This window comes from Streptomyces noursei, from assembly GCF_001646665.1.
GTDB classification, from domain to species: Bacteria; Actinomycetota; Actinomycetes; order Streptomycetales; family Streptomycetaceae; genus Streptomyces; species Streptomyces lavendulocolor.
This window is the reverse complement of record NZ_LWBU01000101.1, coordinates 112536-215364: the sequence shown is the minus strand read 5'-3', so window position 1 is coordinate 215364 and position 102829 is coordinate 112536. Positions and strand designations below refer to the sequence as shown.

Annotated in this window: 88 protein-coding genes, 3 pseudogenes and 1 riboswitch; of the genes and pseudogenes, 41 read left to right on the top strand and 50 right to left on the bottom strand. The window is 70.0% G+C overall.

The window, feature by feature from the left end; all coding sequences use genetic code 11:
* Window positions 1–151 precede the first annotated feature (151 nt).
* From A4V12_RS10545 to A4V12_RS10500, 10 genes are all read left to right on the top strand, one after another.
* Window positions 152–760 carry a CDP-alcohol phosphatidyltransferase family protein gene (locus A4V12_RS10545; protein ID WP_064069000.1) on the top strand — a complete coding sequence of 203 codons (609 nt, stop codon included), beginning with the start codon at window positions 152–154 and terminating at the stop codon, window positions 758–760.
* Window positions 761–879: 119 nt separating this feature from the next.
* Window positions 880–3375: a mannose-1-phosphate guanyltransferase gene (locus A4V12_RS10540; protein WP_064068999.1), complete on the top strand. Its 2496-nt coding sequence runs from the start codon at window positions 880–882 to the stop codon at window positions 3373–3375.
* 104 nt (window positions 3376–3479) lie between these two features.
* The gene (locus A4V12_RS10535) at window positions 3480–4409 is read left to right on the top strand and encodes a DUF881 domain-containing protein (protein ID WP_064068998.1); all 930 of its coding nucleotides are present in this window, start codon (window positions 3480–3482) and stop codon (window positions 4407–4409) included.
* Window positions 4406–4738 carry a small basic family protein gene (locus A4V12_RS10530; protein ID WP_064068997.1) on the top strand — a complete coding sequence of 111 codons (333 nt, stop codon included), beginning with the start codon at window positions 4406–4408 and terminating at the stop codon, window positions 4736–4738. Before A4V12_RS10535 ends, A4V12_RS10530 begins: the two co-directional genes overlap by 4 nt.
* Window positions 4739–4743: 5 nt before the next feature.
* Window positions 4744–5628: a DUF881 domain-containing protein gene (locus A4V12_RS10525; RefSeq protein ID WP_064068996.1), complete on the top strand. Its 885-nt coding sequence runs from the start codon at window positions 4744–4746 to the stop codon at window positions 5626–5628.
* 172 nt (window positions 5629–5800) lie between these two features.
* Complete coding sequence (locus tag A4V12_RS39915) at window positions 5801–6742, top strand: FHA domain-containing protein (RefSeq protein WP_079136959.1); 942 nt, start codon at window positions 5801–5803, stop codon at window positions 6740–6742.
* Window positions 6743–6759: 17 nt separating this feature from the next.
* Window positions 6760–7506 (top strand): transcriptional regulator FtsR, encoded by a 747-nt coding sequence (gene ftsR, locus A4V12_RS10515; protein ID WP_064068994.1) that lies wholly within the window; start codon window positions 6760–6762, stop codon window positions 7504–7506.
* Between the two features lie 53 nt (window positions 7507–7559).
* The gene (locus A4V12_RS10510; RefSeq protein WP_004002801.1) at window positions 7560–8033 is read left to right on the top strand and encodes a bifunctional nuclease family protein; all 474 of its coding nucleotides are present in this window, start codon (window positions 7560–7562) and stop codon (window positions 8031–8033) included.
* Between the two features lie 410 nt (window positions 8034–8443).
* Complete coding sequence (locus A4V12_RS10505) at window positions 8444–9049, top strand: MerR family transcriptional regulator (protein ID WP_423548666.1); 606 nt, start codon at window positions 8444–8446, stop codon at window positions 9047–9049.
* An 85-nt stretch (window positions 9050–9134) separates the two neighbouring features.
* Window positions 9135–10700: a DNA polymerase IV gene (locus tag A4V12_RS10500; RefSeq protein WP_064068992.1), complete on the top strand. Its 1566-nt coding sequence runs from the start codon at window positions 9135–9137 to the stop codon at window positions 10698–10700.
* Here A4V12_RS10500 and A4V12_RS10495 read toward each other — a convergent pair.
* Window positions 10628–10993: a PRC-barrel domain-containing protein gene (locus tag A4V12_RS10495; protein WP_064068991.1), complete on the bottom strand. Its 366-nt coding sequence runs from the start codon at window positions 10991–10993 to the stop codon at window positions 10628–10630. The genes A4V12_RS10500 and A4V12_RS10495 overlap by 73 nt on opposite strands.
* 113 nt (window positions 10994–11106) lie before the next feature.
* A riboswitch (glycine riboswitch) is annotated at window positions 11107–11206 on the top strand.
* A 182-nt stretch (window positions 11207–11388) separates the two neighbouring features.
* Here A4V12_RS10495 and gcvP point away from each other — a divergent pair.
* Window positions 11389–14274: an aminomethyl-transferring glycine dehydrogenase gene (gene gcvP / locus A4V12_RS10490; RefSeq protein ID WP_064068990.1), complete on the top strand. Its 2886-nt coding sequence runs from the start codon at window positions 11389–11391 to the stop codon at window positions 14272–14274.
* 169 nt (window positions 14275–14443) lie between these two features.
* On the opposite strand, the gene A4V12_RS10485 is transcribed toward gcvP, so the two are convergent.
* Window positions 14444–14650, bottom strand: a complete 207-nt coding sequence (locus tag A4V12_RS10485; protein WP_064068989.1) for a DUF5999 family protein — start codon at window positions 14648–14650, stop codon at window positions 14444–14446.
* 251 nt (window positions 14651–14901) lie between these two features.
* Window positions 14902–15495: a hypothetical protein gene (locus A4V12_RS10480; protein WP_064068988.1), complete on the bottom strand. Its 594-nt coding sequence runs from the start codon at window positions 15493–15495 to the stop codon at window positions 14902–14904.
* A gap of 526 nt (window positions 15496–16021) precedes the next feature.
* On the opposite strand from A4V12_RS10480, the gene A4V12_RS10475 reads away from it, so the two are divergent.
* Both A4V12_RS10475 and A4V12_RS10470 read left to right on the top strand, forming a co-directional pair.
* Window positions 16022–17548: a glutamate-cysteine ligase family protein gene (locus tag A4V12_RS10475; RefSeq protein ID WP_064068987.1), complete on the top strand. Its 1527-nt coding sequence runs from the start codon at window positions 16022–16024 to the stop codon at window positions 17546–17548.
* Window positions 17549–17670: 122 nt separating this feature from the next.
* Window positions 17671–18450: a CPBP family intramembrane glutamic endopeptidase gene (locus A4V12_RS10470; RefSeq protein ID WP_064068986.1), complete on the top strand. Its 780-nt coding sequence runs from the start codon at window positions 17671–17673 to the stop codon at window positions 18448–18450.
* Window positions 18451–18558: 108 nt separating this feature from the next.
* Here A4V12_RS10470 and A4V12_RS10465 read toward each other — a convergent pair whose 3' ends face one another.
* The gene (locus A4V12_RS10465) at window positions 18559–19368 is read right to left on the bottom strand and encodes a PhzF family phenazine biosynthesis protein (RefSeq protein WP_064068985.1); all 810 of its coding nucleotides are present in this window, start codon (window positions 19366–19368) and stop codon (window positions 18559–18561) included.
* Between the two features lie 171 nt (window positions 19369–19539).
* On the opposite strand from A4V12_RS10465, the gene A4V12_RS10460 reads away from it, so the two are divergent.
* The 3 genes from A4V12_RS10460 (at window position 19540) to A4V12_RS10450 (ending at window position 22744) form a co-directional block, all read left to right on the top strand.
* Window positions 19540–20151 (top strand): PadR family transcriptional regulator, encoded by a 612-nt coding sequence (locus A4V12_RS10460; RefSeq protein WP_064068984.1) that lies wholly within the window; start codon window positions 19540–19542, stop codon window positions 20149–20151.
* Between the two features lie 491 nt (window positions 20152–20642).
* Window positions 20643–21626 (top strand): EamA family transporter, encoded by a 984-nt coding sequence (locus tag A4V12_RS10455; RefSeq protein WP_064068983.1) that lies wholly within the window; start codon window positions 20643–20645, stop codon window positions 21624–21626.
* A 167-nt stretch (window positions 21627–21793) separates the two neighbouring features.
* Complete coding sequence (locus A4V12_RS10450) at window positions 21794–22744, top strand: DMT family transporter (RefSeq protein ID WP_064068982.1); 951 nt, start codon at window positions 21794–21796, stop codon at window positions 22742–22744.
* Window positions 22745–22917: 173 nt separating this feature from the next.
* Here the strand turns inward: A4V12_RS10450 and A4V12_RS10445 are convergent, their stop codons facing one another.
* A complete protein-coding gene (locus A4V12_RS10445; RefSeq protein WP_079136955.1) occupies window positions 22918–23595 on the bottom strand; it encodes a pyridoxamine 5'-phosphate oxidase family protein in 678 nt (225 codons plus the stop codon).
* A gap of 23 nt (window positions 23596–23618) precedes the next feature.
* On the opposite strand from A4V12_RS10445, the gene A4V12_RS10440 reads away from it, so the two are divergent.
* A complete protein-coding gene (locus tag A4V12_RS10440; RefSeq protein WP_064068980.1) occupies window positions 23619–24953 on the top strand; it encodes an aminotransferase class I/II-fold pyridoxal phosphate-dependent enzyme in 1335 nt (444 codons plus the stop codon).
* Here the strand turns inward: A4V12_RS10440 and A4V12_RS10435 are convergent.
* Window positions 24944–25993 (bottom strand): DMT family transporter, encoded by a 1050-nt coding sequence (locus A4V12_RS10435; protein WP_199831257.1) that lies wholly within the window; start codon window positions 25991–25993, stop codon window positions 24944–24946. The genes A4V12_RS10440 and A4V12_RS10435 overlap by 10 nt on opposite strands.
* 74 nt (window positions 25994–26067) lie before the next feature.
* On the opposite strand from A4V12_RS10435, the gene A4V12_RS10430 reads away from it, so the two are divergent.
* Window positions 26068–26973, top strand: coding sequence for a LysR family transcriptional regulator (locus A4V12_RS10430; protein ID WP_064068978.1), 906 nt, complete (start codon window positions 26068–26070; stop codon window positions 26971–26973).
* Between the two features lie 33 nt (window positions 26974–27006).
* Here the strand turns inward: A4V12_RS10430 and A4V12_RS10425 are convergent, their stop codons facing one another.
* Entirely contained in the window at window positions 27007–27468 is a 462-nt protein-coding gene (locus A4V12_RS10425) for a pyridoxamine 5'-phosphate oxidase family protein (RefSeq protein WP_064068977.1), read from the bottom strand.
* 71 nt (window positions 27469–27539) lie between these two features.
* Window positions 27540–28520: a LysR family transcriptional regulator gene (locus tag A4V12_RS10420; RefSeq protein WP_064068976.1), complete on the bottom strand. Its 981-nt coding sequence runs from the start codon at window positions 28518–28520 to the stop codon at window positions 27540–27542.
* A 71-nt stretch (window positions 28521–28591) separates the two neighbouring features.
* Here A4V12_RS10420 and A4V12_RS10415 point away from each other — a divergent pair, with 71 nt between their 5' ends.
* On the top strand, window positions 28592–28960 hold the full coding sequence (locus A4V12_RS10415; protein ID WP_064068975.1) for a nuclear transport factor 2 family protein: 369 nt from the start codon (window positions 28592–28594) through the stop codon (window positions 28958–28960).
* A gap of 231 nt (window positions 28961–29191) precedes the next feature.
* Window positions 29192–30286 (top strand): hypothetical protein, encoded by a 1095-nt coding sequence (locus A4V12_RS10410; RefSeq protein WP_064068974.1) that lies wholly within the window; start codon window positions 29192–29194, stop codon window positions 30284–30286.
* A gap of 443 nt (window positions 30287–30729) precedes the next feature.
* Here A4V12_RS10410 and A4V12_RS10405 read toward each other — a convergent pair whose 3' ends face one another.
* Together A4V12_RS10405 and A4V12_RS10400 are read right to left on the bottom strand one after the other, a co-directional pair.
* Entirely contained in the window at window positions 30730–31206 is a 477-nt protein-coding gene (locus A4V12_RS10405; RefSeq protein ID WP_064068973.1) for a Rieske (2Fe-2S) protein, read from the bottom strand.
* Between the two features lie 65 nt (window positions 31207–31271).
* Window positions 31272–33401 (bottom strand): S9 family peptidase, encoded by a 2130-nt coding sequence (locus tag A4V12_RS10400; RefSeq protein WP_064068972.1) that lies wholly within the window; start codon window positions 33399–33401, stop codon window positions 31272–31274.
* A 198-nt stretch (window positions 33402–33599) separates the two neighbouring features.
* Between A4V12_RS10400 and A4V12_RS10395 the strand changes: the two genes are divergently transcribed.
* The gene (locus tag A4V12_RS10395; protein ID WP_064068971.1) at window positions 33600–35597 is read left to right on the top strand and encodes an APC family permease; all 1998 of its coding nucleotides are present in this window, start codon (window positions 33600–33602) and stop codon (window positions 35595–35597) included.
* 114 nt (window positions 35598–35711) lie between these two features.
* On the opposite strand, the gene A4V12_RS10390 is transcribed toward A4V12_RS10395, so the two are convergent.
* On the bottom strand, window positions 35712–36308 hold the full coding sequence (locus A4V12_RS10390) for a hypothetical protein (RefSeq protein ID WP_199831256.1): 597 nt from the start codon (window positions 36306–36308) through the stop codon (window positions 35712–35714).
* 405 nt (window positions 36309–36713) lie between these two features.
* Here A4V12_RS10390 and A4V12_RS10385 point away from each other — a divergent pair, with 405 nt between their 5' ends.
* The 7 genes from A4V12_RS10385 to A4V12_RS10360 all read left to right on the top strand — a co-directional run bounded on the left by A4V12_RS10385 (window position 36714) and on the right by A4V12_RS10360 (window position 44410).
* Entirely contained in the window at window positions 36714–36803 is a 90-nt protein-coding gene (locus A4V12_RS10385) for a potassium-transporting ATPase subunit F (protein ID WP_064068969.1), read from the top strand.
* A 123-nt stretch (window positions 36804–36926) separates the two neighbouring features.
* Window positions 36927–37112, top strand: coding sequence for a hypothetical protein (locus tag A4V12_RS34615; protein WP_079136953.1), 186 nt, complete (start codon window positions 36927–36929; stop codon window positions 37110–37112).
* Window positions 37109–37198 (top strand): K(+)-transporting ATPase subunit F, encoded by a 90-nt coding sequence (kdpF, locus tag A4V12_RS10380; RefSeq protein ID WP_018845955.1) that lies wholly within the window; start codon window positions 37109–37111, stop codon window positions 37196–37198. Before A4V12_RS34615 ends, kdpF begins: the two co-directional genes overlap by 4 nt.
* 8 nt (window positions 37199–37206) lie before the next feature.
* On the top strand, window positions 37207–38871 hold the full coding sequence (gene kdpA / locus A4V12_RS10375; RefSeq protein WP_064068968.1) for a potassium-transporting ATPase subunit KdpA: 1665 nt from the start codon (window positions 37207–37209) through the stop codon (window positions 38869–38871).
* On the top strand, window positions 38868–41006 hold the full coding sequence (gene kdpB, locus A4V12_RS10370; protein ID WP_064068967.1) for a potassium-transporting ATPase subunit KdpB: 2139 nt from the start codon (window positions 38868–38870) through the stop codon (window positions 41004–41006). Before kdpA ends, kdpB begins: the two co-directional genes overlap by 4 nt.
* A 5-nt stretch (window positions 41007–41011) precedes the next feature.
* A complete protein-coding gene (locus A4V12_RS10365) occupies window positions 41012–41677 on the top strand; it encodes a potassium-transporting ATPase subunit C (RefSeq protein ID WP_064069025.1) in 666 nt (221 codons plus the stop codon).
* A gap of 195 nt (window positions 41678–41872) precedes the next feature.
* A complete protein-coding gene (locus tag A4V12_RS10360) occupies window positions 41873–44410 on the top strand; it encodes a sensor histidine kinase (protein ID WP_064068966.1) in 2538 nt (845 codons plus the stop codon).
* Window positions 44411–44706: 296 nt separating this feature from the next.
* On the opposite strand, the gene A4V12_RS10355 is transcribed toward A4V12_RS10360, so the two are convergent.
* Genes A4V12_RS10355 through A4V12_RS10345 form a run of 3 tightly spaced genes read right to left on the bottom strand, consistent with a single transcriptional unit; the run spans window position 44707 to window position 48375 of the window.
* Window positions 44707–45753: an ABC transporter ATP-binding protein gene (locus A4V12_RS10355; protein WP_064068965.1), complete on the bottom strand. Its 1047-nt coding sequence runs from the start codon at window positions 45751–45753 to the stop codon at window positions 44707–44709.
* 11 nt (window positions 45754–45764) lie between these two features.
* Window positions 45765–47306, bottom strand: coding sequence for an ABC transporter permease (locus tag A4V12_RS10350; protein ID WP_234372131.1), 1542 nt, complete (start codon window positions 47304–47306; stop codon window positions 45765–45767).
* A 49-nt stretch (window positions 47307–47355) separates the two neighbouring features.
* Window positions 47356–48375 carry an iron ABC transporter substrate-binding protein gene (locus tag A4V12_RS10345; protein ID WP_064068963.1) on the bottom strand — a complete coding sequence of 340 codons (1020 nt, stop codon included), beginning with the start codon at window positions 48373–48375 and terminating at the stop codon, window positions 47356–47358.
* Between the two features lie 171 nt (window positions 48376–48546).
* Here A4V12_RS10345 and A4V12_RS10340 point away from each other — a divergent pair, with 171 nt between their 5' ends.
* The 3 genes and pseudogenes from A4V12_RS10340 to A4V12_RS10335 all read left to right on the top strand — a co-directional run bounded on the left by A4V12_RS10340 (window position 48547) and on the right by A4V12_RS10335 (window position 54678).
* Window positions 48547–51159 carry an AMP-binding protein gene (locus A4V12_RS10340; protein ID WP_079136952.1) on the top strand — a complete coding sequence of 871 codons (2613 nt, stop codon included), beginning with the start codon at window positions 48547–48549 and terminating at the stop codon, window positions 51157–51159.
* Between the two features lie 683 nt (window positions 51160–51842).
* Window positions 51843–51953 (top strand): annotated as a pseudogene (locus A4V12_RS39910) (HipA family kinase); the annotation flags it as partial.
* 472 nt (window positions 51954–52425) lie between these two features.
* On the top strand, window positions 52426–54678 hold the full coding sequence (locus tag A4V12_RS10335; RefSeq protein WP_064068962.1) for a protein kinase domain-containing protein: 2253 nt from the start codon (window positions 52426–52428) through the stop codon (window positions 54676–54678).
* 204 nt (window positions 54679–54882) lie between these two features.
* On the opposite strand, the gene A4V12_RS10330 is transcribed toward A4V12_RS10335, so the two are convergent.
* Genes A4V12_RS10330 through A4V12_RS10315 form a run of 4 tightly spaced genes read right to left on the bottom strand, consistent with a single transcriptional unit; the run spans window position 54883 to window position 62822 of the window.
* Window positions 54883–55947 (bottom strand): Wadjet anti-phage system protein JetD domain-containing protein, encoded by a 1065-nt coding sequence (locus A4V12_RS10330; protein WP_234372130.1) that lies wholly within the window; start codon window positions 55945–55947, stop codon window positions 54883–54885.
* A complete protein-coding gene (locus tag A4V12_RS10325) occupies window positions 55944–60401 on the bottom strand; it encodes a hypothetical protein (protein ID WP_064068961.1) in 4458 nt (1485 codons plus the stop codon). Before A4V12_RS10325 ends, A4V12_RS10330 begins: the two co-directional genes overlap by 4 nt.
* A 28-nt stretch (window positions 60402–60429) precedes the next feature.
* The gene (locus A4V12_RS10320) at window positions 60430–61245 is read right to left on the bottom strand and encodes a hypothetical protein (RefSeq protein ID WP_064068960.1); all 816 of its coding nucleotides are present in this window, start codon (window positions 61243–61245) and stop codon (window positions 60430–60432) included.
* Complete coding sequence (locus A4V12_RS10315) at window positions 61242–62822, bottom strand: hypothetical protein (protein WP_159028847.1); 1581 nt, start codon at window positions 62820–62822, stop codon at window positions 61242–61244. The genes A4V12_RS10320 and A4V12_RS10315 overlap by 4 nt, the downstream gene beginning before the upstream one ends.
* 424 nt (window positions 62823–63246) lie before the next feature.
* On the opposite strand from A4V12_RS10315, the gene A4V12_RS10310 reads away from it, so the two are divergent.
* Window positions 63247–64131, top strand: coding sequence for a DUF5655 domain-containing protein (locus A4V12_RS10310; RefSeq protein ID WP_064068958.1), 885 nt, complete (start codon window positions 63247–63249; stop codon window positions 64129–64131).
* Between the two features lie 413 nt (window positions 64132–64544).
* Here the strand turns inward: A4V12_RS10310 and A4V12_RS10305 are convergent, their stop codons facing one another.
* Window positions 64545–65333 carry a hypothetical protein gene (locus A4V12_RS10305; protein ID WP_064068957.1) on the bottom strand — a complete coding sequence of 263 codons (789 nt, stop codon included), beginning with the start codon at window positions 65331–65333 and terminating at the stop codon, window positions 64545–64547.
* A 42-nt stretch (window positions 65334–65375) separates the two neighbouring features.
* A complete protein-coding gene (locus tag A4V12_RS10300) occupies window positions 65376–65672 on the bottom strand; it encodes a hypothetical protein (RefSeq protein WP_064068956.1) in 297 nt (98 codons plus the stop codon).
* A gap of 505 nt (window positions 65673–66177) precedes the next feature.
* On the opposite strand from A4V12_RS10300, the gene A4V12_RS10295 reads away from it, so the two are divergent.
* Both A4V12_RS10295 and A4V12_RS39905 read left to right on the top strand, forming a co-directional pair.
* Window positions 66178–68691, top strand: a complete 2514-nt coding sequence (locus A4V12_RS10295; protein WP_159028846.1) for a hypothetical protein — start codon at window positions 66178–66180, stop codon at window positions 68689–68691.
* A gap of 488 nt (window positions 68692–69179) precedes the next feature.
* A pseudogene (locus A4V12_RS39905) lies at window positions 69180–69290 on the top strand (HipA family kinase); the annotation flags it as partial.
* Between the two features lie 892 nt (window positions 69291–70182).
* On the opposite strand, the gene A4V12_RS37440 reads toward A4V12_RS39905, so the two are convergent.
* Together A4V12_RS37440 and A4V12_RS37435 are read right to left on the bottom strand one after the other, a co-directional pair.
* On the bottom strand, window positions 70183–70626 hold the full coding sequence (locus tag A4V12_RS37440) for a hypothetical protein (protein WP_159028845.1): 444 nt from the start codon (window positions 70624–70626) through the stop codon (window positions 70183–70185).
* Window positions 70627–71097: 471 nt separating this feature from the next.
* A complete protein-coding gene (locus A4V12_RS37435; protein ID WP_159028844.1) occupies window positions 71098–71739 on the bottom strand; it encodes a hypothetical protein in 642 nt (213 codons plus the stop codon).
* Between the two features lie 331 nt (window positions 71740–72070).
* Here A4V12_RS37435 and hemC point away from each other — a divergent pair, with 331 nt between their 5' ends.
* From hemC to A4V12_RS10285, 3 genes are all read left to right on the top strand, one after another.
* Entirely contained in the window at window positions 72071–72763 is a 693-nt protein-coding gene (hemC, locus tag A4V12_RS10290; RefSeq protein WP_350498008.1) for a hydroxymethylbilane synthase, read from the top strand.
* On the top strand, window positions 72753–73004 hold the full coding sequence (locus A4V12_RS39715) for a hypothetical protein (RefSeq protein ID WP_350498007.1): 252 nt from the start codon (window positions 72753–72755) through the stop codon (window positions 73002–73004). The genes hemC and A4V12_RS39715 overlap by 11 nt, the downstream gene beginning before the upstream one ends.
* Window positions 73005–73210: 206 nt before the next feature.
* Window positions 73211–74107, top strand: coding sequence for a DUF5655 domain-containing protein (locus A4V12_RS10285; RefSeq protein WP_064069023.1), 897 nt, complete (start codon window positions 73211–73213; stop codon window positions 74105–74107).
* A 236-nt stretch (window positions 74108–74343) separates the two neighbouring features.
* On the opposite strand, the gene A4V12_RS10280 is transcribed toward A4V12_RS10285, so the two are convergent.
* The 3 genes from A4V12_RS10280 to A4V12_RS34600 all read right to left on the bottom strand — a co-directional run bounded on the left by A4V12_RS10280 (window position 74344) and on the right by A4V12_RS34600 (window position 77505).
* Entirely contained in the window at window positions 74344–75393 is a 1050-nt protein-coding gene (locus A4V12_RS10280; RefSeq protein ID WP_159028843.1) for a hypothetical protein, read from the bottom strand.
* Window positions 75394–75690: 297 nt separating this feature from the next.
* The gene (locus A4V12_RS10275; protein ID WP_064068953.1) at window positions 75691–76716 is read right to left on the bottom strand and encodes a hypothetical protein; all 1026 of its coding nucleotides are present in this window, start codon (window positions 76714–76716) and stop codon (window positions 75691–75693) included.
* Window positions 76717–76980: 264 nt separating this feature from the next.
* Window positions 76981–77505, bottom strand: a complete 525-nt coding sequence (locus A4V12_RS34600) for an endonuclease domain-containing protein (RefSeq protein WP_159028842.1) — start codon at window positions 77503–77505, stop codon at window positions 76981–76983.
* A 201-nt stretch (window positions 77506–77706) separates the two neighbouring features.
* On the opposite strand from A4V12_RS34600, the gene A4V12_RS34595 reads away from it, so the two are divergent.
* The gene (locus A4V12_RS34595; RefSeq protein WP_079136950.1) at window positions 77707–78393 is read left to right on the top strand and encodes an endonuclease domain-containing protein; all 687 of its coding nucleotides are present in this window, start codon (window positions 77707–77709) and stop codon (window positions 78391–78393) included.
* 128 nt (window positions 78394–78521) lie between these two features.
* On the opposite strand, the gene A4V12_RS38505 is transcribed toward A4V12_RS34595, so the two are convergent.
* Complete coding sequence (locus A4V12_RS38505; protein ID WP_064068951.1) at window positions 78522–79058, bottom strand: DUF317 domain-containing protein; 537 nt, start codon at window positions 79056–79058, stop codon at window positions 78522–78524.
* A 172-nt stretch (window positions 79059–79230) separates the two neighbouring features.
* On the opposite strand from A4V12_RS38505, the gene A4V12_RS10260 reads away from it, so the two are divergent.
* Both A4V12_RS10260 and A4V12_RS10255 read left to right on the top strand, forming a co-directional pair.
* Window positions 79231–80373 carry a hypothetical protein gene (locus A4V12_RS10260; RefSeq protein WP_064068950.1) on the top strand — a complete coding sequence of 381 codons (1143 nt, stop codon included), beginning with the start codon at window positions 79231–79233 and terminating at the stop codon, window positions 80371–80373.
* A 167-nt stretch (window positions 80374–80540) separates the two neighbouring features.
* On the top strand, window positions 80541–81437 hold the full coding sequence (locus tag A4V12_RS10255; protein WP_159028841.1) for a Shedu anti-phage system protein SduA domain-containing protein: 897 nt from the start codon (window positions 80541–80543) through the stop codon (window positions 81435–81437).
* Window positions 81438–81543: 106 nt separating this feature from the next.
* Here A4V12_RS10255 and A4V12_RS10250 read toward each other — a convergent pair whose 3' ends face one another.
* From A4V12_RS10250 to A4V12_RS38500, 22 genes and pseudogenes are all read right to left on the bottom strand, one after another.
* Window positions 81544–82422: a hypothetical protein gene (locus A4V12_RS10250; RefSeq protein WP_234372129.1), complete on the bottom strand. Its 879-nt coding sequence runs from the start codon at window positions 82420–82422 to the stop codon at window positions 81544–81546.
* Window positions 82423–82488: 66 nt separating this feature from the next.
* Window positions 82489–82608: pseudogene (locus tag A4V12_RS39900) on the bottom strand (DUF317 domain-containing protein); the annotation flags it as partial.
* A 60-nt stretch (window positions 82609–82668) separates the two neighbouring features.
* The gene (locus tag A4V12_RS10245) at window positions 82669–83790 is read right to left on the bottom strand and encodes a DnaB-like helicase N-terminal domain-containing protein (RefSeq protein WP_064068948.1); all 1122 of its coding nucleotides are present in this window, start codon (window positions 83788–83790) and stop codon (window positions 82669–82671) included.
* Entirely contained in the window at window positions 83790–85061 is a 1272-nt protein-coding gene (locus tag A4V12_RS10240; protein ID WP_064068947.1) for a DNA cytosine methyltransferase, read from the bottom strand. Before A4V12_RS10240 ends, A4V12_RS10245 begins: the two co-directional genes overlap by 1 nt.
* Entirely contained in the window at window positions 85051–86034 is a 984-nt protein-coding gene (locus A4V12_RS10235; protein ID WP_079136947.1) for an alpha/beta fold hydrolase, read from the bottom strand. The genes A4V12_RS10240 and A4V12_RS10235 overlap by 11 nt, the downstream gene beginning before the upstream one ends.
* Complete coding sequence (locus tag A4V12_RS10230) at window positions 86031–87818, bottom strand: type IV secretory system conjugative DNA transfer family protein (protein WP_064068945.1); 1788 nt, start codon at window positions 87816–87818, stop codon at window positions 86031–86033. The genes A4V12_RS10235 and A4V12_RS10230 overlap by 4 nt, the downstream gene beginning before the upstream one ends.
* Window positions 87819–87851: 33 nt before the next feature.
* Window positions 87852–88625, bottom strand: coding sequence for a DUF317 domain-containing protein (locus A4V12_RS10225; protein ID WP_064068944.1), 774 nt, complete (start codon window positions 88623–88625; stop codon window positions 87852–87854).
* 2 nt (window positions 88626–88627) lie between these two features.
* Window positions 88628–89173 carry a hypothetical protein gene (locus A4V12_RS10220; RefSeq protein WP_064068943.1) on the bottom strand — a complete coding sequence of 182 codons (546 nt, stop codon included), beginning with the start codon at window positions 89171–89173 and terminating at the stop codon, window positions 88628–88630.
* Between the two features lie 50 nt (window positions 89174–89223).
* Window positions 89224–90063, bottom strand: coding sequence for a DUF317 domain-containing protein (locus A4V12_RS10215; protein ID WP_064069021.1), 840 nt, complete (start codon window positions 90061–90063; stop codon window positions 89224–89226).
* Window positions 90054–90410: a hypothetical protein gene (locus tag A4V12_RS10210; protein ID WP_064068942.1), complete on the bottom strand. Its 357-nt coding sequence runs from the start codon at window positions 90408–90410 to the stop codon at window positions 90054–90056. Before A4V12_RS10210 ends, A4V12_RS10215 begins: the two co-directional genes overlap by 10 nt.
* Before the next feature lie 30 nt (window positions 90411–90440).
* Window positions 90441–91244: a DUF317 domain-containing protein gene (locus tag A4V12_RS10205; RefSeq protein WP_064068941.1), complete on the bottom strand. Its 804-nt coding sequence runs from the start codon at window positions 91242–91244 to the stop codon at window positions 90441–90443.
* Window positions 91241–91624, bottom strand: a complete 384-nt coding sequence (locus A4V12_RS10200; RefSeq protein WP_064068940.1) for a hypothetical protein — start codon at window positions 91622–91624, stop codon at window positions 91241–91243. Before A4V12_RS10200 ends, A4V12_RS10205 begins: the two co-directional genes overlap by 4 nt.
* A 282-nt stretch (window positions 91625–91906) precedes the next feature.
* Window positions 91907–92314 carry a hypothetical protein gene (locus tag A4V12_RS10195; protein ID WP_064068939.1) on the bottom strand — a complete coding sequence of 136 codons (408 nt, stop codon included), beginning with the start codon at window positions 92312–92314 and terminating at the stop codon, window positions 91907–91909.
* Between the two features lie 661 nt (window positions 92315–92975).
* A complete protein-coding gene (locus A4V12_RS10185; protein WP_064069019.1) occupies window positions 92976–93719 on the bottom strand; it encodes a hypothetical protein in 744 nt (247 codons plus the stop codon).
* 23 nt (window positions 93720–93742) lie between these two features.
* The gene (locus A4V12_RS36330; RefSeq protein WP_199831255.1) at window positions 93743–94438 is read right to left on the bottom strand and encodes a hypothetical protein; all 696 of its coding nucleotides are present in this window, start codon (window positions 94436–94438) and stop codon (window positions 93743–93745) included.
* A 13-nt stretch (window positions 94439–94451) separates the two neighbouring features.
* Complete coding sequence (locus A4V12_RS10175) at window positions 94452–95201, bottom strand: relaxase/mobilization nuclease (protein ID WP_350498006.1); 750 nt, start codon at window positions 95199–95201, stop codon at window positions 94452–94454.
* 100 nt (window positions 95202–95301) lie between these two features.
* A complete protein-coding gene (locus A4V12_RS10170) occupies window positions 95302–96090 on the bottom strand; it encodes a hypothetical protein (protein ID WP_064068937.1) in 789 nt (262 codons plus the stop codon).
* On the bottom strand, window positions 96087–96512 hold the full coding sequence (locus A4V12_RS10165) for a hypothetical protein (RefSeq protein ID WP_064068936.1): 426 nt from the start codon (window positions 96510–96512) through the stop codon (window positions 96087–96089). The genes A4V12_RS10170 and A4V12_RS10165 overlap by 4 nt, the downstream gene beginning before the upstream one ends.
* A gap of 100 nt (window positions 96513–96612) precedes the next feature.
* The gene (locus A4V12_RS10160) at window positions 96613–97110 is read right to left on the bottom strand and encodes a hypothetical protein (RefSeq protein WP_064068935.1); all 498 of its coding nucleotides are present in this window, start codon (window positions 97108–97110) and stop codon (window positions 96613–96615) included.
* Between the two features lie 29 nt (window positions 97111–97139).
* Window positions 97140–98432, bottom strand: a complete 1293-nt coding sequence (locus A4V12_RS10155) for an MFS transporter (protein ID WP_064068934.1) — start codon at window positions 98430–98432, stop codon at window positions 97140–97142.
* Between the two features lie 27 nt (window positions 98433–98459).
* Window positions 98460–99644, bottom strand: a complete 1185-nt coding sequence (locus tag A4V12_RS10150) for a hypothetical protein (RefSeq protein ID WP_107415381.1) — start codon at window positions 99642–99644, stop codon at window positions 98460–98462.
* Window positions 99641–100099, bottom strand: coding sequence for a hypothetical protein (locus tag A4V12_RS38500; protein ID WP_079136946.1), 459 nt, complete (start codon window positions 100097–100099; stop codon window positions 99641–99643). Before A4V12_RS38500 ends, A4V12_RS10150 begins: the two co-directional genes overlap by 4 nt.
* Before the next feature lie 360 nt (window positions 100100–100459).
* Here A4V12_RS38500 and A4V12_RS38495 point away from each other — a divergent pair, with 360 nt between their 5' ends.
* A complete protein-coding gene (locus A4V12_RS38495; RefSeq protein ID WP_234372128.1) occupies window positions 100460–100651 on the top strand; it encodes a hypothetical protein in 192 nt (63 codons plus the stop codon).
* Between the two features lie 585 nt (window positions 100652–101236).
* Here A4V12_RS38495 and A4V12_RS10140 read toward each other — a convergent pair.
* Window positions 101237–101977, bottom strand: a complete 741-nt coding sequence (locus tag A4V12_RS10140) for a glycosyltransferase family 2 protein (RefSeq protein ID WP_079136945.1) — start codon at window positions 101975–101977, stop codon at window positions 101237–101239.
* A gap of 52 nt (window positions 101978–102029) precedes the next feature.
* A complete protein-coding gene (locus tag A4V12_RS10135) occupies window positions 102030–102524 on the bottom strand; it encodes a hypothetical protein (RefSeq protein ID WP_064069018.1) in 495 nt (164 codons plus the stop codon).
* Window positions 102525–102829 lie beyond the last annotated feature (305 nt).

Genomic DNA, 102829 nt, shown 5'->3' with positions numbered 1-102829 from the left:
ACAATTTTTAGCCTCAGTCCCTGGACCTTGTGTCCGGGGACTGAGGCATTTTTGCGTTCCGGGGCCGGGGCCACACCCCTGTGCGCCGGCGGGGGCGGGCTGACGGTAAAGTCAGGGGGCATCGTTGGCACGTTTCCCAGGAGGCACCCGGGTGGAGGTTCAGGAGACTCGCGTTCAGACGGACCGGGTCCTCACCATCCCCAACATCCTGAGCATGGCTCGCCTCGCGGGTGTTCCGCTGTTCCTGTGGCTGATCCTCCGCCCCGAGTTCGGCGGTCCGAAGAGCGACGGCTGGGCGTTGCTCGTCCTCATGCTCAGCGGTGTCAGCGACTACCTCGACGGCAAGCTCGCGCGCCGCTGGAACCAGATCAGCAGCCTCGGGCGGCTCCTCGACCCGGCCGCCGACCGGCTCTACATCCTTTCCACACTGCTCGGTCTGACCTGGCGTGAGATCCTCCCCCTCTGGCTCACCGCGGCCCTTTTGGCCCGCGAACTGATGCTGCTGGTGATGGTGGGAATCCTCCGCCGGCACGGGTATCCACCGCCGCAGGTGAACTTCCTGGGGAAGGCGGCTACGTTCAACTTGATGTACGCCTTCCCGCTCCTCCTGCTCAGTGACGGCAGTGGATGGCTTGCGTCACTCGCTGAAGTTTTCGGGTGGGCGTTCGCCGGATGGGGTACAACTCTCTATTGGTGGGCAGGGATCCTGTATGTGGTCCAGGTCCGCCGACTTGTCAAGGCGGATACCGTGGCCGATTGAGCCCGTCTGTTCGGTGCCGTGTGGTGAGAGACAGTGCCCCGTGTTCGTTCTGGAGCACCGCTGTCACGGACGGGTGAAGTCGGCTTGACCGTCACTTCTGCAAGGAGGACGCTTCCGACATGAAGGCCGTCGTAATGGCCGGTGGCGAGGGAACCCGCCTTCGCCCCATGACCTCGAGCATGCCCAAGCCGCTCCTGCCGGTGGCCAACCGGCCGATCATGGAGCACGTGCTGCGGCTGCTCAAGAGGCACGGTCTCAATGAGACCGTGGTGACCGTGCAGTTCCTCGCCTCACTCGTGAAGAACTATTTCGGTGACGGCGAAGAGCTCGGCATGGAACTCACCTATGCCAACGAGGAGAAGCCACTCGGTACCGCGGGAAGTGTCAAGAATGCCGAAGAGGCGCTCAAGGACGACGCCTTCCTCGTCATTTCCGGTGACGCGCTCACCGATTTCGACCTGACCGACCTCATCGCGTTCCACAAGGAAAAGGGCGCGATGGTCACGGTGTGCCTGACGCGGGTGCCGAACCCCCTGGAGTTCGGCATCACCATCGTGGACGAGGAAGGCAAGGTGGAGCGCTTCCTGGAGAAGCCCACCTGGGGGCAGGTCTTCTCCGACACGGTCAACACCGGTATCTACGTCATGGAGCCCGAGGTCTTCGACTACGTCGAGGCGGACGTGCCCGTCGACTGGTCCGGCGATGTCTTCCCCCAGCTCATGAAGGAGGGCAAGCCGATCTACGGCTATGTCGCCGAGGGCTACTGGGAGGACGTCGGCACCCACGAGAGCTATGTGAAGGCCCAGGCCGACGTGCTCGAGGGCAAGGTCGACGTCGAACTCGACGGCTTCGAGATCTCGCCCGGAGTCTGGGTGGCGGAGGGTGCGGAGGTGCACCCGGACGCGGTGCTGCGCGGACCCCTCTACATCGGTGACTACGCCAAGGTCGAGGCCGGTGTGGAAATCCGGGAACACACCGTCGTCGGGTCCAACGTGGTCGTGAAGAGCGGTGCGTTCCTGCACAAGGCGGTCGTCCACGACAACGTCTACATCGGTCAGCACAGCAATCTCCGAGGCTGTGTGATCGGCAAGAACACCGACATCATGCGGGCCGCCCGGATCGAGGACGGGGCCGTCATCGGTGACGAGTGCCTCGTCGGTGAAGAATCGATCGTCCAGGGCAATGTCCGGGTATATCCGTTCAAGACCATCGAGGCCGGCGCCTTCGTCAACACCTCGGTGATCTGGGAGTCGCGGGGACAGGCGCACCTGTTCGGCGCGCGCGGGGTCTCCGGCATCCTCAACGTCGAGATCACGCCCGAACTGGCCGTCCGGCTGGCGGGCGCGTACGCCACGACGCTCAAGAAGGGCGCCACGGTCACCACGGCACGTGACCACTCCCGAGGTGCACGAGCACTCAAACGAGCCGTGATCTCGGCGCTCCAGGCCAGTGCCATCGACGTGCGCGACCTGGAGAACGTGCCGCTGCCCGTCGCCCGTCAGCAGACGGCCCGGGGCAGCGCCGGCGGCATCATGATCCGCACGACGCCGGGTGTTCCCGACTCGGTGGACATCATGTTCTTCGACGAGCGGGGCGCCGACCTGTCCCAGGCGGGGCAGCGCAAGCTCGACCGGGTGTTCGCGCGCCAGGAGTACCGGCGGGCGTTCCCTGGCGAGATCGGTGACCTGAGCTTCCCGTCGAGCGTGTTCGACTCGTACACCGGATCGCTGCTGCGGAACGTCGACACGACGGGCGTCGCGGACGCGGGACTCAAGGTCGTCGTCGACGCGTCGAACGGCAGCGCCGGCCTCGTCCTGCCCAGCCTGCTGGGCCGGCTCGGAGTGGACTCACTGACGATCAACCCCGGTCTGGACGAGTCGCGGCCCACCGAGTCCGCCGAGTCCCGCCGGGCCGGCCTCGTGCGGCTCGGCGAGATAGTGGCGTCGGCGCGTGCGGCGTTCGGCGTGCGTTTCGACACGGTCGGTGAGCGGCTGTCGCTCGTCGACGAGCGCGGCCGGATCATCGAGGACGACCGGGCGCTCCTGGTGATGCTGGACCTGGTGGCCGCCGAGCGGCGCAGCGGGCGTGTGGCGCTGCCGGTGACGACCACCCGGATCGCCGAGCAGGTCGCGGCGTACCACGGCACACAGGTGGACTGGACGACGACGTCTCCGGACGATCTGACCCGGGTCGGCCGCGAGGAGTCGACGATCTTCGGCGGTGACGGCCGTGGTGGCTTCATCGTTCCGGAGTTCAGCAGCGTCTTCGACGGCACGGCGGCGTTCGTGCGGCTGATCGGCCTGGTGGCGCGTACGCAGCTCACGCTGAGCCAGATCGACGCGCGCATTCCGCGGGCGCACGTGCTCAAGCGGGACCTCGCGACGCCGTGGGCCGTCAAGGGCCTGGTGATGCGCCGGGTCGTGGAGGCGGCCGGCGACCGGCACGTGGACACTACCGACGGTGTCCGGGTGGTGGAGGCCGACGGCCGGTGGGTGATGGTGCTGCCCGACCCGGCCGAGGCCGTCACCCATCTGTGGGCCGAGGGACCCGACGACGCGTCCGCGCAGGCACTGCTGGACGAGTGGGCCGCGGTGGTGGACAGCGCGGGCCGCTGACGCCCGCTGTGGAGCGGCAGAGCCGGGAGGTGCCCTGGGGCGCCTCCCGGCTCTTCGGTGGGGCCATTCGGCGGTAGCCCCCGCGACGTGCGACGATGTGCGGCATGTCGCAGCAGCCCCCCGTTCGGAGCACCGGCTCCCCGCCACCGCGTCCCGACGCGTCCATGTCGCTGCTGAACAACGTGATGGACCACGCGCTCGACGACGGCTACGCGGAGGCCTCGGCCCGCCGGGCCTCCGAGGGCGGCGGGCTGCCCCGTACGCTCCGCGCCAAACTGGGACTGGCCGCGGGGCTCGTCCTGGCCGCGCTCGTGGTGACCCTGGGAGCCGCGCAGGCGCAGATATCGGCACCGGTGGTGGCGAAGGAGCGCGAGGAGCTCATCGACCGCATCGAGTCGGAGACCTCGGCGGCGGACGGTCTCGAGAAGCGGATCGAGTCGCTGCGTACCGAGGTGGGGGAGCGGCAGCGCAAGGCGCTGGAGCAGCACGGCGGGGACCAGGGGCAGCTCGTCGCGCTCCTGTCGGGGGCGACGCCGGTCCGCGGGCCGGGCGTGAAGCTCGTCGTCGACGACGCCAAGGACACCGAAGAGGGTGGTGGCGGGCCGCGGGAGAGCAGCGGTTTCGCCGACACGGGCCGGGTCCGGGACCGGGACATGCAGCGGATCGTCAACGGTCTGTGGCAGGCCGGCGCGGAAGCCGTCGCGATCAACGGGCAGCGCCTGACCGCCCTGTCGGCGATCCGGGCGGCGGGCGACGCCATACTGGTCGACAACAAGCCGCTGGTACCGCCGTACACGGTCCTGGCGGTCGGGGACGGAAAAAAGCTGAGCACGACGTTCCAGGACAGCGCCGACGGGCAGTACCTGCACGTGCTGCAGGAGAACTTCGGTATCCGCACCAGCATTTCGGACCAGGGCGAGGTGCGTCTGCCGGCCGCGCCGAGCCTGATCGTACGTACAGCACAGCCGAGCGACGCCGGAGCCGGGACGGGTGACGGTCCGCGCACGGCAGAGACAGGGAAGGGCACATCTTGATCGCGGTACTGGGCCTCGTCGTGGGAGTCGTGGTCGGACTGTTCATCCGGCCCGAGGTGCCGGCGGTGGTGGAGCCCTATCTCCCGATCGCGGTCGTGGCCGCTCTGGACGCCGTCTTCGGTGGGCTGCGGGCCATGCTCGACGGGATCTTCGTGGACAAGGTCTTCGTCGTCTCCTTCCTGTCGAACGTCGTCGTGGCCGCGCTGATCGTGTTCCTCGGCGACAAGCTGGGTGTCGGCGCGCAGCTGTCCACCGGTGTGGTCGTCGTGCTCGGCATCCGGATCTTCTCCAACGCCGCCGCCATCCGGCGGCACGTGTTCCGGGCGTGAGGCCGATGAGCAACAACGAAGAGACACCCAAGCCGACTCCCGAGGAGTCCCCGGCCCCGGCTCCTGGCCCGGCTCCGGCTCCGGGCCCGCCTCCGCCGGCCGCCGCGAGCCCGGACCCCCCGGCCGCGGAGCCGGATCCGGCCCCCGGGCCCGAGACGCGTACGGCCGAGCCGACGGGCCGCCAGCGGCTGGTCGCCGGCCTGTGGCCGCCGCGCGTCACGCGGGCGCAACTCATCGTGGCGCTGCTGCTGTTCGGTCTCGGGCTGGGGCTGGCCATCCAGGTCCGTTCGACCAGCGACACCGGCGCCCTGCGCGGGGCGCGGCAGGAGGACCTGGTGCGCATCCTGGACGAGCTGGACGACCGCACGCAGCGCCTGGAGGACGAGAAGGCCCGCCTGGAGGCCCAGCGCACCGAGCTGGAGAACAGCTCCGACCAGGCGGAGGAGGCGCGCCGGCAGACCCTGGAGAAGGAGCGGCAACTGGGGATCCTGGCCGGTACCGTGGCCGCCCAGGGGCCCGGCATCACGCTCACCATCGACGACGGTGCGGGTGCGGTCGAGTCCGACATGCTGCTCGACGCGATCCAGGAGCTGAGGGCGGCGGGCGCGGAGGCGATCCAGGTCAACGGCGTCCGGGTGGTCGCCGACTCGTACTTCTCCGGTGACGCCGGGGACATAGAGGTGGACGGCCGGAAGATCAAGGCGCCGTACCGCTTCAAGGTCATCGGCAAGCCGCAGGACCTGGAGCCGGCGCTGAACATCCCCGGCGGTGTCGTGCAGACGCTGGAGAAGGAGCAGGCCACCGCCACCGTCACCCGGTCGCAGAAGATCGTCGTGGACGCCTTGCGACCGGCGGAGCGGCCTGACTACGCTCGGTCGTCATCGCAGTGAGGCGGGGGTGCATGGGGGTGACGCGGCAGGGGTCCGTCGTCGTTGGCGGGCCGTACCGGGGTGCGGGAGCGGGATCCGGTGTGCGCGGACGCACGGCGGGAACCGGAAGAGGGGTGCCGCGACGAGGGGTTGCGGGGGGTCGGCGCATCACATACGTGGTGCGTGATGGAAACTGTCCGGAGGATACGGACGTTGTGATGATGTCCGGGTCGGCAGGTGTGTTCATTCAGGGTTCGTCCTGCCCCACGGGCGGGTCTGTTTCGTTCAAGGGGAATCGCCCGTGAAGTTGTTTGCGAAGTTGTTCGGCAAGAGCGCACGCGAGGACGGCGGCAGCAGCGCCAGGCATCGCGCGCCGCGCCATGACCAGAGCGAGGAGCAGGGTGGCGAGCGCCCGCTCTTCCGTGACGAGGTTGCGCGCCCGGGTGGTGACATTCCGGGGGGTCAGGGCGCGTCTGTTGACCCTGCCGGTTCCGGCCGCATAGGTTTCGGGGACCCATCAACCTCGAGTGCGGGTGGAGGGTTTACGCCCGACCCGTACGCGACGAGTGCCCACGCGGGCCAGCCGCGGCAGGAGGATTCGTCCATGCCGGTGTGTACGAGGTGCGGACACCGCAACGCCGAGGCGAGCCGGTTCTGCTCCAACTGCGGTGCGCCGCTGCGCGGCGGTGTCCCGGCGGAGCGGGCGTCCGAGACGACGTCGACGATCTCGATCTCCGGCCTGGAGGCGTACGACTCCGAGGTCACCGGCCAGACGCAGCTGCCGTCGCTGTCTCCCGAGGCGCAGGCAGCCGTCGAGGCGCTGCCGCTGGGGTCGGCGCTGCTGGTGGTGCGGCGCGGTCCGAACTCGGGCAGCCGCTTCCTCCTGGACAGCGACCTGACCACGGCCGGCCGGCACCCGCAGAGCGACATCTTCCTGGACGACGTGACGGTGTCGCGCCGCCACGTGGAGTTCCGCAGGTCGCCCGACGGGAGCTTCACCGTGTCGGACGTCGGCAGCCTCAACGGCACCTACGTCAACCGTGAGCGGATCGACTCCGTTCCGCTGGCGAACGGCGACGAGGTGCAGATCGGCAAGTACCGGCTGGTCTTCTACGCGAGCCAGCGGGGCGTGTGACCCGGCAGGGGAGGCCCATGCTGCGAACCACGACGGGCGGTGCCGGCAACGGCACCGCCGGCGCCGAGCAGCTGGTGAGCATCGGGACGGTGCTCAACCAGCTGCGCGAGGAGTTCCCCGAGGTCACGATCTCCAAGATCCGGTTCCTGGAGGCGGAGGGGCTCGTCGAGCCGCAGAGGACGGCTTCCGGATACCGGAAGTTCAGTCCGCGTGATGTGGAGCGGCTGGCACGGATCCTGCGGATGCAGCGGGACCACTACCTGCCGCTGAAGGTGATCCGGGAGCATCTGGACGCGGTGGAGCGGGGCGAGCAGGTGGAGCTGCCGGCCGCCCCCGGGCCGCAGCGCGACCCCCTGGACGGCGATCCTTGGGACGCGGCGCAGGACCGCCCGACCGCCGCCAGGGTCGGCCGGGCGGAGCTGCTGGCCGCCGCGGGTGCCGGTGAGGACGAGCTGGCCGAGTGGGAGGCGTACGGCCTCGTCGTTCAGGGCGTGGACGGCGGGTACGACGCCGAGGCGGTGACCGTGGCGAAACTTGTCGCGGATCTGGGCAGATTCGGTCTGGAACCGCGGCACCTGCGGGCCGTGAAGGCGGCCGCCGAGCGGGAGGCGGGGCTGGTCGAACAGGTCGTCGCACCCCTGCGCAGGCACCGTAATCCGCAGACCAGGGCCCATGCCGAGGCGACCGCGAAGGAGCTGGCGGCACTGTCCGTACGGCTGCACGCGGCCCTGGTGCAGACGGCTCTCGGGATCCGTTTGCCCTGATCTTGACAGGGCCCGACTATCCAAACCGGTCCGGCACGTCCTAGGGTTGCAATGTGAACGAGCTCGATGTTGTCGGTGTCCGGGTGGAAATGCCGTCCAACCAGCCGATCGTGCTCCTGCGTGAAGTGGGAGGCGACCGGTACCTCCCGATCTGGATCGGTCCGGGGGAGGCGACGGCGATCGCCTTCGCCCAGCAGGGCATGGCTCCCGCCCGCCCGCTCACCCATGACCTTTTCAAGGACGTGCTCGAGGCCGTGGGCCAGGAGCTGACCGAGGTCCGGATCACGGACCTGCGGGAAGGGGTCTTCTACGCGGAGCTGGTCTTCGCCAGCGGTGTGGAGGTGAGCGCGCGGCCGTCCGACGCCATAGCGCTGGCGCTGCGCACCGGGACCCCGATCTACGGGAGCGACGGCGTGCTCGACGACGCCGGGATCGCCATTCCGGACGAGCAGGAGGACGAGGTGGAGAAGTTCCGCGAGTTCCTCGACCAGATCTCGCCCGAGGACTTCGGCACCAGCAGCCAGTGACGGCGGGTGGCCCGCAGCCGATGGAGAGCCGGCGGGCACGCCGCGCCGTCGGGCCTGTCCGTCCGGCCGCCCGCAGGGGCCGTGTGTGATCTGCCGCCCCCGGGCCCTTGGGCGTGACCTGCCGCTCCGGTTTCCGCTCCGGCGGTGGTCTTCGGGACGGCCGTCCGGACGCTGCCCCGCCCTCCCCGGAAGGGTGCTTCTCCGGGGGTGTTTCCGCCCATTCGGTCAGCCTTACCCGCTTTTGGGATACGGGAAACCACTCTCAGGGTGATTATCACTCGGCGTGCCGAGTGTGGCGATCGTTGACGCACCCCTGGCGACTGCCTACCGTCGAGATGGCAGGTCAAGGACGGAGGGTCGGCGTGATGAGCAGCGGCGACGGTGCGACTGGGGGCCTCCCCGGACGAAGTCTGGGGCAGGGGCCGTATCCGCTTCACGGGGGTGCGGCCGAACCGCTTCACGCGGGCGTGGCCGGCACGGGTGCCGACGCGGCGCAGGGGCACGGGACCGATCCGGAGACCGACACGATCGGCTACCGGGGGCCCACCGCCTGCGCGGCCGCGGGCATCACGTACCGGCAGCTCGACTACTGGGCGCGGACCGGACTGGTCGAGCCGAGCGTGCGGCCCGCCTACGGGTCCGGGACGCAGCGGCTGTACAGCTTCCGGGACGTGGTCGTCCTCAAGATCGTCAAGCGGTTCCTGGACACGGGCGTGGCACTGCAGAACATCCGCGCGGCGGTCCAGCACCTGCGGGCGCGGGGCTTCAGCGACCTCGAGCGGATGACGCTGATGAGCGACGGCGCGACGGTCTACGAGTGCTCGTCGCCCGACGAGGTCGTCGACCTGCTCCAGGGCGGCCAGGGGGTCTTCGGGATCGCCGTGGGCGTGGTGTGGCGGGACGTCGAGGCGGCGCTCTCGCAACTGCACGGGGAGCGCGTGGACACCGGTGAGACGCTCGTGCGGCACAACCCGTCGGACGAGCTGGCGCGCCGGAGGCGTGACCGGGCGGTATGACGGCCCGCCCCGTGGACGGGGCGGTGCGTGCGGGGCACATCGGCGTGCGGGGCGATTGTCAGTGGCGTAGGGCAGCATCGGTGATGTGAGATCCGCCCCGACCATCCTGCATCTGGACATGGATGCCTTCTTCGCGGCCGCCGAGCAGGCGGCGAAGCCGAGCCTGCGCGGGAAACCGGTGGTGGTCGGTGGGCTGGGGCCGCGCGGGGTCGTCGCCACCGCGTCGTACGAGGCCCGGCGTTTCGGGGTGCACTCGGCGATGCCGATGGCGCAGGCGCGGCGGCTGGCGCCCAACGCCGCGTATCTGGTGCCCCGCTTCTCGCTGTACCGGGCGGTGAGCGAGCAGGTCATGGAGCTGTTGCGGCGGCTGTCCCCGCTCGTGGAGCCGCTCAGCCTCGACGAGGCCTTCGTTGACCTGGAGGCCGGGGGCTCGGCGCGGGACGCGGCCACGGCGCGCGAGGCGGGTGAGCGGTTGCGCGCGGACATCCGCGCGGTCACGGGGCTCACCGGGTCGGTGGGGCTGGCCGGGTCCAAGATGATCGCGAAGATCGCTTCCGAGGAGGCCAAGCCGGACGGACTGGTCCTCATCGAGCCGGGCACGGAGCGGGAGCTGCTTGGGCCCAGGTCGGTGCGGATCCTGCCGGGGGTGGGTCCCGCCACGGGCGAGCATCTGCGGCGGGCCGGGATGACGACGGTGGCGGACCTGACCGGGGCGGGCGAGGACGAGCTCGTACGGCTGCTGGGGAAGGCGCACGGGGAGTCGCTGTACCGGATGGCCAGGGGGTACGACGACCGGCCGGTGGTCGCGGAGCGGGACGCCAAGTCGGTGTCCGTGGAGGACACCTTCGACGTGGACCTGCACGACCGGCTGCGGGTGCGGATCGAGGTGGAGCGCCTGGCCGAGCGGTGCGTCCAGCGGCTCCGGGGCGCGGGGCGGTCCGGGCGGACGGTGGTGCTGAAGGTGCGGCGCTACGACTTCTCGACGCTGACCCGGTCCGAGACGCTGCGGGGCCCGACGGACGACCCCGTGGTGGTGCGGGAGGCGGCGGCGCGGCTGCTGGAGGCGGTGGACACCACCGGCGGGGTGAGGTTGCTGGGCGTCGGTGTCACGGGCCTGGCCGACTACACGCAGGAGGACCTGTTCGCCCAGGCCGCGGCGGAACGGGCGGCCGCGGAGGCGGAGGCGGCCGAGGCGTCGGGAGCGGAGCCGGGCGGTGCGCACGGCGGGGACGGGGCGGAGGAGGAGCGCTCGCCCGGGGGCGCCGCCGTCGTACCGGCGGTTCCTGCCGGGGCCGGGGGCCCGGGGGGCACGGGGACCGGGGGAGCGGGTGCGCCGGACGGGCAGGCGGTGGCCGCGGCCGCCGGGCGGAGCGAGCCGGAGGGCGAGGAGCGGCGGTGGGCGGCCGGCCAGGACGTGCGGCACGCCGAGTACGGCGCCGGGTGGGTGCAGGGCAGCGGGCTGGGGCGGGTGACGGTGCGGTTCGAGGAGCCGTGGTCGGCGGCGCCCGGGCGGGTGCGGACGTTCCGCGCCGACGATCCGGAGCTGGAACCGTCCGATCCGCTGCCGCTGGTGGCGGGTCAGTCCTCCTGGCCGGCGAGCCTGCCGAAGTCCCGGTCCGAGGACGGGGGAGGCGGGAGCGCCAGACCGTAGTGGTGGTAGAGCTGGAGCTCCTGCTCGGGCGAGAGGTGGCGGCCGACTCCGAAGTCGGGGGCGTCCTTGATCAGGGCCCGGTCGAAGGGGACGTGCAGTCCGTCGTCCGCCACGTCGCTGGGCTCCAGGGGGACGAAGGCGTCGCGGCTGAACAGGCCCGTCCGGACGGCGGCCCACTCCGGTGCGCCCGTGGCGTCGTCCAGGTAGACCTCGTCGACGGTTCCGATCTTGTGGCCGTTGCGGTCGAAGGCCTTGCGGCCGATCAGGCTGCGCGGATCGATATCGGTCTGCACGGTCCCTCCATCTGCTCGCAACCGCTCTTAAGCACTACGAAAGTGCACATCGGTGACGTCGGCCACTCGAGGGATCGGTCGGGGACCGCGCTGGTAGGCTGGCAGACGGCCGCTGACCCCGTGCGGGAGAGTCCTCCGGAGAAACCTTTCGGAGGCGCCGAAGGAGCAAATCCTCCCCGGAATCTCTCAGGCACCCGGTACCGCACGGATGAGGTCACTCTGGAAAGCAGGGCGGGCGTCGGACGGCATCCGCTCTCACCGACGGTGAAAGCCGGTCCGTCCCGTTCTCGGGGAGGCCCGGTGAAGCTCTCAGGTTGAGATGACAGAGGGGGAGGCCGTCCGGGCACCCGCGCCGTGGTGCCCCTCGCAGGTCGTATCGACCAGGAGGCCTCCGCATGACCGCCAACCGCATTCCGCTCTCCGTACTCGAACAGGGCATCCCGTTCGAGCAGCGGCACATCGGGCCCGACGACGAGGCCCGCGCCAAGATGCTGGCGCAGGTCGGCTACGGATCGCTCGACGAGCTCACCGCCGCCGCGGTGCCGGACGTGATCAAGAGCGCCGGGGCCCTCGGTCTGCCCGACGCGCGCACCGAGGCCGAGGTCCTGGCCGAGCTCCGCTCGCTCGCCGACCGCAACCAGGTGCTCGCGCCGATGATCGGCCTCGGCTACTACGGCACCTTCACCCCGCCGGTCATCCTGCGCAACGTCATGGAGAACCCGGCCTGGTACACCGCGTACACGCCGTACCAGCCGGAGATCTCCCAGGGCCGCCTGGAGGCGCTGCTCAACTTCCAGACCATGGTCGCCGACCTGACCGGTCTGCCCACCTCCGGCGCCTCCCTGCTCGACGAGGGCACCGCCGCCGCCGAGGCCATGTCCCTGGCCCGCCGCGTCGGCAAGGTCAAGAACGGCGTCTTCCTGGTCGACGCCGACGCCCTGCCGCAGACCATCGCCGTCATCGAGACCCGCGCCGAGCCGACCGGCGTCGAGGTCGTCGTCGCCGACCTGAGCGAGGGCATCCCGGCCGAGGTCGCCGAGCGCGGTGTCTTCGGCGTGCTGCTGCAGTACCCCGGTGCCTCCGGTGCCGTCCGGGACATCAAGGCCGTCATCGACCAGGCGCACGAGCTGGGCGCGATCGTCACCGTCGCCGCCGACCTGCTGGCGCTCACCCTGCTCACCTCGCCCGGCGAGCTGGGCGCCGACATCGCGGTGGGCACCACCCAGCGCTTCGGCGTGCCGATGGGCTTCGGCGGCCCGCACGCCGGTTTCATGGCCGTGCGCGACACGTTCGCCCGCAGCCTGCCGGGCCGGCTCGTCGGCGTCTCCGTCGACGCGGACGGGAACAAGGCGTACCGCCTCGCCCTGCAGACCCGCGAGCAGCACATCCGCCGCGAGAAGGCCACCAGCAACATCTGCACCGCGCAGGTGCTGCTCGCCGTCATGGCCGGCATGTACGCCGTCTACCACGGCCCCGACGGCCTCCGGCAGATCGCCCGGCGCGTCCACCGCTACGCCGTCGTCCTCGCCGAGGGCCTGCGTGCCGGTGGCGTGGAGGTCGTCCACGACTCCTTCTTCGACACCGTGACCGTGCGCGTGCCCGGCAAGGCCGCCGAGGCCGTCGCCGCCGCCCGCGAGAACGGGGTGAACCTGCGCCTCGTCGACGCCGACCACGTCTCGGCCGCCTGCGACGAGACCACCGGCCGCGCCCAGATCGCCGCCGTGTGGGGCGCCTTCGGCGTGAGCGGCGACATCGAGGCGCTGGACGCCGGCACCGCCGACGTCCTGCCCGAGGCGCGCCTGCGCACCGACGCGTACCTCACGCACCCCGTCTTCCACGCCCACCGCTCCGAGACCGCGATGCTGCGCTACCTGCGCAAGCTCGCCGACCGCGACTACGCGCTGGACCGCGGCATGATCCCGCTCGGCTCCTGCACCATGAAGCTGAACGCGACCACCGAGATGGAGCCGGTGACGTGGCCGGAGTTCGGCCACATGCACCCCTTCGCGCCGGTCGACCAGGCGCAGGGCTACCTGACCCTGATCCGTGAGCTGGAGGAGCGCCTCGCCGAGGTCACCGGCTACGACAAGGTCTCCATCCAGCCCAACGCCGGTTCGCAGGGCGAGCTGGCCGGTCTGCTCGCCGTCCGCGCCTACCACCGCGCCAACGGCGACACCGGGCGCACGGTCTGCCTGATCCCCTCGTCCGCGCACGGGACCAACGCGGCCAGCGCCGTGATGGCCGGGATGAAGGTCGTGGTCGTCAAGACCGCCGACGACGGCGAGATCGACGTCGAGGACCTGCGCGCCAAGATCGAGCAGTACCACGACGAGCTGTCCGTCCTGATGATCACCTACCCGTCCACGCACGGTGTGTTCGAGGAGCACGTCGCCGACATCTGCGCGCAGGTCCACGAGGCCGGCGGTCAGGTGTACGTGGACGGCGCCAACCTCAACGCGCTGGTGGGGCTGGCCAAGCCCGGCCACTTCGGCGGCGACGTCTCGCACCTGAACCTGCACAAGACGTTCTGCATCCCGCACGGCGGCGGCGGCCCCGGCGTCGGTCCGGTCGGTGTGCGCGAGCACCTCGCCCCGTACCTGCCCAACCACCCCCTCCAGCCGAGCGCCGGCCCGGACACGGGCGTGGGCCCGATCTCGGCCGCTCCGTGGGGCTCGGCCGGCATCCTGCCGATCTCCTGGGCGTACGTCCGGCTGATGGGCGGCGAGGGCCTCAAGCGGGCCACGCAGGTGGCCGTCCTCGCGGCCAACTACATCGCCAAGCGCCTGGAGCCGCACTACCCGGTGCTCTACACCGGCCCGGCCGGGCTCGTCGCCCACGAGTGCATCGTGGACCTGCGCCCGATCTCCAAGGCGACCGGTGTCAGCGTCGACGACATCGCCAAGCGCCTGATCGACTACGGCTTCCACGCGCCGACCATGTCGTTCCCGGTGGCCGGCACGCTGATGATCGAGCCGACCGAGAGCGAGGACCTGGCCGAGCTGGACCGGTTCTGCGACACGATGATCGCGATCCGCGCGGAGGTCGAGAAGGTCGCGTCGGGCGAGTGGCCGGCGGACGACAACCCGCTGCGCAACGCCCCGCACACGGCCGCCGCGCTGGGCGGCGAGTGGTCGCACGCGTACAGCCGTGAGGAGGCGGTCTTCCCGGCCGGCGTCTCGGCCGCGGACAAGTACTGGCCGCCGGTGCGCCGCATCGACGGTGCGTTCGGCGACCGCAACCTGGTGTGCTCCTGCCCGCCGCTGGACGAGTACGACAACTGACGGTCATGGCGAAGGGCCGGTACGGAGGCGGACTCCGTACCGGCCCTTCGCCGTGCGGCGCGTGCGGTTCGTGCGGTGCGTTCGGATCGTGCAGGTGGTGCGGTGGCGCGGTGGTGCGTTTGGTGCGGGCGGTGCTCGTGGGGTGGTGCGGGTGGTTCTCCGCGGTGCCTCAGGCGGCCGTCGCTACCTTCGCGGCGCTCAGCGGCCGGTGCGGCGCGATGATCTGGCCGTCCGGCAGCAGTTCACCGGTGTCCTCGAAGAGCAGGACGCCGTTGCACAGCAGGCTCCAGCCCTGTTCCGGGTGGTGGGCCACCAGGCGGGCCGCCTCCCTGTCGGCGGAGTCGGCGGTCGGACAGGCTGGCTGGTGCTGGCACATGGGTCGGTTCTTTCGCTGCGGTGTGGTGTGTGTCCTGCGGCTCGATGCGGTGTTCATGGCCGCCCCCCGTTTTGTCGGTCGGTCCTTTCCCAGTGTTGCCCCACCGGCGTCAATCCGCAGGGATTTCGCGGCAGCGCTTCCTACTGCTTAATGACGTGTCACCCGCGCGGATGGTTCAGCTCAACCCCCCTGTCCCTTCGGGTGGTTCGGGATGGCCTTACCGGGCTAGTCCGAACGGACGGGGGCGGTCATCACGCCGTTGACTCCAGCAGCGGCGGCGGAACCAGCCGCAGCGTCAGCACCGGCAGCAGGTCGGCGACCCGGTACGGCAGGTGCGGGGCGATCCCGGGGGGCGCGGGGGCGAGCGGGACCAGGAGGTCCGCCGGGGCGGGCGCCCCGGTGGCCGGATCGGCTCCGGTGTCGCCGTGCAGCCAGAGCGTGAGCATGTACAGGTCGGGCACCGACAGCAGGCGCGGCTGGTAGCGGGTCCCCATCGACTCCGCCTGGCGCACCGCCCGCTCGGTGGAGGCGAGGTAGGGGCCCTCGAAGAAGTGGGAGAAGGCCCAGCCGTCCGGGGTGAGGACGGTGTCCGCCGCCGCCACCGGACGCTCGCCGCCGCGGATCAGGAACCGCCAGCCGGCCAGTCGGGTGCGCGGCCCGCCGGCGGGCGGGGCGACGGGGTCGCGGACGTCCAGCACGTGCAGGGGCAGCGGGAGTTCGGGGCTCAGCGGTCCCTGGACGGACCGGAGAGCGGGGGTGTGGGCCTCGCGGACGGCGGGGGAGCCGAGGGCCGCGAGGACACTGCGCAGGGCAGGCGCGGGGGCAGGGGACACGTGCAGCGGCATGGTGGGTCGCCTCTCAGTCAAGAGACAGGGTGATGCGGAGGAGGAGGTGCGGACAGCAGTGTCGGCGTCGGGGTCAGAGGGTGCCGGAGGGGGCCGGGTGGGCCGTGGCCGGACTCGACTCTCTGCCTCGTTCGCGGAGTTTATACGACGCGTGTTCACGCAATGTTTCCGCTAGCCGTCGGCGATATTACCGTCAAGGCGTAAACGCGTCTTTGAAATGCGGCGTTTCTGTGGATTTCCCGTGACCGCAGGCCTGCCGCCTGCGCCGCTGCCCGGATCGCGGTAGGCCGAATGGCGTCACCGTTCAGGCCGACGGAGTAGGCCGCTCCGGGCCGTCGTGACGACTCCCCGCCGCCGGTAACTGCCCGCTGCCCCATGCCTCCGGAATGTGCCGGACAAACAATGTATCCAGCCTACCGCCCAAGCCCTGTCCGCGCGGGCGTTACAGATCAGTCCGGCTGGGCATTATCGTCCGTGACGCGGGCGGACGACGCCGCGCGCCGCCCACTCGAGGAGGGACGCTTCGATGGGGGAGAAGATCGCGGCAGGTGGTTTCGACCTGTCCGATCGGCAGAGGTACCGCAGGAAACTCCAGGAGTGCCTGACGGGACTTGAGCGACTCCTTGCCGACAAGAGGTTCGACCGGCCACGGAATCTCGTGGGTCTGGAGATCGAGCTGAATCTGGCGGGTGCCGACGGCATGCCGCGGATGATGAATGCCGAAGTGCTGGAACGCATCGCGAGCCGGGATTTCCAGACGGAACTGGGAATGTTCAACCTGGAAGTCAACATCGCCCCGCACCGGCTCGGCGGGCGGGTCTTCGACCAGCTCGCCGAGGAACTGCGGACGGGCCTCGCGTACGCGCACCGCAAGGCGCAGGAGGTCGATGCCGGCATTGTGATGATCGGTATTCTGCCGACGCTCTCGCAGGACGACCTGGTGTCCGGGAACCTCTCGGACGTCGACCGTTACCGGCTGCTCAACGACGAGATCGTGACCGCGCGCGGCGAGGACTTCACCCTCGACATCGAGGGGGTGGAGCGGCTCAGCTGCACGGCGAGCTCCATCGTCCCCGAGGCGGCGTGCACCTCGGTGCAGCTCCACCTCCAGGTGACGCCCGAGCGGTTCGCCGACGTGTGGAACGCCGCGCAGGCCGTCGCGGCCGTCCAGATCGCGGTGGGTGCCAACGCGCCCTTCCTCTTCGGCCGCGAGCTGTGGCGCGAGTCCCGGCCGCCCCTGTTCACCCAGGCCACGGACACCCGCCCGCCGGAACTGCAGGCGCAGGGGGTGCGGCCGCGCACCTGGTTCGGGGAGCGGTGGATCTCCTCGGCGTACGAGCTCTTCGAGGAGAACGTCCGGTACTTCCCCGCCCTGCTGCCGATCTGCGACGACGAGGAGCCGCTGCGCGTCATCGACGAGGGCGGGGTCCCGAATCTGCAGGAGCTCGCCCTGCACAACGGCACCGTCTACCGCTGGAACCGGCCGGTGTACGGCGTGGTGGACGGCGTGCCGCACCTGCGCGTCGAGAACCGGGTGCTGCCGGCCGGGCCCACCATCGACGACGTCCTCGCCAATGCCGCGTTCTACTACGGCCTGGTCCGCGCCCTCGCCGAGGAGCCCCGGCCCGTGTGGAAGCGGCTCTCGTTCGAGGACGCCGCCGCCAACTTCGACGCCGCCTGCCGGTACGGCATCGATGCGGAGCTGCGCTGGCCCCGGCCGGGGCGGGGCGGCGGGGTCACCACGGTGCCGGCGGTGAAGCTGGTCCGGGACGAACTGCTGCCGCTCGCCGCCGCGGGCCTCGACGCCTGGGGCGTGGAGCGCTCCGACCGCAAGCGGTACCTGGGCATCGTCGAGGAGCGGTGCAAGCGCCGGGTGAACGGCGCGTCCTGGCAGGTGGAGACGTTCCACCGGGCGCTGGAGGCGGGGCTCGGCCGGGAGGCGGCGCTGGCCGCGACGACCCGTCAGTACTGCCGGCTGATGCGGCAGGGGAATCCCGTGCACACCTGGCCGGTCGGCTTCCCCGGGCACCCGGGGGCGCACCTGGAGGGCTGAGCGGGCGCCGGGGCGCCGGGGCGCCGGGAGCGGGGGCGGGTCGGCCCCGGCTGGGTACGCGGTGCGGTCGTCGGGCAAGCTGTGACACCCATGGCGGTCGACCGAGGCAGGTGTGCGCGTACGTGGCTGGATCTCTTCCCGCTCAGGGCGTGGAGGTGCGGACCCTGCGGTCCGAGACGCTGATCGTCCTGGCGCTCTCCCTCGGAGCGAGCGGGGTCTCGGCGCTGATCAGCTTCATCGGTTCGCTGACGAAGCCGGGCGGCCTGAAGGAGCAGGCGGCGACGCTCAACGGCTCGTACGCCCCCGGGCGCCCCTGGCTCGACCTGGCCTGGCAGCTCTTCGGGATCGCCAGCGCGCTGGTGCCCGTCGTGCTGGTGGCGCACCTGCTGATGCGGGAGGGCGCCGGGATGCGGGCGATCGGGTTCGACCGCACCAGGCCGTGGCCGGATCTGGGGCGCGGGGCGCTGGTGGCCGCCGGCATCGGCAGCGCGGGCCTCGCGTTCTACCTGGCCGCGCGGGCCGGCGGGGCGAACCTCACGGTGGTGCCCGAGGCGCTGCCCGATGTGTGGTGGAAGTACCCGGTACTGATCCTGTCGGCGGTGCAGAACTCCGTGCTGGAGGAGGTCATCGTCGTCGGGTACCTGCTGCGGCGGCTGGACCAGTTGGGGTGGAGCCCCGTGGCGGCGCTGATGGCGAGCTCGGTGCTGCGCGGTTCGTACCACCTGTACCAGGGCATCGGCGGGTTCATCGGCAACATGGTGATGGGCGCGGTCTTCGTGCTGCTGTACCGGCGGTGGGGGCGGGTCGGGCCCCTGGTCGTGGCGCACGCGCTGCTCGACATCGTGGCGTTCGTCGGCTACGCGCTGCTCGCGGGCCGGGTGGGGTGGCTGCCCACGGCGTGAGGCGGTCATAAAGTCGGCGGTCACGCCGAAGGGGGCGTACGGAACCTTCCGTACGCCCCATCGGCGTGACTGCCGTCGCGACGTCGTGCCGCCGAGCCGCCGTCCCGGTCAGGCCAGCAGATCCCCCTCGATGACCGTCACGGCGCGGCCGGTCAGGAGCGTCCGCTCACCGAGCAGCGTCGTCCGCACCAGACCGGTGCGGACGCCGCCCTGCAGGCCGGTCAGCTCGGTGCGGCCGAGGCGGGCCGACCAGAAGGGGGCGAGCGCGGTGTGCGCGCTGCCCGTCACCGGGTCCTCGTCGATGCCGAGGGCCGGGAAGAAGCAGCGGGAGACGAAGTCGTAGTCGCGCCCCGGGTGCTCCGCGGCGGCGGTGGTGATGATGCCGCGCTCCGACATGGAGGCCAGGGCCGCGAGGTCGGGCGCGAGGGACCGCACCGACTGCTCGTCGGGCAACTCGACCAGGAGGTCCCCGATGTGCGCGGCGGTGTCGTGGACGCCGAGCACCTCGGCGCCGAGCGCCTTGGCGAGTCCCTCGGGCGCGGGGACGGCCTCCAGTGTGGAAGTGGGGAAGTCCATGGTGAGGGAGCCGTCGTCGGCGGCGGTGGCGGAGAGGATCCCGCACCGCGCCGTGAAGCGGACGGTGCCGGTCGCGCGGCCGGTGGTGTGGAGGACGTGCGCGGTGGCGAGTGTGGCGTGGCCGCACATGTCGACCTCGGCGACCGGTGTGAACCAGCGCAGTGCCCAGTCGGCCCCGCCGCCCGGGGGCAGCGGGTGGGCGAAGGCCGTCTCGGAGAGGTTGACCTCCGCGGCGACCTTCTGGAGCCAGTGGTCGTCCGGGAAGGCGTCCAGCAGCACGACCCCGGCCGGGTTTCCGGAGAAGGGGCGGTCGGTGAAGGCGTCGACGATTCGAATCCGCATGAGCCGACCGTAGGGGCGGGGCCACCGCCGTGACCAAGGCCAATCGCGGCCGGGTGGACCGATCCGGGCCGGCGGGTCTTCCGGGACTTGTTCGGCGAACGGTTCCGATATATCGTTGATGCATCGCGACCGATCAAAGATGTCCTTACGATGACGAAGGGGGCGTGCGACATGCGTACGCAGAGGAACTGTGGTCCCGGCCGTCGCGGCTGGGGCGGCGAGCGCCCGGGTGACTTCGAGGGGCGGCGGGGCGCCTTCGGCCCGTTCGGCCCCGGGTTCGGCGGCGGCCCGTTCGCGGGCGGCCCCTTCGGTGGCGGGCGGGGCCGGGGCGGCGGCCGGGGCCGGGCGCGGCGCGGTGATGTCCGCGCCTCGATCCTCGCGCTGCTGAAGGACCGCCCGATGCACGGCTACGAGATGATCCAGGAGATCGCCGAACGCACCGACGGCGCCTGGCGTCCCAGCCCGGGCTCGGTCTACCCGACCCTTCAGCTGCTGGAGGACGAGGGGCTCATCGCCAGCCGGAGCGAGGGCGGCAAGAAGCTGTTCACGCTCACCGACGGCGGGCGCACGGAGGCCGAGGCGGTGGCCGACGCCCCGTGGGAGGACGCCGGGCACGGTGTCGACCGGGAGGCCCTGCACGAGGTGCGGCAGGCCGGCTTCGGTCTGCTGGAGGCGTTCGGGCAGGTCTGGAAGACGGGGGACGCCGACCAGCGGCAGAAGGCTCTCGCCGTCATCAACGACGCCCGCAAGAAGCTCTACCTCATCCTCGCCGACGAGCACTGACGCGTCGCCGGCCGGGCGCTGGCCGAACGCCGCCCGAACACCGCCCCGGGCCCCGCTGTACGCACCGCGGGGCCCGGGGCCGTCACTGAGTCGGGGGTGTCGGGGAGCGGACGGGCGTCCGGCGTGTTTGGGGGTGGTGGGCGGCGGGCGGTGTCCGGGAGTGGCCGGTGGCGGGCTGAGGCGATGCGTGCGCGTCCGTGCGCGGTGTGCCGGTGCGCGGTGCGGCAGCGAGGCGGGTGCCGGCGGGGCGGCGTCGGCTGCGGTGGGACCGCTGAGGAGCGTGCCGGTGGCGTCGCGTCGGTTCCGGTCGGACCTCGCCCGGGCGCGTGCCGCCGCCGCGGTCGGACGCGCGCACAAGCGCGCCCCTCCCGCAACGCTGACGGACCGTCATGTCCCGGCCGGGCCGGCCGGGTGACGCCCGGCGTCGCCGAGTCGTCTCAACAGGTGTCACGGGCTTTACGCTCCTGACGGGCCCCTGCCATGATGTGCCGATGCACGCGTCTCAGGGGAGAAGCGCCGGCCTGGGACTCGCCCTGGCCTCGGCGTTCGCATTCGGTGGATCAGGCGTCGCGGCGAAGCCGCTGATCGAGGCGGGGCTCGACCCGCTGCACGTGGTGTGGCTGCGGGTGACCGGCGCCGCGCTCGTCATGCTGCCCGTGGCATGGCGGCACCGCGCCCTGCTGCGCCGCAAACCGGCCCTGCTCGCCGGTTTCGGCCTCCTCGCGGTCGCCGGTGTCCAGGCCTGCTACTTCGCGGCGATCTCCCGCATCCCCGTCGGCGTCGCCCTGCTCGTCGAGTACCTGGCCCCCGCGCTGGTGCTCGGGTGGGTGCGCTTCGTGCAGCGGCGGCCCGTGACGCGCGCCGCCGGGGTCGGGGTGGTCCTCGCCGTCGGAGGGCTCGCCTGCGTCGTGGAGGTGTGGTCCGGGCTGAGCTTCGACCTCCTCGGGCTGGTCCTCGCACTGGGTGCGGCCTGCTGCCAGGTCGGCTACTTCGTCCTGTCCGACCAGGGCAGCGACGAGGCCGACCCGGTCGACCCGCTGGGTGTCATCGCCTACGGCCTGCTCATCGGCTCCCTCGTGCTCACCGCCGTGGCGCGCCCCTGGACCATGGACGGATCGGTGCTCGCCGGCACCGCCGACATGGGCGGAACGACCGCTCCGGCGTGGCTGCTGCTCGGCTGGATCGTGCTGATCGCCACCGTCCTGGCGTACGTCACCGGGGTCATCGCCGTCCGAAGGCTCTCCCCGCAGGTGGCCGGCGTGGTGGCCTGCCTCGAAGCGGTCATCGCGACCGTACTGGCCTGGGTGCTGCTCGACGAGCACCTGTCCGGGCCGCAGATCCTGGGCGGTGCGGTGGTCCTGGTGGGCGCCTTCATCGCCCAGTCGTCGACGCCCAGGGCGCCGGCGGGCCCGGTGGCCGGATCGGAGCAGGTGCCCGCCGAGGGCGAGTTGTCGGCCGGGCGCGCCGCCCCGTAAGGTCGCGACCATGCATGCGACCGTACTTCCGCCGCCCGCCGCGTAACGCGGGCGGCACCACCGACTCCTGACGCAGACCGGCCCGGGCAGTCCCCGGGTGGCTCGTCGCTGCCCGCGTGCGCAGTCGAACGGCCCCTCATCCGTCTGTTGCCGTACGGAGAAGTCACGTGTCGCACATCTCCGCTGTGCCCGTCGGGCGCAGCCTCTTCTACCTGATCGTCGCCGGGGTCGCCTGGGGAACCGCCGGGGCGGCGGCCTCACTGGTGTTCCTGGTCAGCGATCTCGGCCCCCTGGCCCTGTCGTTCTGGCGCTGCGTCGGCGGCCTGGTGCTGCTCCTCGGCGTACTGGCGGTGCGCCGTCGCCGCGTCGCGCGGACGGTCGAGTCCGGCCGGCGGAGGGCGCTGCGCGTCCTCGGTACGGGCACCGGGCTCGCCCTCTTCCAGAGCGCCTACTTCGCCGCCGTCGAGGCGACCGGCCTCGCGGTCGCCACGGTCGTCACCCTGGGCGCCGGGCCCGTCCTCATCGCGCTCGGCGCACGGCTCACCATGGGCGAGCGGCTGGGGCGGGGCGGGGCCGTCGCGGTCGCGGGCGCCCTGGCCGGGCTCGTCGTGCTGGTACTCGGCGGCGGCGGTGTCGCCGTACGGCCCGCCGGGGTGGCCCTGGCGGTGCTGTCGGCCGCCGGGTACGCCGGGATCACCCTGCTGACGCGGTGGCTCGGGAGGGACGGCGGAGGCGGTGACGCGCTGGCCACGAGCACCTGGGCCTTCGCGGTCGGCGCCGTCGGACTGCTGCCGATGGCCGCCTCCGAAGGGCTGGTCCCGCACACCGCCGAACTGGCGAAGGTGGTGGGGCTGCTGGTGTACGTGGCGGCCGTGCCGACCGCGCTCGCGTACGCGCTGTACTTCGCCGGCGCGGCCGTGGTGCGCGCCGCGACCGTCTCCGTGATCATGCTGCTGGAGCCGGTGAGCGCGGCCGTCATCGCGGTCACGGTGCTCGGCGAGCGGCTGACCGGGGCGACGGTGCTCGGGACGCTGCTGCTGCTCACGGCCGTCGTCGGGCTGGCCGCCGCGGAGGCGCGGGGTGCGGTGGGCAGGCGGCGGGCGGAGGCGCCGGCCTGATCCCGGGTGCCCGCCGGACCCGGAGGCCTGCCGGCGGTCGTCCCCGCGGGGCGTCGTATCCGGGGCGTGCCGGCGGTCGTCCCCGCGGGGCGTCGTATCCGGGGCCTGCCGGCGGTCGTCTCCGGGGGCTCGTCGTATCCGGGGTGTGCGGGCGCCGGTGCCGGGTGCGGCTGTCAGAGGGCGGTGACGTATCCCGGAACGGGGGTCGACGGCCCCAGGTCCGAGGCGGGGACCGGGGTGCCGTAGGCCGTCCTCACCGGTACGACCCCGGCCCAGTGCGGAAGCCCGAGGTCCTCCGGCTCGTCGTGGGGGCCGCCGGTCCTGAGCTTGGCGGACACCTCGTCCAGGTCCAGGCGCAGGACGGCGGTCGCGGCCAGCTCCTTGGCGTCGGCGGGACGCGAGTCGGCGGAGCGGCCGGGGACGACGTGGTCGACGAGGGCGTCGAGCGCGGTGCGCTTCTCGTCGGGGTCGGTCACCTGGTGGGCGATGCCGTGGACGACGACCGAGCGGTAGTTGATGGAGTGGTGGAAGGCGGATCGGGCCAGCACCAGCCCGTCGACGTGGGTGACGGTCAGGCAGACCGGCAGGCCCGGGTCCGCCTGGCCCGCCATGCGCAGCGGGCGGGAGCCGGTGGACCCGTGCACGTACAGACGCTCGCCCACGCGGCCGTAGAGGGTGGGCAGCACGACCGGCGCGCCGTCCCGGACGAAGCCGAGGTGGCAGACGTACGCCTCGTCGAGTATCGCGTGCACCAGGTCCCGGTCGTAGGCGGCGCGGTCCCGGGAGCGGGTCGGCACGGTGCGGTCGGTGGGCTGGTAGGCGGTCTCGGTCCCCGGCATTGCGCTCTCCATTGCACTAGTGCATAATCTGGTTTGTGCTAGGAGAGTATCGGATCGTCGGGCGTCGCGCATCGGAGATCGCCGCGAGCGTCGAGCGGGGAGTGGGCTCCGGGGAGCTGGAGCCGGGCCAACTGCTGCCCCCCATGCGGGAGTTGGCGGCCTCGCTGGGGGTCAACCCCAACACGGTCGCGGCTGCGTACCGCACCCTGCGCGAGCGCGGGGTGATCGAGACGGCCGGGCGCAGAGGCAGCCGGGTGCGGCCGCGCCCCGCGACGACCGCGCGCGGCTCCCTCCGGATCGACGCCCCCGCGGGCGTACGCGACCTGGGGGAGGGCAACCCCGACCCGGCCCTGCTGCCCCCGCTCGGCGACGCGCTGGCGGCCGCCGCCCGGCACGAGGCCGCCGAGCCCGGGCTCTACGGGCAGGCCCCGGTGGACGAGGACTTCGCCCGGCTCGCCCGCGCGGCGCTGGACGCCGACGGCGTGCCGGACGGGCCGGTCGCCGTCACGTCCGGATCGCTGGACGCCATCGAGCGGGTGCTCTCCGCCCATCTGAGGCCCGGTGACGCCGTGGCGGTCGAGGACCCCGGCTGGGCCGCCCTCCTCGACCTGGTGCCGGCGCTCGGGCTGAGGCCCGTGCCGGTCGCCCTCGACGACGACGGCCCGCTGCCCGGGGAGGTCCAGCGGGCGGTGCGCGACGCCGGGGCGCGGGCCCTGATCGTGACCGACCGGGCGCAGAACCCGACCGGGGCGGCGGTGGGCGCCGCGCGGGCCGCGGAGCTGCGGAGGGTGCTGGCCGCGCACCCGGGCGTGCTGCTCATCGAGGACGACCACGGGCACGGGTTCGTGGACGCGCCGCTGCATCCGCTCGCGGGCGTGACCGACCACTGGGCGCTGGTGCGTTCGGTCGCCAAGGCGTACGGGCCCGATCTGCGGGTCGCGGTGCTGACCGGCGACGCGGTCACCGTCGACCGGGTGCTGGGCCGGCAGAACCTCGGGCCCGGCTGGGTGAGCCGTCTGCTGCAGCGTGCCGTCGTGCACCTGTGGCGGACCGGCGCGGTGGACGCGCGGGCCGTGGCGGCGGCGTACGCACTGCGGCGGGACGCGCTGGTGGCGGCCCTGGCGCGGCGGGGCGTCGCGGCGCACGGGCGCAGCGGCATGAACGTCTGGGTGCCGGTGGCCGACGAGACCGGGACGGTGACCCGCCTGCTCCAGGCCGGGTGGGCGGTGGCGCCGGGGGCCCGGTTCCGGCTGGCGGCCGGACCGGGCGTACGGATCACCGTCTCGGGCCTGCCACCCGCGGACCTGGAGCCGCTCGCCGACGCGGTCGCGGCGGCGGTGGGGCCGGTGGAGGGGCGCAGCTACGGCTGACGGGACCCGCCGGACCTCGGGCGGCTCTGCGTGAGGGCCGCCCCGGCCAGCACGACCAGTGCCCCGACCGGGGTGTTCCACGTCAGTGCCTCGCCGAGGAGCGTGACCCCGGCGGCGGTGGCGATGACCGGGATGAAGTACGTGACCATCTGGCCGGTCGTCGGGCCGACCTCGGCGACGATCCCGTACTGGATCAGAACCGCCAGGCCGGTGCCCAGCGCCCCGAGCGCGACGACCGCGAGCAGCGGCACGACCGGGAAGGCGGCCGGCCACGTGGTGAACAGCGGGGTGACAACGGCCAGTTGCAGCGTGGCCAGGAAGAGCTGCGCCCCGGTGAGCGACAGGTGCGACTCGCTGCGGCCCGCGAGCGTGCGGCGGACGTAGATCCAGCCGACGGGGTAGCTGAGCGAGGCCAGCAGCGCCATCGCGGTGCCCCTGGCGTCCAGGCCGGAGAAGCCCTGCCACGCCCCGAGCACGGTCAGGACGCCGAGGAAGCCGATGCCGAGCCCCGCCACGCGGCGGCGCGTCGGGCGGTCCTCGGACAGTGCGACCATCGACAGGACCATGCCCCACAGCGGGGAGGTGGCGTTGCAGATGCCGGCCAGCGTCGAGGGGATGGTGAGCTCGGCGTACGCGAACAGCGAGAACGGCAGGGCGTTGAGGAAGAACGCCGCCACCGCGAGGTGTCCCCAGGTGCGGGCGCCGCGCGGCGGCTTCGCGCGCTGCACCGCCATGGCGACGGCGAGCACCGCCGTGCCGAACAACAGGCGGCCGAAGGTCACCTGGAAGGGAGCGTAGGCCGTGGTGCCCACCTTGATGAGGAGGAAGCTGAAGCCCCAGACCAGGGAGAGCACGGCGAAGCGGACACGCCAGTCGACCGCGCGGCGGCGCGCGGGCGGCGCGGTCGTCGTGGCGGCGGCGCCGGGACCGGGCGCGACGGGCGCGACGGGCGAGGCGGGTGACGGAGGGGAGGCCGATGGGGCGGGGGACGCGGGGGACGCGGGGGACGACGGGTCGGACGGTGCGGTCGCGGTGCTCATGACGACCACCTTGGCCCGCCGTACGTCGTAGAACAAGCGAGAATTCCTGACGCCATTCGCTTAGCATTGCTTACATGTTGAACCTGGAGCGCCTGCGCACCCTTGACGCCCTCGCCCGCCACGGCTCGGTGAGCGGTGCGGCGGAGGGTCTGCACGTGACGACCTCGGCGGTCTCCCAGCAGCTCGCCAAACTGGAGCGGGAGGTCGGCCAGCAGCTCGTCGCCAAGAACGGGCGCGGCGTGCGGCTGACCGACGCGGGGCTGCTGCTGGCCGACCACGCGGCGCGGATCCTGTCCCAGGTGGAGCTGGCGCAGGCGGACATCGAGGCCCAGCGCGGCCAGGTGGTGGGCGAGGTCCGGCTGGCCGGGTTCCCCACGGCGGCGCGTGGGCTCTTCCCCGCCGCCATCACCGCGCTGCGGGAGGACCACCCCGATCTGGTCGTCCGCACCAGCGAACTGGAGCCCGAGCACGGCGTCCGCAAGGTGATGCGCGGCGACATGGACCTCGCGGTCGTGCTCGACTGGAGCAACAAGCGGCTCCCCGTGCCTGCCGGGCTGGCCAGGGCGGAGCTGCTCGACGACGCCGCCGACGTGGCCCTGCCGGCGGACCACCCGCTCGCCGGGCGCGCGGAGCTGGACCTGGAGGAGCTGGCCGACGAGGACTGGGTGTCCTGGCCGGAGGGCGAGTTCTGCTACGAGTGGCTGATGTTCACCCTGCGCTCCCAGGGCGTCGAGCCGCGCATCGCGCACCTCGCCGGGGAGCACCACACGCAGCTGGCGCTCATCCGGGCGGGCCTCGGCGTCTGCGTCACGCCCCGCCTCGGGCGCGGAGCCGTCCCGGAGGGCGTCGCCCTCGTGCCCGTACGCCACCAGATGCGGCGGCACATCTACGCGGTGTGGCGGGCGGACGCCGACCGGCGGCCGTCGATCAGGGCGGTGGTGGAGGCGCTGCGCGAGGCGGGGAAGGCAGCCGGCAGCTGACGGGCCCGAGGCGGCTCGGGGAGGCTCGGCCGGTCAGGGCAGCTTGCGGAAGTCCCAGGAGACGACCGCGTCCGGGATCAGGCGCAGCCACGCGTGGCGTCCGTCGTGCGGCATCGCGTCGGTGCCGAAGTACTTGCGGGCGAACAGCGCCTCCACCGGCTCCAGTTCGGGGCACGGCTCGCCCGAGCGCGGCGCTTCCCCCGCCGTGACCGCCGTGCCGGACAACTCCACGCCCCGCAGCTCGCCGTACTCCTCCCCGTCGTCGACCACGACCGCGATGCGCGGGTCGCGACGCAGGTCCGCCCAGCGCCGGCTGCGCGTCAGGGAGTACAGCCACAACGACGTCCCGTCCCAGGCGAACCACAGGGCGCCGACGTGCGGCCGGCCGTCGGGCGACACGGTCGCCACCCGGCAGGTCCGCTGCCCGGTGAGGTACGCGTCGAGCTCCGGCCCGGACATCATGATGCGCCGGCCCCGCCGCTGGGCGACCGCCATGGAACCCCTCCTCCTGATGCGCTGCCAGGAATCATGGGCGCTGCCCCCGCCCGGCGCAACGGTCCGCAAGGTCATGGCTTGTCCGTGGGACGGGACACCGCCTGCCCGCCGAACGCTCGCCCCGCGTGGCCCGGCTCACCGGGTCGCGCTCCGACGGAAGGATTCGGCGTGCGTACCTGGGCGGCTCGCAGAGCGTCGAGGAGCCTGGTGCGCAGGAGCTCTACGGCGGGGGAGTGCCGGCCTCGGCGGGTGATGAGTCCGAGCCGGGCGTGCGTGGCGGCGTCGGTGAGCGGAACGGTCCGCAGGCCGGTGCCCTGTGCGGAGGAGGCGCTGAGAACGGCGGCGCCGGCACCGCGCTCGGCGAGGCGGAGCAGGGTGTCCGGGGAACTGGCGTCGATGTCCACGCGCGGGGCGAGGCCGGCCCTGTGGCAGGAGTCCTCGTAGGCGGCACGGATGCCGGTGCCCGGGGAGAGGCAGAGGATCTTCTCCCCCCGGAGGTCGGCGAGGCGCAGCTCCCTCCCGTCGAGAGGGTGCCCGGCCGGGACGACGGTGATGATCGGCTCGTCGATCACGACGCCCACCTCCAGGCCCGGGGCGACATCGCCGGCGTAACCGATCAGGGCCAGGTCGAGGGAGCCGGAGAGGACTTGGGTCTGGAGGCCGTCGGAGTAGCCCTCGTGAAGGCTGAGCTCGATGCCGGGGTGGGTGCGTCCGAGGTCGGCGACGGTGTCGAGGAAAGCCGGGATCGAGCAGCCCATGATCATGCCGAGACGGACCCGGCCGCGGACGGCATCGGCGAACTCGGCGGCGGTGTGCCGGATGGCCTCGAACGTGGCGAGGGCGTTCTTCGCGAGAGGGAGAACGGCCTCGCCGACCGGGGTGAGGCGGACCCGACGCCCGGAGCGGTCGAGCAGCTGCTGGCCCAGTTCCTGCTCCAGCTTGGCCACTTGGGTGCTGATGCCGGACTGGCTGACGTGCAGGCGATGGGCGGCGGCGGTGAAGGTGCCCTCGTCCATGACCGCGGCGAAGTAGCGCAGCTGGTGTATCTCCATATTCAGTGATGATAGAAGCCATCTCCACTATCTGTTGGACGGATGGAGCGGGCCGACCGGAGGATGGAGGCATGACCAGGACGAAGACTGCGCGAGAGCTTGCCGAGACCTACTTCACCGCCTGGGAGGAGGGCGACTTCGCAGTTCTGCGGGGGGTGCTGGCCGAGGATGTCGACTTCGTCGGAGCGCTGGGAACGGCGTCGGGGATTGAGGAGGCGCTCGCCGGGTTGAAGGGGCTCGGTCGGGTGCTGGAGAAGATCGACGTGAAGGTGCGCGTGGCGGAGGGCGATGAGGTGATCACCTGGTTCGACCTGCACACCAGCGTTGCGCCGCCTGCACCGACGGCGAACTGGATGCATGTGGAGGACGGGAAGGTCACCCGGATCCGGGTGACCTTCGACCCCCGCGGACTGCTGGCGGGATTCGAGAGGCGGAACTGACCGACGGGGACGACTCGGACACCACGTCGATCAGAGCCGTCACCGCCTGGCTCCGTCCGCGAGAACGGACAGCGGAGGTTCACCACTTGGGGAGGCACTGGAGCCCGCCGAGGATTCGAACGGTGATGCTCAGCGTCGTGGCTGTGCTTCGGCCCCACAGCGAAGGGGAAACACGTTGGCCGGTCTGCCACGGAGCTGCGACGATGCCCCTGTTTCCCGAGCGGAGGACGTTTGTTCGTTTTCGTGTGTGTGCGGTGTGGCTCCGAGCTGACCGCCCCGTTGTCCCAGGTCGCCCTGCCGGCCCACGCTCGCCAGAAGTACGGGAACGGGCTTCAGCTCCCGGTGCTCATGGAATCGGGGACGTTCGCCGTGGAACCGGAGCCCTGGGGGCCGCCGTGGCGAAGGTGGGAGGAGATCGATCCGGACGAGGCGGCTGCCCGCGGCGCCCACGCGCCGGTCCACGCCCTGTCCGACGGCGTGTCCGGCGCGGTTGTCATCGCACCGGGGGACACCCGTGGCGCCGTGCTGGTCCCGGAGAAGCGCGGCGGCGCCTGCTGTGGCTTCGACGGGGGTGACGGCCCCAACATGGCCTGCGCGGCGTGCGGTCTTCTCGTGGCGAGCAGGGTCGACGACTGCTCGCTCTGGCAGGCCGTTTGGCTCGCCCCGGACGCCGTGCGCCGCCTTCCCGTCGAAGGCGCCGACGCCGGGCTGTCGTCCTGGGCGGATCTGCTCGCGGAGGGGGCCGGCGTGCCCCCGTCCGAGCCGATCGCCTCGTGGGGAGAGCCGTTCCGGGCGAGCGACCGGTGGCACTGGAGCCCACGGTGGGTGGCGGCGGCCGGGCAGGCGCTCGCCCACCTCCTGGTGGCCTCCGAAGGCCGGGCGGTAGCCGTGCCGGACGGCCTGACCGCAACAATGTTCCAACGCGCCCTCGACACCCTGCTGCCGGCCGGTGGGCCGAGGCGGCGCGCCGTCCTGGCCGGACCGGGACAGCCGGCCCACGACGGCGCCGACATCCTCCTCGTGCCGTCCCACCCGCAGACCGGGAAGGCATGGACCCCGGCCACTTCGGCGCGCTTGGTCCCGTTGCCGTTCGGGGTGTGGCTCCGGCTGGTCTTCCCCGAGCCGCAACTGCCCGCCCCCTCATCGGGTCCCATGCCCGACGGCGTCCTTCGCGACGACCCGCCCACGCCGAACGTCCATGACGTGTTCCGGATCGACTGGGAAGTCTTCCGACGAACCCTGTCCCGGCTGCCGGCCGTCCGCACCCCGTGGCTGCGCGAGATCCACGACCACCTCACGCAGCACGTGCGCACCGGCCTCCTCTAGCGGAGTGACAGAAATGCGCTGAAGCAGCTCGCACGCCGCGGCGAGCTCTGACCGCCCAGTGGTCGAGCCGAGCGCCACCGCGTTCGGCGGGAAGATTGGCCGACGTCGACGCCTGGATGGCGAGGGCCGAAGCCTCGTACGAAAGGCGCCGGACCGGTTCCTTCTGGGACGACCACCAGCACGACTGACGCCCTGTCGACCGACAGCACCGCGGGGGCCCCGCGCGAGCGGGTGGGACGGGGACCGTCGTCCGGGGTGAGCGGCCGGGGCGGGCGAGGCGGCCCGGGAGGTGGTCGGTACGGGTGGCCGGCGGCCGCGGCCGGGCGGGAGGGCCGGGGCGGGCGAGGCGGCCCGGGAGGTGGTCGGTACGGGTGGCCGGCGGCCGCGGCCGGGCGGGAGGGCCGGCGAGGAGGTCGTACGCCCGCCCTCCGCCGGCGGCGGTGTCACGCCAGCCTGATCGCGTCGCCCTCCACCACGATGGACGCGGCCGCGAGCGGAGCGGTGGCAGGGCCCGCCTTGACGCTGCCGTCACCCGCGTCGAACTTGCTCCCGTGACACGGGCAGTTGATGATCCCGTCGGCGACGTCCTTGACGGCGCAGCCCGCGTGCGTGCACTTCGACGAGAAGGCCTTGAACTGGCCCGCCGCCGGCTGCGTCACCACGACGTCGCCGACGACCTTGCCGCCGCCCTCGGGGATGTCCGCCGTCTTCGCCAGCACCTTGCCCCCGGCCCCCGCCCCGGTGCCGCCCCCGGCGGCCGCGCCCGCGGAGCTCCCGCCCGCCGGTGTGTCGCCGACGGACGACGCCGGTGCGTCCGATCCCCCGCAGGCGGTGAGCACCGCGGCCAGGCCGGCCCCACCCGCCGCCGCGACGACGGCACGGCGCCCCACCGCTCCGCTGGTCCCCTGCGCTCCGGTCATGTCCCGCACCCCTTCCGTGGTGGTCAACGCGTCGTGGGGGAGTACGGGAGCACGGCCGGAGGCGTTCAGCCGCCCAGGGACCCGCGCAGGAACTCCACCTCCGCCGTCAGCAGACCGCTCGCCATGTCCTCACGGGTCACCTGGTGGGTCGCTCCCGGCAGAGGCAGGACACTGTGCGGCCGGCCGGCCGCCAGCAGCGCGGCGGAGAGGCGCAGGGTGTGCGCCGCCACCACGTTGTCGTCGGCGAGCCCGTGCACCAGGAGCAGCGGCCGGGTGAGCAGGTGTGCGTGCGGCACATGGGAGGAGCGGTCGTACTGTTCCGGCCGAACGTCCGGGTGGCCGAGGAAACGCTCTTCCCAGTGCGTGTCGTAGAGCCGGCGGTCGGTCGGGGCGGCGCCCGCCACAGCCGCGTGGAACACGTCCGGGCGGTGCAGTACGGCGCCGATGGCGAGGTACCCGCCGTACGACCAGCCCCGGATGCCCACCCGCCCGAGGTCCAGGTCCGGGCAGCGGCCCGCCGCCGCGTGCAGCGCGTCCACCTGGTCCTCCAGGGGCGCGGTCAGCCGGTCGCCGTGGACCGCGGTCTCCCACGTCCGGCCGCGCCCCGGCGTCCCGCGCCCGTCGGTGATCAGGACCGCGAAGCCCTGCTCGGCGAACCACTGCGCCACCGCGCCGTGCCACCCGCCCGCCCGCACGGCCAGCTGCACGCCGTGGCCGCCGTACGGGCTCAACAGCACCGGCAGCCGGCCCGAACCGGGCCTGTGCCACGACGGCAGGTGCAGGTGGGCCCGGAGCCGCCGCGCCCCCAGTGACAGGTGCACGGGCCGGGGCATCACCAGGGGCGTCGCGGCCCGCACGGCGATGCGCCCGGCCGGCTCACCGCCGTGCAGGACGGTCACCGTGTGCCCTCCCGGCGTCCGGCTGTCCAGCACCACGGTGTCGCCGCCCACCGCCGCGGTGTGCACGCCCGGTTCGTGACTGACACGGCCGAACCCGCCTTCCGGGTCGTACGCCCACACGTGCGTCTCGGCGGGGTCCTCGCCGGCGGTGAACCACACCCGCTCGCCGACCGCCCCCAGGACGGCACGCACGTGCAGCCCCGGCGGGCTCGGCACGTCACCGACGCGCAGTCCGCGCACGTCGTCGCGTACGCCGGTGAGGACCGGCGCCCCGCCGGCGGTGCGGAATGGAACGCCGGGTGCGAGGGCCACCCAGGCCGGGTCGCGGCGGACCGCCAGGGGGCGGGTGCCGCCCGTGGCGGGGTCGACCGCCAGCCACTGGACCGTCCGCTGGTCACGGGTCTGGACCTCGGCGAAGGGTCCGGTGGCGTCCCAGCCGGCGGCCGTGACGTACTCGAACCGGGTGTCCGTCCAGGCGCCCGGCGGATGGCCGTCCGCGTCCGCCGCCTCCGGCATCCGCACGGGCGTCCGCCGCCCGTCCAGGCGGACGACGTGCAGCGACACCTCCGCGTTGGACGTGCCGGCGGCCGGGTAGCGGACGGCGCGCGGCGGCTTCGCCGGATCGGCCGGGTCCGTGAGGTACCACCGGCCCACGCGCGCGTGGTCGGTGCGTGCCACCAGCAGGGCGTCCCCGTCCGGCGACCACCAGTGCCCGCGCGTCCGCCCGATCGACTCCGCCGACACGTGGTCCGACAGCCCGTACGTCACCTCCGGCCCCTCCGGCACGGCCAGCGCCCGGTCCTCCGCCCCGTCGGCGGTCCGGACGACGCGCAGGGCTCCCTCCGACACGTACGCGACGAGCGAACCGTCCGGCGACGGCCGCGGGTCCACGGCCGGCCCCGCCGTCGGCACCCGCCACGGCGCGCCGCCGCCGGTGCGTACCGCCCATACGGCACCGCCCAGCGCGAACACCGCCACGCGCGCGTGCCGGTCCACGGCGTAGCCGGTCACCCCGCCGGACGTGACTCGGGCGCGCTCCCGGCGCACCCGCTCGGCCTCCGGCACCTCGCCCTCCGCGGCGCCCAGCGCGGTGGGGTCGGCCAGCAGCCGCTCCGTCCCGTCCTCGTACAGCCACAGCCGCCCGACGGGGTCGGTCCCCGAACCGGTGCGCACGAACAGCACCCGCCGGCCGTCGGGGGAGACGGCGAACTCCCCGGGGACGCCGAGCGAGAAGCGGCGGGTACGGGCGAACTGCGCCGGAAAACCGGGCACTTGGAGGGTGGTCGCGGCGGTCATGGGGGAGATCATGACAGGCACGTAATACGGATGACGTTTTCAGGGTCTTCAGGGGTCGTGCCGCGTTCACGCGACCGGATTCTCCCCAGGGGTGCCGTCCCGGCGGCCTGTGGTGGCATGCAGGCCGGCCCATCGGAGGATCGTGCCGTGAGTGCGACGGCATCCGTGACCGGTGCGCTGAGCAGGCAGGAAAGGCCGATGGGGGATATGGACGACGAGACCGGACCTGCGGTGCCGGAAGTGGTGGAGAGCCCCGCGCTGCGGGCGCAGCCGACCGGCAAGGTGGCCCGGTGGATGCTGCACCACCAGGTGCAGCCGGTCGGACCCGCGGCCGGTGAGGGGCACGGCGAGCCGCACGCCTGGTGGAAGGTGATGTGCCTGACCGGGGTGGACTACTTCTCCAGTCTGGCCTACGTGCCGGCGATCGCCGCGCTGGCGGCCGGGGCCGTATCGCCGTTGGCGACGCTGCTGATCGTGGCGCTGACTCTGCTCGGGATGCTGCCGATGTACCGGCGGGTGGCGAAGGAGAGCCCGCACGGGGCCGGGTCGGTGGCGATGCTGGAGGACCTGCTGCCGTTCTGGTGGGGCAAGCTGTTCGTGCTGGTCCTGCTCGGCTTCGTGGCGACGTCATGGATCATCACGATCACGCTGTCCACCGCGGACGCCTCCGTGCACGTGGTTGAGAACCCCTTCTTCCCCCAGGCCCTGCACGGCCACGAGGTCGCCCTCACGGTGGCGCTGCTGCTCGTCCTCGGCGGAGTGTTCCTGCTCGGGTTCAGCGAAGCGGTCAGCGTGGCCATCCCCCTGGTCGCGGTCTTCCTCGTGCTGAACGCCGTCGTGATCGCGGTGGGCCTGGCACACGTGGTCACCACCCCGGGAGCCTGGTCCGCGTGGACGGATGCCCTCGTCGAAGGCGGAGGTGGCCCGGGCGACCTGCTGGGCCCGGCACTGCTCGCCTTCCCCCTGCTGGTGCTCGGCCTGTCGGGCTTCGAGACCGGGGTCAGCATGATGCCGCTGGTCGCCGCCGAAGGCGCTGATGAGAAGCAGCGCCTGCGCTCACGCATTCGCAACACCCGCAAGCTGCTGACCACCGCCGCGCTCATCATGAGCGTCTACCTGCTGTCCGCAAGCTTCGTCACCACCGTCCTCATCCCTCACGAGGAGTTCGAACCGGGTGGCGCCGCCAACGGCCGCGCCCTGGCCTGGCTGGCCCATGAGCACGTCGGAGAGACCTTCGGCACCGTCTACGACATCAGCACCATCCTGATCCTGTGGTTCGCCGGTGCCTCCGCCATGGCAGGACTGATCAACATCGTCCCCCGCTACCTGCCCGACTACGGCATGGCCCCGGAATGGGGGCGTGCCGTACGACCGGTCGTCCTCGTCTACACCGCCGTGTGCATCGCCATCACGATCGCCTTCGACGCCGACGTGGACTCCCAGGCGGGTGCCTACGCCACCGGCATCCTGGCCATGATGGTCTCCGGCGCCTTCGCCTTCGCCGTCACCGTCTCCGTCGCTCGCCGTCGCCGTCGCGCGACCGCCATCGGCTTCGCCCTCCTCACAGCCGTCCTGTTCTACGCCCTGGGCGCCAACATCATCGACAAGCCCGACGGCATCGCCATCTCGGGCTTCTTCATCGCGGGCATCATCATCGTCTCGCTGGTCTCCCGGGTCTCCCGCACCACCGAACTGCGCGCCGACCGTATCGTCTTCGATGCCGCCGCCCGTCGGTTCATCACCGACACCCTGGCCCACGACAACGCCATAAACATCATCGCCAACCGCCGTGAGGCCGGTGACCACGCCGAATACAGCGCCAAGGAGCGCGAGCAGCGCGGCACCAATCCCGTGCCCGCCCCGGCCGACGTGCTGTTCCTGGAAATCGACGTCGTCGACCCCTCCGACTTCAGCGAGACCCTCACCGTGCGAGGCGTCGAAGTCGACGGATACCGCGTCCTGCGCGCCGAAGCCCCGGCAGCGCCCAACGCCATCGCCGCCATCCTGCTCGCCCTCCGCGACACCACCGGCATCCAGCCGCACTGCTACTTCGCCTGGGCCGAGGGCAGCCCGCTCAAGCACATGTTCCGCTACTTCCTCCTCGGCCGCGGCGACACCGCACCCGTCACCCGCGAGATCATCCGCAAGCACGAACCCGACCCCACCCGCCGCCCCGGCATCCACGTAGGCGGCTGACCGCCGAGGTTCCGGGACCAGGTGATGGTCCAACACCTGGTCCCGGCCACGCGTCCGGTGGGCGGCCGCGTACCTTCCAGCCGGCGCGACGACCCCCGCGGAGTGATCGGGGCTTCATCCCCGAGTACGTCGTGGGGTCCACCGCCCGCGCCCCCGGATCGACGCGCCGCCGGGCGCCTGTCCTCGGGCCGGAGCCGGTCCACCACCGGAGAGCTCGAAGACGGTGCGCGATATCTCCCGCTCGGCGCGCCGGGACAGTTCCCGTAGCGGGGTGGCCCCGCACAGCAGAGTGCCCCGCCCCAGCGACGCACGGACGCCGACATCGAACAGGTGCCACAGGGCCGGATCGTCGATGAGGACGCGCGGGTCGAGGACGACCTGTGCGCCGGCGAGATCCCGTAATACAAGTCGCTCGGCGACGCCGTCCGACCAGTGGACCGATACGAGCAGGTCGGTGCGGATGCTATGACGGCTCAGCAGCCCATGTGTCGTCAGCCATCCGGGGCCGGCGGTCACGCGAGAAGGCAGGAGCACGACGAACAACAGCGCGGCGAGTACCGTCCACACAGTGAGCCTGGCCGCGTTGAGGCCCCCGGAGAGGCCGTCGACGGCCAGGAGCATCAGCAAGAACACCGCGGAACAGCAGCACGCGCCGCGCGCTTTCCCCGGCCAGCCCTCGTCGGTCACGGACCGAGGGATACGTCGTCCCATGCGTCCGACGCTACGGATCGCCGACAGGCAGGGGCGCCGACGTTGACAAAGCACTGACGGCGCGTGGACGAACCTTGACGAGGTGTTGACCACGGCGTCAACAAGTGCTGAAGGCAAGCTGGTCGACTGTCGTCGCGCCTCCAGTGCCGTACTCCCGCAGCCGCAGAGGAGTGCGGGCTGAGCACATCCCCGCGGAGGAGCTCATCGCACCCTGCTGACCGGCCGGACTGCTGCACGGCGGAGACGTGCCGGCCACCGCGCACGCCCAGGCGCACGCGCCGCGTCAACGTCGTGTCAGCTCTCACCGATGCACCGCCATGGTGTCGTCAAGACGACTGGTGGCCCCGTCTCCGCGGCGGGACCCTGCCCGTACGGAAGGTCACTACATCAAGGAGTCGGTCCGGTATGGAAGCGGAGAACGTCGTCGGGCTCATCGTCGCCCTCGCCCTCGTCGGATACCTGGTGGCAGCGGTGAGGTACCCGGGGAAGTTCTGACGCGCGGACGGCCTGTGTGACCGGGCGGTGCCGCCCCACACCGCCGCGCCGGCTTCGAGCCGCACAGGCCACCGCGGCCGAATGACGGCGTACGGGGTCCGTCAATACCGAGCTGACGGCCGTATGGGAGCCGTCAACGAGCTCTGCGGCCTGGCTGAGACGCGGTTTCCTCGAACGGTCCGAGGGACGGATCTTCATCTCATCGTCTTCATTCAGGAGCTCTCGATGGCCGACGTGGCCTTCGTCGTCACCACGATCGCGGTGTTCGCGCTGGTGGCCTTCATCGCCAAGGGGGTGGCGAAGCTGTGACTGCCGAGAACATCGTCGGGCTGGTCGTGGCCGTCGCTCTACTGGGTTACCTGGTCCTCGCCCTGGTCAAGCCGGAGAGGTTCTGAGCACATCCATGAGCCCTTTCCTCGCTGGTGTGCTCCAGATGCTCGCGCTGATCGCCGCGCTGGCCCTGGCATACCGCCCGCTCGGCGACCACATGGCCCGGGTCTACTCCTCCGACCGCCACCTGCGGGTGGAGAAGTGGATCTACAAGACCATCGGCGCCAACCCCGACGCCGAGATGCGCTGGCCCGCCTACCTGCGCGGTGTCCTGGCCTTCTCGGTTGTGAGCGTGCTCTTCCTCTACGGCCTGCAGCGGCTCCAGGGCGCGCTGCCCGGCTCGCTCGGCTTCGTGTCGATCGACCCGGACCAGGCGTTCAACACCGCCGCGTCGTTCGTGTCGAACACCAACTGGCAGTCGTACTACGGCGAGCAGGCCATGGGCCACGTCGTGCAGACCGGAGGCCTGGCGGTGCAGAACTTCGTCTCCGCCGCCGTCGGCATCGCGGTCGCCGTCGCGCTGGTACGCGGCTTCGCCAGGTCCCGCACCGGTGAGCTGGGCAACTTCTGGGCCGACCTGGTGCGCGGTGTCGTCCGGATCCTGCTGCCGATCTCCGTCATCGGCGCGATCGTCCTGGTCGCCTGTGGCGCCATCCAGAACTTCACCGGCATCCACGAGGTCGGGCAGTTCATGGGCGGCTCCCAGCAGTGGAACGGCGGCGCGGTCGCCTCGCAGGAGGTCATCAAGGAGCTGGGAACGAACGGCGGCGGCTACTTCAACGCCAACTCCGCCCACCCCTTCGAAAATCCCAACGGCTTCACCAACCTGTTCGAAATCTTTCTGATCCTCCTGATCCCGTTCTCGCTCACCCGCACCTTCGGGCGGATGGTCGGCTCTCTGAGGCAGGGCTACGCGATCCTCGGCACCATGGCGACCATCTGGGCCGGGTTCGTGCTGCTGATGTGGGCAACGGAGTTCGCCGGCCACGGTCCGGCCTTCGAGGCCGCGGGCGGTGCGATGGAGGGCAAGGAGACCCGCTTCGGGATCGGCGCCTCGTCGATCTTCGCGGTCTCCACGACCCTGACTTCCACCGGTGCCGTGAACTCCTTCCACTCCTCGTACACCGGGCTGGGCGGCGGGATCACGATGCTCGGCATGATGCTGGGTGAGATCGCGCCCGGCGGAGTGGGCTCCGGACTGTACGGCATGCTGATCATGGCGATCATCGCGGTGTTCATCGCCGGACTGATGGTCGGTCGTACGCCCGAGTACCTGGGCAAGAAGATCTCCACCCGCGAGATCAAGCTGGCGGCCTGCTACATCCTGGTCACCCCCGCGCTGGTGCTCTGCTTCACCGCCGCCGCCATGGCACTCGACACCCCGGTGACCTCCATGACGAACAGTGGTGCGCACGGTTTCTCCGAGGTCCTGTACGCCTACACCTCCGGCGCCAACAACAACGGCAGCGCCTTCGCCGGCCTGAACGCCGACACGCAGTGGTTCAACACCACCATCGGACTCGCCATGCTGCTCGGCCGGTTCGTGCCGATGGTGTTCGTGCTGGCACTCGCCGGCTCGCTCGCCGAGCAGACGCCGGTGCCCAGGACGGCGGGCACCCTGCGCACGGAGAAGCCGCTGTTCACCGGCCTGCTCGTCGGCACCATCGTCATCATCGCCGGCCTGACCTACTTCCCCGCCCTCGCGCTGGGACCGCTCGCCGAAGGACTGGCGTCATGACCACCGACGTAACGAAACAAGAGAACCCCATGTCCACGGCCTCTGCGGCCCCAGCGCCCCACCACGATGTGCCGACGGGTCACAAGCCCGACGCGGGCCGGGTCGCCGGCGGCCTGTTCGACCCCGGGCAACTGGTCACGTCCTTCCCGGACGCGATCCGTAAGCTCAACCCCCGGGTGATGGTCAAGTCCCCGGTGATGTTCGTGGTCCTCGTCGGCTCCGTCGCCACCACGCTGCTGGCTTGTAAGGATCCCGGCGACTGGTTCGGCTGGGCGATCGCCGCGTGGCTGTGGCTCACCACGATCTTCGCCAACCTGGCCGAGGCGGTTGCCGAGGGCCGCGGCAAGGCCCAGGCCGACACGCTGCGCAAGGCCAAGACCGACACGGTCGCCCGCCGTCTGGGCGACAGCGGCGAGGAGCGCGTGCCCGGCACCGAGCTGCGGATCGGCGACCTCGTCGTGTGCGAGGCCGGCGACATCATTCCGGGCGACGGCGACGTCGTCGAGGGCGTGGCGTCCGTCGACGAGTCCGCCATCACGGGCGAGTCGGCGCCGGTCATCCGGGAGTCCGGCGGCGACCGGTCGGCCGTCACCGGCGGTACGAAGGTCCTGTCCGACCGGATCGTCATCAAGATCACGACGAAGCCCGGCGAGACGTTCATCGACCGGATGATCAACCTCGTCGAGGGTGCCGCCCGGCAGAAGACCCCCAACGAGATCGCGCTGAACATCCTGCTCGCCTCGCTCACGATCGTGTTCCTCATCGCCGTGGTGACCCTGAAGCCGTTCGCCGTCCACGCGGGCGCCGACGCGCAGACCTCGATGATCGTCCTCGTCGCCCTGCTGGTCTGCCTGATCCCGACGACGATCGGCGCGCTGCTGTCGGCGATCGGCATCGCGGGCATGGACCGGCTCGTCCAGCGCAACGTGCTGGCCATGTCGGGCCGCGCCGTCGAGGCGGCGGGTGACGTGTCGACGCTGCTGCTCGACAAGACCGGCACCATCACGCTCGGCAACCGGCAGGCCGCCGAGTTCGTGCCCGTCAAGGGCACCACGGCCGCCGAGGTGGCGGACGCCGCCCAGCTCTCGTCGCTCGCCGATGAGACGCCCGAGGGCCGCTCCATCGTCGTACTGGCCAAGGAGAAGTACGGGCTGCGTGAGCGCCACCAGGGCGAACTGGCCCACGCCGAATGGATCGCGTTCACGGCCCAGACCCGGATGTCCGGCGTTGACGTCGACGGGCGCAAGGTCCGCAAGGGCGCGACGGCTTCGGTCATCGCGTGGGTGAAGGAGCGCGGCGGCCGGGTCGCCGACGACGCCGACGAGATCGCGAACGACATCTCGGAGGCCGGCGGCACACCGCTGCTCGTGGCGGCCGAGGACGACAAGGGCGTACGGGTCCTGGGCGTCATCCACCTCAAGGACGTCGTCAAGGAGGGTATGCGGGAGCGGTTCGACGAACTGCGCCGCATGGGCATCAAGACGGTGATGATCACGGGTGACAACCCGTTGACCGCCCGGGCCATCGCCGAGGAAGCGGGAGTGGACGACTTCCTCGCCGAGGCCACCCCCGAGGACAAGATGGCCCTCATCAAGCGGGAGCAGGCCGGTGGCAAGCTCGTCGCGATGACCGGCGACGGTACGAACGACGCCCCCGCCCTCGCCCAGGCCGACGTCGGGGTGGCGATGAACACCGGCACCTCGGCCGCCAAGGAGGCCGGGAACATGGTGGACCTCGACTCCAACCCCACCAAGCTGATCGAGATCGTCGAGATCGGCAAGCAGCTCCTCATCACCCGGGGCGCCCTGACCACGTTCTCGATCGCCAACGACGTGGCGAAGTACTTCGCGATCATTCCGGCGATGTTCGCGATCGCCCATCCCGGCCTGGACAAGCTCAACATCATGGGCCTGGCCTCGCCCGAGTCGGCGATCCTTTCCGCGGTGATCTTCAATGCGCTGGTCATCGTCGCTCTGGTGCCGCTGGCTCTGAGGGGCGTGCGGTACCGGCCCATGAGCGCCGACCGGATGCTCCGCCGGAACCTGGGGATCTACGGCCTCGGCGGCCTCGTCGCACCGTTCCTCGGCATCAAGCTCATCGACCTGCTCCTCTCCCTCATCCCTGGCGTCGGGTGACCACCATGAACACGTCCGTACGAAGCACCGCACGTCTGATCGGCGCCGGGCTGCGCGCCCTGCTGGTCCTGACCCTGGTCACCGGGGTGCTCTACCCCCTGGCCGTCACCGGCGTCGCCCAAGGGCTGCTCCCCGGCAAGGCCAACGGCTCCGAGATCAGGAGTGAGGGCAGGGTCGTAGGCTCCGAACTCATCGGCCAGCGCTACGACCTGCCGGTGAAGGGGGGCGGGCGGACCCGGGTGCCGGACCTGAGGTGGTTCCAGCCGCGCCCGTCCAACGGCCTGGGCACCAACACCGTCAACACCCAGTACGAGCTGCTTCTCTCCGGAGCCACCAACCGCGCCGGAGACAATGCCGAGCTGCTCCGGTGGGTGAAGGACGCCAAGGCCGCCGCGGTGAAGGACAACAGCACCGCCACCCACAAGGTGAAGCCCGGCGACGTGCCGGCCGACGCCGTCACCTCCTCCGGCTCCGGCCTGGACCCCCACATCTCGCCGGAGTACGCCAGGCTTCAGGCCCCCCGTGTCGCCGAGAAGAACCAGCTCGACGTCGCGCAGGTCGAGAAGCTTGTCGCCGAGCACACCGACGGCCGGATCCTCGGCTTCATCGGTGAGCCCCGCGTCAACGTCCTCAAGCTCAACATCGCACTGAAGGACCTGGCCACGCGCTGATGGCCGTCCTCGTGACGACCGACGACCTCACCGTCGACCGCCACGTGAAGAAGGTCCGCCGCGGGAGGCGCGACGTCCGGCTGACGCCCAGCGCATGGCACCTGCTGAAGATCCTGATCAGCGAGGTGTCCGCGGCCCAGTTGCGCACCGAGCCCGGAACGGGCTACCGCTTCGAGACGCAGGACGGAAGACACCATGGCACGCGGCAAGCTGCGGATCTACCTCGGCGCGGCGCCGGGCGTCGGCAAGACGTACGCGATGCTCTCCGAGGCGCACCGCCGCGTGGAGCGTGGTACGGACTGCGTCGTGGCTTTCGTCGAGCACCACAACCGGCCCCGTACGGAGGTGATGCTGCACGGCCTGGAGCAGGTCCCGCGCCGAGAAGTCGCCTACAGAGGCAGCGTCTTCACCGAGATGGACGTCGACGCCGTCCTGGCCCGCCGGCCCGCCGTCGCCCTCGTGGACGAGATGGCCCACACCAACGTCCCCGGGTCACGCAACGCCAAGCGCTGGCAGGACGTCGAGGTGCTGCTCGCCGCCGGCATCGACGTGATCTCCACCGTCAACATCCAGCACCTGGAGTCCCTGGGCGACGTCGTGGAATCGATCACCGGCGTACGGCAGCGGGAGACGGTCCCCGACGAGGTGGTGCGCCGCGCCGACCAGATCGAGCTGGTCGACATGTCGCCGCAGGCGCTCCGCCGCCGTATGGCGCACGGCAACATCTACAAGCCGGACAAGGTCGACGCGGCCCTCTCCAACTACTTCCGCCCCGGCAACCTCACCGCCCTGCGCGAGCTCGCCCTGCTGTGGACTGCCGACCGGGTCGACGAATACCTCCAGGAGTACCGGACCGAACACCGGGTCTCGAAGATCTGGGGGTCCCGCGAACGCATCGTCGTCGGCCTCACGGGCGGCCCCGAGGGCCGCACCCTCATCCGCCGGGCCGCCCGGCTGGCGGAGAAGGGCGCGGGAGGAGAGGTCCTCGCCGTCTGCATCGCCCGCAGCGACGGCCTGACAGCCGCCTCCCCCAGGGAACTCGCGGTCCAGCGCGCCCTGATCGAAGACTTGGGAGGCACCTTCCACCACGTCATAGGCGACGACGTGCCCACCGCACTGCTCGAATTCGCGCGCGGCGTCAACGCCACCCAGATCGTCCTGGGCGTCAGCCGCCGGCGCTCCTGGCAGTACATCTTCGGGCCGGGCGTCAGCGCCGTCGTCGCCCGCGACTCCGGCCCCGACCTCGACGTCCACATCGTCACCCACGACGAGGCCGCCAAGGGCCGCCGCCTGCCCACCGCCCGTACCGCTCGGATCGGACGCTCCCGCACCATCTGGGGATGGCTGACCGGCCTGGCAGGGCCGGCACTCCTCACCCTCCTGCTCACCCACGTCGACGCCGATCTGGGTCTGGCCAACGACGTGCTGCTGTTCCTGTCCCTCACCGTGGCCTCCGCCATGCTCGGCGGCCTGCTCCCGGCGCTGGCATCGGCTGCCGTCGGCTCCCTGCTGCTGAACTGGTTCTTCACGCCCCCTGTCCGCGAGCTGACCATCGCCGACCCGAAGAACCTGGTCGCCCTCCTGATCTTCGTGGGAGTGGCGATCTCCGTCGCCTCCGTGGTCGATGTCGCCGCTCGCCGGACCCATCAGGCCGCCCGGCTGCGCGCCGAGTCCGAGACGCTGTCCTTCCTGGCGGGCACCATCCTGCGCGGGGAGTCGAGCCTGGACGCCCTGCTGGAACGGGTCCGCGAGACGTTCTCCATGGAGTCGGTCGCGCTGCTGGAGCGGGGGAGCGACGTCGAACCATGGAACCGCGCCGGCAGCGTCGGCCCCCACCCGGTCGCCCGGCCCGACGACGCCGACGTCGACATGCCGGTCGGCGACCGCATGTCCCTCGCGCTGTCCGGGCGAGCCCTGCCCGCCGAGGACCGCCGGGTGCTGGGCGCCTTCGCCGCCCAGGCCGCCGTGGTACTGGACCGGCAGCGGCTGGTCGGTGAGGCCGAGGAGGCGCGCAAGCTGGCCGAGGGCAACAGGATCCGTACGTCGCTGCTGGCGGCCGTCAGCCATGACCTGCGTACGCCCTTGGCCGCCATCAAGGCCGCCGTCACCTCGCTGCGCTCCGACGACGTCCACTGGTCCGAGGAGGACCAGGCGGAGCTGCTGGAAAGCATCGAGGTCGGCACGGACCGCCTCGACCACCTGGTCGGCAACCTCCTCGACATGTCCCGCCTGGAGACGGGCATGGTCACCCCGCTGATCCGCGAGACGGATCTGGACGAAGTGGTGCCGATGGCGCTGGGCGGCGTACCGGAGGGCAGCGCCGAGCTCGACATTCCCGAATCGCTCCCCATGGTCGCCGTCGACCGCGGACTGCTGGAGCGTGCGGTCGCGAACATCGTCGAGAACGCCGTCAAATACAGCCCCGACGGCACACCGGTCCTGGTGTCGGCCAGCACCATCGCCGACCGCGTCGAACTCCGCGTCATCGACCGCGGCCCCGGCATCCCCGACGAGGCCAAGGACCGCGTCTTCGCCCCCTTCCAGCGCTACGGCGATGCCCCGAGCGGCGCCGGAGTCGGTCTCGGCCTCGCAGTGGCCCGCGGCTTCGCCGAGGCCATCGGAGGCACCCTGACCGCCGAGGACACCCCCGGCGGCGGCCTGACCATGGTCCTGACCCTCCGGCCGGCGGCGGATCACCCGGGCCCCGACCTCCCTGGGACCGCCACCACCTGAAGGCCCCGCAAGGGCAGGGACGACTCGCACGGGCAGTCCTCGCCCCGGCGCGGGAAAGGTGCGGCGCACCGTGAGGGCGGCGGGCGACGCGTCGGGAGCGGGCTGACCGATGACCGTTCCACCGGGGTGGGCTGCCGTCCCCGGTCGCAGTACCACCCCTGGCCACCTTCTCGACGGTCGCCGCGTGCTTCGCACCCTGGGAGCTCCGCGCGCCGCGCCGGACCTGCGGGCGGTGATCGTGCAGAGCCTTGCCAGGCGGGCCCCGATCAGACAGGCACTGCCTGGGAAGGTGCTCGTCAGGCGGTGTGCGGGTGGACGGTGGCTTCGCCGGTGAGGCGGATGCCGACCCTGTGGCCGGGTTCCTGGCGGAGCGGGCCGGGCGTGCGGATGTCGACCGCCTGGTCCAGGCCCTCGACGGCCACGGTGATCATGGCGTCGTGCCCGTAGAAGCACACATCGGTCACGACGCCTTCGGCGTCGGCATCATCGGGCTCGGTGAGCCGGAGCTGCTCGGGGCGGAGGAGGACCAGGCCGTCCCGGAGTCCTTCGGGGGCGGTCGCGAGGGCGATGCGCCCGAGGGCGGTGCTGGCCGTGTCCCTGTCGACGGTGCCCGGCACGAGGACGGCGTCGCCGACGAAGGAAGCCAGCCACGGGTCGACGGGCCGGTGGTAGAGGTCTTGCGGGGTGGCGCACTGGGCGACGCGCCCATCGCGGAGCACGGCGACGAGGTCGGCGATGGAGAGGGCCTCCTGCTGGTCGTGGGTGACGAGCAGGCCGGTGGCGCCGCTCTCGCGGAGCACGGCACGCACCTCCGCCCGTACGGCCCCGCGCAGCGCGCTGTCGAGCGCGCTGAACGGTTCGTCGAGCAGCACGAGATGGGGCTGGGGAGCGAGCGCGCGGGCGAGTGCCACACGCTGCTGCTGGCCGCCGGAGAGTTCGTGCGGCATGCGGTCGGCATAACCCGGCAGGCCCACCAGATCCAGCATCTCCGCCACACGGGCACGCTTGCCCGCCCGGTCGAGGTCCCTGAGCCCGAAGGCGATGTTCCGGGCCACGCTCAGATGCGGGAAGAGCGCGCCCTCCTGCGGAACGATGCCGATGCGGCGCCGTTCGGGCGGCAGGTGGACGCCGGGCCCGCCGAGGAGCCGGCCCGCGACGGTCACCGTGCCGGCGTCGGCCTCCAGGAAGCCGGCGATCACCCGTAGCAGGGTGGTCTTGCCGCAGCCCGACGGGCCGAGGACGGCCGCGAGGCCACCCCCGGGGACGGTGAGGTCGAGGCCGTCGAGGACGGGCTTGCCGGGACCGTAGGCCTTGACCACCCCCGTGACCTGAAGGTCGTTCATGTGTACATCACTCATGGTCGGTGCCTTCCGAGGAGGTACGAGGGGACCGCGGCGAGCAGGATCAGCGCGGCCGCGTACGGGGCGGCCGCTGCGAACGATCCGGTGCCGGTCTCCGTCCACAGCCGGGTGGCGAGGGTGTCCATGCCGGTGGGGCGCAGCAGCAGCGTGGCCGGGAGTTCCTTCATGCAGACGACGAAGGTGAGGGCCGCGCCCGCCGCGATGCCGGGAGCGGCGAGCGGCACGGTGACCTCGCGAAGGACGCCGAAGGGGCCGCGGCCCAGCGAGCGGGCCACGTCGTCGAGGACGGGCGGCGCCTGGAGCACGGCGGCGCGGGTGGCGGCCACCGCGACGGGCAGGAAGAGCACCGCGTACGCGCACAGCAGCAGCGGGGTCTCCTGGTAGAGCGGGCGGGCGTAGCGCACGGCGAGGAAGACGAGCGCCAGCGCGACGGTGATGCCGGGCACGGCGTGACCCGCGTACGCGGCCTGTTCGAGGAGGTGGGCGAGCCGGCCGCGGTGGCGGGCGGCGATGACGCCGATCGGCAGCGCGAGCAGGGTGGTGAGCGCGGCTCCCCCGGCGGCGACGCCGAGGGTGGTGAGCGTGGTCCCGGCGAGCGTGGCCGGGTCCCAGGCGGCGGAGGAGCCGACGGCCAGCCAGTAGCCGAGGGTGGCGAGCGGGAAGCCGACGGCCACGGCGACGATCATCCCGCACCAGCCGAGGGCGAGCGGTCGGAGCCGGCCCAGGGTGGCGGGGACGGCCCGCCGGGCGGTTCCCGTGCCCGTGCGGGCATAGTCGGCGCGGCCGCGGGTGCGGGTCTCGGCGGCGACGAGCAGTACGGTCATGAGCACCAGGACGGCACTGAGCGCGGCGGCCGGGGTGCGGTCGAAACTCGCCCGGTAGGAGGTGTAGATGCCGCGGGTGAAGGTGTCGTACCGCATGAGGGAGACGGCTCCGAAGTCGGAGAGCACGTAGAGCGCGACGAGCAGTCCGCCCCCGGCCGCGGCGGGCCGCAGCTGGGGCAGGGTGACGCGCAGGAAGGTGCCGAAGGGGCCGTGGCCGAGGGAGCGTGCCGCCTCTTCGTGACCGGGGTCGGTGCCGCGCAGGGCGGCGGCGACCGGAAGGTACACGTACGGGAAGCTTGCCAGGGTCAGTGCGATCGCCGAGCCCGCGAAGCCGGCGAGGGAGGGCGCGGCGGACAGCCAGGCGAAGGCGGTGACGTAACTGGGCACCGCCAGCGGCAGCGTGACGAGCACCGACCAGGCCCTGGCGCCGGGCAGTGCGGTGCGCACGGTCAGCCAGGCGAGGGAGACGCCGATGAGCAGGCAGGCGGTGACGACCACGGCCGTCAGGCCGAAGCTGCGCAGGAGGAGTTCGCCGGTGCGGGAGTCGGCGACGACGTCCCGGGCGAAGGCCGGACCGCGTTCGAGAGCGCGCACGCCGAGGTATCCGAGCGGGAGCACGGCGAGGGCGGCCGCGAGCACGGCGGGCACGATCAGGATCGAGGACGGCCGGCCGGTGGCACGCGCCCGCCCGGCGGGTGCCTGGGCACTCACCGGGCGGGGGTCGCGACGGGCCGGGGCGGAGCGCTCCGGTGCGGTCACGTCAGACCAGTCCGACGTCCTGGAGCATGGCCAGCGTCTCCTTGAGGGAGGCGAGCTTGCCGAGGTCGATCTTCGGCGGCTGAAGGGTCTCCAGGGCGGGGACGCCCTGGGCCGGCTTCACTCCTGCGGCGAGCGGGTACTCGTGCGTCTCCTCGGCGAAGTAGCTCTGGGAATCGGCGGAGAGCAGGAAGTCGACGGCCTTCTGGGCGTAGCCGGCCTGCTTCTTGTCGGCGCCCTTGAGAATGCCCACGCCCGCGACGTTGACGAGGCCGCCAGGGTCGCCCTTGGGCAGGTAGTGGATCTTCGCCTTGACCTTGTCGGCGCCCTTCTCGGCGACCTGCTCGTACCAGTAGTAGTGGTTGAGCAGCCCGATGGCGACCTCGCCCTTGTCGACGGCCTCCATGACGTTGTTGTTGTTCTCGTACGCCTTGGGCTGCTTGGCCTTGAGGTTCTCGAGCCAGGTGCGGGTGGCCTCGTCGCCCTCCAGGACGCGCATGCCGGTGACGAACGCCTGGAAGGAGGCGTTGGTCGGCGCGAAGCCGATCTTGCCCTTCCATTCCGGCTTCACCAGGTCGTGGACGCTGTTGGGCGGCGTGGGAACCTGCTCGGGGTTGTACGCGAGGACGCGCACGCGGCCGCTGACACCGGTCCAGTCACCGGCGGAGCCGCGGTGTGCGGGGCCGACCTTGTCGAGCGTGGCCTTCGGAAGCGGGGTGAGTCGCTGTTCCGTGGACAGTGCGCCGAGGGCGCCGGCGTCCTGGGAGAGGAAGAGCCCTGCCTCGGTCCTGTCGCCCTCCTCCAGGAGCTGGGCGGACAGTTCGGCGCTGTCGCCGTAGCGGACCTCGACGTTGGCGTCGAGGTGCTTCTCCAGCTTCTCGATGAGCGGCTTCACGAGGTTCTCGTTGCGGCCGGAGTAGATGACGAGGTCGGCCGGTTCGTCGCTGCCACAGGCGGCGAGCGCGGGTGCGAGCAGGGCGGCCGCGGCTATGGCGGTCAAGCTGCGGGCCAGGGGGCGGCGCATACGGGTGGAGCCTTCCTGCCGTCATTCATGAAGAGAACCTGTGAATAAAGTATTGATAAGGTAAAGCTAACCTAAGGTCAAGTCAGGCTTTGATAACGGCGGGGCCACGAATGGGCATCCGGAGGAACCTCCCCCTCTTCTGGTAAGGAACGCCTTACCTACGATGCGCCCGTGACGCTCCTCCCCGCCCCGCCCGTCGGCGGCCACGCCCTCCCGCTCGCCCGCGACCTCGTGCTGCACGGCGACCGCACCGCCCTGGTGACCTCCGACGGCGAACTCTCCTACCGTGAGCTGGCCACGCGGGTCGAGGACATGGCACGGCGCCTCGGCCCGGAGCGGCGACTGGTCCTGCTGCCCGGCGCCAACACCGTCGGCGCGCTCGTCGTCCACCTCGCCGCGCTGTCGGCCGGCCACGCGGTGCTGCTCGTGCCCGGCGACCACCCCGAGGCGGCCGCCGCGCTCACCGCCGCGTACGACCCGGACGTCGTGGTCCACCCGGAGGCCGTCGGGGAGTGGCGCGTCGAGGAACGGCGCCCCGCCTCGGCGCACACCCTCCACCCCGACCTCGCGCTGCTCCTCAGCACCTCCGGCTCCACCGGCTCGCCCAAACTGGTCCGGCTCTCCTACGAGAACCTCCAGGCGAACGCCGAGTCGATCGCCACGTACCTCGCCATCCGCGACACCGACCGTGCCGCGACCACCCTGCCGATGCACTACTGCTACGGCCTGTCGGTGATCCACAGTCATCTGCTGCGCGGTGCCGGGCTCGTCATGACCGGCCTGTCGGTGGCCGACGCCTGCTTCTGGGACCTCTTCCGGACGGCCGGCGCAACCGCGCTCGCCGGCGTCCCGTACACCTTCGACCTGCTCGACCGGATCGGCTTCGCCGAGATGGACCTCCCCCGACTGCGGTACGTCACCCAGGCCGGCGGCCGCCTCGCCCCCGAGCGGGTGCGGCACTACGCCGAACTGGGAGCCCGGCGCGGCTGGGACCTGTTCGTCATGTACGGCCAGACCGAGGCGACCGCCCGCATGGCCTACCTGCCGCCGGCACTCGCCGCCGAACACCCCGGGGCGATCGGAGTCCCCGTCCCGGGCGGCTCCTTCCGGCTGGAACCGGTCGAGGATGCGTCCCATGCCGATGGAGCCGGCGAACTCGTCTACTCCGGCCCGAACGTCATGCTCGGCTACGCCCACACCCCCGACGACCTCGCCCTCGGCCGTACGGTCGACGCCCTGCGCACCGGCGACCTCGCCCGCCGAACCGAGCACGGTCTGTACGAGATCGTCGGGCGGCGCAGCCGCTTCCTGAAGATCGCCGGCCTGCGCATCGACCCCCAGCGGATAGAGGCCGTGCTCGAACGTCACGGCCTGGCAGCCCTGTGCAGCGGCGACGACGAGGGTCTGGCCCTCGCTGTCGTCCGCGCGGCCGGGTGGGACGAGCGACGGATCCGAAGAAGCCTGGTGGACGAGTGCGGCCTGCCCGCCCGCGCCGTACACGTCCACCTGCTGCCCGAACTCCCCAGGCTGCCCACGGGCAAGCCCGACTACCAGGCGGTACGCGCCCTGAACCGCCCGGCCCAGACGGCCCTGCCCTGCGGAGACGGCACCCCGGACGACCTGTGCGCGCTCTACGCCCGGCTCCTGGACCGCCCCGATGTGACGCCGGACAGCTCCTTCGTGTCCCTCGGCGGTGACTCCCTGTCGTACGTCGAGATGTCCCTCCACCTCGAACAGCGACTGGGGAAGCTGCCGCCGAACTGGCACACGACACCGATCGGAGAACTGGAACGCCGCGCGGCACCCCACCGGGACGGCGACCGGACCCGGTGGCGGAGCGTGGAGACCAGCGTCGTCCTGCGTGCGGTGGCCATCGTGTGCGTCGTCGGGTCACACATCCGGCTCTTCGAGATCCGGGGCGGAGCCCATCTCCTGCTCGCCGTCGCCGGGTTCAACTTCGCCCGCTTCCTGCTCTCCTCGCCCGAACGCGGCGAACGGACGCGCCGCACGGCCCGCAGCATCGCGCGGATCGCCGTCCCCACCATGGCCTGGACCGCCTTCGCGCTCCTCATCAGCGACGACTACGACCTGTCCAATCTCCTCCTCGTGCACAACGCGCTGTGGCCCGAGGACATGGGGACCGGGATCCACCTCTGGTTCGTCGAGGCCCTCGTCTACATCCTGCTGGCCCTGACGGTGCTGCTCGCCGTCCCCGCGGTTCACCGCCTGGAGCAACGCTCCCCGTACGGCCTGCCGGTCGCCCTGGCGGGCCTCGGCCTGCTCACCCGCTACGAACTGCTGGGCCTGCCGGCTCGCGCCCATATAACCGACGCCGTCACGGTCTTCTGGCTGTTCGCCCTCGGCTGGGCCGCGGCCCAGTCCCGCACCGCGCCACAGAGGCTGCTGGTGACGATCGCCGCTCTGGCCGCCGTCCCGGGCTTCTTCCCCGGCGAGCCGCGCAGGGAACTGTTCGTCATGGCGGGCTTCTGCCTGCTCGTATGGTTCCCGACCCTGCCGAGCGTCCACCGGGTCAACCAGGCGGCCGGCCTGCTCGCCGGCAGCTCACTCGCCATTTATCTGACGCACTGGCAGGTCTACCCCGTGTTCGACGGCCTGTCGAAGCACCTCGCGCTCGTGGTCTCCCTCGCGTTCGGCATCGGCTACGCCTCGGCCGTCCGCCGACTTGTTCAGCAGGTCACCGCCCTGCGCGCGAATCGCGGCGCCGACTCACTCCGGCGGGGCGCTGAGGGCGGCGGTCGCTGTCGCGCCGGCCGCGAACCCTGACGCCACGGAAGAGGACGACCTCCTTGGCGCGCTGAAAACGCAGCCATTGAGGTCGACGCCTTGATGATGGGCCTCGTCCAGCGTGTCAACGCAGGGCCATGTGGCGGTGGTCGGTGCGGTGCCCGACCCGGATGCGGTGCAGGCCCACGTGCCCGAAGCCGAACGTTCCCCGTCCTACTTGCGCCGCCCCCTTCCCATGGAGGGCAGTAGGCCCCCTGGGCGCCGAGACGCCATTCTGTCCGGAAGGCCGGTTCCTTGCTGCCCTCCGGACGTTCGCCCCCCTGGCGTGCCAGTCGGTACGGCCTGGTTCCCGCGACGCCGGCGGCATCGGTCCTCGCGGCTGTGCCGGAGTCGCCAACACCGTCGTCCCCGCCCGCTCCGGGGGTGGCGGAGGTGCTTCTGAGCTTCCGCCCGACACCGTTGCCACGAGGCCCTCGGCACCGCCACGGGGCTCCGACGCTCCTCGCCGGTGATCACCCTCGGTTACTATGTTCACTTCATGCCGGAAGCCGGCGACATGGGGCTCGGCACCATCGACGGTCTGCTGGGGGAGCGGGGAGGCCGGCCCGCCGGCCGGAGCTCCCCGGATCCTCCCCGGCGCCGTTGACCGGTGATGCCCGCCCTCCACGCCCCGGAGAAGTCGTCCGCGAGTTGCAAGGCTGAAGAGATGGGTGGCCTGGGAAGTGTTGGAAGAGGTCGTAGCGACCCGCTATGTCACGCCTCTGCGTGAGGGCGGCTCGCTCCCGGGGATCGTCGAGGCCGACGATCTCGGGACGTACGTCATGAAGTTGTCTACCTGGTGGCGCTGACCAGCGTCGATGCGGCTGTGCCCGCCCCTGACCTGCGCGGATAGATCTTTCAGCGTCTTTCGGGATCGTGCTGCGTTACGCGGCCGATTCTCCCCACGCGCTCCCCAGGACCGTCGATACTCCCCAAATTCTCCCCAGGAAGTGCCCTTGGCAGCACCTCCGGTGGCATGTGACGCCATGCCACCGAAGGTGCCGCCCAGGGCACGTAGATAGAGGGTCATAGCGCCACTGCCTGCTGGCCCCCGAGCGGGAGACCGTAGCTCATCCAGGGCCGGAGGGAAGCCGCAGTCCACCGCCGCCTCGCCGACTGAAACGACGTCTAAGCTGGCTGTCCCTCCGCGTTGAGTGGAGGAGTTGTTGCAGGGGAGGACGCCAGCTGGCCGCGCCGGTGCTGCTAGGCACTGCTGCCGTGGACGCAGGCCGTGTCCGGCTGTGTGCGTGAGAGGGGCGACGGAACATGGATCGTGGACAGGAGCAGCTCGGGGAGCGCGTCTTGGCGCAGGCTGCAGCGATCTTCTCTGCTCGCTCTGATGTTGGTGCGACGGAGTTGCTCCGCGCGGTGGAGAGGCTGGATTTCGAGCAGACGGAGGACGGGTATAGGACGTCCACTAACTGGCACGACTACTACTGGGCGGCGGTCTTCTACATCGACGTCGTGGACGTCCCCAGCTTTGACGACGAGGTACTAGACCACCTACTGCCGACGGTCGCCGAAGTAGCCGGTCAAAACGGTCGCCCAGACGTCGACCGGATTCTGATCAAGCCGGCACTCCGCGATCCAGACGTGAACTGGCGGCAGGCGCTGGAGGCGGGGCAGTCGCCAACACTCCTCCGACCGGACGATGTGCGCACTGGTGAGGGCAAACGGGCTCGCATCACCGAAGTCACCCGCATGCGGCTTTTCGACACCCTTCGTCTGCAGAACGTCGACTGGTCCGGCAGGGTGGAAGAGCCAGACTTCCTCAAGCGAATCTTCGATCTGGATGCGTTCGCAAGCTACGATCCTCGCTTCACAACCGCCGAAGGGGACATCTACCAGCACCGCGTCAACAACTATGACTGGGAGGACGACTGGGTCTTCACTGATGATCGGTTCGGATTGAATCGCGGCCCGGACGCGGTCATCCTCCGTTTCCTCGCCGAAATGCTCCACCCTGTCGTGCGCACTGACGCAGAAGAGTTGCGCCAGTTGCTGGAAATCTTTAACACCCTGCTAGCCCGCGACGGTTATGCACTCGTACCCGTCGACTCCATCAGCGGCTACACCATCTACGGCGGGCGCCGCGTTCCAGTTCAGGCCCGACCCGTGATCTCAGGCTCTTCCCCGCTGGCGTCCCACCGTGCATCTGCGGCCAAGGACGGTGCCGTAAACCTGTACGACCTGGTGCGCGCTCAAGCCCGCGGCGACCGGAAGGACTACCGTCTCGATCGACTCCCCATGGAGGAGGGTGGACAGGCCCAAGTCTTCCGGGCCGTTCACAAGCCGACCGAGGCCGAGGTCGCTTTCAAGCGCCGCAGTTCGCAACGGGACACGCCGACCGCGCGGATGAAACGAGAGATCGAGATCTCTCAATTGCTTGGCCGACACCCCCACTACATGCCCATCCTTGACTCCAACCCGGATGACGGGTGGCTCGTCATGCCTATGGCACAGGCGACCGCGGAGGACAGACACGACGACCTCAAGGCCCCATCACAGCTGCGCGTCCTGGTCGAGGCGCTGATGGACGTGCTGGAACTCGCTCACGCGCACGACTGGCTTCACCGCGACGTCAAACCGTCCAACATCCTTCTACTGGACAGCCGATGGACCCTTGGGGACTGGGGAATCGTCCGCCGGCCGAGAGGCCAGACCACCAAGGTCGGGCGGACTCGTTTCGAGATCGGGACGGAGGGCTTCGCGGCACCTGAACTCTTCATTGACGCACATGAAGCCACGCCGGCCGCCGACATCTACGGCATCGGACGCGTCATCGCATGGGCGCTGACAGGCAAGTATCCGCAGATGAATGTGCCGCTCCTGCCTGCCCCAGGCCCGTGGAGGAACGTCACCCGCATTGCTACCCATCCCGATCCTGAACAGCGGTCGCAGAGCATCAAGGACCTCCGTGACCTGATCAACCGCGAACTCACTGAACCAGCGGAACCTCCGACCGAACAAGCGAAGCGGCTATGGGAGCGGACGCGTGCCGGTGATCCGGCAGCCGTGGCTTCCCTGCTCGAACTGATCGCAGACCATCCTGAAAACTACGAGCTGTACGTACGTGCCTTGACGGGTCTTCCTGCCGAAGAGGTGGGGCCCTGGCTGTCCCGTAACCCTCAGGGGAGCGAACGCGTCTTCAAGGCTCTGGCCAACCACGCCGGTGGCCGAGGAACAGGGCGTGTCCAGTTCGCCGAGGCTGCCCGCGCCGCTGTTTGGCTTCACACCATTGCGAACTTCGCCGCAGCCAAGGAGGACTGGGACCTCCTCGACGAGTCCACCCGTACGATGTGCACCTGGGACGCTGCGTGGGACCAATGGAGTGCCCAGGACCGGATCGCGCCCTGGCTCCGCTCTTTGTCGGGCCAGGCAGCGCAACTTGTAGCCGCAGTGCTGCGTGATCACCCTCGTTCTGCGCGGCACTTCTCCGGCTTGGTGCAGGACAGAATTGTCGATCTTCGGATTCGCGAGGCCATTCGTGCGGCCGTCGGGCCCCGCCCGACTTACTGATCGTTTCAGAATGAGTTCGGTGCAGGGGCTTGCCGGTGGAGCTTGGTGGCGGCGTAGTGTTGCGGGGCGGATGATCTTGTGCCTGATGGCCTGTGGGAATGCATCGTTCCCGCTGCTGCCGCCTCGCCCGCCGAGGCGTCACCCGTGCCCCGGACGCCTGCCGGCGGACGACTGCCTGGAGATAGTCGCGGTCTCCCGATGAACTCAAGGGCACCACGTGGCGTCGCCGGCCAGCTGGTTACGGTTGGTGGCTTCCTGTGCAATACGGCGGCCCGACAGCAGTACCTCATGAGTCCTCTGTCGCAGTCTGGGCGGCAGCCAGGCCGTAAGCGTGTGGGCGCGCTCATCGGAAACTATCTGACCCGGGGCGGAGGCGTGGCTCAGGAGAAGGTCGTACAACGCGGAGGCGGGTTCGACCGGGGGCAGCCCGCACTGGGTGGCTGTTACTGAGGCGCGGGCGGGAATCGACAGCCCTTCAGCATCTAGGTCGCCGTAGTAGACGATTCGTTGGATTCCATGGATCTCTTTGACCGTTTCGATGGAGGCTTCGAAGGCTCGTCCGGAGCCGAAGGCCACGGCTCTGGTGCGCCCGGGATTCGGGGTGAGCAGGTCTCGGAGTGTGGCGTAAGTGTCGCTGTTCTCGGCGATCAGGAGGGTGTCTCCGTCGCCGAGCAGTCGGTAGGCGAGGGGCGGTGGCTCGCGAAAGGTGCCGAGCTGTTCCAGGGTAAGGCGGCCGGGGGCGAAGAGCGCACCGGATAGGAGACCATCGAGGCGCTTTTCGTCCTGAAAGATCTCGTACGAGCGCTCGCGCAGGGGGATCGGTACGCGAAGTTCAGGACGATTGCTGGTGTCGCGGAACCATCGGTTGATGAGGCCCAGGTCTTCGTGGTGGGCGGAGGTGAGGTACGCCGTGTGAGACCAGTCGAGTTCAGGGCGGTAGGAGCGCCGTGTGGCGACAGAAGCGGGCCTGCGGGGGGCGACTGCGGGCAACCGGATTTGTTCGGGCAGGGCGGGACGGCCTGCGTCCCATTTGTGTCTCTGGCCGTGCGGGAGTCGCAGGGTGCCGGCCTCGGAGAGTTCTTCGAGCAGGGTGGCCAGTGCGGTGCGGGAGTCCTCACCACGGGCGGTGCCGGGGAGGGCCGCAGTGAAGGCTTCCATCACCATGGCGCGCGGCACGGTGGCCTTCTCGGCGCGAGCGTGCAGTGCGGCACTGAGGCGGGCGGCGCCTGGTGAGATACGAGGAAGCTGCTCGGGGGTGGGCGCCGTCATCGGTTCGTATCCCCCTTGGTGAACAGGCGTGCGGAGCTGAGGTATCCGTTTGCTTCGGGCCCGTGGGTGTCCGGGGCGGTCCGAGGGGTGGGGATGAGGGCGTTGCGGACGTGGTCGTCGAGGCGGATGCGGGAGAGGCCGGTGCGGGCTTCGGCGTCGTTGCGCAGCTGGATGGTGGCGGGGAATCGGGCCGTGACGGCTTCGTCGCTCAGACCGGTGGTGTAAATGAGCTGGATGCCGAGGGCTGCCGCCATCTGGGTCTGGATGTCGACGAGGTACGGGGCGTTGGCGCGGCCGATGGGATTGTCCAGGAGGAGCAGTCCGCCGTGGCGGGTGCGGCTGCGAGGGCCGGGGGAGGTGCGCAGCGCGGCGAGGGTGCAGTAGAGCAGGATGGCGCCAGTCAGTTCCTGGCCACCGGAGAAGATCTTGCCCATTTTCTCGACGGGCACGCGTTCGATTCGTTGGGTGGCGTTGGGTTTCATGACCTCGGCGGTGAAGCGGGGAACGGCTGCGTGCAGGCAGCGCATGACTACCTCGGTGCCTTTGAGTTTGCGGGTGCGTGGGTTGGCGGCGAGGTTGTCGATGGTTTCGCGCATATGGGCGGTGAGCACGGAGGGCTCGGGCTTCCTGTAGCGGATGGTGAGGAAGCGCTGCCCTGCCCAGGGCGTGGGACCGTCGGGGAAGAGGGAGAACCGGCTTGCTTGGTCCACTTGCTGGAGAAGTTCGGTGACGAAGCCGCTGAGCTGGGACACAAGGGCCTCACGCGCCTTGCTCATACCTTCGAGCTGGGTCGTCAGGGCTGCGGCAGCGCCGTGCAGCGCCGTAGTCCACTCTCGGGCGGCCGCGGGGATGTGCCGCCGGTCAAGAGCCGAGATCTGGTTGCGCAAAGGGATGTCGAGTTGCTCGAAGCGGACGTCGCCGGCCTGGTCCTTGAGCAAGGACACGCTGTCTTCGACGCGTCGCTCCGTGCTGGTGAGCTTGCGCTGGGCGTCTTCGTAGCGGGCTGTGGCTTGCCGTACGGCGGGTTCGACCGCATCGGCGGTGCCTTCGTAGGGGTCCGCTGCCGGTTGAACGCCGAGCTGCTCGATCGTGGTCTCCAGGCGCGCCAGGACATGACCGAAGGCGTCCAGTTCGCGAGTGTGCTGGGTCTGCTGCCTACGAGCGGCGTTGTACTCCTCGCCGGCGCCGCGTTCGGCCCTCTGCGCCTCCGCCTGGGCGTGTTCGGCGCGGGCGGTCAGGTCGTAAGCCTCTTCGAGAGAGTGTGGGGTCCACTCGGCGACGTCTTGAGCGCTGATGTCTTCTGCTGTGGTGGCGAGCGTGCGGTGTCGTTCCTTGAGACGGCTCTCCTTGTCCCGAAGGCGCCGTAGCTGGTCGTGGAGACTGTCGATCTGCTGGCCTAGATCGCGTTGCACGGCGTCGCGCTGGACGTCATCTGCCGCGGCGGGAGAACGGCTGTACTCCTGGGCGAAGGGCTTGACCCGGTCGGGGACCTGCGCCCATTCGTCCTGGCAGGCGCGCAACGCGTCTTCTGCTTGCTTGGCACGCTGACGCTGGTCTTCTCCGATGTCCACACTGCGTAGGTCCTCGACTGCCTGCTCGTAGCGGTGCTGGAGGACGGTGAGCGCTTCGCCGGGAGCTCCCTTGGCGTGCTGATCTTGCTCGGCCTCGGGCGTGGCGGTTACCTTCTTTCGCGCCTGGGCATGGCTCTGGGCCTGCTGGACGGCGGCTTCCACCGCCTGGGTCATGCGTGCGATGTCACTGTGGGCGGTCTCCTCTTTCTCGCCCAGCTCCTCGAGTTCCCGCTGACGCTGCTGAGCTTCTTCCTCGAGCGCGGTGATCCGGTCGCGTGCCTGGCTGGCTTTCGCCTCGCCTTCCGCGAGGTGGCGCATCGCTTGCGCGGCCTCGGCGGCTTCGCGGTGAGCCGTTTCCTGTTGTGTGTAGACCTCCTCGGCAGCGGTGACGGCATCGTCATGCTGTGCGGCGCTGGCGCGCGCGACCTCAAGGCCGGCCTGGGATGCCTGCGCTGCCGTTCGGAGCTCCTGGAGCTGTCCGAGCCGGACCTCTACGCTCACGGGGCCGATCTCGTCCAGCCAGTACGTGATCTTGTTGCCCAGGTCGCGGGTGACACCGATGCGTTCACCGAGCTCATCCAGTGCCTGCGCGGAGGCCGCCAGGCGTGCTTCAACCTCGGCTCGTTCGAGTGCCGCAGCCTGTTCGTCATGCAGGGCCGGGGTCGGCTCGGGCACCATCCGGCCGCCTGTGTCGGGTACCGGCGTCAGCATCCGTTCCCCGGTTCCTACCGCGACGGCCGCCGTGGGCAGGGGACGGGTGTGCTCCAAATGACGCTGCGCCTGATCCAGCGCTGCGGGGCCGCCGCCTACGATGATGCCGCCGACCAGGTCCGGCTGGTCGTTGATGAGGCGCTGGTGATCGTCCGGCGGGACGTTGTCGCGCAGCCACTGCCAGCCGGGGACGGCGTCGATGCCCTGGGCACAGAGGTCGGCACACAGGGTGCGGACCTCCTTGGTGGCGGGCAGGAGGCCGTCGCTGGTGTCCAGGGCGGCGAGGAGTTCTTCATCCGCGCTGTGCTGGAGCTGTGTCCGCCTGAGCGCACCGTCCAGAGCGGTGATCTTCCGCTCGATCAAGCTCTGCAGGGCAGCGCAGTGGTCGGCGAGCCAGGTCAGGGCATCGCCGTCTCGCAGGTCTTCGAGGCCGATCTGAAGTAGTTCTGGAGTCACGGGGTGGCGGCGCACGGACTCGGCGCGGACGCGTAGCCGGTCGGTCTCCTCTTCGGCCGCGTCTGCTGCGCGGCGGTCATCGAGAGCCCGCTCCTGCAGTGCAGGCAGCTGCTGATATGCCTGTGTCCGGCGGCTGCGGGCCTCATCCTGTGCCTTCTTGACCTCTACACGGAGCTGGCCGTGGTGATCAGCTTCGCCGTCCATCCGGGAGGCGGCGTCCGCGGCGCTTTCGCCGGGGTGCACCTGTCCTTCTTCCCGTGCCGTGCGCAGCTGCTCTTCGAAGTCCTGCACCTGACGGCGCAACTGACGCTGCTCTCCCTCAGCCGTACCGGCTTCCCTGTGGAGCGAGTCGCTTCGCTCGCGCCACTGCTGGATCTTGCTGCGAGACTCGGAGATCTCCCTCTCCAGATCGCCGGCCACGGCGCGTGCCTGCGTTTCAGCCGCCGCATAGCCAGCCCGCAGGGCCGCCGCGGCGATATCACACGCCTGCACATATGGGGCGGCTGTCTCCTCGGCTTCGGAGAGGGCCCGCTGCATATGGCCGTGGCGCTCCTGGGCAGCCGCGTGACGCACAGCGACCGGGACACTGCGCCAGCCCGCAAGGCGGTCTTCCAGCCGCTGCATCGTCGCGGCTACTCGCTTCTGTTCCTCGGCTGATTCGCCCAGCTCGATACCGCAGGCAGCCCAACGCACATGCGCCATACGTGCATTGGTGACGTCCAGTTCCTGCTTGGCTGCTTCATGTGCCTGGTGCGCAGCATTAACCGTACCTGTGGTGGTCTGCGCCGCGGCGGTGAGGATCTGATGCCGACGCATCAGCCCTGCGGCAAGTGCGACGAGGTCGACCTTGGCCTGCCCAGCCTCGCGCTGCTGGTTGGTGTGCTCGTGGTACCGCTCGGCCACACGGGCGCAGATCTCCTCCATGGCCAGCGCGAACTCCCGCTCCTTGATCAGTTTCTCGCGCTGGTCGTGGGCGCCGGCATAGGTCTCGAAGGTACTGCCGAGGCTGGTGTACTTGTCGTCGTCGTTCGCTTTCTCCAGCAGCCACTGGACGAACGCTGCCGCACTGGAGGTGGTGAAGGCCTCGGCCGCCCCGCTCTCGGTGGCGTTCATCTTGCGCTGGACATCGAAGAGGTCAGGTTCGAGACCCAGACCGGCCTGATGTTTCTCCCACTTCTCCTGCCCGTCCACGATCTGCAGTTCCAACGCCTCGACGGCGGCCTGTAGTTCGCTCAGCTCGTTGCAGTAATGGTCGAATGGCAGCCAGTGACCATCACGGTGGAAAGGGAGATCGTCCGCGGCCAGGGCGGCACCTGGGTGGAAGCTGTAGAAGCGGCGCTTGAGCTTGCCATCGCCCTCGGGCGCGAGGATCTGCGCGGTGACCAAGAGCCTGCCAGTCCGGGCATCAGCCCACTCCAGGACGATATGGGAGGGCTGAGCCGGAGAAACGACGAAGCTCCGCAGCTCCTCCGGGTCATGGTGACGCAGCGGGATCGTGGTGCAGGTGATGCCAGTCAGCAGCACACCCTTGCCGCCGCCGTTCTGGAGCATGACCAGACTGGCCGGCGAGGGCCGCTGCGTGACGTGTCCGGGCGTTGGCATCAGGGATGCTGTCTCAACCAGGGGGCCCACGCCAGAGAAGTCCAGGTTCACGTCTTCGTAGCGGGCATCGAGCGGCCCGAAGTTGCGCAGCAGGATGCGGTTCAACTCGTACATGGAGAGGGGTCCTTACATCGCGATGGCGTCAGGTGGCTAGGGCGGAGTCCGGGAGCATGCCGTGGTCGGTAGCGTCAGGCAGCTTCGGAGCCTCGGAAGGGAGTGGCGCATCGTGATGCGGCAAGGCCGCCACGCCCAGGGCGGCCAGTACCTGGAGCATTTCCCGGGCTGCCTGGTCACGGATGTGCAGCCTGTACAGGACGTTGGTGGCGTACGTGCCGCCCTCTTCCTCACTGGTCGCGCGGACGAACCCGCGCTGCTCGAGATGCGTGAACGCCCTCCTCACCAGCGCGTAAGTCGCCGAGCGCGGAGTCCTGTCCTTGTCCGTACGACCGGTGGGGTTGCGACGCAGGTAGGCCCGCCACAATCCCTCCAGGCCGGGGCTGCCGGCCGGCGGGTCGGTGTCCTCGTCGGCGGCTGCAGCACGGCGCTCAAGGATGGTCGCATAAGCCCTAACGTCTTCATCGACTTTCTGCACCGAGACCCGGGCGACGTGCTCGTCGTCGTCCAAGTGCTCCGGACGTGGGAAGGCTCGCGACGCGATGGCCAGGTGGGCGAGCAGGTACAGCGGCCGGTTCTCCGCATTGGGCACGAGGTCGGTGACCGAGACAGCGAAGTCCGTCTCGCGCGTGGTTGCCAGGACCAGTCCCGCCTGCGGGTGCACCTCCTGGACCGTGAGGTCAAAGCCCTGCGCGACCTTCCGCACCAGCTGTGCGAAGTCCGGCTCCGTATCGAACCGCCGCACGAGACGGGCGTAGTCTCCAGAACGCGCTGGGGACTTGCCGCGTGTCATGGCCAGAGCCACCGTCCGGGCTGCTGCGGCAACATCGTCGTACTGCGTCATGCACTCGGCTCCAGATCGTCATTCGTGGCGCGGGGAGCAAACTCTGGCGAATGGGACGGTTGCATATCGAGGGCCGCATCAACGTTGTCGAAGGCCGGTTCGCCCACGGCCGGCAACAGGAGGAAGTCGCTGCCACCGAAATCCGGGTCGTCCAACTCAGTCCCGTCGTCCACGACAACGACGGCTTCCTCACCGCGCGCCAGCTCGGCGACCGGGACATGCCGAAACCGATGCGCGGTCTCCATAGCCAGCAGATGGCCAGTGTCGTCACCGGGCCCTCTGCCCTCGCCCCACTCGCGGGCACGCTCGAGCAACCGAGACAGTCGCACGCCTTCCTCGGGGACGGCCGAAAGCAGCCCGTCCAGCCATGCGTGCTGCGCGTCGTCGAACCTCGGTGGATCGTAGGTGTCTTCCCAGTCGTCCGATGCGCCCACCGCGACCAGCTCAACCTCGGCCTGTTCCGGAATCCGTGTGAGGGCCTCGAAGTAGTCCGACAGGTACATCACCCGCGGGCGGATGGGACCGAGTACCCCGCGCACGAACGCCTCCAGGGGCCGCTTGCTGTCCTCGATACTGAGCTCGAGCGCCGGCTCCAGGAGCTGGCTGCGCAGGTGCACCCGTGTATGGACCACGGGTGCTACGAAGATCTGCCGGTCCTGCTGGCGCCGGAACTCGGGAACCACCCTGAGCAACATGTCGATGAGCATCAAGTGCCGCTGCAGACAATCCTCGATCAGTGCATCCAGAGCCTCCAGCTGCTGCCGCTTGCGTTCCTCTTCCGTGACCTCGAGCAGCTGCGCCACCTGCGCCTTCAGCTGAGTCTCCGCCCGAGACCTCTCCTCAACGTGCTCCTGCGCCTCCTTCAGCGGGCCCTCAAGATCCGCCGCCCAGTCGATGGCTCGTACGTTGCGTTTCATCTCCTCCATGCGGTCCATCAGCTCCTTCGCGTACCGGATGCTCTGGACATGGGCGGTGCGGGCGGCCTGCCACGCCTCACCGATCCGCGCACGCTTTAGCAACGCGACCAACTTGGCTTCCGCCGCAATCTGCTCGGACGCGATGTCCACATCGACCGCATGGACGAGCACCGTGATGGCCGCATCAGTAACGGTCAGCGCAGCCTGCCCGGCTTCGTCCGGCACGTCTTTGAGGATCTGGAACGGAAACTCCCTGACGACGAAGCCGTCGCCCGTCACGCTGCCGATCTCGTGCCGAAAGCACCGGTCGTGTCTCTCGGTGTTGATCAGGCGTTCCACCAGCCAGCGCGCGACTTCTCGATACTCGGCACCCGCCCGCCCGGGAACCTGGAGCGCCGCAGACTCAGCTACCCGTTCCACGACGGCTTCCTGCCGAACTGCCGTCCGCGCCCCTATCCGCAGCGTCACGAAGTCGATCGCCGCCAGGGCGAGTTCGGCCAGCCGGTACCCCTCCCAGCCCCGCTCCCGCTTCGCCGAACTGTCGTCGAGCGCCAATAGCGGCCGCACCACGGCCAGCGCCTTCATCCGCGACGTGATGCTCTCGTACGCCGCAGATGACTCGCCAAAGAACACTGAGAGCCCTCCCAACACCAGTCCCACGACAGGGAATTCACGCTAGGACACGGCACTGACAATGCCTTAGAATCGAACGTGAAAGCGATATATTTCGGCCGGAGGTCCGGCATCCTTCCTTTCCGTGACGGATTTACTCGGCAACGGCTTGCTGTGGGGTGGGTGCGGTGACTGGCTCTCGGAGTTGTGCGAGATGCGCCAAGTACTTAGAAGGCGCCTGCTCTATCCATAGAACTACGGGGCCTGACCTGCTAAAACGCAGTGCCCAGGCGCCCGTCCCGGCGGCCTGTGGGACGTATGTGGAGGCTGCAGACCCCTGGGGAGCCGTGGGACGCGAGCGCCCCGCCGGGCCGTACGTGGGGTCTCACGGAATCTTCACGGCTCCGAAGGCCCATACGGAAACAATTCGATCACCGTCCGGCGTTGCATCCCCGTAATCAGAGAAAGGACGGTGTCGGGGCTGAGGCTGTTCAACACGAAAGACGACGTGACCGGGGTCATGCCGCGCCTGGCTGAGGTCGAGGCAGATGTGCAGGGTCTCGTCGAGGCTCACATGGAGACGCTGTTGGGCGTTCGATTCCTGGCGAGCGAATACAGCACAGGACCGGTCCACGGGGGCCGGATCGACTCGCTGGGACTGGACGAGAACGGATCGCCGGTCATCGTCGAGTACAAGCGAGGAGTCGACGCCGGCGTCATCAACCAGGGCCTGTTCTATCTCGGCTGGCTGGTGGACCACCGAGCCGAGTTCGAGCACCTGGTCCGCGACCGGCTCGGGGCTACGGCCGCGTCCCAGGTGCTGTGGAGAAGCCCGCGCCTGATCTGCATCGCTGGCGACTTCACCCGCTACGACGTGCACGCCGTGCGCGAGCACCGGCGTTCGATAGACCTGGTCCGCTACCGATTCTTCGGCGGCGAACTGGTCGGCCTTGAGACCGTGGCGTCCGTCAGCGGCGGCGTGCCGGTGGCCCGCCGGGCGCGTCGGCAGGCGGTCGCCCAGGCGGCTAACGTCCAGGGCACGTCGATGATGGAGCTGGCGAGCGCGGTCGACGAGGCGCTGCTTGGGCTCGGGGACGGTGTGAACCGCATCGAGCGCAAGACGTACCGGGCGTATCAGCGGCTGCGGAACTTCGCCTGCGTTTGTCCGCCGCAGCGGACCAAGGTCCTGGTCTACCTGAAGGTCGACCCGGAGGACGTCGATCTTGTTCCGGGCTTCACCCGGGACGTGTCCGGTCTCGGACACCACGGGACGGGTGATCTGGAGGTGCAGCTCCGTACGCCGAGGGACGTGGAGCGGGCACGGAACCTGTTCCGCGCGAGTTACGCGGCTGCGTGATCGCAAGCTGGCCTCCGAGACGTGTTCGATTCGCGGTTGCTCTGTGATCGTCGGGAGATGCCTTTCAATGGGCGGGCAGGGCGTGGCGGTGGACTATCAATGGTGCGCGGGATCGCCGGTTTGGCTAACCGGCGATCCCGCGCTACGTTGCGCCGCTTAGGATCTGCTGACCACCGTCGGCCTCTACTGGTTCACCCGCACTGGCCCTGCGGCCGTGGACTTCTACTGGGAACAGGCGCACGCCGAGAACACCGGCTAGACAGGAGCCTCCGACCTCCCACAGCGCTCATCCCTCTTCTGCAGCAACCCCCTGGGCCGCAAGGTGCTCGGACCCCCGTCCGGCCCCGACACCGTCTCCTTCCACGAGCACACCGAAGGCGGCCACCTTCCCGCCCGGAGTTGCCCTGCTGGTGCTACCCGGACCGCCGTGTGCGGCGGGTTTCGAGCCCGGCGAGTTGGAGGCCCGGGGTGTCGTAGGGCATCAACGAGCTCTCTTCGATCAAGGGCACGATGACCGGCCACAGTCCCTCGGCGGCTGGGGAGGGGTTACCGATGTGGCGTTCGGTCACGGCCGCTGCGGCCCCCGCCAGCAGGTCGGCCAGCTGGATGGAAGGGTGGTCGGCGGAAGAGCCGCGGAGCACGGTGTGCACGGGGGCGCCCCTCTCGCGGGTCAGGAGGGTCATGCCTATCGGACTGGTGGCGTACTCCAGCACGGTGCGCAGGACATCGTCGGTAAATGTGTGCTGCTCATCGGTGAGGAGACTGACGAGCCCGAGGCTGTGTCCCCATCGGCGGGCTGTCTGAGTCACCGCCGGGATAAGCATCTCCAGGGACGGGAACGGGGAGTCCTCCTGGTGGAGGGCCGCCGCGTACGGCCGGGTGGAGCGCACCTGGGCCAGCACCTCAGTTACGGGCCGCCGAGTCGAGGCGCCCCATGCATGTTCGACCGCTGCGAAGAACGCCTCCAACGCGGCTTCCTCCCGTCCCAGCGCGCGCTGGGAAGCCAGGGCCACGAACGAGGACATCAGCGCATCGAACAGCGCGCCCGGAAGGGCACGCGGTCCCTGGAGCGCCAGTGTCCGGGCCATGGCGCGTGCCTGGCCCTCGGCGTACAGGTTCCGCCCTTCGGCGTGCGCCTTCTCCTCCAGCAGTAGATCGATCGCCTTCGCTGCTACGGCGTACTCCTTGTCGACCACGTACACCGAGCAGCGTTCGTGCAGAGCGCCGGCCGGGCCCCACAGATCCTACAGCAGGGACCACCGCTCCTCGCGGTCCTTGAACAGGCGGAACTTCAGCTCCCCGGCCTGCTGGATCCGGGCCTGCTTACGCAGGGTGTCGATCAGTGGGGCTGCCTCGGCGTCGTCGATGGCGACGGACGCGAGGACAAGGAAACGGCGCTGCCGGCCGACGAGCTGCTCGCCATCCCATCCAGACTCGTCGCACGCAATCCAGCGCCCTTCGCCGGCGTGATCCGAGGTCGGCTCGTTCTGGTTGAGTTGGGCGTACTTTTCTCCGGTCAAGGCGATGACGCCATTGTCCATGTGGCAATCCGGTTATCGGACTGGCCCCGCTCACGTACTACGTGGTCGGCGGGCAGATGGAAGCACGGTGGGATACGTGTGCCCCTGGCGGCCCTGATCCCCGGCGCCCCGTTCTTTCCTCAACTCGCTCTGCACTGAGGCTTCGTGGAGGCGGTTCACCTGATCTGGTGAACTCTGCCGTTTCGGCTCGCCGGGGCGCCGAGACCGGTGGCACATTCGGCGGTGCACGTCGGTGGCTCATCACCGGCGTCCGCCTCATGCCGCTTCCGGCGGAGCAGGAGCAAGCTGCGAGATTCCCAAGCGCCCCATGGTGTTGTCGGGTTGATCCTTCTTCGGACGTTGGCAGGCGGACCGTACGGGGCAGGGAGTCCGCGCATCTCAGTTCACGGGTGCCGGTTCACGCCTTGCCGGCACGAGGCTTCGGCGCTCGGGCGCGTGTCATGCCCCCGAGAGACGGGGCTTGTGCTTGCCCGGCACGGCCGGGTGGAAGGACGACACCATGGCCATGAAACGGCCTGACGGTATCTACCCCTACATCGGCACCCCCATCTGGGGTGAGCGCCTCGCGGACGCCGTCGAGAACACCTGCGCGGACCTGGAGGTGGTACCGCCTCCCCGGCAGGCGATCACCGAGGGTCTCGCTACCGCTCTCCCGGACACCGAGATCAAGAATCTGATCTCCACCCAGCGCGGCAGGAAGGTTCTCAAGCCGACTGCCCACCGGCTCGTGCAGGCCGGTGCTGACCAGGTGCTGCTGCTGATGTGCGACGTCCACGGCGCCGCGGCTGCCCCGTGGCACCTCAACGACCGCACTGTCCCGGCCTGGTCGCCGCCCCTCCCGGAGGCCAACCAGCGCGTCGAGGACCTCGTCGCCGCCGAGGTGGCGCTGGAGGAGGCCCAGAAGGCCGCGAAGTCCGCCGAGAAGGAGGTGGAGGCTTGCCGTCGCGCGCCGGGAAACGAGTCGTACACCGCGCAGGCGCTGGCGGCGGCCACGCAGAAGCACCAGGAGGCCCTTCGCCTCGTGAACGAGCTTGAGGGCAGGCGCCAGGTCCTCCTCGCCGCCCTGGGCAACCGAAGGCCGCGCCCGGTGGTCCGCTCCGCGGAGGAGGGGGAGCCGAAGGCGGCGCTCGTCCTGGCGGAACAGCCGTACGCGGTGGCCGTCCACCTGCAGCGCTACGCCGCCGCGAGCCTGGAGCGTGCCGGCAGGACCCGCGGGTACGACCTGGTGGAGTCCCTGGTGGACGCGGGCCAGCTCTCCAAGGGCATGAACGTCCTTCAGCAGTGGCAGATCACCAACTCCGACGGCACGGTGTCGAAGCCGTGGCGGCTGGCCGCCGTGACCGGCAACAACCGGGCGCTGGCCCGTCTGGACGTCTTCCGCGTACGTCCGGAGCACCTGGTGACGGGAATGCCCCAGTCCCTGGTGTCCCTGCCGAAGGAAAAGACCGACCCCGGGCTGCTGCTGCTGAGTCTGCGGGAAATCCTGAACCGGATCTCCACCCGGCTCAACCAGGACGCTGCCAACCCGGAAACGGAGCTGACCGACCCGTCGCTGCGGGCGGGGAAGATCGCCACGGTGTCCGCGGAGATCGTGATCGGCTGCAGCAGGCCGGAGGCGCTGGAACACGTCCTGCGGACACTGAACGTCAACGACCACCTGCGCGGCATCCAACCCTACGACGAGGACGCGCGCCGGATCGCCCTGTTCGCGACGCTCGTCGACTCCTATGCCAAGGAGTCGGTCCTGGACGCGGCCCTCGCCGAGGCGTTCCCCAACGCCCGCGGTGCGGACCTTCTCGACCTGGCCGGGGTGCGCGACGCGCTGACCGCCAACGGGCCGCTCGATCCGCTCGAACCGCTCGTCCCCGCAGGCGAGGAGGTCTCCCCCGTCGTGCTGCGCGACATCGCGGTGCGGGCCATCACCGCTCTCGTGTTTCCCGGGATCCCGCCCGAGACCACGCCGAAGTCGAGCAGGCGGACCGTCCGTGACACGGGGCGGTTCTGGCCGATCGTGCGGGGCGCACTGCAGGAGCCGGCGTGGAGCCAGATCCGGGCGAAGACGGCCGAGGCGCGTACGCGGCTGTGGTCCGCGGCTGTCGCGCAGCTTTTCCTGCACCGGGGCAACATCCTCTCCGCGCTGGGCTTCTTCGGTACGTCGGAGACCCAGAAGGGCGCCGGGCCGGACCCCCGGCCGCTCAAGGAACTGTTCCTCGGGGCGGAGGCCGGTGACGCCGGTGCCTGGGCCGCCCTGGTCCAGCGGATGGCGCCTGTGCTGATCCACGCGCCGCAGCCGTTCATCACGCCCGGCCAGGGCAGTGAGGCGAACGACGGGCGCAAGGGCGTGCGCCGCACCCCCAGCAGTGCCCTCGCCGCTCTCACCCTGGCGTACACGCAGAGCAACGTCCCGAACATCAGCCGGGTCCTTCTCCTGGCGTTCGCGAAGGCCGTGCTGGAGCACCCGGACGCGACGCGGCCGCCTGAGGCGCAGGACGGCACGCCCCTGGTCTGCTACGGCGAGCAGCACTGGAGCGAGGAGGACCGGACGCCGATCACCGCGGGCATGGTGATTGCCCCGGACATCGAGGGCCGGCCCACCGGCTACGTCGCCGACAAGGCGTGGTTCGACGAGATGTTCCCCGTGGAGCTCGGCCGCCCCGCCCCGGCCGGAGGAGACGCCAGCACTTCCATGGGCACCGGGAACAGTGCTGGTGCCGGCGACGGCGGCACCTCCCGCGAGGAGGTGCGGGTCGACCCCCGCGAGCAGCTGGACGCCCTGCGGCAGCAGCTGCCCGCCCGTGTCGAGCTCGTCGAGGGGAGCTACCAACGGGCCGTGGACTCCGCCCACACGCTGATGACGGACTTTGAGGAGGCACGCCGTCTGCGGGCCCAGCTCGGAGAGGATCCGCTGCCGGCCGATCAGCGGATCGAGTGGATGGAGAAGCTGTCGAAGGCGCGGGACGCGGCCCGGGCCAGCGTGACGTCGCTCGACCAGGTGGAGACGCTGATCCTGCAGATCTGACTGGCATGGAAGGTCTGATCTCTTCAGTAAGCGGGCCCGCACGTCCTTGGTAAGTGCGGGCCCGCCTCTGTTCACCGGCACCATCGCGCTGGAGGCGAGGGCGACATGGAATACCTACACCTGGAAGCAGCCTTGGCCAGGGCAGGCGTCATTCCGCCGCGCGCCGAGGGGTCGAAAGCCTGGCAGTGGGCGGGGGCTCCGAAGGACGGCTTCCATGTGCTTCGGCATACCTACGCCTGGATCATGCTGGAAGCCTCGGTGGCTTGGACACTCTTCACCTTTGATCACTCTCGGTTACTATGCTCACTTCGTGCCGGAGGCCGGCAGCAGGGGGGCGCGGCACCATCGACGGTCTGCTTGGGGAGCCCGGGGGATCAGCTTGCTAGCCGAAACTCCCCAGATTCTCCCCAGCGCTGTTAACCCGGCCTCTACGCTCCGGAGAAACCTTCCGTGAATTGCAAGGTTGAAGAGATGGGTGGCCTGGGAAAGTGTTGCAAGAGGTCGTAGCGACCCGCTATGTCACACCCTTGCGTGAGGGTGGATCCCTCCCGGGGATCGTAGAGGCCGACGATTTCAGCATATACGTCATGATGTCCACTAGCGAGCCGCTCTGACCTGCGGTGATGTGGTTCGCATCCGCTTTGACCTGCGTCGATGGCCCTTTCACCGTCTTTCAGAGTCGTCGCGCGTTGTGTGGTCGATTCCCCCCCCAGCCGCTCCCCCAGAGCCGCTCGTACTCCCCAGATTCTCCCCAGCGAGCTCCCGCGACGGGGAATCCGGCGGCGCCGTGTCCGACTCGTTGGGTGCCTCAAGGGGGCTACGGAGGGCTATCGAGTCGCTTGCCGAGCCCCTTATGCGCATGGTGCTGTTGCGGTCCTTGGCCGTTCTAGCGGGTGACCGCCACTTTCACGGCGACCAGGATCGTAAGTCGGCAACTGTCCGTCCTGCCGGGTGGCGAGCGCCGGCTTCCAGATCTGGTCATTGAAGGCGCTGCTCCATGGGGCCGTTTCGGCAGGAGCCGTGAACACGAGCCGGTGAGTCACCTTCCATCCGCTCGGCGTCAGCCGCGGCGACGTGACCTCGACCGGCGGGAAGCGCTTCATGTGCTCGCGCAGAGCCGCCGAGACTTCCGGGTCCAGCGGGAGGTCCCGGAGCTCTGTGGAGTCCATGTAGCGACGTCTGCCTCCAGGCACGGCAAACGTCACATGGCATGCGGTGCGGAGGGCGGTCAGCGGCGAGGGGGCGGCCTTTGCGCATGGTCGGCCGTCTGACTGGGACCGAGGTGGTCTGGGGCGCCGTACCCCCGCTGTCACGACGGCGCGGGCGTGTGAGGCAACCGCACCACCGGGAATGAGCTGTCCGGGAGCAGCTGCTGCCGCGATGTGGCGACTGCCGGTGTGGTTGCTCCGTGTCGATGCCAGTCTCGATATGGCTGATCGTCGTGTCGTCTTCGGCAGCAAACCGGTCGGCGGTCGCCTCGCCACCCGGTGATTATGTCAGTGTGGCGACGAGAACCACGCCAATCAAGTTCAAGAGAACACCCACTATCTCGAAGATAGAGTAGCCCAGCCATTTCCTTTTGGCGTACTGATGGGGGTCGAGGCTGAGAATGAATGCATCAATTCCGATGACGATGAGAGCAACCGCAACAATCAGGACCGCCCCCAAAGTTGGCGACCAGTCTTCCGGAATGGCTAGAATTACACCTACGGCAGTAAGCAGGACTGCCGGAACGATTTGAGTCGCGTCGGCTGCGAAGGCTATGTATTTCCTGATGAAATCGTCATGCAGGTGGGCTGGCTTTACCTGCCCGGGCGACATGTGAGCTTCGCTTGCATTTATGATTCTGACAATTTCTCTCTGGACCTTTCTTACGAAGAGAGGGCTGAGAAGATACATGAGAATCGATGCTGTGAAAGGAATGTAGTCCTTCACGTTCACTCCAGGAAGCCCATCAAGCCGCGTCAACGCGTATGGATGTTTCGCCCTGAGAGTGGTATGAGGGGAGATGCTTCCTGCGCCAGAGGGGCTTGATTTCTGTTTCTTCCACCAATATGACTTGGTCAATCCCGTTGCCTGTGACAGTGAGAGGGAACTCGATAGGAGGGCAGCTACCCCTAGGGGGGACGCGAATGGTTTCACTGTGGCGAACCCGAATGGCATTCTTCAGTTTGTACCGGATCACGCTGCCTTCGCAGCGGAGCTTGACTAGTATGTCGTATTCTAGGTCTGTCGGGTTATCGAATACGACATACTGGCTGCACCCAGAGGCTCCTACGGTGCACTTCTCTCCGGGGGCGATGTAAGTTCTTCCCGTTATCCAGCCGGGAAGCCCTTTGAGCTCCGTTGAGCATTTGCGTTTCTTCTTCCCTTGAGATGACTTCATGTCCCAGTCCGGGGTTGTGGTCAGGAATCCTCGCGCCCGCTTCCCCCCGCTTCCCTTATGACGTCGGCGACCTCGCGGATAACTGCAGGCGTTCCTGTTTCGGTAATGAAATTCTGAACTGTCCGCAGATAGAGCCCAGTGCCCGACGCTGACACTAGCGTGATCTGTCCATTTGGGGCCTCGGAAGTAAATACCTGGAATGACAAAGATGAGTCATCCCAGTCGAAGCGTATGAAATCGCAGCCTGTTTCAAGTGTGTCCAGGGGGAAGCTGTCTGCCCATTCGAGAGCGCTTTTTATCTCGTCCTCGTGTCGCGACCCGTTGATTGCAATCATGGCCGTGCCTTGTGTGGCTCTTCCTAGATCCATGAAATTGCGAGGAGTGCAATCGGCGGTCCAGCTGAAGACGTCTCTTGGGCCGCGGGCGTCCACGCTCAGGAAGTCTTGAGGGGTTATCTCTATATGGAATATTGAGCCCTCTGGTGTAGGCACTTGATAAGTGGAATGCGGCATGGTGTTCTCCGCTGATCCGGCAATTTGAAGCCGCGCGATATTAAGGAGGCGAGACCGCGAGTACTTCTGGTAGGCGCCACACCACATCGCCCGTGTGTTACGAAAGCTCCTCCGCGATTCCATGGTCGCTCCAAGATTGAGCACGTGCATCTCGGGGACCTCCTTGCAGCCCCGGGCGTCGTGGGCAAGGGGCGGGCGGTTCGGCTGCTTTGGGGGCTGGGTTTCGAGGCGAACACCCTTCGGTGCAGTGCCAGAAGCATCTATGAGCAGCTGGCGTAGATGAAGGAGATGCCAACTTGGATCGGTGCGAGCTGCGCCAGGACGGGGCGGCCTGCGTCAGGGATATCTTCGATGCGCAAGCACCGATGCGTACGGGCCTCACCAGGGTCATCTTTGGTGACAATCTGTCGGAAACCGCATGGGTTCTGGTGCAATTACGATAGAGCGTCAACGAACCCGCGTCAGCGAGGAGTTGACCTGAATGAGTGACCTAGTCCGAATCGGTTCCAGGGCGAGCAAGCTGGCGAAGGCGCAGGTCACCGAGTGGCTTACGTCCATCACGGCCCAGTTCCCTGGTGTGCGGTTCAAGCGGGAGGTCATCCTCGAAGGCGGTGATCAGGACCGCGTCACGCCCACCCTTGCCGAGGTCGCCAAGACGGCTGGCGGGTCGGCGTTCTCCACCAATCAGGAAGAGGCCCTGGTCGCTGGCCGGGTCGACGTGATCGTTCACTCCTTGAAAGACCTTCCCACCACCATCACCGACGGGACGACGCTGCTCATCACGCCCGGACCGCGTGAAGACGTACGGGACGTGCTGTGCGGCGCCACCCTTGAGAGCCTCCCCGAGGGCGCCCGCGTAGGCACGGGGGCCCCTCGGCGGGTGGCTCAGCTCCTTGCCTTTCGGCCGGACCTGGAGGTCGTGCCGATCCGCGGCAACGTTCCGGGGAGGTTGGCGCGGGCCAGCAAGGGCAGCCTTGACGCGGTCGTACTCGCGGCGGCGGGGTTGCGTCGGCTCGGCCTGATGCCTGAGGTACACCAGGTGCTCGACCCAGTCATCTTCCCGCCGTCCCCCCGGGCAAGGCGCTCTCGGCATCCAGGTCCGCACCGACTCGCCAGCCGCCCGGCTCCTGGAGGGAACCGGAGACCGCCAGGTCGATGCGTGCGTGCGCGCTGAGCGCGCGTTGCTGGCAGAACTTCATGGCGGGTGCTCGGTTCCGGTCGCAGCGTGGGGGAGGGTCGAGTCGGATGGCTTGCTGTACCTGTCGGCTGCCGTCACCTCCCTGGACGGGGCGACGCAGGTCAATGGGGCAGGGTCCGGGCCGCTGGACGACCCGGAGAAGCTCGGCGCCTGTATCGCCGCCGACCTGCTGGCTCAGGGCGCGGCCGGCATCCTGGCAGCCATCAGGAAGCCCTGAGCTCCCGGGCGATCTCCAGGGCGCCGGCTGACCCCTCCAGCTACGGGCGGCAGGAGGACCATCGCCTCACCTGGCCAGCAGCGCCTGGAGTGTATGGGTGCCGCCGAGCAGCCTGCGCTCACACTTTCTTCACGGCTTCGAAGGCGCTCGCGGAAACAATCCCGCACCTGCCCGACGTTGTCGATCTCCGAATCGAGGAGGGGAAGGTGTCGGGCCTGAAGTTGTTCCGCACGAACACGACTAATAGCGGCGTGACCGAGGTCACGCCGCGTCTTGCTGAGTTCGAGGCGGATGTGCAGGGCCTCGTCGAGGCGAACATGGAGAAGCTCTTGGGCGTCCGATTCCTGGCGAGCGAGTACGAAACGGGGCCGGTCCACGGGGGACGGATCGACTCGCTCGGGCTGGATGAGAATGGGGCGCCGGTCATCGTCGAGTACAAGCGTGGCGTTGACGCCGGCGTCATTAACCAGGGTTTGTTCTACCTCTCGTGGCTGATGGACCACCGGTCGGAGTTCGAGCACCTGGTCCGCGACCGGCTCGGGGTTACGGCCGCGTCCCAGGTGCTGTGGAGTGGACCGCGCCTGATCTGTATCGCCGGCGACTTCACGCGCTACGACGTTCACGCCGTACGCGAGCACCGGAGATCGATCGACCTGGTCCGCTACCGACTCTTCGGCAGCGACCTGCTCGGCCTCGAGACCGTGGCGTCCGTGAGCGGTGGGGCGCAGGTACTACGGCGGTCGCGTCGGCAGGCGGTCGCACGGGCCGCAGCCGATGTCCAGGGTGCCTCGATGGCCGAGCTGGCGAACGCGGTCGACGAGGCCCTGCTCGGGCTCGGGGACGGTGTGAACCGCGTCGAGCGCAAGACCTACCGGGCTTATCAGCGGCTGCGGAACTTCGCCTGTCTCTGTCCGCCGCAGCGGAGCAAGCTCCTGGTCTACCTGAAGGTCGACCCGAAGCACGTCGACCTCGTTCCCGGGTTCACCAGAGACGTGTCCGGGCTCGGCCACCACGGGACGGGGGATCTGGAGGTGCAGCTCCGCACGCTGAGGGACGTGGAGCGGGCTCAGGATCTGTTCCGGGCGAGCTACGTGGCGGCGTGATCGCGTGCCGGCTTCTCGGCGTTACGCGCCGCGTCGTGGCTGGTCTGGGGGCGTCGGGAGGTGCCTTTCGACGAGCGGGCAGGGCATGGCGGTGGGCTACTAATGGTGCGCGGGATCGCCGGTTTGGCTAACCGGCGATCCCGCGCTATGTTGCCCACCGTGCTGGGGGAGCGGGCCCCGGAACTCCTGGGAATGGCCTCCAATTCCGCCGGTGGGCAGATCCATGGGGGTGGCTATCAGCCCATGCAAGCCCTGGCGCGTGTGAGGTGCGTAGGGATGGGCTGATAAAGCTCGCGGCGCTCCTCATAGTCGCCCAGCTTGTCCTTGTAGAAGGAGGCTCTGTCCCCGCAACGGCGGGAGAAGCGGACTTGGAGTGCGCCTGGTTGCCCTGCGGTGCTACGGGCGTAGAAGCGGCAGCCCCAATAGGACTCAGGTGGCTGGCCGCAGGAGCAGTCCAGATGTGTGCCCACGATTGTCAGGCCGCATTCTGGGTCCGTCAGCAGATTCGTGAAGCCCTGGTGGTAGCACGGTGCGTCCGTCACGGGATCATTGATGTACTCGATGATCCATTCCGAGCCGCCGTCATCTGTGAGGTTGGTCCAGGCCGTGGTGCTCAGGGGAACGCCAATGGTTCGGAACAATGGTGCGCGGCGCAGCAAGCCGCTGGCGAGCCAGGCAGAGGGCTTCTTTCGGTAGTGGTGCCGGCTGAGGGTGGTTCGGGTGGTCGGTTGCCGGAAGGGTGCTTCGCGGCGATGCCATCGGTGAGGGTGGCTGTCGTGACAGAACCGCTTTCCATCACCTTCATTCTCATACCGTTGCAGGACCAAAGCGGTGGCCCAGTCCTGGGCGGGAATGCCCAAAATGGTGAGGGAGCCCGGTAGTCCCATCCGTCGGATGTGAATACCGTCGTTGTCCGTAGTGAAGCGGGCACCCGGAATGCCACGTACCTCACCGTGCTCGTCGAAGCAGGGGACGAGGGCGCGGACCAGTTCCTTGGCCATGGATTCCGAGTCGACGAGCTGGGAGACATCGTTCTCGAACGTCAAGGTGAGGCTGTCGGTTCGAGCATTGGCGGACCGGATGCCCCAGGGGTTGCGGGTTTCGACCATCGGCCAGGCGAGGCCCGACAGGACGTAGCATTCTAGGAGAGCTTGGCTGGCGTGCGCCTCGGGAATCAGTCGTGAGTCCGGGGGCAAGGACTTCACGCGCTTGAGCGCTTCGGTCCAGGTCACGCCAGTGGCCAGTTGCAGCTTTTCGGCGCGTCGTTCCAGACGGGTGCTCTTCACGAAAGGCTTTCCGCCGCGGCTGCCTGTCCCGACCCAGGATGCGCGGCTGTCTTCCGCGGTGCACAAACTGAACTGAACTGCGATGCCAGCCGAGTTGGCTCGTCTCAGTGCACCCCGTCGGGTGGGCACACCGCACGTCGGACCTCGCTAGGCCCATACGACGCACCCTACGGACATGGCATGCAGCGGGCCGAGTCTGCGGAACGGACACGCTGAAAGATTCACGCGGTCGGGCTACTGCTGCTCACGTCGTGGATTCCACGAATCCCGTGCGAGCAGCTGGCGGCTGCGCATTCTCTATGGCGCGCCCAAGCCGTACAGCCCCGCGATTACGCCCGGCGACAGGCTGCTCGTGAATCCCGTCTGGGGGACACGGCGGAGAATGGCCTGCCAAAGTTCGGGTGCAAGGCGGGAGGGAGGGCGCTCGATCGTGGCCCGGAAGTCAAGCACGGCCGTGTTGCCGACGTCGCCGAGGACGAACTGCTGGTCCCGGCCGTAGCTTTCGTCCGTGTCACCGCGGAACCTCTTGAGGAGGAGAGGCAGACCGCACACCGGGTCCACCAGGGCGGCGATGAAGTTGTGCGGCCCTGGTCCCTGCTCGTGCACATGCGACGAGCGCAACACCAGCCGCGCCACGTCGAAGGCGGCGCCTCGGTAGCCGTCGATCAGGAAGGTGTTGGCGACGGTGTGCAGGAGGCCAGCGCGTCGGAGCAGTCCGCTAGTCAACCAGGCCCCACGCTGTGTGACCTGGGTGTAGCGGTCGTTGTCGTCTTCCCATTGAGCGCGGTGCTCCCGCTCCACCTGAGTCCAGGACCGTGGCGAGGAACGCCAACACAACTGCATGCTGTCCGGGTCGATCCATTTGTCCAGGGTGCTGGCCTCGGCACTGCGCCAGAGTCTGGCTGGTAGCCCGAACAGCCGCAGCCGGGCGGACTCTCCCAGTACCTGCAGTTCGATCGCAGTCCGATCCCGGCGAGTGATGCGCAGGCCGGGCACACCCTGCACCTCTTCGTCTGAGGCGCATGACGGCAGCAGGTGGAAAAGAATCTCCGATGCCCGCTCCCTGCTCTCAACACCGAGGGCGATGCCGTTTGGTTCGGGGCGAACCACGGTGATCCCTAGGGGAAAGCGGGTGTAGACGTCGCGGAACTCCAGGAGCGCGAGGAGTACCCGGGCCTCAAGGCGCTGTTGAGCCGGCGAGGCGGCTTCTGGAATCGGTGACTCGCCCCCCTGCAATCCATCGATCGCCCGGCGGGCCTGTTGGACGCTCTCGCCCGTGTAGAGGCGCCGGAGAAGGGACAGGTCTTGGTGCAGTGCGCTCACGGGTCTCCTGCACGTCTCGGCCCAGGACGTACGGAAGCGAGATCCTGTGGGATGCGCGGAGATTCGTGATGCTGACCGGTTCACCCGAGCGTGGAGGAACAGGGCCGAATCGCCTCCGGGGAGCGGTGGTCAAGCCGCAGTTGCATCGTAGATCACGCGGAAGCCCCTTGGCAGTGACCCGGCCAGATTTCGGGCTCCCATCACCTGGAAGGGGGACCTGTTCTAGCCTTCGCACCCACCATCGTGCTGCCAGCCCCTGATCTTCTACCCGGCCACACTCTCGAGACCGTCGGCGAATTTCCTGTCCATGAGGAAGGCGTGCGAGGTCGGAAGGTACATGTTGTCCCGACCCGGGATCACCTGAGCCGCTGACTGCTGGGCCGGCGGAGCGGCGAGGTAGGTGTTGAACAGCGGGCTGTCGCGCATGTGCATCGGGAGACGCTCGTAGGCCGGCAGATACTCCATGTTGCACTTACGGCATAGCAGCCCTCGCACGCATTTGCCGCAAGACGAGCCGGGCCCGCAGCATGCGTGGTCGTGATCGATGTGCCAGTGGGACATCTTCGCGTGCGGAATTCCGAAGTCATCTTCTTCTTCGTTATCGCCGCACAGTGCACACGCGAAGTCCTGTGACCGCAGGATGGCGTTGTATCGGGCGATCGTCAGGCCGTACCGCCACATCCGGCGTTGCAGTTGTCGGCACTTGCGGCATACCCGCCCGCGTACTAAGGAGCAGACCCAGTCTTCACACAGCGGACACCACTGATCAGGGGCTATGCCGTCAAACACGCCGGCAAGCTAACAGAAGCGTGTGACAAGGAAGTTGGCGGCGGACAGGAGTGGAGCGAGTCGAGGAGCTGCAGGGGGAGGGGGCGGTTGCTGACGGCTGCGGCACCCGCTTCACGCTCTGTGAGTGACCGCGGACCCGATGTCAGTGGCGAATGGTGGGATGGATGTGCGCCAGTTGCCGCCGCTCCAGGAGTCGCCCGAATGAGTTCACGTGTTACGGTCCCGCCCCCTCGCGAGCCGAAGATGACACCAGAGCGAGCCCGCCATCTCGCTCTGGTCGCACGGATCGGACAAGAGCGGCGAGCAGCTGGGCTGCACCCTGACGAGGCCCGGTGCGGCAGGCCCTTGAGTGACGGGATCCGGCAGTGCCAGTCGTGGCCGCTGCCCGGCCTCGGCGGATGTGCCCGCCACCTCAACGATGAGGAATGGCAAGACACCATGGACTACCCGCACGCGTATCTCCGCGACGTCTTCGGTGGGTGCGTCCAGTTGACGGTAGAGCAGCAGATCGAACGTAGGCTTTGGGCCACCCAGCCACCTGCCTGCCACTCCTGGCCGTACCCGAGGGCGGTGCCGTTGCCCGACGAGGACCCCGTCGAACTGCTTGTTGCTTGGCAAGCGGGCCGTTGCGCCGCATGCGGGCACTCGTTTCACGCTGACCCAGTGGTCGACCATTGCCATGAGACCGGCCTCGTCCGCGGCATCCTTTGCTCTCAGTGCAACAACGCCGAGGGAATCGCGCCGCCGCGTCATCCCCGGTGGTTCAGATACCGGACGATGCCGCCGGCGCTGATCCTCGGATTGCACCTCCAGTACGGGAAGCCGGTGCGCCGTCGTCTCAGCCAAGCACTTGCCAAGGTGGAAGGCGCGGCAGTCCCGGGAGGATGACCGACCGGCCGCGTCGGGCGCGCCCTGCGCGTCGGGTGTGTTGGGCGTGTCCGCGGACCGTCACAGGCTCCGGCTAGCTGACTGTTGGTTGGGGATCTGCGGAAGGTTGGGTGGCGTGGGCGACGCCCTCAGCGAGGCTGGCCAGGAGCGGGGCGGGGGGCGTAGGGGGATGCATGGATAGCCCAGGTGGCACGGTTGATGTCGGGGCCGGCCCACACGGTCCAGGTCGCCAGGCTGCTGTTCGCGTTTTGGGCGGCGAAGGCGTCGAAATGGACGCCGGCGTCCCCGGTCAGGCTCGTCCAGCGGATCCAACGTCCGTCGACCGTGTGCTCCCAACCGGCGTCGGTATGGCGCCTGGTGGCCGCAGCGACGGTCTTCTCTTCGACCTGACCGCCGACGGCTGTGTCCCAGCCATCACCCTCGGCGAGGTGATGCAGCAGAGTCTGGAGCACAGGCGCCGGGGTGGCGCCGGTCGCGGTGAGGTGCCACATGCGGTCGGAGACGGGTGTCTCGTATGCGGCTACGGTCCAGGCGGTCTCGCGGGGGTAGGCTTCGTGGACGCACTCGATGCGCAGGGTCTGGGACTCGTGGATCGCGTGGGTCGTCTCGTCGGACCAGGTCCGTTCCCTGTCAAGTTCTGCGTGTTGAGACTGAATGGTCGGCATGTTGCTCTTCGCTGCTGCGCGGCCGGGCTCACGTGCTCCTCTCCTGCGGGGGACGATGGCCCGCGGTCCGGATGGCTGAAGGGCCCTGTGGCGGCGGGGCTGCTCCCGCAGCCAGCGGGCGGTTGACGTGGACCATCCCCGCGGCCGAACTGCATCGCCATACGCTTCTCCTATGAAGCCGAGCGACTTCTTCATCCAGATACCGGACGACAACTGGAACATGCACGACGAGTTCGACTCGAAGCTCGCCCAGCAGTTGCGTCAGGGTGACCTGCAGGATCACAGCGACCTGGAGGCGGGGTACGCGCTCGCGCGGCTCATGAAGTCGGAGCTGACGGCCTACGGCACTGACCAGAGTCAGAAGAAGCTCACAGACGAAGACAGTGCACTGGCCATCCGCGCGCTCAAGGCCGTCTTGCGTCGCCTTGATGTCCCCTTCGATCCGCCGTTCAACGACTTCGACGGGTGGCACGGATACTGGAGCGCTCAAGGCATGACACATGGTGGCTCTTGGGCGCTGCGTCGCGGGTACATCAATGAGCTCTTCACTCCGGTGCTCGCCAAGTTGGAGGAGTTGGAGGACTTAGCGTCGGACACCCTGGGCTTCCGGGGAGTGGACGGCGAGATGAAGAACATCATCTTCGCGTCCACCAGCTACAAGCCTGAGATCATCCTTCGCGATGCCATCAGCAACACCATCGAGGTCGTGGCCAACGCCGATACCTGCCTCGTCTACAACCGCGCGCTTACTCGCGCTGGCCTAACGTGGGGTGAGCTGACCTCCTGGTGGCGGCAGGAGCAAAATCTCGACTCAGCGACGGACGTCGAGGTACAGCAACACCTCTTCCGTAGGTTGTTGGCTTCCCTGGGGAGCCCGCCGGAAGAGTTGCTATTCCGTACCTACTGCGAGCGCTACGTCAAGGAAGACGGCGGGAATCTGCCCGCACTCCTCCCGCAGGTGTACCTGCACTACGACCCGCTCACCCGCCAGCAGCGCCGAGCGCTCAACAAGCCGGCCCGTCTCAACCGTGAACGCATGGACTTTCTGCTCATGCTGCCGAGCGGTGCACGCGTCGTCCTGGAGGTGGACGGAGTCCAGCACTACTCAGTCGGCTCCGGTGACGATAGAAAGCCCTCGCCCCAGCTGTACGGCGAGATGACGGCGGAGGACCGGGCCTTGCGACTGCGCGGTTACGAGGTCTTCAGGTTCGGAGGCCATGAACTCATGGGCGATAGCGCGCCAGACATGTTGCGCGAGTTCTTTACCGCGCTCGACGAGCGGTTCGGCTCAACGCAGTCAGCCCGCCCGCGGTAGCCGTTGGTTCGAGCTGAGCGAGGACGCGGGGCCGATGCACGGTAGGTCGACGGTATCCACGGCGCCTACGGGCCGACGTGTCACGCGAAGGCCAGACGGTTCACCAACCCGCCCTGGTAGCAGCCGTTTTCCGCCCTCGACCCTCCATCTCCATCCATACTGCTGCGGTGCACACCTTCCGCCACGCAGACACCGACACGAGTCCAGATCGTCCCCAAGCGACCACGTGGGAGGAGTACCGGTCTTCATTGCTGCCCCAGTGGAGGAGCCTTCTTGATTCCTCGCCCAGTGAGCGGGAGATGCAAGAGTTCTTGGAGCTGCACCCCTGCTTCCTCCCTGGTGCAACGGACAACATCGGCCCGGGAGGTCATCACGGGCCCTCGTTCTCCGCCGTGATTCGACAGCCTCCTCTGAAAGGTCTTGGTCCAACGCGCGTCCCAGACTTCATGTGGGTCCGGCGGGACACAGGAGCCATCCGGCCGATCTGCATCGAAATCGAGAGCCCTCGGAAGACGTGGTTCAACAAGGGGTCGAGGACACCGACCGCCGAATTGACGCAGGCGATCGACCAACTCACGGAGTGGAAGGTCTGGTTCTCGTCTCCAGAGAACCAGCTCATTTTTGCGAAGACATACGCCCCCAGGTACTCGCACCGCCCGGTTGAGCCTCAGTTCGTCCTCGTCTACGGGCGAGACTCGGAGTTCCGTGCAGCGACGTCACCTCACGACAATCCCGACTACATGAGGCAGAAGCGCGACCACATGCCTCGGGATCGCGAGCACTACTACACCTACGACCAGTTGGCTCCAGAGCGAGAAGCAGCGGACTACGCCACCCTCACGTACCAAGTGGACGCATGGAGCTTGCACTCCGTACCGCCAACCTTCTCAACGGGCTACCACATCACGGACATGGGCGAGGCCATCAGTGATCCGTCAGAAGGGCTATCCCGAGCAAACCTCATGAGCCCGGAGCGAAGGGCGTACATCGTCGAGCGCTGGGAGTACTGGCGCAAAATTGCTTTCTCAAGGCATGACTACTTCATCACCGTTGGTCGCGAGTAGCCGCGATCACCGACCCCATGCCGCTACCGAAAGCCGTGCCCTTCTAAGGGACATGGCCGACGCCAGATTGGCGCTCCAGTTCTAGCCTGTGGGAAGGCGCGCACCCTCAGCTACCCGAAGGCGAGGGCTGCTCACTGGTCACTCGAACGATCTTGAATATCGCCATGCTCACAAAGATCGGCGAGGCGCTGTCGCCGATGGGGTGGTCGTCGATCGTGCCCGAGTAGACGGCGAGGTTCTTGACCTTCAGCTCGTTCAGAAGCTCGGTGATCCCACGCTGAGCATCTCGCACTGCTGCGCGGGACCTTGCTTCCACGTCGCCGGAGATCTCAAGCCAGTCCGTGAACGTTTGGACAACGCCGTCTATTAGGTCCTCTTCCTCCTCGGTGCAACCATCCGGCTCGACCGCTGGCAACCAAGCAAGGGAGACGGAGAGGATTGGCCAGAGATCTCGGCCCGTCTGCATGTGGCTGAGCTGTACGAACTGAGGCTTCTCCGGAGGCTTCGGCTTGGGCTCGGCCGCCGAGATGACGTCGATGATCCTGTCGACCAGCTCCCGCTTGAGCTTGCTGATCTCATCGGCGAGCGTCTTGAGCCCCCACACCTCGATGATGACATCGGGGTGCAACGGGCGAAGCTCGTTGTCGATGAACTGGTCGACCTCGCCCGGCAGCGTGTCGTTAGTGAGGAAGCGCCACACCCTCACGTTCTGATGCTCCTGGAGGCAGCCCTCCAAGTCACCGCGAATCTTCGCCTTGGTCTTGTCGATCCGCTCACCGCGCGTGGCGTGCGCTGCGAAGAACACTCGGGCCTTCGCGCAGTAGCCATCGTTCTTAGTGTCGCCCTTCGGCCCGGCCGCCCGCACTGGCTGGTAGTCACCGGGGTACAGCGCCAATCCGAGGCGATCCATGCAGTCCTGGAAGGCGTTGCCCTCCAGGCGAAGAAGCTGACCTTCAACGAGCTTCCGAAGCGAGTTGTGATCCACGGCAGCTATTACCCCACAGCCCCTACGTGGTGCGCAGCTGGGTTGCCGGGACCAAGGGGGCGGGGTCTGGCCGTGGAGATAGACGCTCTTGCCGCTGCCGAGGTAGGTGCCGACCGCGACGGTGGTGTGGCCGTCCTCGGCGTGGGCGTGGATGAGGAGCTGGCCATGGCGGATGTCGTCACGGAGTGGGGCTCCTTATGCCGGTCGCCGAGTCAACAGAGGACCCGACGACCGGCGGGCGGGGGTTCAGCGCGAATTGCGTGCGGCGGGCGGAGTGGTGGTCCGCGGCGGGCCGGCCCGGGGCACGCCAGTGGACCTGACGCGCCCGGGCTGGTCGGTCGGCGTCGGTGAGGGGGAGGTGGCGTGCTGCCATCGGGTCCGTACGGCTGATAGGTCCGCGAGCGCGCGACGGCTGCCGACGACGAGCTGGTACGGCGTGGTGGCCGGGTCCTGAGTGAACGCCTCGATGCCCCGGCCGGTGTGGTGAGCGGTGGCCAGGACGGCGCGCTGCAGGACGCGCTCGCCCCAGTGTTCTGGGGAACCGACCGGCCCGGCCAGCAGGTCCAGCAGCTCACGTGGGTCGGCGCCGGTGCCCAGGAGGCCGCGGTGCTGCGCTTCCCAGAGGACGGTCACGGGGTCGACGGGCGTGCTGCGGCGGAGGAGGGTGGTCAGGCACTGCCACAGCCCGCCGTGCACGGGCTGCGTGAAGTCGCCGGGGGTCAGCCAGCGCATCTGCTCGATGCCGCTGGGGTACGCGGTCGCGGTCGCGAGGAGCAGTCGCTCCTCGTCGGCCGCTTCCTCGTCGTGGGGTGTGGTCGGCACGGGTACCGGCGTGCGGGGCAGGGAGCCGGCGTGTGGTGGGAACCGGGCGGCGGCGTCATCCACCACGGTGGCGAGGACGTCGGCCGCATCGAGGGTGGTGGCGACGCGCTGCGGGAGCGAGGCGTCGCGGGCGGTGTGCATGAGCCGCTGGGCGGCGGTGGCCAGCTGGCGTCGGCAGTGATCTGCCTCGATCATGCGGGCGTACGCGGGCGCGTGCCGGGGCCATGGGCAGACCTGGATCATGGTGTGGAGGTAGGGGGCGTTCAGGCCGCGTGCGTGCTCCCGGGCGGCGGTGAGTACGGCGTCGAGCCACTGCGTGCTTTTGGCGTGCTCGGCCGGGTCGGGGGCTGGCAGGGAGCGGATCGCGGCGAACAGGGCGGCGTGAGCGGCGGTGGAGAACGACTCCGGGCCGATGCCCGCCAAGTCGCGCAGGCGCCGCGGTTCGAGCAGGAGAGCGCCGAGGAGGGCCTGCTCGACGTGGAACACCGCCTGCGGCGGCGGGATCGCCTCGAGGCCGTCCTCGTCGGGACCGGGTATGTGCGGCATCAGGCGGCCAGGGCGAAGTCGTCGGGGTTGAGGGGCACGTTCAGGTGCGGGGCCAGGAGGTGGGCCGCGAGCAGCGGGGGCACGGCGTTGCCGATCTGCGAGAACTGCTGGCCCTTGTTGCCGGCCCAGGGGTAATCGGCCGGGAAGGTCTGCAGGATGCCGGCCTCACGCGCGGTGATCCGGATCGGGTCCGGGACGGGCGCCACCTCCGTGTCCGCCTCCAGCCCGGCGGAAGGCTCGGCGACCCAGGTGCACTCATTGGCGCGGTGACCGAAGAACAGCGTCCCGGCCGGCTCGGACAGGGCCCGGACGGTGGCGTTGGCCTGGTTGTTGCTGCGCAGTGACCATGACCAGCGGCGCGCCTCGGCGGTGAAGGTCGGCGCCGGAGCGGTCGCGGAGCGGTTCTCGCGGGTTCCGTGCCGGGCCGCCCATCCCGCGCCTTCGCGGCGGGACTGCAGGACGACCCCGTCCGGCCGCGGCGTCCAGGTGCCGCGTTCCCGGGCGTCGGACAGTGTCTTACGGGAGCCGGAAGGGAAGGGTTCGGGGCCGCCGCCGGGCCCGCCGCCGGCGCACACGGTGGGCACGGGCCGGTCGGTGGCGCCCCACCCCAGTGCCTCGGCCATGCTGACCCAGCGGACGCGGCCCGGGCCGAACAGCGAGTCGGGTTCGCCGAGTCGGGCATGCGTCGGAGCGGGGGGTTGAGCCGTACGGACCCGGGAGGCGAGCAGGATCGCCCGCCTCCTGGTCTGCGGTACGCCGTAGTCGGCGGCGTTGAGGATGCCCGTCCAGACGGAGAATCCCCAGCCGCGGAGCACGGCCGCGTACTGCCTCCACAGGGGCAGGACGTCGGGTACTTCCTCCATGGCAACCCACTCCGGCTCGCCGACCATGTTCAGGGCGTGGAGGTAGCGCATGGGCTCGGCCGCGAGCAGGGAGCGTTCGTCGCGGCAGGCGGCGAGGAGGCGTTCGCGGGTGTCGCGTCCGGCGGCGAGGTTCTCGACGGCCTCGTGTACGAGCGGCTGGTCAACCAGGCCGAGGCGTTTGCCGGCCATGCTCCACGCCTGGCACGGAGGAGACGCGATCAGCCCGCGTGTCCGGCCGACCCAGGGCCACGTCGGATACATCGCAACATCGGTCCGGACGGTCAACTGCCCGGCCGCTGCTCGGGTCTTACAGGCCCACTCGTCCCATTCCAGGCCGATATCCCGCGCACCGAGCACTGCCAGGGCCCGGCTCCAGCCACCCGGTCCCGCGAAGAGATCAAGTATCAAGTGGCCAGCCCGAAGTCGTCCTGCGTCGGCGCGTCCGCGTCTCCGCGGCACGACCAGTACAAGGTTGAGCGGAGGCATGGGGTGGTGTGGCTCCGGGAGATCGGTCAGAGAGAAACGGTGGGGAGGCGCAGCGGGAGATTCGGTCGGTGACCAGCTGTGCGTGGCGTAGGGGCAGTGCGTGGGTGGCGTCCGGGACGGTTTCCAGATGGGCGCTGGGCAGACAAGTGGCAAGACGAGCGGTCTGCTCGGGCGGGATGTGGGCGTCGAGGCTTCCGGCCACAAGGTGGACCCGCGCGCCGAGCTGCTGCAGCGGATGGGGGTCGGGCTGCTGGTCGGCGAGGTCGTGCCACAGGGCGGCGATGTCGCCGGTCACCGTGGCGTGCAGGCCCTGCCGGCACGGCAACGGCGGCCCATCGGACGCGGGCCGTGCGTGTGAGTGCAGCGCCCACCGGTTGGTGGTGGGAAGGTGCCGCCGGACCATATCGAGCAGGTACGGCGCGTGCGTGCACGCTGACGCGAGAAGGTTGCGGCCCAGCGTGAGGATGGACTGGGCCGGGCCGGTGCCCGTGCGGGTGCTGATACCGGCGTACGGGGGCGAGATCAGCACCAGCCCGCGGATGCGGGGCGCGAGGTGGGGGTGGCGCGCGACCAGGCGCATGAGCGTCATCGCTCCCATGGAGTGGCCGGCGAGCACGAGCGGGCCGCGTGGCGCTGTCATTTCAAGAACCTGGGCGAGGTCGTCGGCCAGTTGGTTGAGGCTCAGGGCGGCGGTGCCGCGGGTTGAGTAGCCGTGCGCGCGCTGGTCGTAGCGCACGACGCGCATCCCCTCGCGCAGCAGGAGTGGTACGTGCGAGCGCCACAGGGCAGCGGTGACCGAGAGCCCGTGCACGAGGACTGCCGTCACGGGTGCTTGGGCGGGACCGTCGACGTAGGTGGCGAGCCGGGCACCATCGGGGAGTCGTATCGATCTCATGCTGCCGTCCCGAAGTCGGTCTGCCTCGGTGTGTGCTTGGCGACCGCCCGCTTAGTGATGCCGTCGGAGGCCCGCTTGGAGGCGGCGGCCAGTTCGTCGGCGCCGGGCTCCAAGTACCACGGGCGAAGGTCGAGCATCGCGGCGCGCATGCCGGTGGCGAAGCACAGCGCGGTGCCCTTGGGCAGGGCGCGGATCGCGTCGGCCGGCAGGATCCGCTCCTGTCGCATCGACACGGAGGTCGACTTGCCGGACTCGGAATGTGAGGTGGACGTCGTCTCGACGTCGTGGTCGCCGATCAGCCGGGACAGCTTGTCGGCGAAGTCGGGGTCGTCGATGCCGGAGCCGATCACCTTGACGGTGGACGCGGACCACATGGCGTCCATGCCCGCGTCCCCCCAGACCTTCTGGCCCTGGCGGTAGGACTGCAGGATCGTGATAGGGATGATCCCGCGGGAGCCGAGGTGCGAGTACAAGTCCGGAAGGTCCGAAATTTTGCACACGTTGGCGGCCTCGTCGAGGATCGCGAGCATCGGCGGGTCGAGCCGCCCGCCGGCGCGCTCGGCCTGCGCGGTCGCGGCGCGCATCACCGAGTCCGCGCACGCGGCGATCAGCGCGCTGGCGCCGCCTCCGCCGTCCTTGCTCAACAGGAAGAGCGTGTCGGTGGACGTGACGAACTCGGCCGGACGGAACTCGCGCACGTCCTTCTGCGGGGTGACCCAGGCGGCGATCTCGCTGTTCAGCAGCGCGGCGGCATACTGGCGGGCGGTCTCGTAGATGCCATCGCGCGTCTCCGGCGGTCCCTCGACCGTCCCCTTGAGCTGGGCGGCGACGGCGGCGAAGTCGTGGTCACGGAGGATGTCGAGTGGAGTGCGGTCGGCGGGGAAGGCCAGCCACTGCATGACGTCGGTGATCGGCCGCTCGTCGAGGGCCGCGGCCAGGAACAACTGGGACAGGATGTTAGATCCGGCCTTGGACCAGAAGTCACCCTGCTGGCTCGCGTCCACCGAGGCGGCGAGGAAGTGGCCGGCCAACCGCCCGGCGCCGTCCAGGGTTTTGGCGTCCGCCAACGGGTTCCACCACATCTCGCGTGCTGCGTGCGCGATCTGCTGCGGATCCATCGACCACACCCGACCGACGCGTGCGCGGGCGTCGTAGGTGGCGGTGAACGCATCACCCGCAGCCTTGTTCGAGGTCAGCAGAACCGGGCCGGGCGCGGCGAGTACGGAGGGGATCGCGAGCGAGGTGGTCTTACCCGAGCGCGGCGCCATGATGGCGACGGCCACATCCTCATAGCCCATGCGCACCTCGTGCTTGGTGCCCTGCAGGTTGCCGAGCAAGATGCCGGTGTCGCGGGCCTCGATGTGCTTGGTGTCCTTCAGGCTCGGGCGCAGCGAGCGGGCCTTGGCGGTGATCGCCTTGGCCATCAGCGGCTCGATGTCCCGGGCCTTGGCCATGCCGCTGATCTTCTTCCGGCCGCCGCCGCGGCTCTTGTGCCGCGCCCACAGGACGCCGGTCACGGCGCCGAGCGCGAGCAGGGCTGCGATCGGGACGATCCGAGCGCCGATGAGCAGGGACGTTTCTCCGACCTGGGGCCAGAGCTGGTCAGGGTGGAGCAGGGCGGCGGTCGGCTGGTAGGGCGCCCAGTGGTCGGCGGTCAGCCATGCGGTGATGTTGCCGGACAGCCAGGCGAGATGGGACAGCGGGACGACGACGCCGAGCACGCCGAGGAGGAGGCGCAGGACGAGGTCGTACCCGTCGGAGGAAGGGTTGGAGGAGGGTGGCAAAGGGCTACGTGCTTCCGGGCGGGGACGAAGGGGTTAGCGGCTGCGGGTGTTCTTGGCCGGTGACCGTCGAAGGGGGCTCGGACTCGCCGGCGTGCTGGCGCGGCGCGCGGCGAGGGCGTGGACGCGTTCTTCCAGGGCGGAGGCGACGTGCGCGGCGGGGACTTCCCGCCGCGTGACGGTGATGAGATCCGGGCCCCGAGTGGGGAGGTTGATGACGGAGGCCGTACGCAGCACCGGGCTGGGGTCGGTCAGTGCTGCGGTGAACGCGGTGATCAGGTGGGGCGGCGTGTGCTCGCCGAATCGGGCCTGCCACAGAGGAGGGCCGGTGCGATCGAGGGCGGCTCCGACCCACCAGCAGCCGGTGGTCTCGTTGACCTCGACGCGGATCGTGCCGTCGGCCGAGGCGAGACGGTTGTGGCTGTAGGCCGGTGACCAGCCGGATTTCTGGAGCGGTTCCAGCGGGTCCCAGTCGTCAGCAGGATCGACGGCGGGACTGGTGAGGGTGTCGGTGAAAGCGGCGATGAGTTCGACCGGGGTGCGGGCACCGAAGCTCGCGTACCAGGCGGGCCGGTCGGGCTGGTGGGCGTGGTGGAGCGTCCACCACTGGCCGTCCGGGTCGGGCTCGAGCCGGAGGAGGGCCCTCTGGTCGGGGCTGGAGAGGATGACGCGCGGCATCAGGGGGTCGTGGCCGTAGCTCCAGCCGCAGGCCCGATGGAGAGGGACGGTGACCCAGGAGGGATCTCCGCCTCCGGCCAGGTGCCGAGGGGCGACGAAGTCGACATCGACGATCTCGGGGGACTTCGGCATGGTCACCTCCGCACCGTGCTGGCCCGGCCGGACGCGGGGACCGTGGTCGCGGTCGGTGGCGGGGCCAGGGTCGAGGGGGCGTGGCGGGCAGCTGTGTTGATGTCGAGGACGGCCTGGCCGCGGGAGGCCCAGTCGTCGAGGTAGCTCCAGGCTTCGGCGTGGTACTCGGCGAGGGCGTCGTCGTACGCCGGGATTCCGGGGCAGGCGGCAGCGAGGCTGTCGCGCGTCTGCCGCCATTCCTCATGCAGTACATCCAGGCGGCCGAGCGCATTCTGCAGGACGCCCAGCTGCCATACCCAGCGGCTCTGTACCGCGTGGGAGGGGAGTTGGGCGAGCTGCGTCTCGGCGGTGGCCAGCAGGTGGCGGGCGCCAGCGTGGACGGTTTCGAATGCGGCGGCGGTGTCGGCGTCGCGCTGGCTCTGGCGGAGTCCGTAGGCGTGGTCGTCGTACGGCCAGCCGTCGAGGCCGGTGTGCTCGTCGGAGTACGCGTCCCAGGCGTCGAGGATCTTCTTGCTGTCGCGGATGAAGGCGTCGAGGTGACGCAGCATCTCGCGGTGTGCGGCGGGATCGAGGGAAATTGTGGGGTGTCCTATCGGGATCAGCGGCGGGCGGTGGAACGGGTGGTGCTTTCCTTCGCCGGGAGCGTCATGGCCTCTGGCCGGCGGCGCGCGCCGCGGGCCTGCCTGCGGATGCCGGCGAGTCGGGCGGCGTGGGCCTCGACGACCTGCTCCGGGGTGAGCGGGCTCGGCTTCTGAACGGCGCCGTGGGCGGTGCGGTCGTACATGCCGCGCTGGAGCGGGGCGCGGTCAGCGAGCGTGGTGATGAAGGCGGTCACGAGGTGCTCCGGTGTGTTGCCGTCGAACCAGGCGTGCCAGATCCGGGGGCTCGCAGCGAAGGGTCGGGGGTGGTCCCGGACGTCGATGTGCCAGGACGTACGGTCTGGTTCGCGCCACGGCACGGTGCCGTCGCCCTTCTTGGGCCGGCGCTCCACCCTGCATCCCGGTGGATCGGAGACGGCGGCCCCGCGGCCGTCGATGAGCCAGCCGGCAGCTTCCAGCGCTGGCAGGGGGTTGGCCGGCTCGGCGGGTGCAGGTGCGACGAGGGCGTCGGTGAGGGCGGCGAGGACCTCGGCGGGGACGAGTTCGCCGAACTCGGCGTACCAGCCCGGTTCGCTGCCGGTGGGCTCGGCCCGCAGCCGCCACCACGCGGAGGTGGCGGACTGCGGGTCGAAATGCAGGCTGTGCCGCTGATCGGGGCTGCGCAGGACGATCTCGGCGCTGAGCGGGTCGGCGGTGGGTCTCCATCCGGCGGCGGCCAGGCCGTGGGTGACGTGGCGGGCGTCTCCGGGGCCGGCGAGGTGGCGGGGGCTGGTGTCGAACGGGATCCGCCAGGCGTGCTTGTCGGCGAAGGCGGCGAGCTGCCGTTCGCTCAGCGGCACGAGCCGCACTCCGGCTCGGTGGCGACGGCGCTGCCGTACAGGCCCCGGAGGCCGTCCAGGACGTAGTGGAGGGTGTGCTGGTCTGCCTGCTCCCATGCGGCGGTGCGCAGGTCCGTGATCAGGAAGCCGACTTCTGGGGTGCGCGGGGTGTCCGGGTGGTCCTGCACGGCGCGGGCGAGGGCGCGCAAGGTGTCGGCGAGCTGGACGGGCAGGCCCGTGTACTCGTCGAGCAGAGGCGCGACGAGGGCGAGCGCCTCTTCGGGGTCGGGGCTCTCACGCAGGTAGTCGGCAAGAAGGGAAAGGGTCTCGGTCGCCGTGCGGACCGTGTCCGGGGTGAGTGCGGGCATCAAGCTCCTCGGTTCGTGGGGTGAGGGTGATCAGCGGTAGGTGCGGGCGCCACCAGCGTTGGCGTGGGGGCGGGCCGCGGTGCGGGGCCGGCTACTGCGGGCGGCGTTGCGAGCCCAGGTGGCGGCGCGGGCGGCGGTGATCCGGGCCTGCTGCCAGGCGCTGAGCTGGGAGGGCAGGACGGACACGGACGTGGTGCGGATCTGGGCGCTGTGTGGAACCCGTCCGAGCGGGCGCATCACGGGTTCGGGGCTGGCGAGCGCGGTCGAGAAGGCTTCCACCAGGTGCATCGGGGTGCTGGGGGCGAACTGGGCTGTCCAGCCGTTGCCTTGCTTGTCCTTCGCCCCGGACCACCACATCGCCTCGCCGTCAGGGCCCTGGTGGAACTGCATCCAGGCGCTGCCGTCGGGGCTGGTCGCGGTCACGTGCTCGGCGTTGGGCGGACGGTCCCACCCCTGCTCGCGCAAAGGTGCCCACACGTTGGGGGCGTGCGCGGAGCGGGGGCGGGTGAGGGCGTCGGTGAGACCGGCGACGATCTCCACCGGCGTTTGCCGCCCGAGGACTGCCCACCACTGCTCTTGATGTCCGCTCGCGGCACCGTGGATGGTCCACCCGCCGGGCAGTACGAAGGGGTCGTAGGTGATACGGACCGCGCGGTCCGGGCTTTCCATGGCAAGGGGACCGCCCGCCTTGGACTTGTCCCGCCAACCCGAAGCGCGCAGGAACTCGGAGACGTGCCGGAGGTCACCGCCGCCGGCGAGGGCGCGGGGCTCGACAAGGTAGTGCTGCTGCGCCTGCTCGCCGACCCCCCAGCCCTGCCACTGCTTCCTCTTCACCGGCGCCGCCGTACGACGAGTGGAGCAGGGGCCGGCGGCTTCGCCGGTGCGGTCTCAGGTCGGTTGCCGGCGTGCTGGAGGATCTCTCGGTGCTCGTCCAGGTCCCCGCCGATGGCGTCGAGCTCGTTCGTGGCCCGCCCCAGGGCGAGCCACACCTCAGCGGGCAGGGCGCCGCGCTCGGCCTGGACCTTGGCGAACATGCTGCTGACGGAGACGAGGTGGGTGACGCCGGCGAGGACGCCGTCCGCAGGGTCGACAACGCGTGCGATGACCTGCGTTGCTTCATGCGGGGGGAGTATCGCGAGGTGGTCGCCGAGCTGGCCGAGCTGGCGGGCGATCTCGTCGGCCAGCCGCACCGGGTACGGGTGGGAGTGGGGCATGCTCCTCCAGGACGGGGGTCGGTATCAGTGGTGGTGGCGGTGGCCGATCCGCCGGGCTTCGCCGAGGACGGCTCCGGGGCGGGCAGGTGCCGGCGGGGAGGGGCGGTGGGGGCTGGTGGTGATGCAGGCGCGTAGGTAGCGGCGGAACAGGGCGGTGGCGAGGCGGGGTGTGAGGCGGTGGCTGATCGGCGGGGGCTTGCTGGGTGTTACTGGGTTCTCCGATAAGGCTGTCGGTGCGGGGCGGGCGGCCCCGAGTAGGGAGCCGGGGCCGCCCGACGGGCGTTACGGGGTACGCCGGGACGGTGTGGGGCGAGGGGCGGAGGCAGCCCGTGGCGGCTGCTGTTTGACGGGGCGCGGCTTGCTGGCGCGGACTTCCCGCACGGCCTGCTGGTAGGCGGTTTCGTCGAGCAGGTCGGGGTCGATGTTGACCTTGTATCCGGCCATCAGCAGCGTCGGGACCGCCCTGCTCGCCAGGTGCTTCTGCTCATCGGCACCGAGGTGGTCGGGCACGGTGTGCCAGATGTACAGGGGGGTGCCGACGGGGTACTCGTGGCGTTCCATCCCGAGCTGTTCCAGCAGGTCGTGGAGCTTGGCCGGGGCGCCGGTGGGAGTGGCGGCGTGGATGGTGGTGGTCAACGCTTTGACGTAGATCTCGACGTCGGTGCCGTAATCATCGGCACGATTGCCCATGGGCGGTTCTCCAGTTCAGCGGCGTCGGGGTGCGGGGGCGGACGGCTGCCTCGCGGGGCTCGGCGGCGGTGTTGTGGCTGTCGACCGCTCGGGAGCCCGCGCGGCGTGATTGCGGGCGGCGAGGATCTGGTGGGCGGCGCGCGACAGCGCGTTGGCCGTGTTGCCGAGGTCGGCGACGGGGTCGGGGTCTGCGCTTCGGCGTCCGCGGCGGGGGACAAGGCGATCCAGGCCCTGACGACAACGTCCCGGGTGAGCGGCAGCAGGCCGCTGGCCGGCCCGGCAATCGCGGTCAGGACCTCGGCGACCTCGGTGCTGCTCTCAGCGTGGGAGGCCCGCTCGGCGAGCTGAGCGAGGTAGCGCAGGCCGCGTCGCGTTCGCCGTTCGGCGCGGTCAGCGCGTTCAGGGCGGGGTCGAGGTGGACGCTTGACCGGCGCAGAGCAGGGCGTGCGATGCCGCGGTGGCCTTCAGGCGCTGCTGCTCGATCGGGAGGCCGTGGGGAAGACGGTGGTAGTCCCCGCGGGGGCCGGGAGCGGTCAGGAAGCCACCGGTGCGCTGGAGGATGTCCGCCGCTCGCTCGGTCCCGCCGATCGCGACGACCAGCCCGTGCGTGGGTCCTTGGTGATGGTGACGTACTCCAGCACCAGGACGGGCTCCCCTGGCTTCATCGAGCCCTGGAGGCCGGCGTTCGTGTGGCGGCAGGGGCCGGCGGCAGGACGGCACTGGGCGCGGTCCGAGCTGCGGGGTGCTGGAGCGCCGTGCCGATGCCGAGCGCGTCGAGCTGCGGGCCGATCGCGCGCAGGGCGCGAGCCTGGGCCCTGGTGTCGTCCGCGCCGAGGCGGTAGATACCGGTGTGCGGATCCTGGATGAAGCCGTGAGCTACCAGGACGGCGCCGGCTGCGTCACCGACGGGCGCGGCGGCAACGCTGCCGTCCTGCTGCCAGGTCAGAACGACCCGATCCGGCTGGGACGGCTGGATGCCACCCAGGGCGTTGTGCCGGACCTGGGCGAGCGCGGCTTCGTAGCGGGCGAGCAGGTCGCCGACGACCTGCTCGGTCCCCAGGAACGGATCGTCCACGAGCGCAATGCCGTTGGGCTCGGATACGGCGCCGTACGCCTCGTCGGGCAGGGCGCGCGGGGCGACGGCGGCAACGAGGAATCCGTCGCGTTCGTCGTGCCGTTCCAGGACGACGAGCCGGGCTCCGTCCGGGCGGCTCAGGACGGCCGCCTGCTGGAGCGGGTGCTCAGCGAGTGACGCGGCGACGAGGCCCAGGTCCCAGATGCGGTCAGCCAGTTCGGCGAGGTCGTCCTTGTGCTCGGGAGGGAAACTGGTCCAGGCGCCCGGGAGTTCGCCGGCGAGGACGTCGGCGTACGAGGCGAGGCGCTCGGAGTTGTCGTAGTCGTGCATGGTGTCCTTGAGCGAGGTGGGGGTCAGCGGCGCAGCCCGGCAGCCACCGGAGGCGGCGGGGCCGGCAGCGTGCGCGGCGGGGGCGGGCAGGCACACACGGCGGAGCGCTCGCGCTCAGTGGCGGGGACCTCTGCGGCGCAGGCGCTGCGGCTGGGGTGCGGAGCGTGCCGGTCGACGAGCGCGTTGCGGGTCTCGGCGAGGTCGGTACGGATGGTGTGCAGGTGCTCGCCGGCGAGGTAACGCAGCCGGCGGGCGATGTGCGGGTCGGCCGCACCGCCGAGCCCGTCATGGAACTCGGCTGCGGCGGTGACCACGTGGCTCAGGGCGGTGAGGATGCCGTCGTGGGCAGCGGTCAGTTCGGTGAGGGCGTCGGCCGCCTCGTCGGTGGTGGTGGCTTCGCGGATCCGTTCGGCGAGGTGAGCCACGGAGGTGCCCAGCGGCAGGTAACGGGTCGGGCGGGCCTCTGTCTCGAAGCCCTCGTCGCAGTCCACGTGGTATCCGGCGGATCGCAGCCGGGCGACGGCTTCGGTGGCGAGGCGGGCTTCCTCGTCCTGAGCGAAGCCGGTCGGGGCGCGGTGGTAGGTCTCGTGGACGCGGACGACGGCGACGAAACCAGCGCGCTGGAGGATGCTGTGCGCCTCCTGATCTCCACCTCGGGCGAGGACCTCGTCGGAGTGCGGATCGCGGCGGATATCCAGGAAGCGGTCGGCAACAGGCAAAGAGACGTTTCTCCTACGGTGATCGGTGTGCGGCATGCCGGACAGCGGGTGGTGCAGCGGCGACGCGGGGCTGGACCGCGGCACTCAGGTGTCCTGCGGTGTCACCCAGGTCTTGCTGGACGGCGTACAGGCGGCGGGCGATCAGTTCCAGGCGATGCGCCGTGTCGGCACCAGCGGCTCCGGGCTGTCGGGCGACCTGGTGGGCGGTGTGCTCGACGAGCCCGCGCACAGTGGCCAAGGGGCCGGTCTGCTCGTCGGCGAGCTGCGCGAGGATGGCCGCGAGCTGGGTGGCTGCTGTCGGAGCGTGCCGGGCGACGGCCTGCGGCCTGGGAGTGCTTCGAACGGGGACCAGGTGGAGGTCCTGCTCGATGCGGCGCGCCTCGGCCGACAGGTGCCGCAGGACCTCGGCAGGTTGCGTGTGCCAGGAGCCGTCGAGACGGATCAGGTTGGCGATCAGATCGAGGCGTCCGGGCTGGGCCTGGACGGCGATCCACCGGCAGCCGGTCGCCTCGCCAGGAACTTCGATGCCCGCGGCGCGGGCCAGCCGGTGCGCGGCTTCGGCCCATTCGGTGCCGGTCAGCTCACGGTCGTCGGGATGGAGCCGGACGTCGAGGTGGAAGATCGCCCGGCGGTCACCCTGCGGGCTCGCGACGAAGGGCTGCTCCAACAGCGGGTCTTCCAGGTGCTCGCCCCACTGGGTGGCGGTCCACATGGCATGCTCGTCGTCCAGGGTGTAGGAGCCGAGCCCCGGCCAGTAGGCCACGACGGTCTCCTCCGGTAGCCCGCCCCGATGGGCACCGAACGCCCCAGCGCTTCGCCGAGCGGTTCGTACGGCCCGTGGGTGCGCGGGTTGATGCGGGGTATCACGCCGCCGAACCTTCGAAAGCGCGGGCCGACAAGTGCTGGAGAACGTCCCGGGCGGCGGCGATCAGGGAACGCTCGCGCACCAGATCCGCGTGCACCGTGACGTCACCCGGCGGCAGAAAATCCAGGGCCCGGTCGATGGCCGCGAGCCCTTCGTCGTAGCGGCCGAGTCTGCGTAGTGCGCCGGCCACCCGGAACAACACGATCGGATCAGTGCCCGCGGTGCCGAAGGCAGGCTGGGCGCTGAGGGCGAGGAGCTGCTCCGCACCGTGGTCCAGGTCGTGGCCGAGCCACAGTCCGTGCAGCAGAACGTGGAGGGTCTTGGTGTGATCGCCGGCTTCGGCGAGGACCTCGTCCATCAGGGCCAGGCCCTCGGGGCGGGACTGGCCCAGCAGCGCGAAGGCGTACAGCGCGCGGCTGTAGCAGTCGAGCTCGGAGGCCGCGCTGGGCGGAAGCTGTTCGACGAACGCTTGGAGGGTGGCACAGCGGAAGTCGTAGCGAAGGGCGCTCAGATACAGATGCCGGTACGTACGGGCGATGACCGGGTCGAGACCGGGGGCGGTGATCTCGTCGGGGTCCAGCAGGTCGAGAACACTGCGCCCCGGTGCACGGGCGGCCCATGCCGCATCAGCGCATACCTCCGCGGATTCCCGCCAGTTCACGTGCTGGTCGCGCAGCTCCTCTGCCAACCGGACGGGCCAGAACGGGGTGGACAGGTACGTGGTGGCACGAGTCCTGGTCTTGAGGAGGGCGACTGCCTGGCCGGGGTCGCGGACGGGCAGGATCACGAGCCGCTCCGGGCGTCGGCGACGTGTACGAGCTGGCCGAGGGCGGTGGTGGTGTACCAGCCGCAGTCGATCAGGGCGTTGTCGTCGGTGTACTTCGACAGAAGGGCATCTTCCATGGCCCGGAGATGGATCAGGCAGTCCGGGCAGCGACGCGAGAGGTGCACGAGGTAGCGGGGGTGGGCGGTGATGTACGACTGCGCGCCGCCGGTCGCATCGCGCAGCCGCCATCCGTCCTCGTCGGTCGGGGTGTGCAAGGACGGGGCGACCACGCGCATGGCGTCTCCCCACAGTTCTCCGCCGGCGACCCCCTTCAGGACGACGACCGTGTCACCGGCCTGGAAGTGCTGGTGTGTGATGTCCCGGTCCGGGGTGAGTGGGTCGGGCGTCGGAGCGAACACCGGAGTGGGCGGGGGCTGGGACATGCGGTTCCTTCCACGCGAGGAGGGTGGCGGTGGGAGGAACAATGGTCCGGAGGATCGCCGGTTTGGCTAACCGGCGATCGTCGGCTATGTTCCGCCTCCGTCAGCGGAAGGGGTTCTCTGTCCCGCGGTCGTCCTCGCCCGCGGCGTCGAGGAGTTCGAGCAGGTCGGTGCCCTCCGCATCCCGCTGGTCGATCCACCATCCGGCGCGGGTGATGGAGCGGGCCTTCTCTTCCAGCTCCGCCCAGTCCGCCTCGTCCCAGGACCCCTCGACGACCAGCGCGGTGTGCGCGGAGGTCATCAGCTGGTGCCGGGACCGCTCGCCCCAGGCCAGGGCCTTCTCCGGGCCCTCTAGCTGCGGCATGTCGAACTGCTTCGCCCACTCGACGGCAGCCTGCTGCTCCTCGGCGCGCTTGGCGGCGAGCCACTCCTTCGTGGACTCGGTGTCGGCATTGCGAGCTGCCTTCCAGCAGTCGGTGCAGTCCCGGCCGGCGAGCCAGCGGGCGAATCCGGCGCGCTTGTCGGCGGGACGGTTGGACAGGTCGTGGACGACCTCGTGGGAGCACGAGTGCTCGACAGTCCACTGTGTACGGACAGCCATAGATGAATCTCCTCAAATAGGTATGAAAGTCAGAGGCTTGCGGTGTTGTTCTGGGCGGCCTTGTGCCGGCCTCGGGGTGGGCGGCGGTGTCGACCGGCCCTGATGAGTCGTCCGGCCGGGCCGAGGTGCGGGCGCGCGGCGAGCAGGACGGCGAGGGCGAACGCGGCGCCGGCGGCGGGGAGTGCGGCGCTGGCGAGGGGGTGCTCGGCGAGGCGTCCGGCGAGGGCGGTGCCGGCGGCCTGGCCGGCGCCGATCGACAGGATCAACCATGCGTACGCCTCGCTGGTGCGGCCCGCGGGGGTGAGGACGTCGGTGGTGACGTAGGCGCAGGCGACCACGACGGTGAGGAACGCACCGGGCACGATGACGGCGCCGATGGCCGCGTACGGTCCCGGGAGGGCGAGGAGTGGGAGCCACCCGGCCAGGAACGCGGCCCCGGCGGTGATCAGTCGGCCGGTGGTGGTGCTGGTCCAGGTGCGGCGTCCGTAGACGAGGCCCCCCAGGAAGCTGCCGGTCGAGAACGCGGCGGGCAGGATCCCGGACAGCATGTCCTGGTCGTGGCGCTCGGCCATGGCGATCGACCACACGTTCATGGACCCGATCGCGAACCCGATGCCGGAGAGGGAGACGAAGAGCAGCACCAGGCTGGAGCTGGCCAGCCTCCGCCCGCGCCCGCCGTCCGTGCCCGTCGCCTGCGCGGGACGCCAGCGCCGGGAGGGCGGTGCGCAGGCGACGGTGGCGGTGCCGACGAGACCGAGGGCGGCGGTGACGCCGAGCGCGAGGGACGGGCTGTACGCGGAGGCGAGCGCGGCGACGAGCAGGGGGCCGACGATGTACAGCAGGCCCTGCGTGCCGGTGTCGAGGGCGAGCGCGGCGTGCCGCAGCCTCGGATCGGGCAGCACACTTGGCCACAGGGCCCGCAGCCCGGCCTCCAGGGGCGGCGTGGTCAGGCCGGCTGCGACGACCACCGCCGTGGCGAGGGCCGGACTTCCTTGGGGCCCGACCACAGGCAGGGCCACCAACACCGCGGAGTTGAGCAGGGCGGCGGGCAGGTGCACGGCGGTCTGGCCGTGGCGGTCCATGAGGCGTCCCTTGACCGGCTGGGCGAGCGCGGAGGACAGCCCGTACAGGGCGCTGAGCAGTCCGCCGAAGGCGATGCTGCCTCCGGTCGCGGTGGCCCACAGGAGGATGGCGACGGGCGCCATGCCGTTGGGGAGGCGGCCGGTGAGGGTGCCGCCGAGGAGGCGGGCGATGTACGGGCTGCCCAGCACCGCGCCATAGGTGATGCGCGGTGCCGGGGCCGGGGGTGCGGTCAGGGACAACGGGTGCTTTCTCTCGGGGAGCGGTGCCTAGCGGTGGCGGGCGGTGGTGGTGCGGGGTGGCGGCGTGGGCGGTGTGGCGTCCACGGCGGGGCGCGGGCGGACCCGTAGGGCGGGGGTGCGGTGCGGTGGCAGGACGGCGACGGTCGCGCCGAGGTCCTCGGCCGCGTCGTGCACTTCGCGGGTGAGAAATTCGATCTGCCGACCGAGTGAGGTGAGCCGGGCGGCGACCTGTTGGCCCTGCACGGTCTCCAGTGCGCTCGCGAACTGGCCTGCGGTCTCCAGGAGTTCCCGGAGGCGGATCATCGGGCCCGCGTTGTAGCCGCGCTGGGTGGCGCCGAAGAGCGCGTTTGACGCGTCGCCGGCGTGCTGGGCCTCGATGACGTCCCGGATGAGTTCCTGCAGCGACATCTCGGGGGCGGGCACGGGGCGGTTGAACTCCGAGACGTCCGCGCGCAGCACGCCGGGCGGGACCGGGGCGGGCAGCACCTGTCCGGCCTCGTATTCGTGGGCGAAGTGCCCGATCACCTGCCAGCCGGGGGCGTCCGGGTCGCCTCTGAGGGCGACCACCCTCGAGTCGTCGTCCTCGATCAGATGGGCGAGGGTGATGGGCTGCCCGTCAACGGCGTACCAGGACTCGGTCAGCTCCAGCTCGCCTCGGCGCTGCGCGGCCTGGGCCCGCTCGGTCCACGCCTGCTGTTCTTCGTCGGTCAGCGGGGCCTTGTGGTGCTGGTGCTGGTTCTGATCGGCGAGGTTGCCGGCAATAAGGCCGTGGTCCGCCCAGGCCGCGAGGTAGGGCCACAGGGCCGCATGCTGCGTCCGTACGGCGGAACCGGGGGCGGCGGGCCGGTCGAGCGCCCGCCGGATCTCGGCGGCGGAGACGGCGAGGCCGTCCAGCAGGGTCCGCCACCCGGTGATGTGCCGGGCGGGCGGCAGCTCGTCGAGCTCACGGCGGGCGAGATCGAGCAGTGCATCGGCGTACGGGGCGAGGTGCGTGGCGTACGCCTCCACGGCGGCCTTGTCGCGGTGGGCTCGTGCGGCTGCTGCGGCGCCTTCGTGAACGGTGCGGCCGTAGCGGTCGCGGGTCATGTCGAGCGCGATCTCGGTCTCGCGGGCGATGACGGCCATCCGGAGACGGAAGTCGCGTGCTCGGGTTCCGAGGTCGCCTGCCACGGGCAGCGGGCTTTCGGGGGCCGGGTCGCTTCCGGGCGTCATCGAGATCGCCCGCCACCCGAGGCCGTCAGGTGGACGGTCGGCGCGTAGGTGGGCTTCGGCGGAATCGGCCGGGCCGACGGTGGCGAGGTGGTGGGCGCCGTGCCGCGCTGTGTCGTGCGGCCGGCGGATGCCTGGGCGAGACGGCTGCGGCGTTCCAGGAGCCCATTCGGCAAAGCGGGCCGTGGTGGGCCGGCCGAAGCGGAGGGGTCGAGAGCTATGTCGGCGTGCACGGCGTAGCCCTGGCGCCGTAGATCGTGGACGGCCTGGCGGGTGCGGCGAGGGCCGTCGCGTTCGGGTTCGCTGAGCCTGAACAGCCCGGGTTGGCCGGCGACAGGTTCGAACTCTTCGCGCAGCAAGAACCACTGGGCGAGGTGCGAAGGCATGGAGGAAGTGAAGGAGGCGACGAAGCCGTGTTCCTTGTGGGTGCCGAAGACAAAGTGGGTGCCGGGTTCCAAGAGGGCGGGCAACTCCTCACGAGGTCGGTGGTGGAGCAGGTCAGCGGCCGGGTGCCGGACGGGCGGCAGGCAGGGGGGCGCAGCGGCGCGGATACGGCAAGGGACGGGCGCCGGTGCGGTGCGCTCACGCGGGCTTGGCGCAGGAAGGTTTCTCCATCGGTGAGCCAGGTCTCGATGGCCGGCCACGCCCGCGCGTGGCGTTCCTGGGGTGGGAGAGGCCCGCTGTGTACCGCCTCCTCCAGCAGGACCTCGGCGTCGGCCACGGCGTCGGCCAGGCGGGAGAGCGCTGCGGCGTCCTGTGGCCATGGGCTGCTGGCGGGCCTGCACCGGTCGAGCAGAGTCGGGGCGTGGTCCACGACGGTGAGGAAGCTGCACCAGGCGTGGTCGAGGAACGCCTCGGTCGCGGCGCCGAGGGCATTGGCGCTGAGCGGGGTGGCGTCGCTGCAGCGGGCGGAGGCGGCCATGGCCTGCCAGGTGTCGCGCTCGGAGCGGATGCGCTGGAGCACGGTGGAGATGGCCGCGGTCCGGCGGGCATGGACGGCCTGCTCGTAGGAAGGGAGGTACCGGTCGGCGACGGCCTGGGCCGCACGTCCGGGGAATGGCGGCAGGACGATGCTGCGCGGGGCGTGCGGATCGCCGAAGCCCTCCTCCAGCCCCTTCGGTGCGAAGGCCCCGATAAGATAGTCGAGTTGGCGTCCGGGGCGCTCGGTATGCAGCAGGGTGGTGCCGTGCACCATGTCGGTGAGGGTGGCGGCGTAGGGGATCCGTTCGCTCTGGAGGGCGCGGCCGAGTTCGCCGCTGTCCCATATCCAGGGCACGAGGTCCTCCTGCCAGACAGGGTGGGAGTAGATCTGGACCGTCGCCCTCCACTGGCCGGGGAGAAGCTGCGCGATGTCCCGGGCGGCGTCACCGATGAATCTGCGACTGCTCGTGCTCACGCTGGTTCGGTGCCGGTCAGCACAGCGGACCAGGTCGGCCACGGTGGCGCTGGAGGCGTCCGCTGGCAGGTGGTAGACACCGCGCTCGTCACGCTCGAAGCCGGTCTCCGTAAGGGCGGTGTGCGCCCACGGGTACTGCTCGCCCGTGGCCATGGCGACGATGCCTGCCTCCCGGCTGTGCGACAGGATGATCTGCGCGTCAGCCATGGACCAGGTGCTCGTGATTGCGCAGAACGGAGAGCAGGCTGCGGCCGTACTGCCAGGCGTGCTCTCGGGCCGCCGACTCCACTTGCTCGTAACCGGGTTGGGCCGTCATCTGCCCGGGGTGCTTGCGGTACCTGTACACGGGTACCGGCAGCAGAACTCCGGGCGCGAGGTTCGTGACCCCGATGGCGCAGTAGTCCTCGCCCTGGACGAGGCCGCCCATCGGGGCAGCGCGGACGAGGTCGGTACGGGCGAGGATCGTGGTCGGCCCGATCGGGATCGTGTCCGCCGGGGACTTCCAGTACGTCCACACATCCCCGGCCTCGTGACGGCCGGGCGGCGTGGGGCATCGCCACAAGGTGCTCGAGCCGTCGGGGTGCTGGTCCTCGCTCCAGCCCGCACACCAGCCGACCTTGGCCGATTCCATGGCGTTCAGCCGCACGGACATGGCGTCGTCAGTGAACTCATCGTCGTCGTCCGCCCAGTTCACATACGGAGTGCGGACCTGGGTGAGGGCGAGGTTGCGGGCGCAGGCGGCGCCGACCGGGCGCGGCAGTGCGAGGGTCCGGACGCGAGGGTCGGCTGCCAGCGGGGCCGGCAGGCGATCGGGGGAGGCTCCGTCGAGCGCGATCACGGCTTCCCACGGCACGGACTGCCGGGTGAGGCTGGCGTGCATGGCGGTCAGGTAGCCGAGCCGGTCCTCGCGCAGGCGGCTGGCGATGACGACGGTGATCAGGGGCGTGGCGTACGAGGGCAGGAAAGGCTCCGGGGAATGAGGAATGGAGGGGCTAGCGGCGCGCGGCAGGGCGTGGTGTGCCGGCCTTCGCCGGGGCCGGCGCGGGAGTGCTCTGGGGCGGCGTACTGCGTACGGCCCTGATGACCGGCGCCGGCGCGAGGGAGGACCAGGCTCCGGGGTGGTTGCTGAAGACGGTGCGCGGGTCGGTGGACCAGTCCACGACCGGGCCGATGTCCTCGTGAAGCAGGCTGATCACCTCGATTCCCTTCCGGCGCAGGACATAGCCCCACTGCATGTCCTGGTCGGCGGCGGTTTCGTCGGTGACCGTCATGCGAACCGGCGGGGAGCCGTCCGGGGTGATCAGGTGATCCAGGGTGCGGCTGGGCCACTGCTCGCCCCCGGTCAGCGCGGTGACGAGCGCGGGCGGGGCGCCGTCGAGGAGATCGGTGCCCAGCTCGTCCCAGCCAATGGCGACGTCATCGATGAGGTGACGGGACATGGTCTCCACATCGGGCCCGAACCTGTGCTGGTAGGCGGCCAGAAGCATGGGCAGCTTCTCGCTCGGCTGGCCGTCGAGGTGCACGTATATGCCGGTGTAGCCGGTCTCGGTGGGTCGGGCGATGAAGGAACGGGTCGACAGGAGGGGTCTCCAGGGAAGTTCGGGATTACCGGCTGGGTGCCGGGCCGGGGGGTGGGGGGTGCGGTCGGGGCCGGGGGGAGCGCCGTCGAGACCGCGGCCTGGCCTGTCGGGGGAAGGTTTGGCGTTGGCGCCGGGTCGTACGCGGCGCGCAGAGTCCTGAGATCGGCTTCGTCCGCGATGGCCGCCACGGACAGGCTGCGGCTGGCCGCCTC

What these genes read in the sequence shown, in the direction of transcription:
- A4V12_RS10360 (WP_064068966.1), top strand. Translation starts at nt 41,873, where the DNA reads ATGGCACGCGGCAAGCTGCGGATCTACCTCGGCGCGGCGCCGGGCGTC.
- A4V12_RS10390 (WP_199831256.1), bottom strand. Translation starts at nt 36,308, where the DNA reads ATGGGACGACGTATCCCTCGGTCCGTGACCGACGAGGGCTGGCCGGGG.
- A4V12_RS10225 (WP_064068944.1), bottom strand. Translation starts at nt 88,625, where the DNA reads ATGCCGAAGTCCCCCGAGATCGTCGATGTCGACTTCGTCGCCCCTCGG.
- A4V12_RS10320 (WP_064068960.1), bottom strand. Translation starts at nt 61,245, where the DNA reads ATGACGCAGTACGACGATGTTGCCGCAGCAGCCCGGACGGTGGCTCTG.
- A4V12_RS10300 (WP_064068956.1), bottom strand. Translation starts at nt 65,672, where the DNA reads ATGGACAATGGCGTCATCGCCTTGACCGGAGAAAAGTACGCCCAACTC.
- A4V12_RS10525 (WP_064068996.1), top strand. Translation starts at nt 4,744, where the DNA reads ATGAGCAACAACGAAGAGACACCCAAGCCGACTCCCGAGGAGTCCCCG.
- hemC (WP_350498008.1), top strand. Translation starts at nt 72,071, where the DNA reads ATGAGTGACCTAGTCCGAATCGGTTCCAGGGCGAGCAAGCTGGCGAAG.
- ftsR (WP_064068994.1), top strand. Translation starts at nt 6,760, where the DNA reads ATGCTGCGAACCACGACGGGCGGTGCCGGCAACGGCACCGCCGGCGCC.
- A4V12_RS10415 (WP_064068975.1), top strand. Translation starts at nt 28,592, where the DNA reads ATGACCAGGACGAAGACTGCGCGAGAGCTTGCCGAGACCTACTTCACC.
- A4V12_RS10475 (WP_064068987.1), top strand. Translation starts at nt 16,022, where the DNA reads ATGGGGGAGAAGATCGCGGCAGGTGGTTTCGACCTGTCCGATCGGCAG.
- A4V12_RS10185 (WP_064069019.1), bottom strand. Translation starts at nt 93,719, where the DNA reads ATGCACGACTACGACAACTCCGAGCGCCTCGCCTCGTACGCCGACGTC.
- A4V12_RS10335 (WP_064068962.1), top strand. Translation starts at nt 52,426, where the DNA reads ATGGATCGTGGACAGGAGCAGCTCGGGGAGCGCGTCTTGGCGCAGGCT.
- A4V12_RS10480 (WP_064068988.1), bottom strand. Translation starts at nt 15,495, where the DNA reads ATGCCGCTGCACGTGTCCCCTGCCCCCGCGCCTGCCCTGCGCAGTGTC.
- A4V12_RS10160 (WP_064068935.1), bottom strand. Translation starts at nt 97,110, where the DNA reads ATGGCTGTCCGTACACAGTGGACTGTCGAGCACTCGTGCTCCCACGAG.
- A4V12_RS10260 (WP_064068950.1), top strand. Translation starts at nt 79,231, where the DNA reads ATGAAGCCGAGCGACTTCTTCATCCAGATACCGGACGACAACTGGAAC.
- kdpA (WP_064068968.1), top strand. Translation starts at nt 37,207, where the DNA reads ATGAGCCCTTTCCTCGCTGGTGTGCTCCAGATGCTCGCGCTGATCGCC.
- A4V12_RS10420 (WP_064068976.1), bottom strand. Translation starts at nt 28,520, where the DNA reads ATGGAGATACACCAGCTGCGCTACTTCGCCGCGGTCATGGACGAGGGC.
- kdpB (WP_064068967.1), top strand. Translation starts at nt 38,868, where the DNA reads ATGACCACCGACGTAACGAAACAAGAGAACCCCATGTCCACGGCCTCT.
- A4V12_RS10460 (WP_064068984.1), top strand. Translation starts at nt 19,540, where the DNA reads ATGCGTACGCAGAGGAACTGTGGTCCCGGCCGTCGCGGCTGGGGCGGC.
- A4V12_RS34615 (WP_079136953.1), top strand. Translation starts at nt 36,927, where the DNA reads ATGGGAGCCGTCAACGAGCTCTGCGGCCTGGCTGAGACGCGGTTTCCT.
- A4V12_RS10425 (WP_064068977.1), bottom strand. Translation starts at nt 27,468, where the DNA reads ATGGCGGTCGCCCAGCGGCGGGGCCGGCGCATCATGATGTCCGGGCCG.
- A4V12_RS10295 (WP_159028846.1), top strand. Translation starts at nt 66,178, where the DNA reads ATGAAACGGCCTGACGGTATCTACCCCTACATCGGCACCCCCATCTGG.
- A4V12_RS10540 (WP_064068999.1), top strand. Translation starts at nt 880, where the DNA reads ATGAAGGCCGTCGTAATGGCCGGTGGCGAGGGAACCCGCCTTCGCCCC.
- gcvP (WP_064068990.1), top strand. Translation starts at nt 11,389, where the DNA reads ATGACCGCCAACCGCATTCCGCTCTCCGTACTCGAACAGGGCATCCCG.
- A4V12_RS10325 (WP_064068961.1), bottom strand. Translation starts at nt 60,401, where the DNA reads ATGTACGAGTTGAACCGCATCCTGCTGCGCAACTTCGGGCCGCTCGAT.
- A4V12_RS10150 (WP_107415381.1), bottom strand. Translation starts at nt 99,644, where the DNA reads ATGACGCCCGGAAGCGACCCGGCCCCCGAAAGCCCGCTGCCCGTGGCA.
- A4V12_RS10385 (WP_064068969.1), top strand. Translation starts at nt 36,714, where the DNA reads ATGGAAGCGGAGAACGTCGTCGGGCTCATCGTCGCCCTCGCCCTCGTC.
- A4V12_RS10220 (WP_064068943.1), bottom strand. Translation starts at nt 89,173, where the DNA reads ATGCTGCGTCACCTCGACGCCTTCATCCGCGACAGCAAGAAGATCCTC.
- A4V12_RS10535 (WP_064068998.1), top strand. Translation starts at nt 3,480, where the DNA reads ATGTCGCAGCAGCCCCCCGTTCGGAGCACCGGCTCCCCGCCACCGCGT.
- A4V12_RS10485 (WP_064068989.1), bottom strand. Translation starts at nt 14,650, where the DNA reads ATGTGCCAGCACCAGCCAGCCTGTCCGACCGCCGACTCCGCCGACAGG.
- A4V12_RS10195 (WP_064068939.1), bottom strand. Translation starts at nt 92,314, where the DNA reads ATGGGCAATCGTGCCGATGATTACGGCACCGACGTCGAGATCTACGTC.
- A4V12_RS10430 (WP_064068978.1), top strand. Translation starts at nt 26,068, where the DNA reads ATGTTGAACCTGGAGCGCCTGCGCACCCTTGACGCCCTCGCCCGCCAC.
- A4V12_RS10210 (WP_064068942.1), bottom strand. Translation starts at nt 90,410, where the DNA reads ATGCCCGCACTCACCCCGGACACGGTCCGCACGGCGACCGAGACCCTT.
- A4V12_RS10435 (WP_199831257.1), bottom strand. Translation starts at nt 25,993, where the DNA reads ATGAGCACCGCGACCGCACCGTCCGACCCGTCGTCCCCCGCGTCCCCC.
- A4V12_RS10235 (WP_079136947.1), bottom strand. Translation starts at nt 86,034, where the DNA reads ATGAGATCGATACGACTCCCCGATGGTGCCCGGCTCGCCACCTACGTC.
- A4V12_RS10365 (WP_064069025.1), top strand. Translation starts at nt 41,012, where the DNA reads ATGAACACGTCCGTACGAAGCACCGCACGTCTGATCGGCGCCGGGCTG.
- A4V12_RS10200 (WP_064068940.1), bottom strand. Translation starts at nt 91,624, where the DNA reads ATGCCCCACTCCCACCCGTACCCGGTGCGGCTGGCCGACGAGATCGCC.
- A4V12_RS10245 (WP_064068948.1), bottom strand. Translation starts at nt 83,790, where the DNA reads ATGCCGCACATACCCGGTCCCGACGAGGACGGCCTCGAGGCGATCCCG.
- A4V12_RS10455 (WP_064068983.1), top strand. Translation starts at nt 20,643, where the DNA reads ATGCACGCGTCTCAGGGGAGAAGCGCCGGCCTGGGACTCGCCCTGGCC.
- A4V12_RS10330 (WP_234372130.1), bottom strand. Translation starts at nt 55,947, where the DNA reads ATGACGGCGCCCACCCCCGAGCAGCTTCCTCGTATCTCACCAGGCGCC.
- A4V12_RS10400 (WP_064068972.1), bottom strand. Translation starts at nt 33,401, where the DNA reads ATGACCGCCGCGACCACCCTCCAAGTGCCCGGTTTTCCGGCGCAGTTC.
- A4V12_RS10345 (WP_064068963.1), bottom strand. Translation starts at nt 48,375, where the DNA reads ATGCGCCGCCCCCTGGCCCGCAGCTTGACCGCCATAGCCGCGGCCGCC.
- A4V12_RS10445 (WP_079136955.1), bottom strand. Translation starts at nt 23,595, where the DNA reads ATGGAGAGCGCAATGCCGGGGACCGAGACCGCCTACCAGCCCACCGAC.
- A4V12_RS10165 (WP_064068936.1), bottom strand. Translation starts at nt 96,512, where the DNA reads ATGTCCCAGCCCCCGCCCACTCCGGTGTTCGCTCCGACGCCCGACCCA.
- A4V12_RS38505 (WP_064068951.1), bottom strand. Translation starts at nt 79,058, where the DNA reads ATGCCGACCATTCAGTCTCAACACGCAGAACTTGACAGGGAACGGACC.
- A4V12_RS10355 (WP_064068965.1), bottom strand. Translation starts at nt 45,753, where the DNA reads ATGAACGACCTTCAGGTCACGGGGGTGGTCAAGGCCTACGGTCCCGGC.
- A4V12_RS10395 (WP_064068971.1), top strand. Translation starts at nt 33,600, where the DNA reads ATGGGGGATATGGACGACGAGACCGGACCTGCGGTGCCGGAAGTGGTG.
- A4V12_RS37435 (WP_159028844.1), bottom strand. Translation starts at nt 71,739, where the DNA reads ATGCACGTGCTCAATCTTGGAGCGACCATGGAATCGCGGAGGAGCTTT.
- A4V12_RS10135 (WP_064069018.1), bottom strand. Translation starts at nt 102,524, where the DNA reads ATGCTTCTGGCCGCCTACCAGCACAGGTTCGGGCCCGATGTGGAGACC.
- A4V12_RS34595 (WP_079136950.1), top strand. Translation starts at nt 77,707, where the DNA reads ATGAGTTCACGTGTTACGGTCCCGCCCCCTCGCGAGCCGAAGATGACA.
- A4V12_RS10405 (WP_064068973.1), bottom strand. Translation starts at nt 31,206, where the DNA reads ATGACCGGAGCGCAGGGGACCAGCGGAGCGGTGGGGCGCCGTGCCGTC.
- A4V12_RS10465 (WP_064068985.1), bottom strand. Translation starts at nt 19,368, where the DNA reads ATGCGGATTCGAATCGTCGACGCCTTCACCGACCGCCCCTTCTCCGGA.